At 50.6% G+C, this 86178-nt stretch carries 80 protein-coding genes, 1 tRNA gene and 1 riboswitch (1 of these 82 cut by a window edge); of the genes, 27 read left to right on the plus strand and 54 right to left on the minus strand.

Features of this window, described 5'->3' with window-relative positions; translation table 11 throughout:
- Both LSE01S_RS01050 and LSE01S_RS01055 read right to left on the minus strand, forming a co-directional pair.
- Nucleotides 1–295, minus strand: the 5' portion of a protein-coding gene (locus LSE01S_RS01050) for a hypothetical protein (protein WP_061775777.1). Its footprint begins 1100 nt before the window's first position; the window shows 295 of its 1395 coding nt (coding positions 1–295); it begins with the start codon at nucleotides 293–295; its stop codon lies off the left edge, out of view.
- Between the two features lie 793 nt (nucleotides 296–1088).
- A complete protein-coding gene (locus tag LSE01S_RS01055) occupies nucleotides 1089–2303 on the minus strand; it encodes an aminotransferase-like domain-containing protein (RefSeq protein ID WP_061775778.1) in 1215 nt (404 codons plus the stop codon).
- A 160-nt stretch (nucleotides 2304–2463) separates the two neighbouring features.
- Here LSE01S_RS01055 and LSE01S_RS01060 point away from each other — a divergent pair, with 160 nt between their 5' ends.
- Nucleotides 2464–3378, plus strand: coding sequence for a LysR family transcriptional regulator (locus tag LSE01S_RS01060; RefSeq protein WP_061775779.1), 915 nt, complete (start codon nucleotides 2464–2466; stop codon nucleotides 3376–3378).
- A 207-nt stretch (nucleotides 3379–3585) separates the two neighbouring features.
- On the opposite strand, the gene LSE01S_RS01065 is transcribed toward LSE01S_RS01060, so the two are convergent.
- The 4 genes from LSE01S_RS01065 to LSE01S_RS01080 form a co-directional block, all read right to left on the minus strand.
- On the minus strand, nucleotides 3586–3843 hold the full coding sequence (locus tag LSE01S_RS01065; protein WP_061775780.1) for a hypothetical protein: 258 nt from the start codon (nucleotides 3841–3843) through the stop codon (nucleotides 3586–3588).
- Between the two features lie 576 nt (nucleotides 3844–4419).
- Complete coding sequence (locus LSE01S_RS01070; RefSeq protein WP_061775781.1) at nucleotides 4420–4641, minus strand: DUF2922 domain-containing protein; 222 nt, start codon at nucleotides 4639–4641, stop codon at nucleotides 4420–4422.
- 35 nt (nucleotides 4642–4676) lie between these two features.
- A complete protein-coding gene (locus LSE01S_RS01075; RefSeq protein WP_061775852.1) occupies nucleotides 4677–4874 on the minus strand; it encodes a hypothetical protein in 198 nt (65 codons plus the stop codon).
- Nucleotides 4875–4974: 100 nt separating this feature from the next.
- Nucleotides 4975–5535 carry a sigma-70 family RNA polymerase sigma factor gene (locus LSE01S_RS01080; RefSeq protein ID WP_061775782.1) on the minus strand — a complete coding sequence of 187 codons (561 nt, stop codon included), beginning with the start codon at nucleotides 5533–5535 and terminating at the stop codon, nucleotides 4975–4977.
- Between the two features lie 327 nt (nucleotides 5536–5862).
- On the opposite strand from LSE01S_RS01080, the gene LSE01S_RS01085 reads away from it, so the two are divergent.
- Nucleotides 5863–6960, plus strand: a complete 1098-nt coding sequence (locus LSE01S_RS01085) for a hypothetical protein (protein ID WP_061775783.1) — start codon at nucleotides 5863–5865, stop codon at nucleotides 6958–6960.
- A gap of 578 nt (nucleotides 6961–7538) precedes the next feature.
- Here LSE01S_RS01085 and LSE01S_RS01090 read toward each other — a convergent pair.
- The 11 genes from LSE01S_RS01090 to LSE01S_RS01140 form a co-directional block, all read right to left on the minus strand.
- On the minus strand, nucleotides 7539–7928 hold the full coding sequence (locus LSE01S_RS01090) for a hypothetical protein (RefSeq protein WP_061775784.1): 390 nt from the start codon (nucleotides 7926–7928) through the stop codon (nucleotides 7539–7541).
- Nucleotides 7929–8355: 427 nt separating this feature from the next.
- Nucleotides 8356–8736 carry a hypothetical protein gene (locus tag LSE01S_RS01095; protein WP_061775785.1) on the minus strand — a complete coding sequence of 127 codons (381 nt, stop codon included), beginning with the start codon at nucleotides 8734–8736 and terminating at the stop codon, nucleotides 8356–8358.
- A gap of 14 nt (nucleotides 8737–8750) precedes the next feature.
- Nucleotides 8751–9059 (minus strand): hypothetical protein, encoded by a 309-nt coding sequence (locus tag LSE01S_RS01100; RefSeq protein ID WP_061775786.1) that lies wholly within the window; start codon nucleotides 9057–9059, stop codon nucleotides 8751–8753.
- Nucleotides 9052–10356, minus strand: a complete 1305-nt coding sequence (locus tag LSE01S_RS01105) for a Y-family DNA polymerase (RefSeq protein WP_174520176.1) — start codon at nucleotides 10354–10356, stop codon at nucleotides 9052–9054. Before LSE01S_RS01105 ends, LSE01S_RS01100 begins: the two co-directional genes overlap by 8 nt.
- A gap of 811 nt (nucleotides 10357–11167) precedes the next feature.
- Complete coding sequence (locus LSE01S_RS01110) at nucleotides 11168–13096, minus strand: ABC transporter ATP-binding protein/permease (protein ID WP_061775788.1); 1929 nt, start codon at nucleotides 13094–13096, stop codon at nucleotides 11168–11170.
- Between the two features lie 75 nt (nucleotides 13097–13171).
- A complete protein-coding gene (gene thiE, locus LSE01S_RS01115; RefSeq protein ID WP_061775789.1) occupies nucleotides 13172–13828 on the minus strand; it encodes a thiamine phosphate synthase in 657 nt (218 codons plus the stop codon).
- Nucleotides 13828–14643 (minus strand): bifunctional hydroxymethylpyrimidine kinase/phosphomethylpyrimidine kinase, encoded by an 816-nt coding sequence (gene thiD / locus LSE01S_RS01120; RefSeq protein WP_061775790.1) that lies wholly within the window; start codon nucleotides 14641–14643, stop codon nucleotides 13828–13830. Before thiD ends, thiE begins: the two co-directional genes overlap by 1 nt.
- Before the next feature lie 28 nt (nucleotides 14644–14671).
- Nucleotides 14672–15460 (minus strand): hydroxyethylthiazole kinase, encoded by a 789-nt coding sequence (thiM, locus tag LSE01S_RS01125; RefSeq protein ID WP_061775791.1) that lies wholly within the window; start codon nucleotides 15458–15460, stop codon nucleotides 14672–14674.
- A 604-nt stretch (nucleotides 15461–16064) separates the two neighbouring features.
- Nucleotides 16065–16171: riboswitch (TPP riboswitch) on the minus strand.
- 48 nt (nucleotides 16172–16219) lie between these two features.
- Entirely contained in the window at nucleotides 16220–17056 is an 837-nt protein-coding gene (locus tag LSE01S_RS01130) for an oxidoreductase (RefSeq protein ID WP_061775792.1), read from the minus strand.
- 739 nt (nucleotides 17057–17795) lie between these two features.
- Nucleotides 17796–18554, minus strand: coding sequence for an ABC transporter permease (locus LSE01S_RS01135; protein ID WP_061775793.1), 759 nt, complete (start codon nucleotides 18552–18554; stop codon nucleotides 17796–17798).
- Nucleotides 18551–19204, minus strand: coding sequence for an ABC transporter ATP-binding protein (locus LSE01S_RS01140; protein WP_061775794.1), 654 nt, complete (start codon nucleotides 19202–19204; stop codon nucleotides 18551–18553). Before LSE01S_RS01140 ends, LSE01S_RS01135 begins: the two co-directional genes overlap by 4 nt.
- A gap of 199 nt (nucleotides 19205–19403) precedes the next feature.
- On the opposite strand from LSE01S_RS01140, the gene rlmD reads away from it, so the two are divergent.
- From rlmD to LSE01S_RS01155, 3 genes are all read left to right on the plus strand, one after another.
- The gene (rlmD, locus tag LSE01S_RS01145) at nucleotides 19404–20879 is read left to right on the plus strand and encodes a 23S rRNA (uracil(1939)-C(5))-methyltransferase RlmD (protein ID WP_082622306.1); all 1476 of its coding nucleotides are present in this window, start codon (nucleotides 19404–19406) and stop codon (nucleotides 20877–20879) included.
- 81 nt (nucleotides 20880–20960) lie between these two features.
- Nucleotides 20961–21401 carry a DUF2628 domain-containing protein gene (locus LSE01S_RS01150; RefSeq protein WP_061775854.1) on the plus strand — a complete coding sequence of 147 codons (441 nt, stop codon included), beginning with the start codon at nucleotides 20961–20963 and terminating at the stop codon, nucleotides 21399–21401.
- Between the two features lie 337 nt (nucleotides 21402–21738).
- Nucleotides 21739–22596, plus strand: a complete 858-nt coding sequence (locus LSE01S_RS01155; RefSeq protein WP_061775795.1) for a DUF368 domain-containing protein — start codon at nucleotides 21739–21741, stop codon at nucleotides 22594–22596.
- A gap of 98 nt (nucleotides 22597–22694) precedes the next feature.
- Here the strand turns inward: LSE01S_RS01155 and glpK are convergent, their stop codons facing one another.
- The 3 genes from glpK to LSE01S_RS01170 form a co-directional block, all read right to left on the minus strand.
- The gene (gene glpK, locus LSE01S_RS01160) at nucleotides 22695–24212 is read right to left on the minus strand and encodes a glycerol kinase GlpK (protein ID WP_061775796.1); all 1518 of its coding nucleotides are present in this window, start codon (nucleotides 24210–24212) and stop codon (nucleotides 22695–22697) included.
- Between the two features lie 135 nt (nucleotides 24213–24347).
- Nucleotides 24348–24995, minus strand: a complete 648-nt coding sequence (locus tag LSE01S_RS01165; protein ID WP_061775797.1) for an endonuclease III domain-containing protein — start codon at nucleotides 24993–24995, stop codon at nucleotides 24348–24350.
- Nucleotides 24996–25067: 72 nt separating this feature from the next.
- Nucleotides 25068–25313, minus strand: coding sequence for a hypothetical protein (locus LSE01S_RS01170; protein ID WP_061775798.1), 246 nt, complete (start codon nucleotides 25311–25313; stop codon nucleotides 25068–25070).
- 147 nt (nucleotides 25314–25460) lie between these two features.
- Between LSE01S_RS01170 and LSE01S_RS01175 the strand changes: the two genes are divergently transcribed.
- Together LSE01S_RS01175 and LSE01S_RS01180 are read left to right on the plus strand one after the other, a co-directional pair.
- Nucleotides 25461–26186: a gamma-glutamyl-gamma-aminobutyrate hydrolase family protein gene (locus LSE01S_RS01175; protein ID WP_061775799.1), complete on the plus strand. Its 726-nt coding sequence runs from the start codon at nucleotides 25461–25463 to the stop codon at nucleotides 26184–26186.
- An 85-nt stretch (nucleotides 26187–26271) separates the two neighbouring features.
- A complete protein-coding gene (locus LSE01S_RS01180; RefSeq protein WP_420843286.1) occupies nucleotides 26272–26919 on the plus strand; it encodes a DUF6198 family protein in 648 nt (215 codons plus the stop codon).
- Nucleotides 26920–26941: 22 nt separating this feature from the next.
- Here the strand turns inward: LSE01S_RS01180 and LSE01S_RS10900 are convergent, their stop codons facing one another.
- Both LSE01S_RS10900 and LSE01S_RS01185 read right to left on the minus strand, forming a co-directional pair.
- On the minus strand, nucleotides 26942–27097 hold the full coding sequence (locus LSE01S_RS10900) for a hypothetical protein (protein WP_156470441.1): 156 nt from the start codon (nucleotides 27095–27097) through the stop codon (nucleotides 26942–26944).
- Between the two features lie 60 nt (nucleotides 27098–27157).
- Nucleotides 27158–28078 (minus strand): alpha/beta hydrolase fold domain-containing protein, encoded by a 921-nt coding sequence (locus tag LSE01S_RS01185; protein WP_235808283.1) that lies wholly within the window; start codon nucleotides 28076–28078, stop codon nucleotides 27158–27160.
- A gap of 186 nt (nucleotides 28079–28264) precedes the next feature.
- On the opposite strand from LSE01S_RS01185, the gene LSE01S_RS01190 reads away from it, so the two are divergent.
- Both LSE01S_RS01190 and LSE01S_RS01195 read left to right on the plus strand, forming a co-directional pair.
- Nucleotides 28265–29059, plus strand: a complete 795-nt coding sequence (locus LSE01S_RS01190) for a tyrosine-protein phosphatase (RefSeq protein WP_061775801.1) — start codon at nucleotides 28265–28267, stop codon at nucleotides 29057–29059.
- Nucleotides 29060–29133: 74 nt separating this feature from the next.
- Nucleotides 29134–30066, plus strand: coding sequence for an alpha/beta hydrolase (locus tag LSE01S_RS01195; RefSeq protein WP_061775802.1), 933 nt, complete (start codon nucleotides 29134–29136; stop codon nucleotides 30064–30066).
- Nucleotides 30067–30814: 748 nt separating this feature from the next.
- On the opposite strand, the gene purB is transcribed toward LSE01S_RS01195, so the two are convergent.
- On the minus strand, nucleotides 30815–32116 hold the full coding sequence (purB, locus tag LSE01S_RS01200; protein WP_061775803.1) for an adenylosuccinate lyase: 1302 nt from the start codon (nucleotides 32114–32116) through the stop codon (nucleotides 30815–30817).
- A gap of 271 nt (nucleotides 32117–32387) precedes the next feature.
- On the opposite strand from purB, the gene LSE01S_RS01205 reads away from it, so the two are divergent.
- Nucleotides 32388–33674 (plus strand): adenylosuccinate synthase, encoded by a 1287-nt coding sequence (locus tag LSE01S_RS01205; protein ID WP_061775804.1) that lies wholly within the window; start codon nucleotides 32388–32390, stop codon nucleotides 33672–33674.
- A gap of 24 nt (nucleotides 33675–33698) precedes the next feature.
- Nucleotides 33699–34685 (plus strand): GMP reductase, encoded by a 987-nt coding sequence (locus LSE01S_RS01210; RefSeq protein ID WP_061775805.1) that lies wholly within the window; start codon nucleotides 33699–33701, stop codon nucleotides 34683–34685.
- A 75-nt stretch (nucleotides 34686–34760) separates the two neighbouring features.
- On the opposite strand, the gene LSE01S_RS01215 is transcribed toward LSE01S_RS01210, so the two are convergent.
- The 8 genes from LSE01S_RS01215 to nhaC form a co-directional block, all read right to left on the minus strand.
- Nucleotides 34761–35213: a hypothetical protein gene (locus LSE01S_RS01215; protein ID WP_061775806.1), complete on the minus strand. Its 453-nt coding sequence runs from the start codon at nucleotides 35211–35213 to the stop codon at nucleotides 34761–34763.
- A gap of 34 nt (nucleotides 35214–35247) precedes the next feature.
- Entirely contained in the window at nucleotides 35248–35706 is a 459-nt protein-coding gene (locus LSE01S_RS01220) for a hypothetical protein (protein WP_061775807.1), read from the minus strand.
- Nucleotides 35707–35877: 171 nt separating this feature from the next.
- The gene (locus LSE01S_RS01225) at nucleotides 35878–36297 is read right to left on the minus strand and encodes a hypothetical protein (RefSeq protein WP_061775808.1); all 420 of its coding nucleotides are present in this window, start codon (nucleotides 36295–36297) and stop codon (nucleotides 35878–35880) included.
- A gap of 367 nt (nucleotides 36298–36664) precedes the next feature.
- On the minus strand, nucleotides 36665–37096 hold the full coding sequence (locus LSE01S_RS01230; RefSeq protein ID WP_061775809.1) for a universal stress protein: 432 nt from the start codon (nucleotides 37094–37096) through the stop codon (nucleotides 36665–36667).
- 2 nt (nucleotides 37097–37098) lie between these two features.
- Nucleotides 37099–38679 (minus strand): Nramp family divalent metal transporter, encoded by a 1581-nt coding sequence (locus tag LSE01S_RS01235; RefSeq protein ID WP_061775810.1) that lies wholly within the window; start codon nucleotides 38677–38679, stop codon nucleotides 37099–37101.
- 192 nt (nucleotides 38680–38871) lie between these two features.
- Complete coding sequence (locus LSE01S_RS01240) at nucleotides 38872–39303, minus strand: universal stress protein (RefSeq protein ID WP_061775811.1); 432 nt, start codon at nucleotides 39301–39303, stop codon at nucleotides 38872–38874.
- A gap of 12 nt (nucleotides 39304–39315) precedes the next feature.
- On the minus strand, nucleotides 39316–40893 hold the full coding sequence (locus tag LSE01S_RS01245) for an Nramp family divalent metal transporter (protein ID WP_061775812.1): 1578 nt from the start codon (nucleotides 40891–40893) through the stop codon (nucleotides 39316–39318).
- A 318-nt stretch (nucleotides 40894–41211) separates the two neighbouring features.
- Nucleotides 41212–42657: a Na+/H+ antiporter NhaC gene (gene nhaC / locus LSE01S_RS01250; protein WP_061775813.1), complete on the minus strand. Its 1446-nt coding sequence runs from the start codon at nucleotides 42655–42657 to the stop codon at nucleotides 41212–41214.
- A gap of 500 nt (nucleotides 42658–43157) precedes the next feature.
- On the opposite strand from nhaC, the gene LSE01S_RS01255 reads away from it, so the two are divergent.
- Entirely contained in the window at nucleotides 43158–43556 is a 399-nt protein-coding gene (locus LSE01S_RS01255) for a hypothetical protein (RefSeq protein ID WP_235808284.1), read from the plus strand.
- Here the strand turns inward: LSE01S_RS01255 and LSE01S_RS01260 are convergent, their stop codons facing one another.
- A complete protein-coding gene (locus LSE01S_RS01260) occupies nucleotides 43557–44420 on the minus strand; it encodes an aldo/keto reductase (RefSeq protein WP_061775815.1) in 864 nt (287 codons plus the stop codon). It lies immediately after the preceding gene.
- A gap of 205 nt (nucleotides 44421–44625) precedes the next feature.
- Here LSE01S_RS01260 and LSE01S_RS01265 point away from each other — a divergent pair, with 205 nt between their 5' ends.
- A complete protein-coding gene (locus tag LSE01S_RS01265) occupies nucleotides 44626–45231 on the plus strand; it encodes a BatA domain-containing protein (RefSeq protein WP_061775816.1) in 606 nt (201 codons plus the stop codon).
- An 18-nt stretch (nucleotides 45232–45249) separates the two neighbouring features.
- Here LSE01S_RS01265 and LSE01S_RS01270 read toward each other — a convergent pair whose 3' ends face one another.
- The gene (locus LSE01S_RS01270) at nucleotides 45250–46029 is read right to left on the minus strand and encodes a potassium channel family protein (RefSeq protein ID WP_201782277.1); all 780 of its coding nucleotides are present in this window, start codon (nucleotides 46027–46029) and stop codon (nucleotides 45250–45252) included.
- 684 nt (nucleotides 46030–46713) lie between these two features.
- Between LSE01S_RS01270 and LSE01S_RS11170 the strand changes: the two genes are divergently transcribed.
- Nucleotides 46714–46839, plus strand: coding sequence for a hypothetical protein (locus LSE01S_RS11170; protein ID WP_268872576.1), 126 nt, complete (start codon nucleotides 46714–46716; stop codon nucleotides 46837–46839).
- A gap of 301 nt (nucleotides 46840–47140) precedes the next feature.
- On the opposite strand, the gene LSE01S_RS01280 is transcribed toward LSE01S_RS11170, so the two are convergent.
- A complete protein-coding gene (locus LSE01S_RS01280; RefSeq protein WP_061775819.1) occupies nucleotides 47141–48295 on the minus strand; it encodes an ArgE/DapE family deacylase in 1155 nt (384 codons plus the stop codon).
- Nucleotides 48296–48488: 193 nt separating this feature from the next.
- On the opposite strand from LSE01S_RS01280, the gene LSE01S_RS01285 reads away from it, so the two are divergent.
- Together LSE01S_RS01285 and LSE01S_RS01290 are read left to right on the plus strand one after the other, a co-directional pair.
- Complete coding sequence (locus tag LSE01S_RS01285) at nucleotides 48489–48998, plus strand: YbhB/YbcL family Raf kinase inhibitor-like protein (RefSeq protein ID WP_061775820.1); 510 nt, start codon at nucleotides 48489–48491, stop codon at nucleotides 48996–48998.
- A gap of 24 nt (nucleotides 48999–49022) precedes the next feature.
- On the plus strand, nucleotides 49023–49541 hold the full coding sequence (locus LSE01S_RS01290) for a universal stress protein (protein WP_061775821.1): 519 nt from the start codon (nucleotides 49023–49025) through the stop codon (nucleotides 49539–49541).
- A 61-nt stretch (nucleotides 49542–49602) separates the two neighbouring features.
- On the opposite strand, the gene LSE01S_RS01295 is transcribed toward LSE01S_RS01290, so the two are convergent.
- Nucleotides 49603–52161 (minus strand): YfhO family protein, encoded by a 2559-nt coding sequence (locus LSE01S_RS01295; RefSeq protein ID WP_061775822.1) that lies wholly within the window; start codon nucleotides 52159–52161, stop codon nucleotides 49603–49605.
- A 24-nt stretch (nucleotides 52162–52185) separates the two neighbouring features.
- Entirely contained in the window at nucleotides 52186–52560 is a 375-nt protein-coding gene (locus tag LSE01S_RS01300) for an iron chaperone (protein WP_061775823.1), read from the minus strand.
- A 1030-nt stretch (nucleotides 52561–53590) separates the two neighbouring features.
- Between LSE01S_RS01300 and LSE01S_RS10905 the strand changes: the two genes are divergently transcribed.
- Nucleotides 53591–53737, plus strand: coding sequence for a hypothetical protein (locus LSE01S_RS10905; RefSeq protein ID WP_156470442.1), 147 nt, complete (start codon nucleotides 53591–53593; stop codon nucleotides 53735–53737).
- Between the two features lie 8 nt (nucleotides 53738–53745).
- On the opposite strand, the gene LSE01S_RS01305 is transcribed toward LSE01S_RS10905, so the two are convergent.
- The 4 genes from LSE01S_RS01305 to xylA form a co-directional block, all read right to left on the minus strand.
- On the minus strand, nucleotides 53746–55128 hold the full coding sequence (locus tag LSE01S_RS01305; protein WP_061775824.1) for a sugar porter family MFS transporter: 1383 nt from the start codon (nucleotides 55126–55128) through the stop codon (nucleotides 53746–53748).
- Between the two features lie 187 nt (nucleotides 55129–55315).
- Nucleotides 55316–56689: a sugar porter family MFS transporter gene (locus tag LSE01S_RS01310; RefSeq protein WP_061775825.1), complete on the minus strand. Its 1374-nt coding sequence runs from the start codon at nucleotides 56687–56689 to the stop codon at nucleotides 55316–55318.
- A gap of 228 nt (nucleotides 56690–56917) precedes the next feature.
- Complete coding sequence (gene xylB, locus LSE01S_RS01315) at nucleotides 56918–58426, minus strand: xylulokinase (protein ID WP_061775826.1); 1509 nt, start codon at nucleotides 58424–58426, stop codon at nucleotides 56918–56920.
- Between the two features lie 382 nt (nucleotides 58427–58808).
- The gene (gene xylA / locus LSE01S_RS01320; protein WP_061775827.1) at nucleotides 58809–60158 is read right to left on the minus strand and encodes a xylose isomerase; all 1350 of its coding nucleotides are present in this window, start codon (nucleotides 60156–60158) and stop codon (nucleotides 58809–58811) included.
- A gap of 427 nt (nucleotides 60159–60585) precedes the next feature.
- On the opposite strand from xylA, the gene LSE01S_RS01325 reads away from it, so the two are divergent.
- The gene (locus LSE01S_RS01325) at nucleotides 60586–60930 is read left to right on the plus strand and encodes a hypothetical protein (protein ID WP_061775828.1); all 345 of its coding nucleotides are present in this window, start codon (nucleotides 60586–60588) and stop codon (nucleotides 60928–60930) included.
- Between the two features lie 59 nt (nucleotides 60931–60989).
- Here LSE01S_RS01325 and LSE01S_RS01330 read toward each other — a convergent pair whose 3' ends face one another.
- From LSE01S_RS01330 to LSE01S_RS01370, 9 genes are all read right to left on the minus strand, one after another.
- Nucleotides 60990–62183 (minus strand): ROK family protein, encoded by a 1194-nt coding sequence (locus LSE01S_RS01330; RefSeq protein ID WP_061775829.1) that lies wholly within the window; start codon nucleotides 62181–62183, stop codon nucleotides 60990–60992.
- A 303-nt stretch (nucleotides 62184–62486) separates the two neighbouring features.
- Entirely contained in the window at nucleotides 62487–63329 is an 843-nt protein-coding gene (locus LSE01S_RS01335) for an aldo/keto reductase (protein ID WP_061775830.1), read from the minus strand.
- Nucleotides 63330–63356: 27 nt separating this feature from the next.
- Nucleotides 63357–63785 carry an arsenate reductase (thioredoxin) gene (gene arsC / locus LSE01S_RS01340; protein ID WP_061775831.1) on the minus strand — a complete coding sequence of 143 codons (429 nt, stop codon included), beginning with the start codon at nucleotides 63783–63785 and terminating at the stop codon, nucleotides 63357–63359.
- 132 nt (nucleotides 63786–63917) lie between these two features.
- Entirely contained in the window at nucleotides 63918–65237 is a 1320-nt protein-coding gene (locus tag LSE01S_RS01345) for a replication-associated recombination protein A (protein ID WP_061775832.1), read from the minus strand.
- A 72-nt stretch (nucleotides 65238–65309) separates the two neighbouring features.
- On the minus strand, nucleotides 65310–66692 hold the full coding sequence (gene brnQ, locus LSE01S_RS01350) for a branched-chain amino acid transport system II carrier protein (RefSeq protein ID WP_061775833.1): 1383 nt from the start codon (nucleotides 66690–66692) through the stop codon (nucleotides 65310–65312).
- 359 nt (nucleotides 66693–67051) lie between these two features.
- A complete protein-coding gene (gene brnQ, locus LSE01S_RS01355) occupies nucleotides 67052–68431 on the minus strand; it encodes a branched-chain amino acid transport system II carrier protein (protein ID WP_061775834.1) in 1380 nt (459 codons plus the stop codon).
- 673 nt (nucleotides 68432–69104) lie between these two features.
- Nucleotides 69105–71144, minus strand: coding sequence for a MucBP domain-containing protein (locus LSE01S_RS01360; RefSeq protein ID WP_061775835.1), 2040 nt, complete (start codon nucleotides 71142–71144; stop codon nucleotides 69105–69107).
- Between the two features lie 325 nt (nucleotides 71145–71469).
- Nucleotides 71470–72987 carry a MucBP domain-containing protein gene (locus tag LSE01S_RS01365; RefSeq protein WP_162257425.1) on the minus strand — a complete coding sequence of 506 codons (1518 nt, stop codon included), beginning with the start codon at nucleotides 72985–72987 and terminating at the stop codon, nucleotides 71470–71472.
- 39 nt (nucleotides 72988–73026) lie between these two features.
- A complete protein-coding gene (locus tag LSE01S_RS01370) occupies nucleotides 73027–73524 on the minus strand; it encodes a hypothetical protein (RefSeq protein ID WP_061775837.1) in 498 nt (165 codons plus the stop codon).
- Nucleotides 73525–73860: 336 nt separating this feature from the next.
- On the opposite strand from LSE01S_RS01370, the gene LSE01S_RS01375 reads away from it, so the two are divergent.
- Both LSE01S_RS01375 and LSE01S_RS01380 read left to right on the plus strand, forming a co-directional pair.
- Nucleotides 73861–74943 carry a family 20 glycosylhydrolase gene (locus LSE01S_RS01375; RefSeq protein ID WP_061775838.1) on the plus strand — a complete coding sequence of 361 codons (1083 nt, stop codon included), beginning with the start codon at nucleotides 73861–73863 and terminating at the stop codon, nucleotides 74941–74943.
- A gap of 236 nt (nucleotides 74944–75179) precedes the next feature.
- Nucleotides 75180–75509: a hypothetical protein gene (locus LSE01S_RS01380; RefSeq protein WP_156470443.1), complete on the plus strand. Its 330-nt coding sequence runs from the start codon at nucleotides 75180–75182 to the stop codon at nucleotides 75507–75509.
- A gap of 160 nt (nucleotides 75510–75669) precedes the next feature.
- Here LSE01S_RS01380 and LSE01S_RS01385 read toward each other — a convergent pair whose 3' ends face one another.
- From LSE01S_RS01385 to LSE01S_RS01395, 3 genes are all read right to left on the minus strand, one after another.
- Complete coding sequence (locus LSE01S_RS01385) at nucleotides 75670–76356, minus strand: class I SAM-dependent methyltransferase (RefSeq protein ID WP_061775840.1); 687 nt, start codon at nucleotides 76354–76356, stop codon at nucleotides 75670–75672.
- 324 nt (nucleotides 76357–76680) lie between these two features.
- A tRNA-Arg gene (locus LSE01S_RS01390) sits at nucleotides 76681–76752 on the minus strand.
- A 45-nt stretch (nucleotides 76753–76797) separates the two neighbouring features.
- Nucleotides 76798–77124 carry a peptidase dimerization domain-containing protein gene (locus LSE01S_RS01395; RefSeq protein WP_061775841.1) on the minus strand — a complete coding sequence of 109 codons (327 nt, stop codon included), beginning with the start codon at nucleotides 77122–77124 and terminating at the stop codon, nucleotides 76798–76800.
- A 136-nt stretch (nucleotides 77125–77260) separates the two neighbouring features.
- Here LSE01S_RS01395 and LSE01S_RS01400 point away from each other — a divergent pair, with 136 nt between their 5' ends.
- The 3 genes from LSE01S_RS01400 (at nucleotide 77261) to LSE01S_RS01410 (ending at nucleotide 79158) form a co-directional block, all read left to right on the plus strand.
- Nucleotides 77261–77716 carry a MarR family winged helix-turn-helix transcriptional regulator gene (locus LSE01S_RS01400; protein ID WP_061775842.1) on the plus strand — a complete coding sequence of 152 codons (456 nt, stop codon included), beginning with the start codon at nucleotides 77261–77263 and terminating at the stop codon, nucleotides 77714–77716.
- A gap of 30 nt (nucleotides 77717–77746) precedes the next feature.
- Entirely contained in the window at nucleotides 77747–78394 is a 648-nt protein-coding gene (locus LSE01S_RS01405) for an NAD(P)H-hydrate epimerase (RefSeq protein ID WP_061775843.1), read from the plus strand.
- A 209-nt stretch (nucleotides 78395–78603) separates the two neighbouring features.
- Entirely contained in the window at nucleotides 78604–79158 is a 555-nt protein-coding gene (locus tag LSE01S_RS01410) for a M15 family metallopeptidase (protein ID WP_061775844.1), read from the plus strand.
- Between the two features lie 181 nt (nucleotides 79159–79339).
- Here the strand turns inward: LSE01S_RS01410 and LSE01S_RS01415 are convergent, their stop codons facing one another.
- Nucleotides 79340–79966 carry an LVIS_2131 family protein gene (locus LSE01S_RS01415; RefSeq protein ID WP_061775856.1) on the minus strand — a complete coding sequence of 209 codons (627 nt, stop codon included), beginning with the start codon at nucleotides 79964–79966 and terminating at the stop codon, nucleotides 79340–79342.
- A 156-nt stretch (nucleotides 79967–80122) separates the two neighbouring features.
- On the opposite strand from LSE01S_RS01415, the gene LSE01S_RS01420 reads away from it, so the two are divergent.
- The gene (locus LSE01S_RS01420) at nucleotides 80123–81079 is read left to right on the plus strand and encodes a linear amide C-N hydrolase (RefSeq protein WP_061775845.1); all 957 of its coding nucleotides are present in this window, start codon (nucleotides 80123–80125) and stop codon (nucleotides 81077–81079) included.
- A 157-nt stretch (nucleotides 81080–81236) separates the two neighbouring features.
- Nucleotides 81237–81710, plus strand: coding sequence for a C40 family peptidase (locus tag LSE01S_RS01425; protein ID WP_061775846.1), 474 nt, complete (start codon nucleotides 81237–81239; stop codon nucleotides 81708–81710).
- Nucleotides 81711–82001: 291 nt separating this feature from the next.
- Here LSE01S_RS01425 and LSE01S_RS01430 read toward each other — a convergent pair whose 3' ends face one another.
- Nucleotides 82002–83969, minus strand: a complete 1968-nt coding sequence (locus tag LSE01S_RS01430; RefSeq protein ID WP_061775847.1) for a S9 family peptidase — start codon at nucleotides 83967–83969, stop codon at nucleotides 82002–82004.
- Between the two features lie 174 nt (nucleotides 83970–84143).
- Here LSE01S_RS01430 and LSE01S_RS01435 point away from each other — a divergent pair, with 174 nt between their 5' ends.
- On the plus strand, nucleotides 84144–85079 hold the full coding sequence (locus LSE01S_RS01435; protein WP_061775848.1) for a ketopantoate reductase family protein: 936 nt from the start codon (nucleotides 84144–84146) through the stop codon (nucleotides 85077–85079).
- A 537-nt stretch (nucleotides 85080–85616) separates the two neighbouring features.
- A complete protein-coding gene (locus LSE01S_RS01440; protein ID WP_061775849.1) occupies nucleotides 85617–85901 on the plus strand; it encodes an ATP cone domain-containing protein in 285 nt (94 codons plus the stop codon).
- The last annotated feature ends 277 nt before the right edge of the window (nucleotides 85902–86178 follow it).

The following is an 86178-nucleotide window of genomic DNA, read 5'->3' on the forward strand; positions in this document are numbered from 1 at the left end:
TCGTAACCTTTTGGTAGTAGGCACGGAAGTAGTCCGAAGACTTAGCTGAACCAGCTAACTTCTTCATAGTCTTCTTAGACGCAACGGTCTTAGCACCCTTAACAGTCCCAGGCTTCGTGAACAAAGCGTTCTTACCATTTGGTTGAACGTTACGAGTCGTTGGGTCAGTATTTAAGGTCTTGCTGGAAACAACCTTGGCTTTAGAAGCTGCATTGGCAGTAGATACCGTGGCAACGGCACCTAAACTCAAAGCGGCCAAACCAAGATACAATGATTTAGATAAACGAGATTGCATATGTGTTTGCTCCTCTGGAATAAGTAATTTTATAACGAATCTAGTATACCAGAGAATGGTGTGGTTCGGGTGGTTTAAGGTTAATTTAATGAAGTAACTTTAGATTATCGTTATTCTAAAGAATATCGAATTACTTAAGATTAATGTGCCCTTAAGGAAGGTCAACTTACTTGCATTCATCCCCCACCGGGTCTACACTGCACTTATTAAATGAAAGGGGGTGATGCTTTTTGGCAACAGGAAATTGTCGCCTTAAGGTTATCGCTTCCGTGGAGAACGGAAACGATTAACTTCTTTAAGGCAAGGCCCGGCGAAATCATTCGTCGGGCCTTTTGTTATGCCAGAGTGTGAGTACCAGCGGTTAACTGCTGAGCATTAACGTCGACAGGGTGGAAATCCCGGGCTTGGATTTCTGGCCTGTCGGGGTTAAGCGGAGGCAGTTGCTGGTGCGAACACGTTTCGGCTACACTGCCGTCAACCGCTCCACCCACTCCCTAAATCAGTTTTCCTTTTCTGCCTCTTTAGTTAAAGCTCACAAAAAAGCAGTGACTCCCCACCTAAACGAGGGTGGTGAGTCACTGCTTTCAAATCTTCACGCTTCTTCAGCCAACGAGCACTAACGGGTTCACCCTGAACGATGTGGGTTTCCCCCAAGAGAGGACAATAACCCTGCGATAATTGCAGAGGCGTGTATACAGGAGATACAGACTCTAACAACTCATTGACCGGTAAGCGTGATCCATCTACCAATTACCGCAGGTTATACTTTTGCTTTGTCCTAAATCTTCCATGACTATTTCAGTGCTTCCACGTCATGCAACGCACTCTTCACGGCATCCCCCAGCCGATGCATCCCATCGTCAATCACAGCTGGCGTGAGGCCGCTGAAACACAGCCGCATGCCGTTATGAACGTCGCGGTAAGGATAGAAGTTCGTGGCGGGCACGTAGTTAATATGGGCGTGCGGTTGAATGTCGCTCAACAGCAATTTGCCCGCATCGATGCCCTCCGGCAAGGTGACCCAGTCGAAGAACCCCCCGGTTGGCCGGGTGAAGGTCACTTCATCCGGGAAGTAGTCTTCCAGCCCCGTAATCATGGCGGCACATTGCCGCTTGTAGTGGTCCTTCAAGACCGTCACGTGGGCATCCAGGTCATTATGCGTCATGTAGGCGTCAATCGCCGCATGAATCACGCCGCAAGCTTCCAGGTCGGCGGCTTGCCGCATCTTGAAGATGGCATCGAACAGCTCCCCGTCCGCCACCAGCCAGCCGGTCCGCAGTTCGGGCATCAAGATCTTCGACATGCTGGAGATGAAGACCACCCGTCCTTGGGTATCGAAACTCTTGATAGCTGGCAAGGGTGAGGCCACATAATCGAGGTCCCGATACGGTGAATCTTCTATAATAATAAAGTCATATTTGTTGGCAAGGTTTACCAGGGCTTCCCGCTTGGTGACGCTCATGGTAATCCCGGTTGGATTGTGGAAGTCCGGCACCGTGTAGAGAAGCTTAATCCCCGGGTGACGCTTCAAGGTATCTTCTAAGGCGTTCAGGTCCAGCCCATCGGGTTCCAGGCCCACGGCATGATAGTTGGGTTCATAGATGTCAAAGGCCGCTAAGGCGCCCACGTAGGCCGGTGTTTCGACCACGATATCATCGCCAGGGTTCAGGACGGCCTTGGCCACCAGGTCAATGGCTTGTTGACCACCGACGGTCAACAAAATATTGGCCGCCGTCGTGTGAACGTTGCCCCATTTGCCAATCCGCGCCGCTAATTTTGCCCGCAGACTATCATTACCGGCAACCGATTGATATTGAAAAAGATGCGGTCCCTTGTCGTCGATGGCGTCGCTGAAGGCCCGCTTCATGGCCGCCACTGGGAAGAGACTTTCGTTAGGACTGCCGGCCGCAAAGGACACCGCGCTGGGATCCGTGTCATTTATAAACAAGCCGCTTAACGCTGACGGGCGATCAGGATTAACCCGCGTTGCGAAGATATCTGTCATCATACCGCTCACACCTTTCTGGTTGACCCCCTCCGGTCGAACCGTTGACTAGGCTTTCTGCCTATTGGGGTTTATGATAAGATACCAGTAAGAGAAACGCCGTTACGGCGATCTAAAAGTTCGCCGTTGGAAAGTCATTCAACCTAACCAAGGAGGTGCCCCGTTGTTACCATTTGCTTACCGCGTCTTTCAGGCCATTGTGCATGAACATACCTTTTACCGCGCGGCTCAGACGCTGAACGTGACGCCTTCAGCGATCAGTCATTCCGTCAATCAACTTGAAAAAGAACTCGGCTTCCCCCTCTTCATCCGTAATCGCACGGGGGTCGAACTCACGCCGGACGGCCAATCCGTCCTGCCCTTATTGCAGGCGGTCATTAACGCCGAAGACCGGCTCCAACAAGCCGCTTCTAACATCAACGGCTTAAACGCCGGTAACGTCCGCCTCGGTGCCTTCTCCTCCGTGTGCCTGACCTGGTTGCCCCCCATCATTCGTCAATTCAAGCGGGACTTTCCGCAAATTGGCGTGGATTTGGAACAGGCCAGCTTCAGTGAAATCACGGCGGCGGTCAAAGTCGGTCGACTAGACATTGGCCTCTCCGCTTTGCCGGTGGCCGAAAAGCTCACGGTGATTCCCCTCATTAAAGACGAAATCTATTGCATCACCCCACAAGAATTCAAGCCGGCCAACGGCAAGACCATTACCGCGGTCGACCTGCGTGGTCAAAGCTTCATTCTCCAACGAGGCGACTATGATAAGGACACCAAGGCGGCGCTGGACCACTACGAGATTCGCAGTAACGCGCTGCGCTTCTCGATTGACGACCAATCCATCCTCGCGATGGTCGAGGCCGGCATGGGCATGGGCATCTTACCCGAATTGGCGCTGGAACGCTTAAGTGGTCAGGTCAACGTCTATCCCTTCGACGAACAATTCTTCCGGACAATCTGTTTGGTGGTCAACGGCGAACAGGCCAAAGCCCCTTCAACCGCCCAGATGATTGCCGCCATCGAGAACTACGTGGACACGAAGTACCCGGACCGGGTGCTGACACGGACAGCGAGTGCGGAAGCCTAAGTTGGACTAATTTTCCCGTACAGCTCTGACTTAGCTGACTAATCCAGAACTTATACAATAACAACTAAAGGTTACAAGTCTGCTTTTTCGTCAGGCTTGCAACCTTTTTTGACTTTCTATAGTGATATTGACCGTTTCCAACATTCATGATTGTTAACGGCATGGTCTACGTTACATGGATCTATTTTTCCTTATTGCTATCGTTCTCTATGCAGCTAGTGCCTGTTGCTGAATAGCCGTGGCATAATCTTTATTGATTGAGACCTGCCGTCCTTTCCATTCTGCTGAGTCATTAAACGCACTTTTATTAACTCTAAGTTTCAGTTTAATTGGCAGTCCCAAATTCCATTCACAGTCCCAATCAATTTCAAGCAGAGTTGCTATAAACCGATCGAACCTTGGATCATTCACCAGTTCCTTGATAACAGCCTCTGTGTCCTTTAAATCAAAATTGAACTTCGCCATCTTTCCACCTCTTTAGTAACATGGATCATTCTCGTTGAAGTCTACCACGTGCACAACAGCAAGTGATCATAATGGCCTGAGAAATTATTACCAGCCACCCGGACCAATCCATCCTGTAACACACGACGATTGACAAGTGCTTTTAATTAACAATAACTCTGTGTAACCTTCTCAAGTAGGGCTGCAGAAAGAGCCCATGACCACCGGTAATCCCACTTCGATAGAATATGACTTTGCGTGGCTTTTACCGTTAAGCCTGCTGCCAGTCACGCCATGGCTGAGACATCGACCAATTGACAGCCAGCGGTCGGCCCGGGCTCAGCCGTGGCACTGCCTTAGCGGAGGGAATTTCTCCGGTTAGGCAGAACCGACTTTTGAGACCGCCCTTTGGCTCAAAATCGGGTTCACCGCGTTCCAGCCCAGCGGGGCCGACGGCTGGCGGGCAGCATTATCTAAGGTACCCAAACCCCAACCACACCCATGGCTTAGAAAACAAAAACCAACGCCAAACGCCCGGCTCTCTCACTGGAGAACCGGGCGTTCTTTGGTTGCGTCACCGTTCAGTGACAGGTGTAATTAGACGACTGGTACCAGCGTCGTGGTGTTAGTGTCGACTAAGTCGGCCTTCACGGGTTCGGCGTATAAGTCAACGCCTTCCTTAGCGAAGAGCTTAGTAGCGGCCAACGTTTCCATAAAGTGTTGAATTTCCTTGGGCTGTAAGTCGGTGTTCACGTACTTCAAGCGCAAATGCTTGATCCGGGTGTCGGAACCTTTAAACGTCAATTCTAATGCTTTCATAAAGAACCTTCCTTTCGGGACTTAGTGGCGGACGATTAAGCTAAGACGTTTTGGACCGTAACCAGGCCGCCTAAGAATGGCAAGCCGGTCAGACCGGATAAGGTGTTGCCGAAGTCTTCGACCTGCTTGGCCGTTGGATCTGCGACGGCATTGGCCATCGCAATCTTAACGGGGTGCACAGCGTCGGTACCTAGGAGAAAAGTAATCGTGGTCTTCTTCCAATTCGTTTGCATGGTGGAGCTCCCTTCGTGAACCTGTTTTGGTAAGTGGTCGGCCAACCCTTACACTCCTACTAACGAAATCCGGGCCGATTTTTTCGCATGTTTTCGCAAATTAATTTAAAAAATTTTCCGGTGGCGTCAAATGGGCAATCAGTCGCTGGGTTAGCGAACGCCGCCAGCGGTACACCGTGGCCAGGTTCACGTCATGGCGTTGCGCAATCTCGGCCGCCGTTAGCTGATCGACCATGGTGCCCACCAAGAAGCGCCATTCGCCGGTCTTACCGGCGGCTCCCACTAATTTTAGGAGGTAGCGGCGATAATCGGCCAGGCCAATCGCCGTCAGGACATTCTCCTCATTCGGGAGTTCCGTGAGGACGGGATCGGCATCCCCCGGCAGTTGGCGTTCCGTTTGTTTCCGGTCCTGTCGCAATTGATCGGCCAGCGTCCAGACCACCTTTTGCAGGGCGTACGCCAGGAACTGGTGGGGTTGGGCCTCCGGATCACCGGGATAGGTCGCATAAATTTCGGGAAAGGCCAGCCGGCCCTCCTGGAGGTAGTCCTCGTAGTCGTTGTGACTGGGCGACAGGTGGAGGCGCTTGAGGGCGGCATAGAGAATCGTTTCGTGGTCGCCTTCGTATAAGAAGCGATACGCGGCGGTGGGGTCAGTAACCAAATGAAATCATCCTTCCGAGTGTGATGATCCATAGCGCTATGGTCACGGCCTACCTTACCGGAGTCGGCGGCGGACTCCTAACGCCCGTTTTTTCCCGTTTAGCCCCCGTTTTTGGCCTGTAAAACCGGTCCTTCATCCCCTAAATAGCTATTCGCGGGAAAATCGGCTGAAATCGTCAAAGTCCTGCTTTTTCCCGTTTAACCCCCGTTTTGTTCTTTTTAGAGGGTAAATTTATTTTCAGAATCACCCGCAGACTGAGTTATTTGTGGTATAAATAATTATGTAAGCGGTTAAATAATAGATTTCATATCGGAGGCATTTATGCACATGAAGAAAGCGGTTTGGTTAACGGCCGTTGCCAGCGCGGCCCTGCTCTTGGGCGGGACCAGCGTGGCTCAGGCCAAGACTTATAATCAAAAGGGTAACGCCCTAGCCAGTTATAACGTTAAGAAGTACAAGACGGTAAACAATAAGAACTTATTTGTTAAGCGGTACGGCTTCAAGACCAGTTATAGCAACATTTTCCAGACGTCACCCACTAGCCTACATAGCACCAAGGGGAAGAAAGCCACGTTCAAGAGTAACGTCTTCCTACCCGTCACCTACAACCGGTCGGCCGACTGGGGCAATCCCCAAAGTGAGGTCATCACAAAGGACGGCAAGACCCTCTACGAGCTGATTACCACCAGTTCGCAAAGTACCCGCGGTTGGATTGTGAAGTACAACCTGGGCGCCCTGCGGAGCAAATACGGCATCAGTACTAGCCACATGGATGCCTTGCGCCGGGCCACTTACGACCACGCCACTAAGCAAATGACCAGTAAGGATAAGGCCATCCTGAAGTACATCAAGGTCGGACCTAAATTCAACACCGGTCACGGCCAATCGTTGAGTATGAATCCAAAGAACGGCCAACTCTGGTTTATCGGTAAGCCCGCCGCGGTGAAGTCCAACGTCCAACAAGTTTCGACCAAGACGTTGAAACCAACCAAGAAGATTAACTTCAAGTTAAAGAGTACCGTAGCCATGGGGTCCAACTTGACGTTTGATAAGAAGGGCAACGCCTACTTCTTCACCTACAGCAATGGTGGCTGGGCGCCTAAGGGTGCGGTCAAGATTTACCAAGGGAAGATTTATAGCAAGTCCGTTAAATTCCACCTGGTGATGCAGGGGTTGCGGAACCGTCCCGGCACCAAGCCACAGGCGATGAGCTACAACGCCAAGCGTAACCGGCTGTACTTCGTGTCCGATGGCAGCATCTCATCCATCCCCGTCTCCAAGCTCGGTCACCTGAAGGCTAGCCAAGTTGAGGCCTCCAAGTTCAGCGGTAAGCGTGAATTCGAGGGGCTACAATTCACCTCGAACGGTAACGGCTACCTCATGAGTAATAAGGGTGCGGAGCTGTTGAAGATTAGTAAGTATTAGAGTGAGAAGGCCAGCGGGTAATTGCTGAGCATTAACGGCGCCAGGATGGAAATCCCGAACTTGGATTTCTGTCCTGGTGGAGTTAAGCGGAGGCGATTGCTGGCCTGAACACGTTTCGGAAAGAGTGAGAACGACGGCGGTAGCTGGCGAGCTTTAACGGCGGTGGGCCGAGAATCCCGCTTCTGGATTCTTGGTTCGCCGGGGTTAAGCGGAACCAGTTGCCCGCGCGAACACGTTTCGGAAAGAGTGAGAAGACCCATCGGAGTTCCCCGTGTTCCAAGCACCAATCCTCACCAACCAAACCAAGTGTTCCAGAGAAGGCCTCATCCGTGAGTGGTCCACGGACGAGACCTTTTTAGCTAGTTATTTTCACAACAAAAAAATGGGCAACAACCGCCAAGATTCAGCGATCATTCCCCATTTCTGAAAAAAGCATCGAAATACTAATCAAATTAAACCGACAATGTTATACTAGCCGCGAGACGGGCGCCATCCCGTCTGAGTTAACTACCATAACTTAATCTCCAACAAAGGGAACGTCCTTACGACGTTCCCTTTGCGACGTTCTGGCGGTATTTTCACTCGGCATTGTCATGACCCAAGTAGTGGAAATCCGGGTCCCGTCCTACCCGGTAACAAGCGAAGGACTTGGTTAGCTCGTTGTGAAAAGTCACCAGAATGGCCGGTGTGGCCCAGGTTGAGGCCGCCCAGAAGACGGTGTCGTCTAGCTCCCGGTTATCGTTAGGATACCGATAGTAGCCGCGATCTTCATCCCAAATGGTTCCCTGCGTGTTGAGCCAATCCTCGGCAAGACCGGCCTGAACCACCGCCATGACATCGTGGTTGTCGTGAATGAGCGCCGCCACCTTCTGCCAATCCAGTTGCCAGTCATGTAGCTTGGGATTCTGGTTCCGCGTGCCCAACGGCGTATGTTGTAAGTCAATCGGATCCAAATCAATAAAATCCATCGTAACCGCCACCTCTTTGTTCTTAGTGTACTGCGGTCCCGAAAATAATAACAAAAAAAGATGGCCAGTTAGAAATTCTCCGGATGGCTTTGCGGAGATACCTCTAACTGACCTAAAGTGACGCATGAAGGATGAATCAATCTGCTTGGTCGACCCTGTCCCGCAGGTGCCAACCAAGCGAATCTGAATAATTGAATAACTATAATCGTTTAAGTAACCTAGTCTGTTAACTACGGACAATCGATCTTAGCCGAGAGGGCGGCGCTAGGATGGCTCAGTGGTGTCGTTTAGCTTGATCGGCGTGATCTTCGCCGGTCTAGGTAAAGACCGAGCTTGAAGACTTGCGGGTTGGGCAAAGCTTCAAGTCATGTCCACCACGTTCCAGCCATCCCAGCGCCAACCGGCAGGCGCCAGTGTCGATCGCCACCTAAGTGAACGTGACGTTGCGAACAGCGCTGAGGGGAAAGCGGCGGTAACGCCCGGACGCCACTCGCAACACAATCTGGTCCTCATTGACACCGGCCACCAAGCCGTCCGCCAAGGCAATCGTCTGGTTGGTACTAAAGATGTTCAGCTGTAGATGGATGGCCTTCTTATACCGCCAGGCGGTAGCGAGGTCCTCGCTTATCGCTTTCTCGTCCTGTTGCGGCCGAGTCGGTTCGATCTGCTCGGCCGCGTGCATTTTCGCCAGGGCACTAGTGTGATCGGACAGATAGAAACCGCCCCACTTCAACATCCCACGATCATGATAGTCCCGGTCAAAGAACTGATCGGCAACCCGGTCATCGGGTTCTTGATGTAAAATCATGGACCGTCACTCCCTTAACGAATCCAGCGCTGACTCCGAGGCCAGCGAACTTTCCCGAAATCCACGAAATTCAGGGTTAAATCTGTCTGTTGCTTGACCTGATCGATCACATTTTCTAGTATCTCTAAATCGGTCGACCGCACCGTATGTAACGGAATCGATCGCTCTCGGTGATTCTTGCGGCGAATATCTAAAAAGAAATTAAACCCATGCCCAAACTGGTTATAGACCACGTCAATCCGGTAGCGGCAGTGCCACTGCGCCGTGAATAACGGGTCTAAACGTTCGACCACAATCTGGGCTTCCTTACGTGTATCAATCAAAACTATTCCCCCCATTATGACCCCCAACCAACGCGGACCGGCGCAACATGGTGCCACCTCGGAGCAAGCTGCTGGCCGGAATAACCGCCGTCTTGCCGAAACGGTCGCGAAGTTCATCGATCACCCGGTCAAATTGGTTATTTTTAATCTGCCGTTCGGGGTTCTGGAATAAATCCAACTGTAAGTTCTGACTCGCACTGAGTCGCGATAGCCCCACACCGATATTACGAACGGGTTGGCCTTCCCAGTATTGCCGGAATAAGCGAATCAGTTCGGCGATGATATCATGCGCGTTATCGGTCGGATCAATCCGGTGAGTATGATGCAATCCGCCCCGACCATCATCGGCTTCGCCATCCCAAGCGAAGCCCACAAACAGACTAACACATCCAGCCTGTTGATGATGGTGCCGCATCCGCGACGTGACCTGTTGCCCGATTTCCCGCAAGACTAACTCAATCTCAGATTGTCGCTTATAGTCACGTGGCAGCACTTGCGAGTTACTCCAGCTCTTCTCCTTAGGTGGCCGGACATTCCCCAGCTCGGTGCGATCGATTCCCCAGGACAAAGCAAAGAGCTGTGTCCCAATTAAGCCCATTTCGTGGCGCAATTCATACGGATTCACGTGGGCCAGGTCGCCCATGCTGTGAATCCCCAACCGTTGAAGGTGTGCCGCCGTCCGATGGCCAATGCTCCAGACCTTTTCCAAATTGGTCATCGGCCAGATGTGTTCCCCGAAGTCTTCATAAGTTAAACGGCCAATCAGATCGTGATCGTGTTTAGCCTGCAAGTCTAAGGCGAGTTTAGCCTGAACCGGATTTTCTCCGATGCCCACCGTCGTGTACAGCCCCAGCTCACGCCGAACTCGGAGCTGAATCCGTCGAGCGACTTCTTCCGGGGTCTTGCCAAATAACCGCCACGACTTAGTCATGTCCAGGATCGATTCGTCAATTGAGTACGGAAACAGATCGCTGTCGGCCACATACTGACGAAAGATCTTATTAATGGCCAAATTCTTCTGAATATACAGATTCATTCGTGGCGGAACCACTAAAATTCGTGGATCTCGTGGTACTTCATATTGTCGCGAAACATTACTAATCCCAAATAGTCGTTTGGCGGTGGGTGACGCAGCCAACACCAGCCCGGTCCCGGTATTGTCTGCTTCCGACATCACAATCAAACATGATTTCAGCGGATTAAGGCCGCGTTCGATACTCTCCACGCTAGCGTAGAACGATTTGTTATCAATCATAAAATATAAGCCATGGGGCTCCCGCGAGTAATCCATCGTCACCGCCTCCCTTCCATTCATGAGATAATTATACGAACGTCTGTTCGTTATTGCAAGCGAACACGAGAAATTAAATCAATTTTTTATCGAATTAACTATCCCATTTTTTGCCGCCATGGGCTGATTATCGAACCGGTCTAAAACCCGCGTACACTTTGAACTACTTCGGTCATGAATAACGCTATATTGAATTCATTGCTATGCTTGTCAATCAGTAGTCGACTAAATATTTTAATAGCTTTTATGGCAACCAAGTGGTAGAATGAACTTGTGAAGTTAGCCCTAGTCAACTAGCTTCCTCAACTTTTTAAGAAGTAACCCGGGCCTGTCCGCCACTTAAACGCGGCAACGTCTGGATTGCTTCTTTTTGTTACAATCCGTTAATATAACGATGTTACACTGTCTGCATTTCGTGGTCAGTCCGACACTTTTATCGCTTGATAATTTCTGACTAAAACGGTTATTTGTCCCATTAGAATGCAAGAAGCCCCTCACTGGAACCTATCCGGTGAGGGGCTTTTGACGTTCTTAACGCTGATATTAATTTAGTTATTTGCGGTAGACCGGTCTGGTTTATTCAGTCAGATCCGCTCAACGCCGATCCGCGTAACCCCATTCGGTTCCGGTATCATTCGGTTTTGATTATCAGGTGGTGCCCCCTTCGGGGTCCTTTCTTGCTAATTATCTGGCCGAAACGTGTTCGGGCCAGCAACCGCCTCCGCTTAACCCCGGTAGGTCAAAAATCCAAGTTCGGGATTTCCACCCTACCGACGTTAATGCTCAGCAGTTAACTGCTGGCCTTCACACTCTATTTCTATTCGTACGACAGGGCTTCCACTGGATCCAGCTTCGAAGCCTGGCCGGCTGGCGCCAGTGCCGCTAACAGACTGATGATAATGGCGACGACAATCCCAAAGATCATGTAGTTACTGGTGATATCAATAATCATGTAACCAATGCCTTTTCTAGCCACGTTATTAGCCAGCACCGCCACAATTTCCGTGAAGACCAGCCCCAACAGGCTGGAGAATAACCCGAGGAAGAAGGCTTCCGACAAGAACAAGTGGCGAATATCCTTGCGCCGCACACCTAATGCCCGCAGAATACCAATTTCCTTGGTCCGTTCCGAAACGCTGATGTACAGCACCACGATAATCATAATGGCCGAGACTAACAGGGAAATTCCCGCGATGGCTGCCAAGACGTAGAACGCTAATTGAATGTAGGTGTTCAGCGTCGAAACAATCGCGCCGGCCCCCGTCAACTGATACTGTTTCTTCTTGCCATTGTCGGTCTTCAAGCCCTTGATCTTATCCTGCACGCTCGTCACGTTCTTCAAGGAATCAATCATGACCGTCGCAAAGTTGGCCCGGAAGGTCAGCTTCTTACTCTTGTACATGTTGCGCACCGTTTGCAGGTTGGTCTGAAGTTGGCCCGAACTGTCGTCGGTAATCCCACTAACCTTCAGGGACTTGGTCATCACGACCGGCAAATGCTGCTTGTTCATCCCCGTGACAGAGACCTTCACCTTCTGCCCAATCAACTTGTACGGATGTTGCTTGTTGAATTTCTTGGCAAATGCCTTGGACAAAATGACTTCGCCCGTAGCTGGCTTGTGCCCCTTCTTCACGCTCTTAGCCAACATTTGGTCGGTCGTCGTTTGGAAGATGGACGAGGTCGCCGAGGTGCCGCCCTTTTGAACCTGAATTCCTTGGCCGTAATACCCGAGTTCAACCTTCTTAACGTGCTTCAATTGCTTAATTCGGTTGACGTCGGTCTGGCCAATCTCAAGCTTCTTGGCATCCTGACTGTCCGTGTTCTGGGCTACCTGAACGGCGGTTGGCTTAATTTGGGAATAAATTTCGTGGTTGATATACCCCTTAACGCCGCGCCCAAGGCCCAACATCAGAATCACACTGAAGATCCCGATGGACGCCCCAAAGATAATTAACAAGTTCCGTTTCAAGTTGTAGCGCATATGCTTCAGTGCCATCTTGACCATGGCCGTGAAGCTCAGGTGCTTCGATGGTAAGTCGTGATGTTCTCCAACTGGGAAGGCAGCCTTCAACCGCGTATCGTGGTCGATGATCCCGTCTTCCATGTGAACAATTCGCGTCCCGTGGTCAGCCACCTCTTGTGAGTGGGTAACACAGATGACCAGCTTACCATCCGCCGCAATTTCATCCATCAACGCCAGAATTTCCTGGGTGTTCTGAGAATCCAACGCCCCGGTTGGTTCGTCGGCGATGATGATGTCGGGATCGGAGGCTAACGCCCGCGCGATGGCGACCCGTTGCTTCTGCCCACCGGACAATTGGTTAGGATGCTTGTGCATATGTTCCGCCAGCCCCACCTTTTTCAGGAGGCTTTCGGCTCGTTCCTTCTGATCATGCCGACTGAGGCCGGTCATTTGCAGGGAAACCAGCACGTTATCCAAAATGCTGAGATGACTGATTAAATTAAAGTTTTGAAAGACAAAGCCAATCGTCTGGCGCCGAAAGGCATCGAGCTCTTTCGCCGAAATCTGCCGCACGGACGTGCCATTCAACAGCACATCCCCTTCGTACTGGGCGTCCAGCCCACCGATGATATTCATCAGCGTGGTCTTCCCACCACCAGATTCCCCCAAGATCGACACAAACTCGCCGCGATCAAACTGCAGGTCGATTCCCTTCAGAACCGGAAAGGCGGTCTTGTTCATGTAATACGTCTTACGAATACCCCTTAACTCTAAAAAGCTCATAGGCTGTACTCCTCCAAATAAAGTATACCGTGAACAATACCCCTTTTTAGATCGTTGTGCAATCTTTTCAATGGATTATTTAACAGTAAACACGGTGCGGATCGCCTTCACGTCGCGATCGATATCGTCACTCTGGGTGAGCAGACTGATCACGGCTGCCCCCATGGCGCCCGCCTGCGCAATCGCGGGCAAGGCGTCGACGGTAATCCCGCCAATGGCCACGATGGGAAAATGACTGCGCTCAACCAACATTTGTAGTCCGGTGACCCCAATGACGGGATCGGCATCGGTCTTGGAGATCGTTGGCAGAATGGGGCCACTCCCTAAGTAATCAATTCCCTTAATTTGGTTAGCGGTGCGGACCTCATCCTTTGTCGAGCAGGACAATCCCACGAACATGTTATGCCCGGCAATCCGGTCGATGACGTCCGTCACCCGCTGATCACCTTGGCCGACGTGAATCCCATCGGCATGTAAGGCCAACGCTAAATCCACATCGTCGTCCACAATGAAGGGCACGCTAGCCGCCCGACATTGGGCCCGCAGATCGCGGCCGAGGTCCAAACGTTGGGCACCACTCAACTTACTAGCACCCTTATCTCGAAATTGAAAGGCCGTGATTCCGGCCGCCAGGGCTGCCGTTAATACTTGACGTAAGTCCCGTCCGGGCACGTCTTGACTGCCCGCAACGAAGTAAGCCCGTAGTAATCCTGGTTCAAAAGTAACCGACATTATTGTGCACCTCCTTGACCATAGGCCCAATGATTGAGGGGCCCGTGACCGTGACCGACGGGAATCGTATTTTCAATCGCCGCCGTCACAAAATCCTTACTGATTCGAATCGCCGTTTCATAATCTTGACCCTTCGCCAATTCGGCCGTAATGCATGAGGACAGTGTGTCCCCGGTACCATGCGTTCGCACGGTATCGATGCGAGGCGCCGTGAGCCAAAATGACCGGCCGTCCGCCATCAAGACGAAGTCACTGGCTTCATCCGGCGTGGCCTCATGGCCCCCTTTGATCACGATGTTCTTCGCCCCAAGGTCTTGCAACGCTAACGCCGCCTGCACCATCTGATCGGATGACTCAATCGTCAATCCCGTCAACCGCTCGGCTTCTGGGATATTAGGCGTCAGCACATCCGCCAATGGCACCAGCTCGTCACGCACCGTGGTCACGGCGTCATCGGCCAGTAACGCCGCGCCGCCCTTGGCAATCATAACTGGATCAACTGTCAGCGGACCAAAACAATTTTTCTTTAGATTAACCACGACGTCATGCACGTGCTCAGCATCCGCCAACATTCCGGTCTTGCAGGCGCGAATGTTAAAGTCAGCCGCCAACGACGCGAATTGTTCGTCAATCAGGTGCTGCGGCACGGCCATGAAATCCTGAACCCCCAGGGTATTCTGGGCGGTAACGGCCACCACCACGGCAGTCCCAAAGACGTTACGCTCCTGCATCGTCTTCAAGTCCGCCATTACACCGGCGCCACCACCACTATCCGTCCCCGCAATGGTTAACGTTTCTGGAAATTCATTTGCCATGTCACATCATCCCTTCTTATAAATTTAGTTATTCAAACGCGGCCACCGCTTCAATATCGGTAACCGTCGTCGTTTGGAGCGCATCCAGAAGTTTAACAATAAAGCTTCCAGCCGCCACATCCGGATTGGCTTCCACCACCAGTTGCCCGATGGCCGCAAAAACTAGGCAGGCCGTCTGGGCCGCCTCGAAGGCATCCGGCTCGATAGCACAGAAGGCCCCCACGATACTGGACAACATGTCCCCGGACCCCACGTGCACCTGAAATAGTGGCGTACCGTTCATGACTTTCACCGTCCGCGTCCCATCGGTAATAATATCGGTGGGCCCGGATAGGATCACGGTACAACTCAACTTCTGCGCACAGGCTTGGGCAATTGCCACCAGGTCGCCGTCACCGGAACCGGCATCAATGCCCTTAGCCGCCCATGTGATATCGGCGAGCGCGGCAATTTCGCCGGCATTCCCGCGAATAACATCTGGGTGAAACGTCTCTAATAAATGATTAGCCACGTGCTTCCGGTAAGTCACGGCCCCCACCGCTACCGGATCGATCACCAATGGCCGGTGCTGTTCATTTGCCAGCTGGCCGACCGTTTGAATTTGTTCGATTTGCCGCTCGGTAAAAGCCCCCAAGTTCAGGCAGACCGCATTGGCAATCCCCACCATTTCCGCGGCTTCCGCAACCTCTTCCGACATGATGGGTGACGCCCCCAAGGCATTCAACCCGTTCGCCACGTCCTGGACGGTAACGAAATTGGAGATGTTAAAGACAATTGGATTCTGGACCCGTAACTCATTCAACAGTGATAACTTCATGATGCTGCCCCCTTATAATTTGTCTTACTCTTTCTGGTTCCTATTTTGGTGGCCGAAGATCGCCTACCGGTTGGCCAGCTAGATACTGGAACGCCATGGGCACGGCTTTGAGCCCAAAAACGTCTCAAAGGCCGACCTTTCTCTAAGCTGGGAATCTCCCTAAACTAAGAGAAACTTCATAGCTGAGCATCTATCTGACCGTCCTCTCGGCTAACACTGACCCCCAAGTCTCAATTAACTGACAGACGGACAATCATAGCAATCACCATGATGGCAACTGAGTTACCCTAACCAATTCCACTCTGACGAGGTGCGATTCCCATCCTTATACCCTCCACGACTGGGTAAGCCATGAGGACGGTCCCGGAGATACTCAGTGGTATCGTTTATCTTAGCCGAGTGAGTTCCTCGGGTTAGGTAAAGACCGACCTTTAAAATACAGGTCCTTCGCGACTTAAAGTCGTGTCCACCACGTTCCAGCGTCTCCAGGGCCAACTGGCAAGACGACCCAGGGTGGCCGTCAGCCACCCAAACCAGGCCACTGAAAATCAAGACAACATAAAACGGACCGCCAGCTCACGAAAGTGTGAACCGGTGGCCCGTTGTGGGTGCCACGACACGTTCCCTTCGCAAGTTTGAACTTGACAGGTTCTAAGGGATCGCTGACAAATCAACATCTCAGCCCACGAATGGACACCCCTAGTGTTTTGGTTACTTCTAGCCTACCAGCTTTCGCTCGTGACAACAACGCTTCTTAGATTATTGGGTAACACGTTCAGCAGCCTTACCAATTGAAAGCCACATCCGATCGATCACCTTATCTGGCAGGAATCGATGGATATAGAGTACTTGGCTCCCGGAACCACCATGGTAACGAGTTTTTGGCCGCCGTGATAGGGCTGCACGGTCAACCAGACGGGCAATCACCTTAGGTTCGCTGGCAAACTTTTCAACGCCCTTGAGAATAGCCGCAGCTTTGTCGGCGGATGGGCTGTAAGGGCCATCGGCGGACAAGGCCTTCAGATGATCGGCCGCAATGCCGGCCCATTCGGATTGGATAGCCCCGGGTTCGATCACGGCGACGTCAATGCCTAACGGCTTCAACTCTAACCGGAGGGCATCGGATAAGCCTTCCAAAGCAAACTTGGAAGCAACGTACCAGCTAGCCAGTGGTTGGGCAATCTTGCCATCCACGGAGGTAATGTTAATAACCCGGCCACTGTGTTGTTGCCGCATCAATGGTAAGACCGTCTTGATAAGGTCGGCAGCGCCAAATAGGTTAACGTCGAATTGGTTCTTGGCATCTGCCAACGGCACATCTTCCAAGGCCCCCATTAGGCCGTAACCGGCGTTGTTAACTAGGATGTCGATCCGACCTTCCTCGTTCGTGATTCGGTCAACGACCGTCCGCACACTGTCGGCGTCCGTAATGTCTAGGTGAACGGTAGTAATCCCCAGGTCATCCAGATCGTTCATCTTGTTAACCCGCCGGGCCCCCGCATAAACGGTCACACCGTTACGATGCAGGCTTCGGGCAATTGCGTTCCCAATTCCTGATGAAGCCCCAGTTACCAATGCAACTTTTCGTTGTGTCATAAGTCCATTACCTCCTAGATAATTAGACCGAGCATTAATCGGCCGTGGATGAAATCGCTTACCTTCATATAATAATGATGCTAAAACTTATTGGGCGCCACGTCTACTAATTAACACGATAAATCACAAAAAGTTGTGGGTTCTGTCTCGCCAGGAGCCAGCCCTGATGGGCCGGAACGCGGTGAACATGACTTTGAGCCAAAGGGCGGTCTCAAAGATCAGTTCTGCCTAACCGGAGAAGTTTCCTCCGCTAAGGCAGTTCCACGGCTGGGCCCGGGCTGGCTCCTGGCTGGCTCCTGGCTGGATACTTACCGTTGACTTATCAACTGTAGAAACTGATGACGAACTACCTAGAAGAGCGTTAGACACCCAGTCATTTTTCAATTGCGAACGCTTCCGTAGGTTATTTCTAGATCTACACCCCGTCGAACCATTCCCAATCAAATTAAAATGGTCGCCTTGAGTTGGGACTAGCAGGCATGACGACTAGTTCCAACTCAAGACGATCGTTTAAAAGTTCCTCAATGATTCAATTCTCAGCAGTTCAGGCACTGAGCCTACCTAAGCCGTGAGGGCGGCCAGATAGATGCTCAGCCATGAAATTTCTCTTAGGCGGGCGACCTTCCCGACTTAGAGAAAGGCCGGCCTTTGAGACCGCTCTTTGGCTCAAAGCCGTGCCCACGGCGTTCCAGCAGCTATCTGGCCAACCGGCAAGACGACCAAAACAAAAGATCAAATTCTAGATCAACAATTGCTTTTGGTCATTGTAAAACCGTTTGTAGGCCCAGTAGCAGGCGAGTACGGAGCCAATGCTGGTGGCGGATAGCAACATGAAGGTCACCATGACTTGGTATTTAATTGCCCGAACGGGGTCGACGCCGGCAAAGATTAACCCAGACATCATCCCCGGTAAGCTGACGATGCCAACTGTCTTGGCGCCATCAATTGTCGGTTGCATCCCCGTCTTGATACTGTCGCGCAAGATATCCTTCGACGCGTCCTTCAGGTCCGCACCCAACGCTAACTTTTCCAGCACCGCTTGCCGCTCTTGGCGGAACTGGGCGTTCAAGTTACGGTAACACAGCCCAATGGCCACCATCGAGTTTGAGGCAATCATTCCGGAAATCGGGATCATTTGTGCCGGAATGAATTTGATAGCGCCCGCCAACATCAAGACGCCCAACGTAACGGCCGTACTGATCAGGATGGCGCCGATGGAAATCGGCAAGGCATCGGGAATACCATTACTGCGCTGTTTAGCATTATAGCCCGCGTTAAAAATAATGATGAGAATCAATGTCAATGTGAGCCAAAGGTTATCGACCTTGAAGACCGACTTGAGTAAATACCCCACCACAAAGAGTTGGATGACCGCCCGGACAACCCCGATGATCATATCCTTATCGATCCCCAACTTTTCCTTCCAACCAATCGCCAAAGCAATCAACACGAGCCCTAGCGCCAACATTAATGATTGATTATTCACCGCCAGATTCATGAGGCACCTCCCGCGTCGATCTTCCCTGCGGTCAGTGTTATCAACCGCGAGGCCGCCGCTATCTCTGCTTGATCGTGGGTAATCGCAATAATCGTCAAGCCGTCGTCCTCGTTAAAATGGCGAATCATCGACCAGACGAAGGCCTTATTTGCTTCATCTAATCCGGCGGTCACCTCGTCCAGGATCAAGACTTCCGGATAAATCATCACATTTCGTAACAGTGCCACCCGTTGACGTTGCCCGCCGGACAGGTCAACCACCGGTTTGGCGAGATCACTGGCCGCCAAGCCTACATATTCTAGTCCGCGAACGGCCCGGTCCCGATCAAAGGGCATTTGCCGGATGTCATACGGAAACTGGAGATTGTCCTGAACTGTGTTGCCGAAGAGCGTGGGTTGTTGGAAGCTATACGAAACCCGGCGCCGATAGCTGATCGGATCGTAGAGCTCAATCGGGTCGTCATCGAAATTCAATTCACCACTGGTCTTGCTCAGTAACGACGCGATAATCCGAACCAGGGTAGACTTGCCACTCCCCGAAGGTCCCGCAATGGTCACCCATTCCTGCCGGTCAATCGTCAGATTAATTTCCTTCAAAATACAGGTATCATCCACGTGATACCCCAAATCGACTAGTTCAATTAGACTCATGAGAACTCCTCCTCCCCACGGATGTCCCGCATGGCATCATTGTAGCCAAAACGGTCCCAGATCCCTACAGAAAGCACTCCGTTTGGTTAAAAAATCCCCGTCGCCCCGGGCACCCTCAAAGTTTGGTATAATGTTCAAGACCGTAACGGTATGAAATAAATGAAGTTACTTAACAAATGACAACCCAATAGGAGAAAATATGGCTAAATTTGAGTCAAATAACCACCGGAATTTCCGAAATGATCGCCACGATCACAACGACCACCACTACAACAATCACCACCGGCCCCAGCAGGAGACACCCAGTGTCACGGTCGAAGAGGGCCAACGGTTCCCACTGACCATCAAGCGCATGGGTATTAATGGTGAAGGGATCGGTTACTATAAGCGCATGGCCGTCTTCATTCCCGGCGCTTTGACCGGCGAAGAAGTAGTCGCCGAGGTCACCAGCGTGGCCAAGCGCTTCCTACGCGCCAAGATTCACCGGATTCGTAAGACCAGCCCCCACCGGGTGGAACCCCGCGATAGCTACGCCGATGAGGTTGGTGGCTTCGAACTGGAACATTTAGACTACCCTGAGCAATTAAAATTCAAACGTGACGTCGTGGCCCAATCGCTCGAACGCTACAAACCTTATGGCTACCAACACTACGACCTGCGGCCAACACTGGGCATGGATGACCCTTACGGCTACCGTAACAAGGCCCAATTCCAGGTTCGCAAGAACGCCGAGGGCCAAGTGGAAGCCGGGCTCTACGCCGAACGTAGCCACGACCTGGTTGACCTACCAACCTGTTCCGTCCAAATGCCCGTTGTCATGACGGTCATGCGCGCCGTGGTTGGGATGTTACAAGATCTCGAGATTCCCATTTACGACGAAGAGGCGCACTCCGGCATCGTGAAGACCCTGGTCGTACGGGCCGCAGCTCACACCGACGATGTGCAATTGGTCTTCATCACCAACTCACAGAAGCTCCCCCGCAAACGCGACCTGTTAACCCGGATCGCCGATGAGTTACCCCAAGTCACGTCCGTAATGCAAAACATTAACCCGGGAGAAACGTCACTCATTTGGGGCGACGAAACTCGTCACCTGGCTGGGTCCGAAACGATTACCGAAAAGTTGGGCGACCTGTCATTTAAGCTCTCCGCCCGGGCTTTTCTCCAATTGAATCCGTACCAAGTGGAAGTCCTCTACGACGAAACGAAGAAGGCCCTGGATCTTCAACCGGGTGAAACGGTTGTCGATGCCTACGCCGGCATTGGGACGATTGGATTATCCCTCGCCGACACTGCCGAAGAAGTTCGGGGCATGGAAACCATCCCCGAGGCCGTCGAAGACGCCAACGCTAACGCCGAAGCCAACGGCATCACCAATGCCCACTACGAACTCGGTAGTGCCGAGGACCTCCTGCCTAAGTGGGTCATGGCCGGCTTTCATCCCGATGCGATCGTGGTCGATCCACCCCGCACCGGCCTGGATGAAACGTTGATGGATACCATCCTGGCGATCCGCCCAGCGAAGTTCGTCTACGTGTCCTGTAACCCCTCAACGTTGGCCAAAGATTTGGTCACGTTAGCCGAGGACTATCGGGTGGACTACATCCAATCCGTGGACATGATGCCACAAACGGCCCGTTGCGAAGCTGTCGTGAAACTTAGCCGTCGTCAATAGATTAATAGGCACTAACCGCTTTTCGTGTTAGACTTTTAATAACGAATATCGCAATGAATGATTAAGAAAGTTGGCAATGACATGCAAGATCCTTTCAAGGGCTTTAACGACGATGATCAAAACAATCAAAATGGTAACGGCCCGCAAGGACTGCCACTACCGCCAAATTATGCCACCGTCGTCAATCCTGAGACGGGTAACATGCGGATCGCCAAGGTGGGGTTCTCGTGGACCATGTTCCTCTTCCCGCCATTTCCCACGATTTTCCGGGCAGACTGGTATAATCTGCTCTGTATTTTATTACTAGAAATCTCTGCTTCGATGATTATTATTATGTTGGTTCCCGCCAATCAGTTGGCCAATTACCGCTCACTGATTGTGCCGCTCGCCCAGAGTATTCTGTGGGGGAGCATCTACAACATGATGTACTTCAAGCACCTGTTCAAGCTGGGCTTCATGCCGGCCGATGAACGGTCACGAGACTTGTTGGAACACGCCCACTACTGGACGCAACCAAAGTAAACTGAGGAATCGCCAACCATGGGTTATACCGGTGGTTGGCGATTTTTTGGCCTTAGCCGGTCAATTTGACCCTGGTCCTTACTCTTAGCATTGGTCTATTTGCGATGAGTTAATTTGGTCGTCAGTAAAACGGCCTGTCCTCCTTTTTCATGACAGGGCACCGCCTAACGAATGCGGCTCGAGCGCTTCGAAGTCAAGATGCACGGTCATCCCCTTTTATTCTGACAATTTCTCCAAGCTTTCTTAAGTTATCCTATGATTCATCCTTTTTGAATTGTGGCGGTCCTTTTTTTCTGGTATCTTGGGGCTAATCGAACCGACTACAAAGGAGAATTGGATGCAAACAACTCGACCCGACAGCCCGGTGAAACGCTTCTTTAAAGGCATCATTATCGCCCTGGGCTTCATACTACCCGGTGTCTCTGGCGGCGTACTGGCCGCTATTCTTGGCATTTACGAACGCCTACTCGGCTTCATGGCGCACTTCCGCCAAAACTTCAGACAAGACTTTTGGTATTTCGTCCCCGTCGGCCTCGGCGGCATTGTGGGGATTGCGCTCCTATCGGCTCCCTTGGAATACCTGTTGGCACACGCCCAGGTCATCGTTCTGTGGGGCTTTGCCGGCGCCATTATTGGCACGCTACCGGCACTCATGCAGACTGCCAGTTCCCAGACCCCTCGTGATATCGCGGATGTGGTCTGGTTCGGCGCGACCTTCGTGATCAGTGCTGGACTCCTCTACTTTATGAGTGACCTCTTTGGCACCCTACCAGCCAACTTTATCGGCTTCACCGTGGCCGGCGCTCTGATTGCCCTCGGCGTCCTGGTGCCCGGCTTGAGTCCGTCTAACCTACTCTTAATCCTGGGGTTATTTACCCCCATGCTGACGGGCTTTAAGAACCTGGATCTGTTCGGCGTCTATCTGCCAATCGCGATTGGCGGTTGCCTAGCCATGGCTATCTTTTCAAAAGGGATGGACTACCTGATTCACCGGTTCCATTCACGTGTGTATCATTTTATCCTGGGAATCGTCACGGCCAGTACCATCTTGATTCTAGTACCCAACAGTCACGCCGCCGAAAGCATTTCGTATGCCGGTGCCAACTGGATGACCCTCATTTGGAGCGCGGTGGCCCTCATAATTGGGATTGCGTTGGGCTACTGGATGAGCCGGCTGGAAGAAAAGTATAAATAACTGCGATACTTATTGCTAACTCCGTAAAAGAAATTAAAAGTTCCGCAAAAACCGAAAAAGTTTTTGCGGAACTATTTTTATACCGGCTAAAGAGCTGGCTAGTCTTGTTCAGGTTTGAAAGCGCGCGTCGCATTCACGGCCTGTTTCCAACCGGCGTATAAGCGATCCCGCCGTTCCGGTGCCATGTCGGGTTCAAAGAGCCGACCGGCAGTCCGGATTTCTTTAACTTCATCAATACTTTGCCAGAAGCCCACTGCGAGCCCAGCCACAATGGCAGCACCCATGGCGGTCGTCTCCTCATCGGATGCCCGCAGAACCGGAATATCCAAGATGTCGGATTGGAATTGCATCAGGTAGCGGTTCCGTGAGGCACCACCATCGGCCATCAGGGTCGTGATATCGATCCCAGTGTCTTGGGTCATGGTATGCAGAACGTCCTTGGTTTGGTAGGCAATCGACTGCAGGGTAGCCTTCACGAAATCATTGCGATTCGTACCACGAGTTAAGCCAAAGACTGCCCCCTTAGCATCGGCATCCCAATAGGGCGCCCCCAACCCGTTAAAGGCGGGGACCACATAGACTTCGTCCTCGTTAGTCGAAGCCATAGCAGCCTGACGAGATTCAGGAACGTTATTAATGATCTGCATGCTTTCATGGAGCCAAGCCAGTGCCGTACCGGCTACCAGAATCGACCCTTCAAGCGCATAGGTAATTTCACCATTTAAACCATAGGCAATTGTCGTTAACAAATTATTATTCGACGTCTGCGGCTCGTTCCCCGTGTTCATCATGACGAAGGCCCCGTCACCATACGTGTTCTTGACGGTTCCAGGTTTCAAAGCCAACTGTCCCAGTAACGCGGCGGATTGGTCACCGACAATCCCGGCGATCGGTACTTCCACTCCGTAGAATTGGAAGTTTTGGGTCACACCATAGACTTCCGAACTCGATTTAACCTCAGGTAACATGGCGGCCGGAATGTTCAGCCAGCTTAAGATGTCGGCGTCCCACTTCAGGTCGTGAATATTGAAGAGCATGGTCCGGCTGGCGTTACTATAATCGGTCACGTGGACCTTCCCACCGGAGAGCTTCCAGGTGAGCCAACTATCTACGGTCCCAAACAGTAGCTCACCCTTTTCGGCGCGCTCTTGGGCGCCAGGAACCTGGTCCAAAATCCAGCGAACCTTGGTGGCACTGAAGTAGGCATCGACCACCAACCCAGTCTTGTCACGGATGGCATCCGCATGCCCCGCCGTGATCAGGCCCTTGGCCAACTTAGTCGTTTGCTTACTTTGCCACCCAATGGCTGGATAAATGGGATCGCCAGTTACCTTGTCCCACACAATCGTGGTTTCCCGTTGGCTACTGATCCCGATCGCTTCAATATTTTCTGGATGAATCGAGGCGTCGATCAGGGCACTAGCGATGACGGACAGCACACTATTCCAGATCTCATTAGCATCCGATTCGACCCAGCCCGCGTGTGGATAATATTGTGGAACTTCCTTGTATCCTTCAATGACCTTACGCCCCGTGTGGTCAAAGATTAATGCCCGCGTGCTCGACGTTCCTTGGTCAATTGCTAATATGTATTTTTCTGGTTCCTTGAGTGCCATAAGTCTAACTCCCTCCAAATCCCAGCTTCTCCAGGGAAGCGGTTACAAATTCACTGCGTACATCATAGCATGACCCTTGTGAAGAACGCCAGATTTTGCCTCAATCATTGCCGTGGCTTGTGAATTTCTTAAGGTTTAAACGGTCAGGCTTTGGCCCGCCAGAAAGGACGCGTCGAAGTCGGCCCGTGTCTTCACCTTTTTACCAAATTCATCAATCAAGGCATGAAATTCTTGGTAGTCGGTCAGCTCAAAGTCCAGTTGGGCCACGACCTGCTTCTGAAAGACCGGATAAGTTTTCGGCATTGCTGCCCCCAGCCAGCCAAACAAACGGCGAGCGTAGGTATCGACCATGAAAGCCCCGTGATCCAGCGTGTACATCAGAATGTAATCGGCCGTTTCGTTGCCAATTCCGGTGATGGCCAAGAGATCGGCCCGCAAATCAGCCCCCTCGCGTTGACGGAGGGCCTCCAAGTCATCCCCATTCGCACCCAGCCATTCCGCCAGAGCTCGCACGGCCGCACCCTTACGGTGATAGAAGCCACTGGTACGAATCAAGTTTAACAGTTCGGCTTCCCCGAGCTGGCGAATCTTAGCGGGATCAAAACCCGTCTCCCGTTTCAAATTTAGCAGCGATGGCTCAACGTTACGCCAGTTGGTGTTTTGGACCAGAATGGCACCCAGCATAATTTCTACCGGCGTTTCGGCCCACGGTGTCCCCGGTCGCAGCCAGGGTTGGGGGCCCATTGCCCCAGCCATCGTGTGATAAAGTTCTTGGACGTTCACAGGGGTTCCTCCTTTAAAATAAAAAATGATCAGCCGCGAGATTCGTGGCTGACCACTTTCACTGTTCGCAACTTAGTTTCGCTTGATGACCAAACGAATATCACTGTCGCCTGCAGGGTTTAATTCTTCTTGATAGTCAAAGCCGGCGTCTTGGAAGTAAGCCTTGATTTCGTCATTGATCTCTTCCACTGGCCGAACGTCTTTGTCTTGGCGTGTCAATAAAAGCGTGTATTCCTTTGAATCCTCATCGACGTTTTCAAAGCTGTACAATACCGCTTCACTATTCAAAATCTCTTGAATCAACTGTCGTTCTGTCATCATGTTTACCTCGCTTAAATTTTATTCTACTACTCTACTATAGAGTTAATCCCCCGTTTTGTGAACTATTTCGTCAGGCAAGGGGTGACAAATTTACTGAGCCATGGTTATACTTAGTCCATTCAATGCTTGAAAGGAAGCGACGCCATGCGTCCACGAATTGCTTTACCCGCCGATACTCTCGGCGAGGCCACCAATATTATTAACGAACGAAATGCTGCCTTTGCCCCCCGGCCGGTGGTCGAAGCCATCGTTGCCGCCGGTGGCCTCCCCGTGATTTTGCCAACCGTTGACCCTGATTTAGTCGCCGACTACTTGCCCCTCTTCGATGGGGTCGCCTTTCTCGGCGGTGCCGATGTCGATCCCACCTTCTACCAAGAAGAACCCCACTTACAACTGGGCAAGACCGACCGTAAACGGGATCTCTTCGAGATGGCGCTCCTAAAGGCCGCCATCGACAGCAACAAGGCCGTGCTGGGCATCTGCCGGGGGCTTCAATTGATCAATGTCACCCTAGGGGGAACGCTGTATCAAGACCTCGGTGAAAACCCCAGCGCCAAGATTAAGCATAGCCAAGCGGCCTTCGGCAACCAGGTCACCCATCACGTAACGGTGACGGCTGGCAGTCACCTCGCCCAGATCACCGGTGAACGATTATTGGTTAATTCTCGCCATCATCAGGCCGCTAAGACAATCGCACTGGACCTAACTGTAACCGCCCGGGCCGATGATCAGGTGGTTGAAGCCGTGGAATCCACCGCGAGTGACCAGATCCTGGCCGTTCAGTGGCATCCCGAAAACCTCTTTAAACACGAGGAAACGGCGATGGGCATTTTCACCAACCTGATCAAGCGAGCCGCCGACCGCACCTGATTTTCAGAAAGACCTTTCATTGTGGGACCGGTTCCATTAAACTAGACACTAGACGAAATTAACGAGGTGAAATTACGTGGCAAAAATGCAGGACTTTGGACAGCGAATGCGCTTTTTAGCATTCTCAATTTTTCTGAACTCCGCCGCTAACGCCCTCACGATTTCAACCAACCTTGGGAGTGCCGTTTGGACCGGGTCTTCCGTGAATCTGTCTAACTGGATTAACGTGCCCTTGGGAACGACCCTCTTCGCTTACGGGATCGTCATTACCATCTTGAACCAAGTCTTACTTGGAACCTTTGACCGTCGGCGCTTCGTTTCCAACCTGCTTTACATCGTCCCATTTAGTTATCTGGTCGAGTGGATCGGGTACTTCTGGAACTGGATTGGTGTCGGTCGGCTCAACCTGACCGGCCGCGTCATCGTCGACATCATTGGCCTCTTCGGGGTGGCCTTTGCCGTGTCAATCTACCAACGCTGCAATATCATCATGCATCCTAACGATGACTTGGCCTACATTCTCCGGTTTAAGTTCCTGCATGGATCGGCCGTCATTGCCCAATGGGCCAGTTATGTGCCACCGCTCACCATTATTATCCTATCTTGGTACTTCACCGGTGAGCTCCACGCCATTGGCTTCGGGACCATCTGGGCGTTAGTCACCCAAGGGATTATCATGGCCTGGGCCGACGTCCACGTTTTCCCCCGATTAAAACATCACGTTGACGTTTAACTAAAATAACGACTGAGAATAATCACATCATCCTCAGCCGTTTTTGTTTACCATAATTTTTACGTCGTCCTTTGATCCATGAATAACCATCGAGCACGGTCGCCACCACAAGTTCAAAAATCGACATGATGTTGAGTAATTCGATGATTCCCGCTAGGAACTGACCGACTCGCTTCATCAAAATGCCCCCTCTGACCAAAAAGGACCGGTGCCGTTAGCAACCTGGTCCATAATGCGTTTAAGCCTCATCCAATTCGCCAGTCAAAACAAATTGGCGAATTCGGCGGAGGGTTCGTTTAGTCTCCGGTAATTTCTCCCAGAGAATATAGTCATGGAGCATCGACTTCATTTCAAACGCTTGAACTTCGGTTCCGACCGCACCATTCAGATGTTGTAAGAGCCGCTTATCATCGGCCGCCAGGAGTTCATTGGTGCCGTAATACAACTGGATGGGGCCCAACCCTTCAAAGTCACCATAGAGTGGGCTCACCAATGGGTCCGTGACCGGATGATTCCCAGCATATTGAAATCCAATCCGCTTCAGCACGGCCAACGACAGGAATGGATCGGCCTTGGCGCCGCTCTTCAAATCGGGATTCATCATACTGAGGTCCGTCCACGGTGAGATCAAAATGGTCCCAGCCGGTAGTGGTTCTTGATGTTCCTTCAGCTGTTGGAGGAGCGTCAGCGCCAGTCCTCCGCCGGCTGAATCACCCATTAGAAAGAACTGGTCATCCGGGTACTGCGCCCGCAAATAATCGTAGGCGTTCATGGCGAAGATGACCGTTTCGTTAACCGTCGCTTCCGGAACTAATGGATAGTCGATGTAGGAGACCCGCAGATTGGCCTGGTCGACTAGATTCACCATGAGATCCCGGTGACGCTTGGTTCCCTGTAAGGTGTAGGCACCTCCGTGAAATAACAGGACGTGCTGTGTTAACGGCGCGCCCGAATCCACGGTTAGGATGCGACCATCGAAGACTTCTCGTTCTTTGGTCACCATATTATCAGGGAATTTTGCGGGCACGACTGCCCGATTCTTTCTGCTCGGTTGAGAAAAAGCCTGTTGCATCTGCTGTTTCAGCTGGCTATGCCGGGTTTTAAAAAGTAACCATTTCCCTTGCAAACTCACGACGATCACCCTATCTTTTGCCTTCATCAACTCTCTGCACTCATACAGCCAGTATACAGCGTTTCCCCGAAAAAGGCTCCCCAAGAATCAATTACTAGGCAAAATTTCCGAAAACCGTTAGAATGAAAAGGATGATAAACTATCGGGGATTTACTAGTTAACCGTCTAATTAAGCGGCTGAACGACCCGAATAACGAAAGGATGACTGAGTTAATGGATAACGACCGAATATTAGACGTACAGGGTGGTGTCAACTTTAGAGAACTTGGTGGTTACGCAACCGTCGATGGTCACACTGTAAAGTGGCACAAACTGTTGCGGACGGCCGGACTCGCTAACCTCACGCCATCAGACCTGCAACGGTTAACCGACTACGGCGTCAAAACCGACGTCGACTTTCGCTCTCGCGATGAACAAAAACAGGCACCCGATAAGGTACCGGCAGGGGTCACCTACCAATTTACCCCCGTCTTCCCAGCGGATGACGAGACCGATGCTTCGGCCTCTCAAGTTCAATTGGAAGAACGTTTCTCGGCGGATAACCAAGCCGGCTACCGCCATATGCTCAACGTGTATGAACAAATGGTGACATTGCCCTCCGCCCAGCAGGCCTACCACAACTTTCTCGCGGAACTGCTCAAGAATGATGGCGACAGTCAATCCGTCCTGTTTCACTGTACCGCCGGTAAGGATCGGACCGGGTTGGCCGCCTTCTTCGTATTAAGCGCCCTGGGCGTTGACCCCCAGACCATTCGTCACGACTACCTGATGACCAACCAGACGTCGGCTAAGCATATCAATGAAACGACGACTGCCGCTGCTGCCCGCGGCGAAACCGCGGCGTTTGTCACCAACATTCGGGCCCTGTACACCGTCAACAATGATTATTTCGATACAGCGATGCGACTCATTAATACACAATATGGTGGCACGCTTGACTATTTACACGACGTTCTGGGACTTTCCCGGGGCGACCTACAAACATTAAAACAACTCTATTTGGATTAACTTCCATGCCAGACTAACCATCGAGGGTAGTCTGGTTTTTTACCTCATGGACGACGAAAGGACTTGATGTTTTTATGAAAAAATCGACACTGACTTGGGCCCTTCCCTTGGCAGGGCTGGCGGCCACTTCCCTCATTGCCAGCGAGCGATTGTTCAACTTCGCTTTTAAACGGGTCAATTACGTTCCCGAAACCTCTGCCGATAAACAAAAGTATGCCGACGCTTACTATGCCTATGTCGATTGGTACAAACAGGTTAAAAAGGAAAAATGGTTCCTACACGAACACGATCCCAATAACCGGATGGTCGCGGAATATATTCCAGCGGAAACGCCTAGCAAGCAGACCGTCATCATCTCCCATGGTTACAAGGGCAATGGCGAGACCATGGCCAACTTTGCTCAGATGTTTCATCGGCTAGGCTTCAACGTTCTTCTACCCGATGACCGCGGTCACGGCGAGAGTGCCGGCAAATACATTAGTTTTGGCTGGCTGGATCGGCTGGACTATCAAGAATGGATTCACCAGGTTATTGAACGGTCATCACAGAACGTCAAAATTCTGATGTTCGGGGTTAGCATGGGAGGCGCCACGATGGAAATGTTGTCTGGTGAAAGCCTGCCCCAACAGGTTAAGGCGATCATCGCGGACTGCGGCTACTCCAGTATCGAGGCCGAATTGACCTACCTGTTAAAACGCCAATTTCACCTGCCCAAGTATCCATTGGAGCCCCTGGTCAGCACCATTTCCAAGCGTCGACTGGGCTATTATCTGGGCGACGTGTCCGCTACCGAACAGTTGGCCAAAAATAAACGGCCCATCCTGTTTATCCATGGTGAGAAGGACGTCTACGTTCCCGTTGGCATGGCCTACGAGAACTATGCGGCAACCCATGCCCCAAAACAACTGTGGATTGTGAAAAACGCTTCGCATGCTGAAAGCTTCTGGGTCAATCCCAAACGCTATCAGGACCACGTTGAAGAGTTTTTGACGACCTACTTTAAGTAATTCCGGAAAGAATCTTCACAATTTAGAATTCCTTTATAAATTAATCAAAAAGTCGTCACGAAATGTCCCCGTTTCTATTCACAAACTACGGGTATAGTTATCATCATAGTAATCAGCTAATAACTATTACTAGTCAAAATCTACTTTCAATCCCTTTTTAAGATTCTCCTCCCCAGAGAATCGCAATCCCTGGATAGGACCCCTCAAGCCTATCCACCCCTCAAAATGAGTCACTCCCCCTAGTGGCTCACTCCTCATGAATCAAATTGCGGCAGCCCCTTACCAAGGCTGCCGCAATTTTTGTGTCCTGATTTTTCTTTCGTTCATTGCCAACCTACCGGTTGGCCAGGGAAGGGCCGGAACATGGTGGACACGACTTGAAGCCTTGCCCAACCCGCAAGTCTTCAAGCTCGGTCTTTGCCTAAGCCGAAAAAAGCTCGGCTAACGCAAACGACACCACTGAGCCCTTCCCTGGCCGTCCTCTCGGTTTTCACGATCTAAAAACGATGTCAAAGAATTTAGCAAAACCACAAAAATAGCGACCGTCACAACGGAGTTAACCCTTGTGACGGTCGCTATTGCTATTTATCCAAGGTAATTAATATAAGGGTACTCACCACTACAGGTTACTAATCCCTCTCAAAAGAGAACTCGATGGAACACGCTATCATAGCAGGACCCCGGAAGCAGATGGGGTGCCCCAAATCTGCTTCCGGGGTTCCAACGGCCAATCTCGCCAAGCTAACCGCTAGTCTTCCGTCAAGCCAAGCCGATTGAAGATATAGTCGACGCGGCGGAGATGATAATGGTAATCGAAGGCGTCGTCGATCTGCTCCGATGTCAACCGATCCGTAATTTCCGCGTTGGCCTCGACCAATGGTCGGAACTGGATTTGTTGGTCCCAAGCTTGGGCCGTCAATGGTTGAACCAAATCATAGGCCGCTTCACGGCTCAGGCCACTTTCAATTAGCTTCAATAAGAGTCGTTGACTGTAAATCAGCCCGTAAGTCCGGCCCATGTTAGCCTTCATCGTTTCTGGGAAAACGTCCAATTGACTTAAAATTCGATTGAACCGGTGCAGGGAATAATCCAACAGCGTCGTGGTTTCCGGCAGAATCATCCGTTCGGCAGAGGAATGGGAGATGTCGCGTTCGTGCCACAAACTGACATTTTCGTAGGCCGTCACCACTGTGCCCCGAATCACCCGGGCCAACCCGGTCACGTTCTCGGAACCAATTGGATTTCGTTTGTGGGGCATTGCCGAGGACCCTTTTTGTCCAGGATTAAAATGTTCTTCGACCTCATGAATTTCGGAACGCTGGAGGCTCCGAATCTCCGTGGCAAACTCTTCAATACTAGTGGCAATCAAGGCCATCGTCGCGACGTAATCCGCATGCAGATCCCGTGGCAGTACCTGACTAGCAATCGGTTGGGCACTAATCCCCAATTGGTCACAGACAAACTCTTCGACCTCAGGCGGCACGTTGGCAAAGGTCCCAACTGCTCCACTGATCTTACCGGTCTCCACGCCCTTAGCAGCCCGGTCAAATCGGTCTAAGTTCCGCTGCATTTCAGCATACCACCGGGCAATCTTTAGCCCAAAGGTCGTGGGTTCGGCTTGAACCCCATGGGTCCGGCCAATCATGACGGTCTCTTTATATTGAAGCGCCAGTTTCTTTAGGGTCGCAATCAGCGTCACAATATCCGCACGTAGGACCGCGTTAGCTTGCTTTAGCCGATAGCCTTGAGCCGTATCAACCACGTCTGTACTGGTCACACCGAAGTGAATCCATTTCCGTTCCGCACCCAATGATTCGGAAACGTTACGCGTAAACGCCACAATATCGTGATGCGTCACGGCCTCAATCTCCGCAATTCGGTCAACGTCAAAGGTGGCCTTGGCCCGAATCTTGGCGGCGTCTTCGGCGGGTACCTCCCCGAGCTTGGCCCAGGCCTCATCAATCGCCACTTCCACGGCTAACCAGGATGCGTATTGGTTTTTCAAAGACCAAATCTGACCCATCTCGGGGCGAGTATAACGTTCTAACATCAAATTCCTCCTCAATCATTTGGCAAAACACGAACATTAATTAACGCTTCTTTGTTTCCTTCGGTAATTATCATATCATAGAACATCCCATTTTTATACCCTTTAAACCGGTAAGTTCAGCTGCTAATTGATTTCTACCCGCAATTATAAGAACTTTAATAAACAATTTTGCGAAAATAGTTCGTATATTCCTTGCTTTTTAATTCCGAACTTGATACACTGAATCTTTCTGGGCGTTCGGCTTAGTAAAATAAAACGATGAGGTGTTGTTATGTCTTCAATAGTTGTAGTTGGTAGTCAATGGGGCGATGAAGGTAAAGGAAAGATCACGGATTTTCTAAGTGAACAGGCTGACGTCATTGCTCGCTACCAAGGAGGCGACAACGCCGGTCATACCATCGTCTTCAATGACCAAACTTTCAAATTACGGTTGATTCCTTCGGGAATTTTCTACGCCGACAAAATTAGTGTGATTGGTAACGGCGTCGTTTTAAACCCCCAATCATTAATTCAAGAACTCACCTATCTCCACGAAAATGGGGTGGCCACCGACAATCTTCGGATTTCTAACCGGGCCCACGTCATCTTGCCTTACCATATCCTATTGGACCAGGCGCAAGAGAAGATGAAGGAAAATAAGATTGGGACCACTAACAAGGGAATCGGTCCTGCCTATATGGATAAGGCCGAACGAATTGGAATTCGGGTAGCCGACCTGCTGGACCACGATGTGTTTGCCGACAAGTTGCGTCAAAACCTAATTGAGAAAAACAACGTGTTAACCAAGCTTTATGATGAAGAACCTTTGGACTTTGATGATATCTTTGAGACCTACTATGACTTGGGTCAACAGTTAAAGGGCTACGTTACCGACACTTCCGTCGTGATCAATGATGCCCTGGACGCTGGTAAGAACGTTCTCTTTGAAGGGGCCCAAGGCGTGATGCTCGACATCGACCACGGGACTTACCCATTTGTCACGTCTTCCAACCCAGTTGCCGGTGGGGTGACCATTGGTTCTGGTGTTGGCCCAACTAAGATTGAACACGTCGTTGGGGTCTGCAAAGCCTACACATCACGGGTCGGCGACGGTCCATTTCCAACGGAACTCTTCGACGAAATCGGTGACACCATCCGCGAAACTGGTCACGAATACGGGACCGTTACCAAGCGTCCCCGCCGGATCGGCTGGTTCGACAGTGTTGTCTTGCGGCATGCCAAGCGTGTTTCTGGTTTGACCAACCTATCATTGAACTGTTTAGACGTCTTGACTGGTCTGCAGACCGTTAAGATTTGCAAAGCCTACGAATTGAATGGCGAAACGATCTACCATTACCCAGCTAGCCTGGTTGACCTGGAAAACTGCCAACCAATCTATGAAGAATTCCCTGGCTGGACGGAAGATATCACCCATTGCCAATCCGTCGACGAACTACCCGTTAACGCACAAAACTACGTGAAGCGACTGGCCGAACTGGTTGGCGTCGACATTGCCACCCTGTCCGTCGGTCCCGACCGGCAACAAACCAACATTTTAGAAAACGTCTGGAACGCTTAACCTACAATCAAGGAGTGACGAACATTGCATCCAGCTGAAGTATTTGACTATGAAGATATCCAACTCATTCCCAACAAATGCATTATCGAAAGCCGGAGTGAAGCCGATACCAGCATCGAATTTGGCCCCCACCGGTTTAAAATTCCGGTGGTACCAGCCAATATGGAAACCGTCATTAACGAACCTCTGGCCGTTTGGCTAGCTAAAAATGACTATTTCTACGTGATGCACCGGTTCCAACCTGCCGATCGCCGCGGCTTTATCGAACGGATGCAAGCGCAGTCCTTGTTTGCCTCCATCAGTGTCGGCGTAAAGGAAGACGAACACGCCTTCATCGATGAATTAGCCGCGGCCAACCTGACTCCGGACTATATCACCATCGATATTGCCCACGGTCATAGTGATGCCGTGATCCAGATGATTCATCATATCAAAGAGAAATTACCAAATAGCTTCATTATCGCCGGTAACGTCGGTACTCCAGAAGCCGTCCGTGAATTAGAAAACGCGAGTGCCGATGCCACCAAGGTCGGCATTGGTCCCGGTAAGGCTTGCATCACCAAGCTAAAGACCGGTTTCGGTACCGGTGGTTGGCAACTCGCCGCCCTCCGGCTCTGTGCCAAGGCTGCTCGTAAGCCAATCATCGCCGACGGTGGGATTCGCTACAACGGTGACATCGCCAAGTCCGTTCGCTTCGGTGCCAGCATGGTCATGGTTGGTTCAATGTTAGCCGGCCACGAACAGTCACCTGGTAACCTGTTGACCATTGACGGCCGCACTTTCAAGCAATACTGGGGTTCCGCCTCGGAAAAGCAAAAGGGTGCCTACCGTAACGTAGAAGGCAAGCAGATGTTGGTCCCTTACCGGGGCGACATTTCCCAAACACTGAACGCCATGCAAGAAGATCTCCAATCCTCAATCTCTTACGCTGGTGGCCGAAACCTCTTGGACATTCGGACCGTCGATTACGTGATTGTGAAGAGCTCCATCATGAACGGTGATAACTACTAGAATCAACGACACCCACCAGATTGGCGGGTGTTTTTTTGCGTAAAAAAACGCTGACCAAATGGCCAGCGTTCTAATCTAATCAGCAATATGCGAGTAATAATGGGCAACCTTTTTACCTTTAATGAAGTCAAAACGATATCCACCTTGATAACCGCGAATAACCTTATAATGCTTCTTACCAATCTTTCGGGAAGCCAACTTCATGTCTCCTTCTGGGAATAGACTGCTAGCAGCATTTTTATTTTTTGAATTCAATGTAAAAAAGCCATTCGACTTCTTATAGGACAAACGATGAGCCTTATTCTTAGCTTTCGGAGTCAGTTTAAAGATCTTTTCCCCAGGATACTTTATCGAAGCCTTATGGGCCGAGATACTCAACTTCGTCCACTTATGATGGCCTTGATAGGCATAAAAATTCCCACGAATCGACTTTGGCATGGTCGTCGCACTAGCGGATGCTGGAACAACTGTGGCGCCCATAACGCCCAAAGAAATGGCAGAAACTGCCAACAATTTCATTAACTTCAAATGACTCTCCTCCTAATCTAAATGATCAAATCAACTAGTTTAAGTGAGTCCGGTAAATGTGCTTAACCTTCTTGCCCTTAATAAAGTCCCACTTGGTAGCGCTTTGGTAACCGCGAATCACCTTGTAGTGCTTCTTGCCAATCTTGCGCGAGGCTAATTGCATCCCTCCGGCTGGAAATGGACTGTCGGCCAATACTTTAATCTTGGAGTTTAAGAAGAACCGATGCATCGACTTATAGTTCTTGTAGGATAAGCGATGTGCCTTGCTCTTGGCCTTGGTGGTCAGTTTGAACGCCTTGTCCGAACCAATTTTAATGTAGGCCGAGTGCTTAGAAATTTTCAATTTATCCCATGAATTGTAACCTTGGTAGGCATAATATGTACCCCGTAACTTCTTGGGAACCGTCGTCGCGCTGGCAGATGCCGGAACCACCGAAGCCCCTACTACCCCTAATGACACAGTGGCGACAGCCAATAACTTAACAAGTTTCACATGAATCTCCTCCTTACCTGAATTATTCTAAGTATACTGCGATTTCGCCGAAATGAAACTAGTTATTTAATTATGAAATAGGTAAATCATTGTCCGCCAAAACTGACTACCTCGATCAGACACCAAAGGCCTGCCCCAGCAAGCGTCGAGACAGGCCTCTATCGACCATCACTAATCCAAAAGTCCCCAATTCAGCTTAGTCCCCTTGATATAATCCCATTCATATTTACCCGTATAATTCCGTAGGACATGGTATTTTTCACCATCAACGGTTACTTTGACGAGACGCAGCTTGTCACTAGGAAAGTAACTCCCCTTGGCAAGTTTGAAATATTTTCCAACTTTTTTATACCGAATACGTTTAGCCTGATGCTTCGCCTTAGACGTCAGGACGAAGGGCTTCGTCCCTTTCAGCTTCAACGTCACTTTATGCGCAGAGATCTTCATTTTGGCATCGAGATGACCATAACTGTAATAGGTCCCACGGATTGACTTGGGCACCGTCGTCGAACTGGCGTTAGCCGGAACAATGGCCCCACCGGCAACCCCTAAGGTAACTACCGCAACCGTTAACCACTTAATCCACTTCATCTGACTTTCCTCCCACCCTGAACTGTCTTCAGTATACCGCGAGTCCTTAGGAATTGGTCAAGGAATCGACCATCAATCAGCTTAATTATCCAGTATCGACCGGGATCTAAGTACAAAACGATTAAACGGCCAAAGTAGTGAGATACTAAATCACCCGCCAATCCAAAGATTGACGGGTGGTTTCTAATCCAGTTTAACTTGAGTCCGGCGGGTGCCTGGGCCCAGCGGTGTCGTTTGGCTTAGGCAAAGGCTGAGCTTAGAGACCGCTCTTTGGCTCTAAGTCATGCCCACCGCGTTCCGGCCCAAGGGCACCCGCAGTACGGCGCAGGTGCCACTGTCTAAGTCTTTGACCTCGGCCCTAAATCTTTCACCGCACAACCATCACCGAGATCGGGGCATACTTGGCCATGTAGGCAGCTTGACTACCGAAGTGACGCCGGACGCCCTTCTTGGCCAGTGAACCCACGATCAAGATATCTGGCTTCACATCCGGAATAACTTCCTTCACGATGGTTTCGCCGGGTTCGCCCTCCGCAATCATCATGCGAACATTTTCCACGCCGGCATCCTCCGCTTGTTTTTGATACTTCTTGACGTGATTCTCCAGGTCCGTGTATTCCCCATGGACAAAGTCCCGGTCCAACGCTTGATAGACATTCATATCGTCATTTTCCAAAACGGAAACAATCACCAATTCCGAATGGTCACGTTTAGCCTGATGAATCGCGTAGTCAAATGCTAAGAGCGCATCCGCCGAGTCATCAACCCCGACTAAAATCCGTTTAAAAGTTGTTGGCATCCCTATTCCTCCTGTTGTTCATTCTTCGCCGCTTGCGCTGCCGCATAGGCCTTATTCCCACGATGCAATTCCACCACGGTCCAGGTCAGCAACGCCAACACAATCGCAATTAAGCCATAGGCAATCCCGTCGGCCAGCGTCTTTTGACCGGCGGTGAGGGTATCCCCAAAGAATCCTTCGACTTGCCCCGGCATCCCTTCCATATTTAACGCAGTAAGGCTAATCACCGAGAACCAGCCCAGAATCTTCAGCCACCACGAATTCTTGAAGCGATCGCCCATTTCAACCTGACTATCGGTCATCATCAACAATGGCAACATTGAAAATGGCAGGGCAAAGGCTAGAAAGACTTGCGAGTTATTCATCAAATCATTCAAGGCCACGTGCTCGTCCACCACACTCTTCCCACTCGTCAGCATGACACAGATTAAGACGGGAATCACGGACAGGAGTCGGGTCACCAATCGACGTAGCCACAATGGCATCCGCATGTGAACGAAGCCTTCCATAATGACTTGTCCGGACAAGGTCCCGGTAATCGTCGAGTTTTGCCCGGAGGCCAGTAAGGCCACGGCAAACAACGTGGACAGAATCCCCGTCCGTGCCACGCTACTCAGAACACCATTACTCATGGTCGTCGTATCCGACAGCGCGTGGAATAACCCAAAGAACGATGGGTCCTTAACGGCGCCGGTCTTGAAGACAGCCACCCCCATGATTAACAAGAGCGCATTGACGAAGAAGGCAAAGGTCAATTGAATGTTGGAATCCAAACCGGCAAACTTCACCGTCCGCGCCACATCTTCTTCGTCATTATGGTCAACCGATCGCGTCTGCGAAATGGCGGAATGTAGGTAGAGGTTATGCGGCATGACGGTCGCGCCAATAATCCCCAGCGATCCATCCAGGGCCGTCATACCGCCGACCTTTTTTCCAGTTGAGAAAGTTGCCGCCGTGGGGATCAACCCCTTGACGACGCCACCCCAGTCCGGATTCGATAGGGCCACCTGGTAGACGAAAACAAATAGAATGACCATGATGAGACAAACGACCAAGGCCTCAATTTTACGAAAGCCGACCTTCGTCAGTAACAGGAGCAACAGAACGTCAAAGACCGTGATGAATACGGCAATGACCAGCGGAATATCGAACAACAGGTATAGGGCAATCGCCGCCCCAATCACTTCGGCAATATCCGTGGCCATGATGGCAAATTCCGTCAAGATCCACAACACAACTCCCAGTGCCTTACTTGTTCGCGCCCGAATGGCTTGAGCCAAGTCCATCTGACTCACGATGCCAAGTTTAGCCGCCATGTACTGTAGTAGCATCGCGATCAAACTTGACATTAAGATAACAGACATCAACAGGTACTGGAAGTTTTGGCCCCCCGTTATCGAAGTTGACCAATTCCCCGGATCCATATACCCCACCGCAATCAACGCACCCGGTCCCGAGTAGGCAAACAAGGTTTTCCAAAATCCAAGATCCTTGGGAACCTTCACCGTCCCGTTAATTTCGGCCAAAGAACGACCATTGGCATACTGAATCAGCTTGTGCTTCTTTTCCTTCCCTTTTTCCATCGAGCACACTCCCCCTTCTGACCATACTTCCGGCCATGCCGTTAGTCTACGCTCATCGTTGAACGACCTGGGAACATTTGCCTAGTCAATCGCGTCGGGACAATTGCTGGCGTTCATTTGAACACACAAAAGCCGGTCCAAACGCATTTAGCGTCGCAACCGGCTACGATAACTCATTTAATTTTCAGACTCTTACCGCACGACCATCACCGAAATGGGGGCGTACTTGGCCATGTAGGCGGCTTGGCTACCGAAGTGGCGACTAACACCCTTCTTGGCCAGCGACCCAATGACCAATAAGTCAGGTTCCACGTGCGGAATGACATCCTTCACGATGGTTTCCCCGGGTTCTCCCTCGGCAATCATTGCCCGAACCTTGGCCACACCGGCATCGACCGCTTGTTGCCGATATTTTTGAACGTGTTTTTCCAAGTCGCCGCGTTCCCCGTGAATATAATCGCTGCTTAGGGCTTGGTAGATGTTCATGTCGTCATTTTCCAAGACCGACACGATGATCAACTCAGCGTCATCCTTCATCGCTTGATGAATGGCATAATCGAACGCCAATAAAGCATCCGCCGAGTCGTCGACTCCCACTAAGATTCGTTTGAACGTTGTTGTCATGGTTGATTCCCCCTATTCCGTGAGTGCTGCTTGCTTCGCAGCTTGTTCCTTAGCCAACCGTTGATTTCCGTGGTAGAGTTCTACACACGTCCAAACCAATAAGGCTAGAACGGCCACAATCAAGGCATAGGCAATCCAGTTGGACAAGTCTGCTTGAGCTGGCGTAATGCCATCCCCGAAGAAGCCCTTAATGGCATCGGGTAGGCTTTCCATGTTGAGGACCGTCAGGCCGACAACGGAAATCCAGCCCAGAATCTTCAACCATAGCGAGTTTTTGAACCGGTCACCCATTTCGGCCCGACTATCCGTCATCATTAACAACGGTAACATCGAGAACGGTAAGGCGAAGGCCAAGAAGACTTGTGAGTTGTTCATCAGATCATTCAGCGCCACGTGTTCATCAACGGCGCTCTTGCCGCTGGTCATCATGACACAGATGAGAACGGGCACCACGGAAATTAATCGGGTCACTAATCGCCGTAACCAGAGCGGCATCCGCATGTGGACGAAGCCTTCCATGATGACCTGTCCGGTTAAGGTCCCGGTAATCGTGGAATTTTGTCCTGATGCCAACAAGGCAACGGCAAACAACGTGGAAAGAATCCCGGTACGAGCCACACTACTCAGTAAACCATTGCTCATGGTTGCCGTATCTGACAACGCATGGAACAGGCCGAAGAATGACGGATCCTTAACGGCCCCCGTCTTGAAGACGGCCACCCCCATGATGAGGAGTAAGGCGTTCACAAAGAAGGCAAACGTCAATTGGATGTTGGAATCCAAGCCGGCAAATTTCACCGTCCGGGCGACATCTTCTTCATCATTGTGATCAATGGCCCGGGTTTGAGAAATAGCGGAGTGCAGGTAGAGGTTATGTGGCATAACCGTTGCCCCAATAATCCCTAAGGCCCCACTCATGGGGGTCATGCCGCCAACCTTGACACTGCTTGAGAAGGTCTTGCCCGTTGGGATTAACCCGCGGACAACGCCACCCCAATCAGGGTTTGACAGTGCCACTTGATAGACGAAGACAAACAAAATGACCAGGATCAGGCAAACCACGATGGCCTCAATCTTACGGAAACCAATCTTGGTTAATAATAATAATAGCAAGACATCAAAGACCGTAATGAAAACCGCAATGACCAGCGGAATATTGAATAATAGATACAGGGCAATCGCCGCCCCAATGACTTCGGCGATGTCGGTCGCCATAATGGCAAATTCCGTTAAAATCCATAGAATCACACCGAGCGTCTTACTGGTCCGCGCCCGAATGGCTTGAGCCAAATCCATCTGACTCACGATACCAAGTTTAGCCGCCATGTATTGCAACAACATCGCAATCAAACTTGAGATCAAGATGACAGACATCAGTAGGTACTGGAAGTTTTGCCCACCGGTAATGGATGTTGACCAATTACCGGGATCCATGTATCCCACTGCAACTAAAGCACCAGGCCCAGAATAGGCGAACAAGGTTTTCCAAAATCCCATATTTTTTGGTACTTTAACGGTCCCGTTGATTTCTCCCAACGATGGACCGTTAGCGTACTCGATTAACTTATGCTTCTTTACCGAATCACTCATGGTAAAAAGCCCTCCCTTTTCTTTCAGATATCGTTTCTGTTACGAATGGTTCCTCCTTAAGCGTTCATGAATGGCCCTTCGGCTAAACCAATCCCCCGATTGGAAGCCGTCGCGACTGTCGTGGACCAACCACACGTCCGCCAACACCTCTCAGGGTAACGCAACTTTCAAGTAAGGTAAACACTTTTTTAGGCAAGTATAACTTTTATCAGAATGCTGATTAACTTTAATAACGACAAAAAATCCCGGTCCGACTAGCTTTCAGCTGATCGAATCGAACTTGAAATTGTTTCAAATATTTATTTATTCCTAATGAATCTACCGACCATCGGCAGCCATCGTGGCAGCAGTGGCATTCTGGTCATCAGCAGCGGGCAACCGCTTCAACCCAACACCAGTGAATCCACTGAGGATGGAGAAGATCGGGGACAGTAAGCTGAAGAAGCAGAATGGCAGGTAGGACAACGTGGAGACGCCCAAGGTGTTAGCAGCAAAGACGGCTGCAACGCCCCAAGGAACCAAGTAGTTGATCACGGTCCCACCATCTTCCAGGACCCGGCTCAAGGCCAAGTTGTCTAAGCCACGGTCGTTAAAGGTTTGCTTGAAGGCTTTCCCAGGTAAGATAACGGAGAGGTACTGTTCCCCAACGAAGACGTTCACGCCAATTCCAGCGAGAATGGCGGCGGTCACAACCGACCCATTACTGTGAAGGCGCTTGGCCAATGGCACCATGGCCGTTTGGATGATGTTGAACTTCATCAACAGGCCCCCTAAGGTCAGGGTCAGGATGATTAGAGAAACTGTAGACATCATGGCGCTAATCCCACCACGCGTTAACAAAGCATCGACACTGGCATTACCGGTCTTGGAAACGAAACCGGATTCGATCATCGTGGCAACGCTACTCAACGCCGTTGAAGGCTTTTCGATGAAAATCATGACAATCCCTAACCCAACGTTTAACAATAACGTGGCGATGGCTGGAATCTTCCGCCAGGCACAGACGAACATGATGACGATTGGTAAGGCAGCCCACCAAGTGATGGTGAAGTGACCGTTTAACGTTGCCACCGTGGAATTAATTTTGTTTAAGGCATTGGCATCGGAAGTGCCAGTCCCCAAGAAGAAGTAGAGCGCTAAGGAAACAACGAAAGCGGGAATCGTCGACCACATGAGGTTCTTGATGTGGGCAAATAATTCGGATTCGGCAATAGCTGAGGCCAGGTTAGTCGAGTCGGAAAGTGGTGAAGTCTTATCACCAAAGATGGCTCCGGAGATGATGGCCCCGGCAACTAAGGCCGGGTTGAAACCCATCGTGGTTCCCATCCCGAAGAGGGCAATCCCAATCGTGGAGATGATGGTGAAGGCACTCCCAATGGACGTACCGATGATGGCACAAACTAAGAAGACGGACGGCACGAACCATTGAGCGGAAATCAGGTGGAACCCGAAGACCATCATGGAAGGAATAATCCCAGCGGCAATCCAGACACTGATGAGTGCCCCGATTAACAGGAAGATAAAGATGGGAATAATTCCGGTCTTAATCCCATCGATGATACCATCGTGAATGGTATCCCAGTCGGCTCCCCGAACCTTGGACCATAGAATGACTAAGGCGATGACTAACAGGACTGGTGTGGTTGGCGAAAGGCCAAATTTGATAACACCGGTTCCCATGACCAATAACATGATTAACAAAATCGCTAGGGCTTCGCCAAATTTGACTGGCTGCCAGGTTTTCTTCTCTGATTGTTCTTTCATTCTAATCGCTCCTCTTATAATCTCTGCTAATTTATGTAATAAAAAAATCGTCCCCGCTGCAACTATGCAACAGGGACGATTAGACTCAACCGTGGTACCACCCAACTTGAATCACTGGTTCTAGACCCAGCAATTCCACTCTCTAGAAGGTAACGGCTCTAGTCATTTTCCGCCTGGCGTACCAGGACATTCCACTGTATTTCGTCGTAATCATCCTGATCGGTTCGCAGCAACCACCGACTCTCTTACGCACAGATGACACGCTACTTGGTAATGGAAATTAGCGTTCGTTATTCGATTGCCTTTGATAATAGCATGATGAGAAAAACTCGTCAACCTCTAATCTAAATATTATTTTTGGATTAGTCCGGATGATCCCCCGCAATGACCTTACCGTCGCGATCGATCGGCCGCCAAAAAAATTTTGACATTTTCTCAGTGACGGCTTGAATCCGGTCGGCGAACCCCGTACACTAGGAACATCCTAACTAAGAAATGAGGTGCCAGGCTTGACGACTAAACATCGCTGGGCGGTGATCAGCGTCGCTATCTACGTGGTCTTTATCCTGGCGGCGGTGGTCATTGGCTTTTTGAACCCCGCGCGCATCGGCCTCCAATGGACCATCTTCTGGGTCGTGGCGGTTGCTGGGCTGTGCTATTACTTCTACTTCAAAAACATTAGCTATCGCGTGGTCATCTACTACGCAAAAAAGCTAGACCTACACAAGGCAGACCTAGCTTCATTAGTACCAAATTTAAAGGACACCCAAGACGTTCCCGACCCTGATCGGCCGAATCTCTTGAGCCCCTTCATCGGGATTCCCATTAGCGTCACCAATCAACTCACTGAACAGTTGATTGACCAGGCGCAACAGGCCAATATCCCACCATTTCAATAATTATTTACGACCCGAGTAACTTTGGGATTGCTTTAACCAGGCGGCATCGTCTGGGTCAGGACCCACCCGTTTGCCGGCGTCGAGATCGGCGATGGCCTTCATCTCATCCTCATCTAAGCCAAAGGCAAAGATGTCGCGGTTTTGTTGAACGCGGGCCTCGTGAATCGATTTAGGAATCACGATTTCTTCGCGTTGAACGTGCCACCGCAAGATGATTTGGGCCGCGCTAACATCGTGGGCCGCAGCTAATTCGCTGATCACGGGATCGGTCAGAGCATTATTGCTCCCACCGCCCAGTGGACTCCAGGCTTCATGCAAGATTCCCTTGCTTTCGAGGTAGGCGTGCATCTCATCTTGTTGTAAGTAGGGATGCGTTTCGATTTGGTCAACGACCGGCTTAATCGTGCCATTTGCCAGAATATCGTCCATCTGCTTCTGATTGAAGTTGGAAACCCCGATATTCTTAATCTTGCCTTCCTTATACAGGTCTTCCATGGCCCGCCAACTTTCCAGGTAACCTGGTGCTGGCCAGTGGATCAGGAACATGTCGAGATAGTCAAAACCTAAGCGGTCTAAGGACTCTTGGAAGGCCTGCTTGGTCTCGTCGTAACCCCGAACGCTATTCCAAAGCTTAGACGTCACGAAAACATCCTCGCGCTTAACGTCGCTCTCGCGGATAGCTTCACCCACCCACTGCTCATTGCCGTAATAAGCGGCGGTGTCGATGTGGCGGTACCCAGCGGCCAATGCCCACTTGATGGAATCCTTGGTGTCTTTAGCATTGTCGACTTGGAACACACCCAGACCCAATTGAGGAATCCGATTGCCATTATTTAATGGTAAATCTGGAATATCATTATGCAAAATAAAACCACCCTTCTAACTTTAATCCCTTTCCATCATACAATACGCTGGCGATTTTCGTGAAATGAAAGTACCGAAATTGATGAAAATTGGCTGATCATTGTTTTCTATAGGGGTTTTGCGGTATTATGGAGGGTGTGGTAGTTTGTCGTGTTAACGGCAAGCTTGTTTTTTCACACCGTTTCTGGACATGGAGGTTTTTCAGTTGAATAACCAAGAACCAAAATCACGCGTACAACGGTATAACTTCAATCAGGGCAACGATCAAGCGACCCGCCAACGGCCTAAAAAGCCGCGGCGCTGGTGGCCTTGGATTTTGACGCTCTTAACCCTGGCTATCGCAGTCCTGCTGGTTTTAGCCATCAACCATCATAACAATGCCGCCTCAAACACCGCGGCTTCTTCCAGCAATAGTTCCTCGATTGCTGCTAAAGACTCATCGGCCTCGGAGCAATCCGCCTACGAGCGCTTTCAAGATAAATACGAGCAATACAACGATCACGGCATTACGGTTACGCAGAAACAAAAGCTGCAGAACATCATCAATGCTGAATCAAATAGTGCCGTCCAATCGCGGGAACAAAAACTCCTCGATCAGGCGACAACTAAACCCTCTGCTTCCGCCTCGAGTTCCTCGAAGAAGAAGGATTCGGATGATGATCAATTCTCAACGACGCACACGTTCTCTTCCGTAGCCGATGCCCAGAACTGGGCGCAAGCGTCGAAAAATTCCTGGTTGCAAGCCGGTTATACCACCTACACCATCACTTCCGATGGCCAAGGGAATTACAATTTACAGTTTGTGCATTAGTCAGTCAACGAAGTCCAATTAGGGCTTCGTTTTTTTATGGCTTGGTTTTTCCAAAGCATCCAACTTCGTTTGCAGGTCATCGACCTTCCCCGTTAACGTATCGATCTTGGCCATCAAGATTGGAAGTTCATCCTTCTCTTGACTCTCCTCGGCCGCCGAAGACTGCGCCGCTCGTTTCGTGATAAAACCGGTAATCGTACTGGTTAACAAACCAATAAAACCGATCCCGCCAACCATTAGGAAGCTCGCCACAATTTTACCAAAAGCGGTGTGGGGCGTTTCATCCCCGTACCCCACGGTGGTTGCCGTGGTAATCGCCCACCACAGGGAGTTACCCAACGTTTGTTTTTCCGAAACGGAGAACAAAAACGCACTCAGAACAATAATGGCGACACTAATTGAGAACAGGTAAATAAAACCGGTCTTATAGATAAACCGATGATAGATTTGCGTCCATTTGCCAGCGATCCGCATCTTCCAAAAAAGATGGTGGAACCGAATTAACCGGACCAACCGTCCAAGTCGGAAGAAAGCAAAGACCGGATGCATGGGAATAATTCCCAAGAGGTCAAAGGTTGATTGAATCAAGAATATCTTACGATCGTGCGTGCGAAGTAACCGCCACAAATAATCTAAGGCAAACACGACCAACAACCCGTTATTGATGACAGATTCCACGTGATAGTCGCCGAACTTCAAAAGCATCAGTAACACGTTACCGACCGACCAAAACGTCAGGACAGTCACGATGACATGATAAGCAATCAAGGACTTCTTTACTCGATGCTTGGCCATGATTTCCCCTTCCCCCTCTAGCTAATTACTCTTAAATATAAGCCGTTTTATTAAAAATACCAGCTTCCGTTAATATTTTTTAACAGTTTGACCCCATTCTATCCAGAATCTTAATATTTGGCACCTTAATGATTGCTGGGCTCCATCAGTTGATTTACTGGGACCGTGAGGTCACAAGGATAGTGGAACGACCTGCGGTCGTTCTGGCGCCTTACCGGTTGGCCGGTAGGTGGCCGGAACGCCACGGACACAGCTTTGAGCCAAAGAGCGGTCTCAAAGACTGGTCTTATTCTAACCTTGGGAAAACCACCCAAGCTAAGAATAATTTCATGGCTGAGCCACCTACCGGCCGCCCTCACGGCTTAGATCGGTGAAAATCCAACACCGTCTGAATCCATCTACCTAACCATCTAGTAGATCGAGATGCCACTTTGTCCGGTATAGCTGCTATTAATGGATATTAGACAACCAGTCGCGCCAACAATTAAATCCCCCAAGACCAAAGTAAAGAGGCCTGCCAATCCATATGGATCAGCAGGCCTCTTTACTTATTCACCAAATCCAATCGAAACACCCTGCAAAAAAACTTTCATCTCAATAAAAAAGGTTACCAACATTGGTGGTCAATACCTAATCAGGATAACCGTACATACCGTTAGCCAGAGAAGGCCAGGGAGGTAGCTAGCCGTGAAGGTGGTGTTGACTGGCGTTTTGGGCCAGTTTACGCCACGGGCGACCTTTGAGACGCAGGCTTGTCGCAGCTTCAAGTCGAGTCGAAAGCCCGCTTCTCAGGCTGGAGCATCCCAACGGTAGATTGCCTCCCTGGCCGTTAACGGCAACCACCACGTCTAATCTAAATAAATCCGCAGCCTGGTATCATCAATATCCAGCCAAGATAACAAAACATAATCGTAGCCGGAGAAGGTCAGGGAGGTAGTCAACCGTGAAGGTGGTGTTGACTGGCGTTCTGGCCCAGTTTACACCACGGGCGACCTTGAAGACACGGTCCTTTCGTGGCTCCAAGTCGAGTCGGAAGCCCGGCTTCTCAGGCTGGAACGTCCCCACGGTAGGCTGCCTTCCTGGCCGCCGTAGGCGACCAATAACTCACAAACCATTAGTCTAAAGAATCAAAGAATGCTGGTACCAGGGCCTTGTAAACTTCAACTGCCTGGAGATATTCCTTAATGGAAATGTATTCGTCCACCTGATGCGAGGTATTGCTGCCGGGCCCGATTTCGATGCTAGTAAAGTCAGCCTTGGCCCGCAGGAACTCGGCACCATCGTTCGCGCCACCAGAACCCACAATTTTAGTATCGTGCCCACAGATCTCATCACTTATCTGCTTTGCCAACTGAACCAACGGTGCATCCGGATCACCCGGAATGGCTTCTTCTGGGTAGCTGTAACTCAGGTCCAATTGCACGTCTGGCTCTGCATTTAGCTTAGCTACCAATGCTTCTAACTCGTCATAAATGACCTGGTTAGGATAGGCCGGGATCGTCCGCATGTTGGCCATCAATTCGGCCTGGGCCGGAATCGAGTTAATCTGTTCCCCACCGGAGATCAAATCCACATTATGTAGCAGGCTACCCAATACTGGATCGGTCTGGTCGTGCTTAGCCATAATAGGACCGACCGCATTATAAAATTTCATCAGATTGTCGATGGCATTAACGCCCTTCTCAGGTTGCGCACTGTGACTGGCCTTCCCGGTTGAAATAATCTTATAGTCAATCACACCACGAGCCGTGTACACCACATTATCCAGACCACTGGGTTCCGCGATAATCAACCCAGCCAACTGGTCGGCATAGCCTTCATCGGTTAGTTTAGCGGCCCCGTACTCACCGGTTTCTTCCCCAACGGTCGCCAGAAGCCGAATGCTCCCTTTCAATGGCGTCTGCTGCTCCAAGAACTCCAGCATTGTAATGACGATGGCCCCCAGACCACTCTTCATGTCGGAAGCCCCCCGGCCAAATAGTTGGTCGCCGACAATCTCGCCGGCAAAGGGATCTTGGCTCCAGGCGCTGACATCCCCAGGATCGACGACGTCCATGTGCCCACAGAGACCGATTTGCGGACCGTCTGCATGACCAATCGTCACCACCAAATTGTCACGGTGCTTAGCGAAAGGTACTTTTTCAACCTTGGCGTCGGGATACGGCGCAAAGAGGCTGGCAATATAATCGGCAACGTCCGTCTCGTGGTCGTTAACTGAAGGAATCTGAATCAAATGCTGCAAAATACTAATCTTAGCTTGTGGGGTCATCTGGGTCATCCTTTCTGAAGTGAACTAATTGTTTCTAAGCATACGCTTCTATTACCGGAAATCAACCATTTTCTGTAAGTATATTACATTTAATCGACTTATTCGTATTTTTATACATTATTAATGAATATTGAGGGGTGGTGGAGCGGATGCGGTATAATGAACTTAGTACTCATTCGTTAGGAGGGTTTACATGCGACTTGAAGTCCCAACCGTACAAGGTTATTTAGCAGACGAATACAGCAAGCACGCAACGGGGGCCGCCGTTTATAAGGGCCAACCCGTCCAATCTTTTCCAATTAGCCTCAGTGATATTCCTGCAGGCACCCAAAGCTTCGCACTCTATGTGATCGACTTTGATGCTGTGCCAGTCAGTGGTTTCCCTTGGATTCACTGGGTCGCCGCCAATTTTCCTGGCGCCACCCGCGAAATTCCCGCCGACGTGTCCCGGACCAATGCCATCCCCCACGTCCACGGCCGTAACAGTAACGGCGGTCACCTAGTCGGCAACACCGACCCCGCCATCATTCAAAACTATACGGGACCCTTCCCACCCAACGAGGACCACGACTACGAACTGGTCGTCTATGCGTTGGACACTCAGCTCGCCTTAGCCGACGGATTCTGGCTCAATGACCTCCGTCACCAAATCAACGGGCACGTCTTAGACCAAGCCACGCTAACTTTAAAGGGCCGCGTCTAAACTCCCAGACAAAGAAGGTTAATTATGGAACAGAAATATCAGCGAATCTTAGTTCCCGTGGACGGCTCCGTTCAAGCGGAACTGGCCCTAAAGAAGGCCGTCACCGTCGCCCAACAGAGCGGTGCGCACATCGATCTGCTCAGTGTCTTACGGATTAACCACTATGGCTTCTACGCCAGTGGGTCAATGCCCGGCAACGTGATTCATGAATTGGCCACGGATGCCACGGACTACCTGACCTCATTGGTCGACACCACGTCCGCCGCTACCGGCTTCAAGGACTTCGACATTCACGTCCGGTTCGGCAATCCCAAGACGGTTATTGCCCACGAGTTTGTTCGCGACCACCACAACGACTTTATCGTTCTCGGTGCTACCGGGATGAGCGCCGTAGCCCGGATGGTTGAAGGGTCCGTGACCGCCTACGTCAGTCGTATGGCCGATATTGATGTCTTCGTTGTCCGTACAACTGAAGATGGTCAACCGATTAATGCTAAACAAATCCTGGACAAGAACCAAGATCAACCTAAGTTAACCGAATAACAAACGGGTGTCCGAACCACGTGAATTTACGTGATCCGGACACCCGTTTTAATTTACTCATTTATAGTCGGCGAAAGTGCCACAGGTCGAGATAGCTCAGGAAACAGACCAACGCTACGATGACGCCTAATCGGCCACCAGGGACGCGGTATTGAACCTGAATGTCGTTGATCCCAGAACGAATGGGCACGGCCGTCAGACCCGTTAAAACAGTCTTAGTTGGTACCAATTGACCATTCACGGTAATGTGCCACCCCGTCTCGGTTGGCAGACTCAAGTAAGCCCAGCGCTGGTCGGTCTGATTGACCAACTGACCCTGATAACTGGTTGGCACCGTGTGCTGCTGGGTCAAATCAAGTGCGGTCGCTCGTAGCTGGCGATGAATGGCGGTGATCCCCGCCGCCGGGAGGGTTGCAATGTGGATAGCCCGGATACCTTCATCCCAGCTGGCAAAGGTCACGGTGACCGGCTGGCCCTTGGTAAAGGTCCCCAGATCCAGCAGGACGGGACGACCATCCGCAAAATACTCAGGATGAACATGCTGTCCATTGACCCGCATGGAAGAATACTTGCTGGTACCAGACTGGTCAAACCAGTACAGATGCCCTGTAGCCTGGGCCGTCATGGTCCACCGATGATGGTATTTGAATACGGCCAGTTGATCAACCGACCGCCAGTTATCCCAGGTCTTGACGCTGATCGTTTTGGCATCGTAAAAATATGGCCGATGACGCGGCCGCAGTGCCTGCAGCGTGGCCTCCTGGTTAGCAATGGCATCCGTCCCGTAACGAACTCGAATCAACCTATCCGGCACCGCAAATCCCATGCCACTGTATGTAGCTACCCGATCAATTGTTCCGGAGGGCCGGACCTTGTCTCGGATACCAAATAATAACTCCGAAACCGGTGAGAAACCGGCGGTACTGACCCGCCGAAGATTCCGCGAAAACAGGCCAAGTTGCCGTGATAGGGTCACCGTGGTGGCCGTCATGGTCGAACTGTAAGCCCCGGTTCCGTTGTACCCCATCCAAACACTATCGTTGTAAGGATTATAATGGCCGGTAAATCCCGCGGCAACCGTGGGCGCCTCGTTACGAATCCGGGACAGCGACTGCCGTTGGGTTAGGGGTGCCAAACGTTTAGCCGCCGCGGCAGCCGCTTGGGCATACGCGCGTTGATGACCAAATTCGATACCGTTTAGTGCCAACCCAAAGTTGGCCACCAACTCGCCAACGACCAGCAGAGCCAGCAAGCCGCGATACTTGGGCCCGTGCCAGAGTACAACTGCCGTCACGAGCAGCAGCCCCACACTGGCCAATAAGGCCCGCCGACTGATTGGCTCCAAACTGGCATAGTAGGCCGACTGCGTCCACGTCTGCATTGGCGCAATCATCAGGGTCCCCCCGACCATGAGGCCGGCCAATAACAGCGGTAGCCACCGCCAGGCAGCAGTGAGTTGACGGATGTCATGTTGCCAGGCTCCCGCCGCCAACATGATCAGGACAAAGCTGAAGAAGAAACTATTTCGAAAGGGGTAACCGGCTGGCAACGCCATCATATGCCAGAACGTGTTGAAACCACGTAACCACATTCCCAGAAACAGGAACAATAACAACAAGGTGGCGCGGACCTTATCCCAGCGAGTGACAGACTTCAGACCAAAGTAGGCTATGGCTAATAGGATCACCAGTGATGACACATATAGTGCCGGCGCATGGTCAATCCGTTGTGAAAAGTCTGTGGTTCCCAGGCTGAACTGCCGAAAGAACTCCAATCCAAAGGTCGGAAATAGTGAGAAGGCAGCCGACCCCGGATGGGCCTTAGCCGTCGTTAACATATTCAAGATTGTTGGCAACAACAGCGCCAGCGTGCTCCCCACACTCAACAGGGAGGTTACGATGAACCGGCCGATGAGTCCGCGCTCCTGGACCCACCATTCCCGTATCGTTTGCCCCTTCAGCTTGGTTCCCAACATCAGGTAGACGAAATAGCCCATCACAAACAAGCAGGTCATGTAACCCAAATAATAATCGGTTAAGACGGCAACGAAAAGCCAACCGAAATAGGCCCCATCCCGTCTGGTAGCCACAAAATTATCGAGTCCCCAGGCAACCGACGGTAACCAGATCAGGGCATCCAACCACATGACATTAAAGAAGTTCACGGTCACAAAGCCACAAAAGGCATAGGCGAGGCCGAAAACCATGACAAAGGCGTGATGAAATTGCCAATGACTCTGAAGATAAACGGTCATGGTTCCCGCCATGGTCGCGATCTTCAACATAATGATAACCGCCACCATCACTGGAATCTGGCTGCTATGCACCAGAAACAAGAGGCTATTGAACGGGCTCATCAGGTAATACGAAATAATTGGCATCCAGCTACCGCCGAGTGCCTGATGAAAGTTAAATAAACTAGTGCCGTGGCCCCGTACTAGGCGCACGAAGTCCGTGAAGAAGGGGATATATTGAACCCCTAAGTCCCCAATTAATAAATTATGATCACCAAACGGGGTGATCCCCCGAATGGCAAACAAACCAGCGACCATCACTAACGCGATTAATCCCGCTCCGACAGGATATCGCCAATGATGGCGCCGTAGTTCTTGCTGTCGCATGGCTCTCTCCCCTTGAAAATTCCCCTACTTTCGCCAGAACGTCGTGCAATCAGCCTTATCGGCAATATTAAATTCGATAATCCGCTTCAGTAAATCATAGTCGACAGGTTGACTCCACTTGATTCGGCCAAACTTTTTTCCAGGATTATAATGGTCCGCTTGAATATCGGTAGCAAAGGCTTCCATGACTGTTCCCTCTGGTGCAAAGGCCATATGCGTCTTCGCCACGCTAAACCCAATGATAAAGGTCCCGTGGTCCGTAAACATTGGCTGGTTCCAGGCGTAACGTTGTTCCAACTGTGGAAAGGTGGTCTGAACCCACTCCAGCACGTCGCGCACTCGCTGTTGGTGTTCTGGGTCTTCAACCTGATCAATAAATTTTTCAAAATCGGCAATCATGCTGCCACCTCGCAATCGTTTTGATATGCCTCTAATTGTACCATTCACTCCCTGCGATAGTGGCGAAATCATTCTCAGTTACGGAACTTATTCAGTCCTTAAGCTTTCTGTTTTGATTCTTGTTCTGATTCTTGTTCTGATTCTTATTTCAGTATTTGAATGCCGACGGCATTCCTTGGCGCCTTACCGGTTGGCCCTACAAGCGCTGGAACGCTGTGGACACGACTAGGAGCCTTGAAACCCACAAGTCTCCTAGCTCGGTCTTTATCTAGGCCGAGAAATTCTCTCTGCCAAGATAAATTTCACAGCTGAGCACTTGTAGGTCCGCCCTCACGGCTTAGACTGGTGAAAATCGAGACCAACAAGAATCAACGGCCACGATACCAAGACTCGAAACAACAATCACCGAAACCGTCTCTATCTCACACACCAAAAATGAAACTCAGACCTCATCGATCCCCCTTGATAGCAACTCATTATTTTAAATAAATAAATGCCCACCGCGACAGCCTACTTTCGGGCTCGAATCCATCAAAAATGACGATCTCCTTAGACAAGTTCCACCACAACCAAAGTCATAAAACCCGTCACCGTCTCATGTCAAATAGAAGTCGGAGACTGGTAAACCCGGAGTTCCGTGATCATCATCTAAGCCTGCCGACCTGAAGACCGCTTCCTAGGCTTCAGGTCGGCCTTATGGAACGCAGGACTTACCAGTTTTTAGCACTGGATCAGAAGCCGAAGGAAGGCAGGTGCGGAGTCCCGTGGTGGTCTTCTTAGGTCGGCCGGGCCTGCCGGACTTAGAAGACTGGCCGTCCAGATAGACTCGGGTCTTTGAGGCTACCTGGCGCCCTGAAGACCGCTCCTCAGGCTTCAGGTGCTGCCTCATGGGACGCAGCACCTGCCAGCCGTAGGCTGACCAACCCCAACCACCCCCCAACCAAAACCAAAACTAAACCTTTACGAGATCAACATCAAATGACTACATAAGTTGGCTACAGTGAATAACAGAGAAAGAGGAGGCATTATCATGCGACCAATGTCTGATCGACTGTACAGCTACGTCTGGATGTCACTGTTGCTAGTGGGCTTCGGTTCACCGAGCATTGCGGCGGCTGCTCAGGCCCTAGCTAACGCTAGCCAAACAAAAAGACCGTCCTCACAGGAACGGCCTTGATGAATCGTTTAATTAACTTTTTCGGTAACAACTAAGTCATCGGCATCTTCACCGGCCTTAGTCCGTAACGTCGCTTCGATATCTTCCAAAGAGCGGCCGCGAGTTTCGAAGACCTTCTTTTGAACGAACCAGATAGAAACGAAGCAGAGCACCCCGTAACCGATGAACAAACTACCAGTACCAAAGTAGTCCAGCAGGTATGGGAAGGTTAAGGAAACAATCATGTTCGCCGTCCAGTTAATCACACTGGCGAAGGAGTTCCCTAAGCCCCGAATATTGAGTGGGAAGACTTCCCCAATCATAACCCACATCACCGGACCCCAAGTTGCGGAGAAGAAAGCAATGTAGATGGTTAAGGCGATTACGGAAACGATCGCGGCCACGTGGGAACCCCCGGAGAACTTCATGCCAAGGCTCATCACAAATAGGGAAATTCCCATGCCGACGGCCCCGATATTCAACATCTTTTTCCGGTCGAATTTATCCATGATGGCCACGGCAACCGCGGTAACCACCACGTTGAAGACCCCAATCCCGATATGCGCTAACAGAGCGGCATGCACCCCGAAACCGACATCGGTGAAAATGGTGGGTGCGTAGTAGAGCACCGTGTTACAACCCATTACCTGTTGGAAGATGGCAAGACCAACCCCAATAACTAATGAAGGATGAACCATCTTACTGAATAATTCATTCCAGCCACCACTAACAATTTTAGCAGAGGCTTCGATTTCGGTAATTTCTTTGTTTACGGCAACTTCGTCATGTTTATTCATGGTTTCGAGCACTGCCCGTGCTTGATCCATGTGGCCACTCTTGGCTAAGAACCGTGGGCTCTCTGGTAGAATTAACCCACCCAGGAATAATAGGGCTGCCGGTAGCGCAGCGAACCCTAACATCCAGCGCCAACCGGTATACATACCGGAGAAAGTTAAGTTGGTAATGTAGGCCAACAGAATCCCGGTCATCACCATCAGTTGGAACAGGCTGGAGACCGTACCCCGTTTGTCGGCGGGCGCGAGTTCAGCTAGGTACGTTGGAATTAAGGCGGAGGCAGCCCCCACGGCAGCACCCAAGATAACTCGTGAGATAATCAGTGTCCAGAACTCTGGCGAGAACGCCGACCCCAAAGCACCAATAAAGAAAATAATAGCAGAGAGAAGTAGAAGCTTCCGCCGACCATAACGGTCAGACGATGGCCCGATAATAGCGGCACCCAAGATGGCACCCAGCAGGACGGCACTAACGACCCAGCCTTGTTCCCAAGGACCCAAGTGCATTTGCTTCTGAATAAACAAAATGGCTCCTGAGATTACCCCGGTATCATACCCAAAGAGGAGTCCCCCAAGGGCGCCGAAGAAGTAAACGAATCCGGTTGAAACTTTATGCATAGTCTTTTTACTTCCTTTGACGGTTCATCGCCGTAGATTTTGGTTCAATGTAAGTTGGCGTTTCTTTAGTTAGTTGATTGCCTCAACCAACTATGCTTATTATGATAGCACTTACATTTATTTTTTGGAAGCGTTTTCCGCAAAAAAATACACCGCCATGCCCGGCGGTGTATTCCAAGTTATTTGATTATTCAGCAGCACTCAGGTCTGAAGCCGTATCGCCGGCCTTTTCCCGTAACGTTGCTTCGATTTCTTCCAGTGAACGGTTCCGCGTTTCGAAGACTTTCTTCTGAACGAACCAGATGGAGGCGAAGCAGAGCACCCCGTAACCGATGAACAGACTACCAGTCCCGAAGAAGTTCAACAGTGCTGGGAAGGTTAAGGAAACGACCATGTTAGCCGTCCAGTTGATCACACTGGCAAAGGAGTTCCCTAAGCCTCGAATGTTCAATGGGAAGACTTCCCCAATCATAACCCACATCACGGGTCCCCAAGTGGCAGAGAAGAACGCAATGTAGATGGTTAAGGCAATCACGGAGATAATGGCCGCAACGTGTGAGCCGCCGGAGAACTTCATCCCGATACTCATAACGAACAGGGAAATCCCCATCCCAACGGCACCGATGTTTAACATCTTCTTCCGGTCGATCTTATCCATGATGGCCACGGCAATGGCCGTCACAATCACGTTAAAGATCCCAATCCCGATATGGGCTAACAGGGCCGCATTGACCCCGAAACCAACGTCGGTAAAAATGGTTGGTGCGTAGTAGAGCACCGTGTTACAACCCATGACTTGTTGGAAAATAGCTAAGCCAATCCCGATAACCAATGAAGGGCGCACCATCTTACCAAAGAGTTCGGTCCAGCCGCCACTCTTCATCTTAGCCTGTTCTTGAATCTGGGTTAATTCGGCGTTAACCGCCTTAGTATCGTGCTTGTTCATGGTGTCTAAGACTTGGCGAGCATCGTCAACTCGACCACTCTTGACCAAGAACCGTGGACTTTCGGGTAAGATTAATCCCCCGAAGAACAGTAATGCGGCAGGCACAGCCGCGAATCCTAACATCAGACGCCAGCCGTGGAACATGTCAGCCCAAGCGTAGTTAGTGATGTAGGCTAACAGAATCCCCGTCATCACCATCAGCTGGAACAGACTGGAGACCGTCCCCCGCTTGTCGGCGGGTGACAATTCTGCCAAGTAGGTTGGGATTAACGCGGACGCTGCCCCAACGGCCATCCCCAGGACGACCCGGGAGATAATCAGTGTCCAAAACTCAGGTGCCAGCCCGGAGCCTAAGGCCCCAACGAAGAAAATAATGGCTGATAGTAATAAGAGTTTCCGCCGGCCATAGCGGTCAGACGATGGCCCAATGATGGCGGCCCCTAAGATGGCACCCAACAAGACGGCACTAACGACCCAACCTTGTTGCCAAGGGCCCAAGTGCATTTGCTTTTGAATAAATAGAATGGCACCTGAGATGACCCCGGTATCGTAACCGAAGAGTAAGCCACCTAATGCCCCGAAAAAGTAAACAAATCCGGTTGAAACTTTTCGCATATTTTTCGCTCCTTATGCGGCCTACGCCGTAAAAATAAAGTGACAGAGTATGTGGAAGTAAACACTGAATTGCTTAATGTAAGTTGGTTTAATCACGTGTTGGTTGATTGGCTCAACCAACCATGAGGATATAATACCACGTCCAAATCTATTTTGGAAGCGTTTTCTTTTAAAACTAAAAAAAGTCCGACAAGCGCCGGACTTTCTGCAAACTTTATTAGAATATTTTTATAGCTCCGCCTTACGGTAATCAAGGAGTTGTTCACTGATCCCCTTGGTTTGTTGGTATACCTGCTTATAGATTTGATGCATCTTGGCGTATTTGGCCGCGTTCTCTGGATTAGGCTCGTAGGCCTTGCCAAAGTGAACGAAAGTTTCGGCACAGTCTTGGAGTGAGTCGAACCAGCCCAGGCCAACGGCGGCGATCATCGCTGCCCCCATGCCAGGACCCTGTTCATTTTCTAGGCTGACGACCTTACGGTTAAAAATATCCGCTTGAATCTGCAGCCAGAGTGGACTCTTAGCCCCACCACCGATGGAGACTACCGTATCAAAGTCGCCCCCATTTTCCTCGTAAATATCGAAGAGGTCGCGGAAAGAAAAGACGATCCCCTCCAAAACAGCGCGGACAAAGTCGTACCGTTGATGCGTGCCATCGATCCCGGTAAAGCTCCCCCGGATGTCAGCATCGGCGTACGGCGCCCGCTCACCCACGATATAAGGCGTGTAGAGCAGACCATTGGCGCCGACCGTCGACTTGGCCGCACTCGCCACAAACTCCGTGAAATCATCGACGGGAGCAAAGGTCTTCTTGAACCAGCTCAAAGAATACCCAGCGGCCAGGGTCACACCCATAGAGTAGTATTTGTCGGGAATGGCATGGTCTTCGAACTGCAGCACCCCATGGTAGTTCACGTCGGCATTATCTTCATACTTCAAGACAACCCCGGAGGTTCCGATACTGGAAAGCACCATGTTCGGGTGTAAAATGCCCGCACCAACGGCTCCTGCGGCGTTGTCGGCGGCCCCACCGAAGACCTTGGTCTCCATATTCAAGCCAGAGAACTCGGCGTAAGCCGCCGTCACCGTTCCCGCAAAGTCAATCGACTTGATCAGGGGTGGACACATGCTCATCGGAATATCGAAAACGTCACAAATCCGTTGGCTCCATTCGCCCTTAGCCACATCCAGTAAGACCGTCCCGGTCGCATCGGAGTAATCCATGGCCAAATTGCCGGTCATGCGGTAACGCACGTAGTCTTTCGGTAACACAAAATACTTAGCCTTCGCCCAAATATCGGGTTCGTTTTCCTTAACCCACAACAACTTGGTCAGCGTAAAGCCTTCGAGCGGCTGATTCCGGGTAATGTCAACGAACTCGTCACCCAGCTTCGCTTCAATTTCTTCCCGTTGTGGCGTACTCCGGGTATCGTTCCAAAGAATCGACGGCCGAAGGACCTTCTTGTTCTCATCCAACAGAACGAGCCCATGCATTTGGCCAGAAAAACTCAGCCCCTCAATATCATCGGCGGCCAGGTGGTCATTCAAAATCAAGCGGACAATGGCGACCGTTGTGCCAGAGACCCAGTCCTCGGGATTTTGTTCGTTATACCCTGGCTGTTTCTGAATCAAATCGTAGTCAAAACTTTCCTGAGCAACAATCTGCCCACTATGGTCTAAGGCCGATACCTTGACGGCACTGGTCCCCAGGTCAACACCGAGTACATACTTTCCCATCGGTCATTCCTCCTAGTTTATCGTTTGGTTTTAATTTTTTGGTTTTAAATTCTAGACAGTGCAAGCTGTCCGCCTTGCCGGTCCCAGCTAGCAAGCTGGAACGTGGTGGGCCGACTTTGAGCCCCAAACCCGGTCTCCAAGCTCGACCTTTGCCTAACCCGAGCAGACCTCTCGGCTAAGGCAAACAACACCACGGAGCCTGCTAGCTGGTTTCCTCACGGCTCACAATTGATCACAAGAACCAACCAGAGTGGCTTTAGTTGCAACGACAATCTCAGCCGAGAGGGCGGCCTGACGCAAAACGCAAGACCCACCGACCGGAAGACAAAAACGGCGGACGAACACACCGTTCGTCCGCCAATTTCTTGTCAGTTATTTTAAGTTATTTGCTAAGAGTCTCAATGATGTAGTGGTTGAGCGTGTCCTTAACTTGTTCAAGGTGGTCTGAGTGCGTCGCATTAACCAGATCAGCTTGCGTCTTGTCTAAGGAGTAGTCTTCCATCTGCTTCAAGCTAGCCTTACCAGCTTCGATGTCGGCACCGATGCCAGACTTGTATGAGCTGTAACGATCAGCCTTCAAGTTGTCCAAGAAGCCATCAGCCTTCATAGCAGCCGCAACCCGCAGGCCGGCAGCAAAGCTGTCCATCCCAACGATGTGACCGTAGAAGAGATCTTCTGGAGCAAATGAGGTCCGACGAGGCTTAGCATCGAAGTTCAACCCACCGCGAGGGCCGATGCTACCGTTTTCGATAACTTCGTACATTGCGGCAGTCGTTTCGTATAAGTTTGAAGGGTATTCGTCGATGTCCCAACCGATTAACTTATCACCCTCGTTGGCATCCAATGAACCCAATAAGCCGGCTTCACGGGCAACGCGGATTTCGTGTTGGTAAGTATGGCCAGCTAAGTTGGCGTGGTTACCTTCCAAGTTCAACTTGAAGTCTTTGTCCAGGTCGTATTCCTTCATGAAGGCGATCGTGGTTGCGGCGTCAAAGTCGTACTGGTGGGTCGTTGGTTCCTTAGGTTTTGGTTCTAACAACATCTGAGCATCGAAGCCGATTTCGTTAGCGTAGTCCTTAGCCAAATGGAACATCTTAGCAGCATGTTCTTGTTCCTGCTTCATGTTCGTGTTCCAGAGTGATTCGTAACCTTCACGGCCACCCCAGAAGACATAGTTTTCAGAACCGACCCGCTTACCAATTTCCAAACTGTGCTTCAATTGAGCAGCACTGTAAGCAAAGACGTCCGCGTATGGTGAGGTTGCGGCTCCTTCAACGAACCGAGGGTTTGAGAACATGTTTGACGTGTTCCACAAAACCTTCATGCCAGAAGTCTTTTGGTAGTCAACGATCTTGTCGACAACTTTATCCAAGTTAGCGTTGGTTTCACGTAAAGTGTCCCCTTCAGGCGCTAAGTCGCGGTCATGGAAGCAAAGGTAGTCTACCCCTAATTTGTTATAAAATTCGAAGGCAGCATCCACCTTGGCTAAAGCCAAGTCCATTGGATCTGTGTAGTGGTCGTATGGCCGTTGAGCGGTCCCGTCACCAAATGGGTCAACTAAACGTTGATCAAAGGTGTGCCAGTAAGCTACGGAGAACCGTAACCAATCTTTCATTTTCTTACCTGCAATCACTTCTTCAGGATTGTAGTATTGGAAACCTAAGCCAGACTTCTTATCTTGATGGCCGACGTATTGAATCTTGTCGATGCCTTTCCAGTATTCTTCAGTCATAATTTTATAAAAACCTCCTGGTTAGTTCGTTGCGACAACCAACTTACAAAACTTATTATACAGGGCTTAAAAGTTAATGCAAGCGTTTTCGTCAAGATTTTTCAAAAATATGTTAGCGGTTACTTCCCAACTTAGTAAAAAAACTAAACCAACTCCCTGGAACTATCTGGAGAATACCACAGAATTCGTTATGGCGGGTCAAACTTGAACTAGGTAAATCCATTCACTTATATATAGTAGGGAAATATCGTCCTAGGAAACGGATTCATAAATTAGATGTTTATTTCAACACCTTTGCTTAACCATTTCTGAACGTAAACTTTACATTTTGACGACCTATTCCTTTATGTTCATCCACTATAATATTTTTAAAGAATCAATGAGGAATGCTAAGTGGTCATGCCCATATCGATTGAGGAGGATAACTATGTGGATGCGTCAATATTCGCTTATTCGTCAGCTTATGAAGCAGAATTGTTGGCCATGGTTGGTTAGTGGCCTCGTGGTCATTACTGTATTAACCAGTGGGAGCATCAGGGCGTTGGCCGACTCGACGACGCCCGTGGAACCCACCATGGTGACGCAAACCCTCACCAAGAATCACCGACCAAAGCCGTCGATCATTCCGCTGGCAACCCACAAGGCGGTACCCGCTACCGCAACCACTCCTGAGCGGCCAAACCTACCGTTAGTTGGCCTGGCACTGCCCCTGTTGGCCCTCTTCATTCTCGACCTGCTGGAGCGAGACAATCAGCATAAGAATTTTAAATAATCCCGATCAAAAAGCGTGTCCCAGGAGTTTACTCCCCGGAACACGCTTTTCATTTAGGCCTAACCCACCGGCTCGGTGGTTGGCCGTTCGAAGTTTAATTCATAATTATCTAAGCCCAGGACTCGGTGAGTAATCAGCGAGCAGCCGCCCAGAACCGTTGCCAACCGAGCATTCTGGGTCACGTCAATGTTCACGTGATCATTGGCCAATGTCTGGTAAACGCTGCGAATTTGCTTCAGCAGGTCTGGAATTTCTTCAACCAGTGGCGAATTTAGGAAAAATGCGTCGGGATCAAGCGTCTTCATCGTATTGTAGATGAGCCCCCCGATAGCCGTTGAGAACGCCTTCAGGATCACCAAGGTTTCCGGATCTTCTTCGCGGTATAGTCGCACAATGGCATCGCGATCCAGGTCTTTCAAGCCCTTTTGTTCCTCAACCTTTTGGATAATGGCATCCTCGGAGCTGATGTCTTCGGCGTGCATGAAGCGCGGTTGACCGTCCGCATCCATCTCAATGCTGGCAACGGACCGGCCGATTTCACCGGCATCCCCATGTTCCCCGCGGAAGAGGTCGCGGTGCAAGATGATCCCGGCCCCGATCCCACGGTGAATACTGATGGTCACAGTACTGTTCAGGCCATGCGCCCCATTGAAGTCCCGTTCGTAAATGGCGGAAAGGTTGGCTTCGTTTTCCAAAACAACTGGTACCTGATAGGCCATCGAGAAGATCTTCTCCAGGTCGACGCCGTCCATGTCGATAAATGGTGACGTCTTCACCTGGTTATTCAAGACGATCCCGTGTATAGAGAAACAAATACCCAATAGGCCATTGCTGGTGGTGTCTTGCTTCTGAATCTGACCGATGTACTCATTGATCCGGTCGACCATTTCATGAATGGTCTTCCCCTTGGTATCAATTCGATCATACTTGGACACCCGGCCGTTGAGCCGGGTTACCAGGGCATGGAGATGACGATAGCCCAGATCAAACGTCAGCGTGTAGCCGTAGTCCTGGCTGATCTCGACCAGCGTCGGCTTCCGACCACCCGCGGTCGAGGCCTCACCGAGGCCGAGTTCCGTCAAATAGCCCGCCGACATCAAGGTATTGTATAGCGATGATACCGTGGACTTGTTGAGATTCAACTGATGTGAAATCTCAATCCGCGATGTGGGGTGATTATTAAAAATCTGTTGCAAGACAAATTTTAAATTTTGATCATGTAATTGATTACGATTCATACTCCGGCGAACCATTTGATTTCCTCCTCGTGGCTTGACAAGCCCCCTGGCTCGCCCATTTCGTCTGGTTGGTATTTTGATAATACCAACTAACTAAGATAATAGCAATAACTTTGGTCTCATTGCTTTGTAAGCGTTCACATAGAGACGGCATGGTTCGATGAACCAACCAACTCAAGTATCACCCCCGCTCCTAAATAAATCAACCGTTTTACCTAATTTACCTCGGTTCTTGTCGATTACCGTAAAAATCCGAACGCAACTCCCTAAATTCTGACCGAAAAAAAGATGCTCGGCGGCTACCGAGCATCTCACAATCTATTCATGGACTTTAATTTCCAAGATTCGTTTGACGTCTGCCGCCGTTCGCCGTTCCTTATCATTACGTTCCAGATCGGTGATGGCCGTCATGTCACTCGGCAACAACTCGAAGTCAAAGGCTAGCTTGTTATCCAGCAGGCGTTGTTCATGCACCGTCTTCGGGATCACGACAACCCCCCGCTGCATCAGCCACCGTAACATGACCTGTGCCGTGGTCCGACGATACTTCGTCGCGATCTTCTCCAACAACGGATTGTGGAAAACATCGTGGCGACCCTGGGCTAACGGTCCCCAGGCCTCAGCTTGAATACCGTTATTGCGCAGGTAGTCCACCGTGGCCGTCCGTTGGCGGAAAACGTTCAGCTGAATCTGATCGACCGCCGGCGTAACTTCGTTAAATTTCGTGAAGGCCGCCAGTAACGGCGGATCAAAGTTAGCCACCCCGATGGCGCGAATCTTACCGGCGTGGTACAACTCTTCTAACGCCCGCCAGGCACCATAAACATCCCCAATGGGCAAATGAATCAGGTAGAGATCCAGGTAATCGAGCCCTAGCCGGTCGAGTGAATCCTGAAAGCCCCGCTTGGCCCCCTCGTAGGTCATATCCTGAACCCAGAGCTTCGAGGTGACAAAGATTTCTTCGCGAGGAATCCCACTTTCCCGGATGGCCTCGCCAACGGCGGGTTCGTTCTGATAAGACGCGGCCGTATCGATGAGCCGATAGCCATCCTTGAGTCCGGTAAGGACCGTCTCCTTGGTCTTGGTTAGGTCCCAGATTCGAAAAACCCCGAGACCTAGTTGGGGCATCTCGACCCCATTATTAAGTTTGACTGTTAACATTGGGCGTTCCCCCTTAGTTCGTCATTCTTAGTCGGTAGCATCCTCGGGCCAGGCTGTGATCAGCTGCCGGACATGTGCTTCAATCTCATCCCGCACCTGCCGAAAGACGGTCATGATCGCTTCATCATCACCGGTTGCCTGCGCCGGGTCCGGCAGTGGCCAATGCAGTTTGGCTACACTGGGGGGCGTCACGGGACAACGGTCACGCGCATCTCCACACAGCGTCACAACTACATCACTCGCCATCAGGTAATCCGCGTCAATCAACTTGGACGTCTGTTGGGAGATGTCGATGCCGACCTCCTGCATCGCGGCAACGGCCCGCGGATTGAGTCCGTGAGTTTCGATGCCGGCACTGGCAATCTGCCAATCTGCGGGCGCTAGTTTGCGGGCGAAGCCTTCAGCCATTTGACTGCGACACGAGTTACCGGTACAGAGAAAATATAGTTGGGCCATGAGAACACCTTCCATTATATAAGAGTTATTATCTCCAGCTTACCAGTCTTTAACCCGCGATGCAGGCCAAATTCAGTTTTTTTCACAAAAAAGGTCGGCTTTTGAATGCCGACCGCTACGACTCCCATTCCATTAGTCACGGTGCTCCTGATGCCACCGTTTAATATAGTCCATTCGTTCCTTGAACCGCGGCTCACGCCCTTGGTCCGTGGGATGATAATATTCATGACCCTTCAGCATCGCGGGCATGGTCTCCATTTCGGTTAACTTATCCTTGGTGTCATGCGCATACTGGTAGTCGGCCCCATACCCCAAGTCCTTCATGAGCTTGGTGGGGGCGTTGCGAATCTGTAATGGCACCGGTTCATCGCGCGTCGTCTGCACATCCCGCTTGGCTTCGAGACTGGCCTTGTAGATCGCGTTTGATTTTGGCGCCAACGACAGGTAGCTCACGGCCTCGACCAGATGAACGTCACACTCCGGCATCCCCAGAAACTGACAGGCTTGAAAGACGTTGATCGCCACATTGAGGGCGTTCGTATCCGCCAGCCCAATATCCTCACTGGCGAAGCGCACCAGCCGACGGGCAATGTACAGCGGATCTTCCCCACCGGCCAACATCCGTGTCAGCCAATAGATGGCGGCATTGACGTCCGAATTACGCATCGATTTATGTAAGGCGGAAATAATATTGTAGTGTTCTTCACCCGTCTTGTCGTAAAGGACAAACTTCTGGCTAATCAACTGCTTCAGGTCAGCCATGGTGACCGTCACCTGATCATCCTGCTTATCACCATTGAGCACGGCCATTTCCAGGGTATTCAGGGCCATTCGCGCATCCCCATTGGCAAATTCAGCAATCGCGTGCCGCTCCTCGGAACCAATCTTGACGGTCACGTCAAAGCCATCGGGATTTTGGATGGCATTGGTTAAAAGTTCTTCAATATCGGCCGTCTCAAGGGCTTTCAAAACGAAGACCTTACAGCGCGAAAGTAACGCGGCGTTGACCTCAAATGAGGGATTCTCCGTGGTGGCGCCAATCAGGATGATACTCCCACGCTCCACGTATGGCAGAAACGCATCCTGCTGGGCCTTATTGAACCGATGGATTTCATCCACGAAAACAATCGTCTGCTCGCCGATCTCGCGGTCACCCTCGGCCTGTTTCATAATGTCTTTAATCTTACGAATACTGCTGTCCACGGCACTGAAGCTCAGAAATTTGGCCTGCGTTTGCCGGGCGATGATCTCGGCCAACGTGGTCTTGCCGACACCGGGCGGCCCCCAGAAGATCATCGATGACACCTGATCATTTTCAATCAGTTCACGCAGAATCTTCCCCGGACCCAGTAGGTGGGTCTGCCCCACGAATTGGTCCAGCGTCTGGGGCCGCACCCGACTAGCCAACGGCGTGTTCTGCCGGTCATTCGAAAATAACGATTCTTGTTGCACGAGTCCCACCACCCTTTTAAGACCATGATAACCCGTTTCGCAAATGAACAACAGTCCTAACCCCTAAGTGGCTTAGCGGTCACTTTCGGGTAGGTTGGCCGTCTGATTCGCATAGCGGAAAGCCCCCCAGGCGAAGCCGATGCCAAAGCCAATGAGTGTGGGTACCAACCAGCCCAGGCCAAGGCTCGCAAATGGCAAATATTGGTGATAGATACCTAACGCGGTATGAATCGGCGTGAACTGGCTAATCATGGCCGGCGCACTGTTTAGCATGTCAAGAATGGCGGGGAGAATGGTGAACGCCATCGTAACCTTGTAAATGGTCCCGGCGTAAGGGCGGCTGGCAACCGTCAACGACAGCCCGATCAGTGCCAGAGCCAACGGGTACATCAACATCAGCACGGGTAAGGACCAGGTGATGATGGTGTCCAGCCCGGCGTTAGCAACCAGGAAGGATAGGATCGTGGTAACCCATAGCCAGGTCCGGTAGCCCACCTTGGGAAATAGCTTATGGAAGTCTTGGGCAAACGAGGAAACCAAGCCAATTGCGGTCGTCAACACGCCTAGCGTCACCAGGGCCCCCAATAAGAGCGTCCCCACGCTACTGAAGTAGTGACCGACAATTTGGGATAAGGCCGTGCCACCGTTCGCAGATAACTTCAGTTGGCTCATGCTCAAGGCCCCGAGGAGCACCAGACCAAAGTAGATAAGCACCTCTAACGAAATACTGATAATCCCGGCCTTCGCGGTTAATTTGGTCAGCTCGCGACCTTCGTATCCCAGACCCCGAATGGCGTGGATCAGGGTGACACTCAGTGCCAGTAAGGCCACGGCGTCCAAGGTGTTGTAGCCTTCCAGCAACCCACCAATCGTAGCATTAGCTTGATAGGTAGCAGTTGGCGTCTGCGCCAGACTCCCCATTGGCTTCAGGAAGGCCACGATGAAGATGATGGCCAGTAGTGCGAGGAACCCCACGTTGAGGTACTTCCCAACAATCTTTAGCAGATGTTGTTGATGGGTGGCAGCTAGATAGGTTGCCGCAAAAAACAATCCCGTAAAGAGCAACATGCCCAGCGTGGACCAGTGCTTGGGAATAAACGGTTGAACGGCCATCTCATAGGCGGTTGCAGCGGTCCGCGGCGTTGCGAAGAACGGCCCAATGGTCAAATGAACCAGAATAAGGAAGATGGCGGCGGCATGCTTGCCAACAGGACGGGCGAGGTCTAAGAGACCGTCACTCTTGGTCACCACCACGGCCAGGATCGCCAGTAAGGGGAACAGTGACCCCGAGATCGCAAAGCCCAACGCGGCCAGGAACCAATTTGACCCAGCCATCTGTCCCAGGTGAACGGGAAAAATCAGGTTGCCGGAACCAAAAAACATGCCAAAGATTAAGGAACTGACGACTAATAATTGACCCCAACTTTTCTTCGGTGCTGCATTTAATTCTTTCATCATCAATTCCTCCATATCACTAATTTTTACCCGTAAACGTCAAAAGAGCCCCTTTCCCACGAATGGGAAAAGGGCTCTACAAGCAGAACGGTACCACCTTTTTGTGATGGCAAGCCACCACACTCATCGCGGACTAACATCCGCTAGCCAAATAATGGTGGCCACCACGACAGCCTTAGCAACTGTCGAACTCGGAATTAACCTTCACGAAACCTTGATGGTCACTTTGCACTAGCCGTGACTCCCTAAGCACCAATAGATCCGCTACTACTTTCTTCAACGTTTTATAAGTATTGTTTAGTATCATATAACCCTGATTATTAAAAGTCAATGGGTAAATTAAAACTAAATGAGAAGTTCTATTGGTCACTATCGGCCATCGTTGCCTGGCTGGCCCACCGGAAATGACCCCAGACCAGGCTAGCCACGAAGCCAACCAGGGTTGGTACCATCCAGCCCAAGCCGAGACTGGCAAATGGGACAACCCCGTGATAGAACGTTAAGGCCGCGTGAACCGGAGCCCAGTTGGTCACAACTGCGGGCGCTGCGTTCAACATGTCGAGCACCGCTGGCAAGACCGTAAAGGCAATCGTGAACTTGTAGACCAGACCGGCGTATGGCCGTTTGGCAACCGTCAAGGAAACCAGGATTAAGGCCAGTGACAGCGGATATAACAACATCAAGACGGGCAATGACCAAGCGATGATGGTATCCAAACCGGCATTGGCCACCACGAATGAAACGAACGTCGTCAGTCGTAGCCAGGAGAGATAGCTGACCCTAGGGAATAGCTTATGAAAGTCTTGGGCGAAGGACGTTACCAGGCCTAGTGCCGTGGTGAAGACCCCTAGCGTCACCAGGACGCCCAAGAATAAAGTCCCGAAGTTACTGAAGTAGTGGCCGACGATGGCTGATAACGCTACCCCGCCGTTGGCAGATAGCTTGAGCTGACTCATACTGAAGGCCCCTAATAAAACCAGGCCGAAGTAGATGGCGATTTCTAAGACGATGCTTAACGTCCCGGCTTGCGCGGTTAACTTGGTCAAAGCCCGATCACGGTAACCCAGGCCGCGAACCGCACGCACAAACGTTACACTTAAGGCCAACAGGGCCACGGCATCAACCGTATTGTAGCCTTCCAAGAGACCACTGATCGTGGCATTGGTTTGGTAGGCCATGGTTGGGGTGTGTTGCAGGCTTCCCATCGGATCGAAGAAGGCCACAACGAATAAGATCGCTAACATGCCTAGGAAGAAGGCATTTAAATACTTGCCGACGACCTTCAAGAGGTTACTCTGATGAGTTGCGAGGACGTAAGCCGCTCCGAAGAACAGACCCGTAAAGACCAGCATACCGACGGTGGTGAACTGCTTGGGTAGGAACGGTTGAACGGCCATTTCGTACGCGGTCGCGGCCGTCCGGGGCGTTCCGAAGAAGGGGCCGATGGTCAAATGAACCAAGACCAGGAAGACCGCCGCGTAATGCCGGCCGACTGGCTTGGCGAGATCGAACAGGCCATCACTCTTGGTCACCACCACCGCTAGGATGGCGAGGAGTGGAAATAAAGACCCCGAAACCGCGAAGCCTAACGCCGCCATAAACCAGTTATGGCCGGCCATTTGTCCTAAATGAACGGGGAAGATTAGGTTCCCTGAACCGAAGAACATCCCAAAAATCAGAGAGCTCACCACTAATAATTGCCGAAAACTTTTCTTTGGTGTCACGACTGCTTCTTCCATTGTTCATTCCTCCACTCGTTTTATTAATTTCAATTGGTCACGATATTGACCACCGACGACGACGGTTAGGATTACGTCCTATGGGACCCGTCCGAAGTCTTAACACCACCGTCACAGGACTTCACCCTAACCACCTCTGGCTAAGATTCAGCATTTCAATCAATCGGTTGTCACTTGAATGCTTGCTGGGTCTCTGTTGCTTATTTACTCTTTTGTCGACTCCTTCACCATTTTTATTACCCTAAAACGTCAAAAAGAGCCCTCTTCCCACTATGGGAAAAGGGCTCTACGAGTAGAACGGTACCACCTTTTTGTGGTTGCCGAAGCCACCACACTCATCACGGACCAACATCCGCTAGCCAAGTAATGGTGGCAACCACGATAGCCTACTGAATCAGCATCGAACTCGGAAATGATTTTCACTTACGCTTGATGGTCACTTTTCACTAGACGTGACTCACTGGGCATCGCTGCGTTCGCTACTTTTTTCCTCAACGTTTTTAAGTATTGTTAAGTAGTATAGGACAAGGATAATTAAAATGCAATGAGAAAATTAAAATTATTATCAGTTTTGTGTTATTGAATTTGGTTCCATAAAAGAATCCACTTCTCATTATAGAAGTGGATTCTTCACTCTCTGTTTAGCTTTTATTTTAATCTTACAGCGAATCTTTTAGTTCCGTTTCCGGAATACCAACGTACCCAAGCTCCCAATCAACACAGCCAGTCCAGCCAGTGGGGAAACGGACTTGTCTCCGGTTTGGGGCAAGGTCATCGCCGAGTTATCTGACTTAGCAGCCCGTTTAACCGACGCATTAGCGGTAACCTTGGCGGCTTGGCCATTGGCCTTCAAGTCAACTGGCTTAGCCACGGGCTTGGCCGCTACCTTGTCAGCCGCATGGTTAGTGGTCTTTCCTGGTTTAGTTGGCGTTGTTGGGTTAATCGTAGCGGCATCCCCACCGTTATCAATCTTCGCGTAGGTAAAGGTAACCGTCTGGTTGCTCGCGGTAAAGGTCCCGGTGGCACTGGTATCACCAACCGCTTTATACCCGGTAATCGCTGGTGCGTCAATGTTGTAGGCATCGCCAACCTTCCCGGATTTCACGGATTGTGCTAAGACGTTGCCCGCCTTGTCGACACTCACAATCGTCACGGTCCCCGTCGTGTCGGGCGTGGGATCGACTGGTGTGACCGGCTTAGCATCGGCCGTGTAAACGTAGGTCACGTCAATCGCAGTGTCGGTTAATGTCCCGGTGGCATTTTCTGGCGTCGTCTTCAGCTTATAATTAGCGATCGTCAATGGTGTTGTGGTATAGGCATCGCCAACCATCCCATTCACTTGAGTGTCACCATGAATTGTGGCGCCAGTTTCATCCACGTAGTGCACATTGACGGGCGCCGCCGCGGTGGCCATTTCATAAGGTTGAATGATTTGGAAATTATTGAAGTTATTCTTAGATTGAACTTTCGCCGTCAAATAATACTTGTTAGCTAACGGTGTCACTCTGAAGTTTTTATAAGTAGTGACACCGGGCTCTTGGGCCTTAATGTCGGTATAGGTCAGGCTCCCATCAGCATTCGCCGTTGGCGTCCCGCCTTGGTAGTAAATGTTAACCATAGCCGATTGACCATCCCCATAGTTCGCGTCACTAATGGTCAAGACATCGGTAGGAATTTGGAGCGCATCACTTTCCCCGTTCTTGGTGACCACTTTAACGTTGACGGTTGCGGTTGGGTTATTCGGGTCAATCTTAATCGTTGGTAGAATCAACACTTGATTATAGTCGCCGAAGGTTGCGGTCGATGCCGCAAATGACCGACCAACGATTGGCGAGAAGTCCATGATGCTATTGTAATTTACGTAAACATATTTCAATCCCGTCATGGTTGCCAGTGGTGTGACGTCTTGAATACGGTTGTGTTGCAAGTCTAGGTCGGTCACATTGGTCAAATGCGCTAATGGCGAAATATCTACGATGTCACCACGATACTTGCTGGAACCCAGCCCAAAAGTCGTCTTCAAGTTGATGGTGGTCAACCCGGTGGCATATTGTAATCCTTCCAATGAGAACGCGGTCTTGCCATCGATGTAGGTATCTAATTTATGCGTTTGATTGCCACCGACGGCCTCCAGCTTGGTTAATTGCTTGATGTTATCCTGGGTAATCTGATCGACACTAGTCAAATCCAAATCGGGCAATTCTAGCTGAATATTATAGAGCACGATCAGTTGTAATTGCTTGTTGGGCATCCATTCATCGATAGATTGATCCGCCTTAGCAGCCGGTGCGGGTGCTAAGGCAATTGGTGCTGCTGCCGGAGTATCAGCCCTGAGGGTCTTCTTAGGTGCAGACGTCGTTGTCTGATCCCCATCGGATGTCACGACGTGATCCGACTGGTCATCCTGATTGACATCGGTGCCGCTAAACTTTTCCTTTTCACCGGCTGTGACAACCGGTGCAGGACCATCTTGCTTTTCGCCAGCTGCCGGATCCTTTTCACCGTTGTCGTCCTGAACCACGGGCGCCGCCGGTTGGTCCGAAGCCGGCGCCTTTTGCTCAACTGGCACTTGATCGGCACCTCCATCAGTGGCCGCATTGGCCGTCATGGGAACGGCCAGCGCCAATGTAGCGCTTACAATCCCGGCAAATACCCAAAATTTTCCCTGCTTGTACATCTTGTAGTGACGTTTACTATTATTTAAAGGCTTCATACTTTATCGCTCCTCACTGGCGGTTCCCTAGTTAGACGGTATAGTTGTTATTTGGAATTAATTGCTTATGTAATGATGGTTCATATTAACTAGTTCCATTATAACGACTAAACCGGAAAAATACTAGGTCATACCCCGAAACACTTTCCTTGAAAAGCAACCGATCACTAAAGACATCCGAACGTCTAGTTGCTGAACTGTCGGCATTCCATTAGATGGGCCAACAATTTTTGCCCCCTATCTTATCAAAAATATCTTTTCACACATTTTTAATTGTGGCCAAAAAAGGCATCCGCTATTTCACGGATACCTGTATCATTGGCTGCTACTGTCGACGTCGCTTAAACCACCAGCCACCGAGGCCAGCGACCAAGACAACCCAACCTAACCAACCTAACCAACGAAACGGGGTGGCCCGTTCATTTGTCACGGGCAAGGCCACCGGTTGTTCTCCAGGCTTCATCGCTGTCGCAAACGCACTCCCGGTATGGATCGGTAACGTCGCGGTTGGCTGACTAATCTGGCCGCTACCCGCTGACGTTTCATTCCCAGTTGACACGGCTGGTTCTTCTGACTCAGTCCCGTCCCCCTGGCCGCCAGTCACCACATTGGCCGCATAGGTATAGGTCACGTCCACCGGCTGCTCACCAAAGATCCCGGTGGCAGTCGTCGACCGACCAACGACATGGTAGCCAGCCAGCGACAGCGGCCGCGTCTCATAGGCCTGCCCCACTTGACCCGTAACACTGGTATCGCCATGGACTGGCATCCCCGCGACAGTCTGATAATGCACCGTCACGCGACCCTGTTTAATGGGTGGCAGGATTGGCGTCGGCCCCGGTGTCGGGGTGGGATTCGGAGCCGGTTGTGGATTTGGTGTCGGCGGAGTGACCGGTGGTTCGGGGGCCAGTTTACGGTAAACATAGGTCACCGTGATCGCCTCCTCACCAAACGTCCCTTGAGCGTTATCGGGAACTTTCGTCAGCTCGTAGCCAGGGATGGTGACGGTCTCCGCCTGATAGGTATCCCCAATATCCCCCTGCAAGATTTGAGTGGCCGCCAGTTTGTGGCCCTGTTCATCCTGATAATTCACCGTGACCGATTCAGCGGCATCGCCGATATAGTATTTTTGAATAATCCAGAAAGAGTAATGGTCTTTCACGTATTCAGCTATTAAGTAATTGTTATCATCCATTTGTATACTTTCATCAAATTGACCGCCTTCTGTCTGATCAACGATGTGGGTAAAATCTAGGCCGCCACTTCCATTATCCGTAACCTGCCCACCCTGAAAATACCAAGCATAGACTAATTTACCGTCCCCATATTCGGAGTCGCCAGTGTAATAAGGGACTGAAAAGGTATACTCAAGATTCTGATTTACGCCCGTAAGTAACTCCCCAGTCTGCAACCGAACAGGAATATCCAAATGTACCTTACGCGTAAGCGAGTTAACTCTGATCGGATCTAGAATGACGTATTGGTGTATTCGTTCTTCATTCACCTTGACTGATAGATTTTTCAAACTAGAAAAGTCTGTGATCCGATTGTCATGAAGTTTAAGATCTGAAATATTAGTTAATCCAGCTAGCGGTGACACATCACTAATCCTGTTATGACTCAGATATACCGTTTTAAGCTTCCTTAGATTTCTCAATGGCGAAATATCCTCGATATTACCAAAATTATGGTATGGTTCTGCATCCTGGCCCCCACCACCCATCATGAGCACTTCTAAGTTGGTTGCGTACTCCAGTCCATCGAGCCGGTACTGTTTGCCATCCGGATTATAGGTCGACTCGCCATTCTCACCGCCATAATAACCAATAAATAACTTCTGCAACCGCTGCATATCATCCTTCGTAATATCGGCAACTGTCTGCTAAGTCTTGTCATCATCCGGAACTGGACTGAGATGGGTTAATTGATAAAAGATTGCCCGTTGGAGTCGCTTATTCGGCATCCACTGGTCAATCGACTCGGTGGCCGGTTTACTAGCTTCACGTGGTCGCTTAGACTTAGCCGAAGTCGGCCGCGGCGTGTCTGGTTTCTTAGGCTTGTCTGTCGATTCCATCGTCGCCGTTTCGTTAGTGGCCTCGGCATCCGTCACAGCCGTTTCCGACTCAGGTACTTCCGCTGCCGCTGGACTGGCTTCACTGTGACTCTCTTCACGCGACTTATCCGACGAAGACGAGCTCCCCAAAAACTCCGCCCCTGGTCGGTCTACCAGCGTCTGTTCGACATTTGCCGGGGTCGCCGCCAGAGCCTCCACTGGTGTGACGAACGGCCCACCAATCTCTGTTAAAATAGCCGCGGCAACCATCCAGCCTTTAAGGTGTCGTGTTGCTCGATACCGATTGACTTCTGCTCCCCAATGCATGTCAAAATCCTCCTCAACCTGTGGCAATAGTTGCTGGACGCCACTGATTACCATAGAATAATAATGATTGCTCCTCTATTGTGAGCTGATTTTAGTATATCGAAATCTGTTTTCGATTTCTACAGGTTATTAACATTTTATATTGTACCTAACCAATGATTTATTTCAATATTAATTAATCACCAACGCTAATCACCCGATAGCTTACCCCCTCGATCCAATTAATCACGGCTAACCTTTCATTTATGACTGACCGTTCATAATTTTCTAGTCTAAACCGGTAAATCACGTTATGATGAGACCGGTCACTTAATGTCAAAAATTGGAGGAGTTTTCATGTTGAAACGTCAATCCTGGTTCTGGGCGATCTTACTAATCAGTATCGGTCTATTAACCATCGGTCCAGCACCCACGGCCAATGCAGCAGCATCCGTCTCACAGCTCAGCCGGCAACAAGGCCTCCTGATTGATCTCGGCCGCCATCCCATGACGGAACCCGACCTCAAACAGGTCATTCGCGCGGCGGCCGCCCGGAAGGTCAACTACCTGGTCCTCCACCTCAGTGACAATGAGCATCTCAGTTTCCAATCAAAGTATTTAGGCAATCGCGCCAGCAAGACCGTGCTCTCGCAAGCGGCCCTCAGACGCCTGGTCACCTATTCTAATGCGCGACACGTTCAGCTGGTACCCGATGTCGATGTGCCCTCACATGCCGGCGCCATCCTGCGGCAACTTAAAAAGAAACGACCCAAGACTTACCGGGCCGTTAAGTTGGACCGAGAAACCCTCAATTACACCCATAGACAAACCAATACCGTGGTCAAAGCCATCTATCGAGAACTCGACAGGACCTTCAAGCATCAACGCCATCATGCTTTCATTCTCGGCGCGGATGAGGTACCCGGCAATACGGCCGCCTACCACACACTAACGACCTTTATCAACGATTTGAGCCGCTATCAAAACCAACAAGGCTATACGACGGTGATTTGGAATGACTCGATCTTGAAGCGCGAGTTACCCCGTCTCAGCAAAAATATCGTCGTCAACTACTGGTCCCAGTCCGGTAATCATTCGGAGACCCGGTCGCTAAAGGATCGTAAGACCATGCGGGCCTCGGTTCCCAACCTAGTAAAGGCCAAGCGAAAAATCGTGAACGCTAACAGCTATGCGGCCTACTACCAATTAAAATATATCGGCAATCAACGCCACGATGACTACTTTATCAACTACTTAAAGAACCGTTACCGACCCAATCTCTTTAACGAAATCGACAAGCACGGCCAAAATCAGAATCGCACCCTGGAGCGTGGTGTCAAAACCAACGGCACCCTCGTCTGCCTCTGGGGTCACGACTCCAAACATATTTCGACTAAGCAAATCGTCAACTTTATTCAGCGGTTGACGATCCCAAAATGAAAAGGTGCGATTCCGAAAAGATGACGTAACATCACTTTCTAAGCCACCCTAGGGAACGCCACAAGTCACCAAACTGTTATCAATTTCATGTACAAGTAATGCGCTACTAGTTGAGTAACTAGTGGCTTTTTAGATCGTTTTAACCTTGATAGACGACTTAATGGCATCAAAAAGCAGGTAAAGTTTTTAAATACAAATCCTTACCTGCTATATCTAAAAAGGGATTGAGCTTCATCGTGATGCGGGCTATCGGTCCCTGGAATGACATTATTAAATATGAAATCGCAGACGCAAAGTTTATGTATCAGGATGATCGGGAAGCTTTCGCCGAAATTACGAAATACTCGCGTTTCCCATTCTTTGCAACTAACCTCTCACAAGCCGATCCTTTCTTTAGCGAACAGATCAAAGCGGATACTGACCTTGTGGCAGTTCCAGTCAGTGATGACCGTGCGCAGATGCCAATCTACGCTAGCTACTTACTCTCACAGAAAAAACAACTCACTCAGCTAATCAGGGACCTTCAGCAGCAATGGCCGACCACTCTTCCCAATGATTCCCACTAATCACACAAAAATAGTCCAGCCAATGGTAAACCACCACTGACTGGACTATTTCATTGTTTTCAGATAACAATCGGCTAACCTAATTATGGCGTCGCCACAGATTCCCAGAGTACCGACACGGTCGGTATCAACCCCCTTGAGGGGTTCTAAGAAGATTGCGCTATTTTTTGGCTATTAATATCCTAGTACTCAGTGCTGCATACATGCCATTTATCCCTGCATGTTCTACCCGAACCGCACTAGCACCTAACTCCGTTAATCTGTTTCGATATTCTCCAACGTGCTCTATATCCAAAATCACCAATTGGCCTTCCGGTTTCAACACTCTATAAGCCTCATCAATGGCCTTTTCACGACTCGACCTTGGCTTGACGTTATGAATTGAAAGGCTGGCAACAACCCTATCAAAAACATTATTTTCAAAGGGTAGTTTAACCATGTTCCCTGTCACCAACTCACTGACATCACTGACTCCCAGTTGTTCAACGTTGCGTTGGGTTACTTCAATGGCGTTTCCTGATTGATCGCCTTGATTCCAGATATCTAACCCAATGACCTTACCAGGCGTTTTTAATTGCTGGGCAACTTCCAACAAAAATGCACCATGTCCCGTACCTAAATCTAATACTTGTGCTTCACTGGACAGATCCATTTCTCTCACGACTCGCCTAATGATTTTATATTTCCCCCAAAGCGAAGTATGTAAGTACAAGCCGCCGAACAATAAAAAGATGATTGGAAAAATATAATTAGTCCAATCTTTGGAAATAATTGCTGTAATTACTCCGACAATACCACCTAATAGGAATAGTATTGGTACCAACGGTGCGTCAATCCCCTTCTTCATAAAACACCCCATCCGAATATTTAGCCGCTAACATGGTCTCAACCGCTGTCTAGATGACAAACTATAACTAACCACAGATTAAATTACAACTCATAATCCGCTAAATCTTTGGAAGGTCGCACCTCTTCTGGTATGTTCTAAATGAATTTCCTAATGCCTTGCCTGTCAGCAGTCATCTGCATGGTACAGCGCTAAAGTCAGCAAGTGCCCGTCACTAAGGATGTTAAGGAAGATACCATTAACCGTAAAAGTGTTGCCAAAAGAAAAGACGCCCCTTTTAAATGGCGTCAACTCAACGATACTATTCACTTTTCCGAAAAAGAATGCGCCCCCCGAGAGTCGAACTCGGATCATGAGGACCGAAATCTCATGTGCTATCCATTACACTAAGGGCGCACAACACCTATAGTTTAATACAAAATCCGTCAATGACCAAATCTTTTAACGGCCTCCGGCGGCCCGAATGGCTTCCTGTTCTAATCGTTGCTCCGTCTGGTCGGCATTATCCCGGAAATCGGCCTCAAAACTGGCACCGGCCGGGCTAACTGTGGCCGTCTGGCGACCATCGATATCGGTAACCACCAGATCGTTACCCTGCCAAGTAGCAGTATCGTAATGCCCGTCCTCAATCTGGTCGAGAAAGTTCTGAAAGATATCGAGTACCGCCTGATTGATAATCGCACTCTCCGTGACAGTCTCGCCGTGTTGCTTGAGCTGGAGCTGACGTAACTGGACTTCATCCATGTCCGCAGGTACCTGAATAAACACACGAACCCCTCCTATAAATTAGTTTGGTTACTATTCTAGCACTTCCGGCCGAAGAAAAGAGTTAAAGCATTATCCTTATCCGAGATCTGGTGTAAACTGGTGATAAGTAAATTTATAACGACTTAGGAGGTGGCTCATGGAAGACTCAATACTAGACTTTACAACGAATCTGGCCATCCTCCACCGGCAATTTCAGCGGGCAATGAACCAGATTCTTGAAGCCGATGCGATGCCTGTCAATATCACCGAATTTTATTTGCTAGTCCTCATCTCAGAATCCAGTCAATTGAACCAACGGAAGGCGGCGTGGACCATGGCCGTTGACGAAGGCCTCATGGCCCGGATGGTACAACACCTAGTCAAGCTGTCGCTACTGGAAAAGGAAACCGACCCCGACGACCGGCGTAACCGGCGCTTGAATCTGACTGCCGACGGTGACCAATTGGTTCACCAAGCGATCGACGTCTTACACGACTGGTGGGAGAAAGTCACGCCAACCGCGAGCGACTTTGATTACTCTGGGATTACCCATCAATTACAATTACTCTCAGCTAGCGTCCTAAAGGGCGACAACCAATCCGATAACCATTAGTCAGTCTAACCGTATCGAGGAGGAATTTACATGAGTAAAGCTATTACCATCGCCGAAGCCCAACGCTTCGACGCACACACCATCAACATCGTTGGCATTCCCGCCATGGTCTTGATGGAACGGGCCGCTTTGGCGACCTTCAACAACATTTTAAATGATGATTTCGACGTTAGCCGCGTCGTCGTTGTCGCCGCTACCGGGAACAACGGGGGCGACGGGATTGCCGTGGCTCGGTTGCTCAAGATTCGTGGCATCGATGTGGCCATTTACCTGTTGGGGGACCCCGCTAAGGCCACCTCACAAACGACCCAACAATTGAAGATCGCGGATTACTACGGCATCCCGCTAACCACCGACTTGAACGATGTGGTCAACGCGACTCTGGTCATCGATGCCATTTTCGGTGTCGGCCTGAGCCGTGACATCACCGGTAAATTTGCGGATGCCATCAATGCGATTAACGCCGCGGATGCCAAGACGGTTTCCATTGATGTTCCCTCTGGAATCAACGCCGATACTGGGAACGTCATGGGGGTGGCGGTTGTCGCCGACACCACCGTCACCATGGCCTACAACAAGATTGGCCTGTTGACGACCACCGGCAAGCACCACAGTGGAACGGTACACGTTGCCGACATTGGGATTTACGCCCAAGATCGCGTCGAACATGCCCGTTAATCGATAACTGACTCAACCAACCAAACGGCTAATAACCTTATTGGCTAATAGCCCGCGTAAAATAGGAATTACGAAAGGCGAGTTAGCTTTCGTGTTTCCTGACATTTCACGGCCAACCAGTTGCGGGTTGGTCGTTTTTTGTTGGCCAAATACCCAGCATTTTCCCAGTGAACCCGGTATACTGAAGCTAATTTAATGGGAGGTGCCTCATGTCACAACTAGAAACTGGCTTTACCAACGTTCAAGCGCTGGATCCCAGCATCATGGTCGACCTGCGCTACGCCACCACGAATAACTTCACCCACCAGGTTGTCTATGATTTCCAGACCGCCATCGCCCGAACGGGAACCGCCAAGAAACTCGCCGCCGCCAACGCACTACTCAAACCTCAAGGCTATCGTCTTAAGGTCTGGGACGCCTACCGACCGGTGACGGCCCAAGAACGACTCTTTGAAGTCTACCCGGACCCCACCTTTGTTGCCGAACCGAATCCGAACTTCTCTCACCAAAAAGGGGTCACCTTCGACGTCACGCTCTGTGACCTTGATGGCCATGAGATCCCCATGCAAACGGGCTTTGACGACTTCACCAAGGCCGCGCACCGCAACGCCTCACGAACGGATGAGCAGGAACGGACCTATCAAATCCTGACACAGGCCATGACCGCAGCCGGGTTCGACGGCTACGTTAACGAGTGGTGGGACTTCCGCGATAACCAAATGGACGAGTACCAACCCGCCCTTGCCAATCCGAACGACTACTAGGGTTTTCTCGTTCATTGTCGCCTGGCCGGTTGGCCCGGTGGGAGCTGGAACGCCACCAGCAGTTGTTAACCACTTTATATCTACTGACAGCAACGTCATTTTATACCGAAAAAATAGGTGGTCACAGTCTTCAAAGAGGGACTGTGACCACCTATTTTCGTTGTGTTTATCGGATTGTTTCTTACTTTTCTACCATAAAGGAATGATCTGGAATTCGGATCAGCGTGAAGCGGTTAGCTAAGCGACCCGCATGCAGACCCAGGCCGTTGACGAAGGACTTCTTATACGTCGTTTCGATCACGCCAACCCACGCCCGTTGGTGGCGTTGGTCATACTTCTTAACCTTGCGCTTATCCCAGTTATAGGCCGATGCCGGCAGGTTGATGGCCTTTTTACCCGCTGAAACCGTCGCATCCGTGCTGCTGACCTGATACTTTTCGCCTTCAGTGAGGTAGGTATACGTTTGGACCGGTTTCTTCCCATTACTATTGTTCACCGTCACGTAATAGGCGGCACCATTCCCGCTACCCGTGTTAATTACCAACGGTTCATAACGGGTAGTCTCCGTTACGCGGTCGCCTAAATGGTTCACATCTTGGAAAAAGGTGGTTGCACTCATGCCACCAAAGACCAATAACCAAACGACGAGTTCAATGGTGGAGATGGTGAAGTTGTGCCAGGAGAAACTACGGTGCTCCTTCACAATCAGGCGGAGCCGCCGGACGCGCATGTCGTGCACCATCCAGACGAGGCCCACCAAGATGAGCAACCAAATCCCCATCCCCACTAAGTTCCAAGTTGATTTCATGATTTCCCAATTCCCTTCCACAAATAAGCCGCTATTCGGGTGTTAACTTCCTCTAATAGCTTACGAGATTCACGCCGGGAATACAAGCAACCGCCCCAGTGGATTTACGTTATACTTAGACTAATATTTAGCGTTCTATATAAGGAGGAATTCCCTGTGTGTACTAGTCTAACCTATACCTCCGGATCTGCCCACCATTTTTTTGCCAGAACCATGGATTTCCCAACCACCACTCCCTGGCGGCCCGTCTTCTTACCACGGGACTATCACTGGCAAACCGCCCTGGCAGAATCCCGGACCACGCGTTACGCCATTCTGGGTGGCGGTCGGCGAGCCACCGACCTCGCCGCTTACCTGCTGGCCGACGGCGTTAACGAGACCGGCATCAGCTGTGCCGAACTCTATCTTCCCGGCGTCGTCGACTACGCGCCCGATCCCCTTCCCGGCCAAACCAACCTCACGCCCCAAGACTTCATCAACTGGGCGCTGGGAGAACACGCGACCCTAGCGGAAATTGTCGCGGACCTCCCCAAGGTGACCTTGGTTGATCGTTGCTGGGGCCACGACCGTTACGTTTATCCCTTCCACTGGATTCTCAGCGACCGAATGGGCCAGACACTGGTCATCGAACCCACGGGGGGACCGTTGGTGGCCCAGCCCGATCCGGCTGGGGTCCTGACGAACACGCCGGTCCTCGCGACTCATTTGCAAAACCTTAACGACTTTCTGGCAATTCCGGGAACGGACTTTACCGCGAAAACGGTCGCGGCGGCCAAAGGTTACCTAGCGAGCGGCGAGTCACTGCCCACTGGACCGATCCCCACCCGACGATTCATTCACATGGCCATTCGGAAATGGGGCTCCCCGGTGGCACCCAATGCGGATCAGCAAATGACCTATATTTTCCGCTGGCTAGATGAAGTCAGCCTGCCCTATGACCCCAAAAGGCGGGGGCAAACCAACCATAATTACACCCATTACCGATCAATTATCGATTTAGACCGCCTAATTTACCACTTTATTCCCCGGACAACTCACCGTTTGCAACATATTGTCATGACGCCGGAAATGGCGGCCCACCGGCACTTCCCCCATGCCTATCCCGCCGATTAGCTTTGAATGTTGCAAAGCTTAACGTGACCTTTAATCCGATTGATATTCGTTTGAGACATTACTGTAACAACTCCCTGATAGTATTAAACACGTTGATATGAAACACAGACATGCAAATACAAAAAAAATTTGAAAAATAAGGAGTTTGTTTACATTTATGAAGAAGACGCTTGTTAACATCGCATTAACGATTATGGCCACGGTGGCTTTTGCCATTGCCGGTTTCGCAATTACCCAACCTACGGATGCTTCTGCCGCAACTATGTCCTACAAGAAAATCCACAAGGTTGCCAAGAAGCAATTAGGTAAGCCTTACGGTTGGGGTGCAACTGGTCCTTCCCGCTTCGATTGCTCTGGCTTCACGAGCTACGTTTACAAGAAGGGTGCTTCCAAGAAGATTCCACGGACTGCCCAAGCTCAATACAACAAGTACAAGCACGTTAGCTACAAGAAGATCAAGAAGGGTGACCTCGTCTTCTTCGGTGGCTCCAAGCACTCCATCTCCCACGTTGGTTTATACGTTGGTCATGGTAAGATGATCGATTCTCAAAACCGTGGTGTTGTAACCGAAAAGGTCCACGCTCCTTGGTGGCACGCTGTTGGTTACGCTCGCGTTGGTTCCGTTAAATAATTAAGTTACAAATCCAGTTCCACAACTTCATAAATTAAATAAACTGGGCCTCCGTCGTTACGTCACGACGGAGGTTTTTTGGATCTATTGTTCTGTAAAGCTGGCAACGTTGGCCGTTCATTGCCGCCTGCCGGTTGACATCCCTTAAATTCACAGAAAACTAAAATACTCAAAAAAACTCGTCCGAATTGCTATCAAGCAACTCGGCCGAATTTTTTCCTAAACTACTTTTAACTTAAAAAAGGTCGCTTACCTGAATGCTCTCAGGCTAACGACCCTAATTTTTTCAATTTAGTTACGAGCCGATGGATGGGCCACAAACCATTCCGTCATGTCATCGATCCGCTGCACCCGCAGACTGGGTAGGCCATCGCGTGACACGCCATGGAAACTTTGGGGATAGCGAATGAAGTCTGCCTCCACCCCGTTGCGTTTGACGGCCGTAAAGTATTCTTCAGATTGGCCGATTGGACACCGCATGTCCCACTCGCCGTGTAACAACCGCACGGGTGTCGTCACCCGCTCGGCATAGGCCAGTGGTGACTGTTGCCAGTAGGCAGCTAATCCTTCCTTAGAGAACAGATCGGCATCCAATTCTTCCGGTTCGAAATAAAAGCCGATGTCACTGGTCCCAAAGAGACTGATCCAGTTAGTCACGGGCCGTTGCGCAATCGCCGCCGCAAACCGCTTAGTGTGACCAATCGCCCACAACGTCATGAACCCGCCATACGAGCCCCCGGCGATATACTGACGGGTCGCATCAAGCTGCGGATACCTGGTCAAGGCCGCGTCGAGGCCGGTTAGGACATCCTGGTAATCGTCCGCACCATAATGGCCAATCACGTTATTTTCAAAGGCTTGTCCGTAGCTGGTTGAGCCCCGGGGATTGAAGAAAACGACCCCGAAGCCTCGGCTAGCGTGAACCTGAAATTCATAGAAGAATGTTTCGCCATAGTTGGCATGGGGACCCCCATGGACATACAATAACACGGGTTGTTTAGGCGCCGTCGTCTTGGCTGGCAGATACCAGCCTTCCAACGATTGGCCATCGGCCGCTTGGAAGTCAAACCGATGGGGATGCGCGTACTCGTGGGTACTTTCGTAAGCGGCGTTGGGATTAACCAACTGCCGCTCGGCACCGACCGTTAAGCTAAACCGCACCAATTCACTTGGTAAATCCTGATAAGAAACCACCAGTGCTAACGTTTGGGGATCCATCACGGCGAAGTCCATGATTTGCCGAGCATCATCGTTAATCAGCTTGGGCTGGCCGTTGACTTGACCCGAGTAAAGCTGACTGCGGCCATGATAGGCAGCGGTGAAGACATAGTGGTTGGCATCCAACCACCGCACCAATTTGCCATTAGGATGCTGCTCGAAGTCGCCCGCAAAGTCTGGGACCAGATCGGCATCCAAATCGCCGGTCACCCGTTCGAGGTCGCCACTGGCGGTATCGGCCATGAAGAGGTCGGCCACGGTATGGCGGCCAAACTCACCATCATCACCGACTAAAGCCACGTGCTGCCCATCTGGGGCAATCGTGGCATCGGTGAAGCGGCCGTGTTTCAGACTACTAGTCAGAGAAACGGTTTCCCCGGTAGTCACATCCAGATAGTTCACGTCGCGATTGAAATTCCGATCATTCAGGGGTTGTTCGTCACAAATATAGGTGACGGCCTGACCATCGACACTCACCGAGGTCAGATCGAAATCATAACCCTGGGCAAAGAGTTCCTCAACTGTTCCCGTTGTCGGTGTGAACCGCTGCAACCGATAAGTCACCTCCTGGGGCAGCCAACCATAGCCATCCGCCTTATTGATCAGGCGGGTCACGTGCCGCGTGGTGGGAAAGTCTTGCGGACTTGGTAACTTGGGCTGTTCCGCCGTCTCCGTGGTCTTAAAGTAAATACTCTGACCAGAAGCGGCCGCGATCACGGTATTCACCGCCTCGTTGACATTTTTAGTCAGGCATTCTGGATCCTGGCCGACACACACACGATATAATTGGGGCTTGGCGGACCCGACTGTGGCGGCGTAATAGAGGTCATCCCCCACGATGGCCGGCTGCAGATTTAATGTGCCATTGGCCCCAATGGTTTGCACGGCGCCCAAGGCATCGACGGCTTTAATCGTCGCGGTGTAGCCATTGCTAGCCTGGTCCACCCCATTTTCCACGTAATAAATGTGGTCATTAGCGGCTACTGGCTGGGATAACGCCTTTAGTTTGAATAAATCCTGGGCACTGACTCCCTGTGACATACGCAAATCACTCCTTCTCTTCAATCGTCTCTCTCATTATTCTCTAATCTCAGTAAGCCTAATGTTAAGCCCCACCACGGGTACTGTCAATTCACAATCCTGTCAGTTAATAACCCACTAAATTATAAAATCTGCTACACTGGCGATAGACAACACCATTAGGAGGGATTCTTCATGAAAATTGCAATTGCCGGTGCCGGCGCCATGGGTAGCCGGTTCGGTGTGAAATTACAAGCGGCGGGCAACGACGTCACTTTGATCGATAACTGGACCGACCACGTCGCAGCAATCAACGCCAACGGCTTAATCGTCACCCGTGATGATGGTAAGGATCAAGTCTATCCAATGACGGCGTTGGCGCCTAACGACGTCACCACCACCTTTGACTTAGTGATCCTCTTTACCAAGACCATGCAAATGGACCAAATGCTAACGGATCTTCATGACGTGCTCGCCAACCACCCGGCCGTTCTCACCCTAGCCAACGGGATTGGCAACGTTGAGACCATCGAAAAACACGTGCCGCGTTCACAAATCGTCGTCGGCACTACGGTCTGGTCTTCCGGTTTAGTCGGCCCGGGCCACATCAAGGTCACGGGGACCGGTAGTATCTCACTACAGGCCGTTGCGCCCGCCAGCTTCTCTAATCTCGGTGACATTATTTCGACATTGAATGCCGCTGGTTTGAAGGCCAGCCCTGCCGATGATGTCATGGCAGCTATTTGGAAAAAAGCCGGTTTGAACAGCGTCCTAAATACCTACTGTACCTTACTCGACTGCAACATCGGCGAATTCGGGGCCCTGCCAAATTGGCGGGAACTCAACGATGCCGTACTGGACGAATTCCAAGCCGTGGCCGCTGCCGCTAAGATCACCTTTAGTGCCAGCGCCGTCACGACGCTCATTGCCGCTCAATTCTCACCCGAAACCAACGGTGGCCACTATCCTTCCATGCATCAAGATATGGCGAACCACCGTCCCACTGAAATCGACTTCCTGAATGGCTACGTGGCCCGTCTCGGCAAGCAACTTGGCGTTCCAGCTCCACACAACGCCATTCTAGCCCAACTGATTCACAGTCAAGAAGCTTTAGTTACCGCCAAGGATTGATTTCTAGATTTCTTTTCAACCGCCTACTGCCATGATTTGACTGGCAGTTACAACTAATTATCCCGCTAAAAGTAATCAGGCAGACAGAACTTAAACCACGACCCCGTTCGATCAATACGTTTGATTGAATGGGGTCGTGCTATTTTTACAATTTTAGCCGGCGACTGGCCAAGCTTTAAGACTCACGACTTTTGTGAGAGTCAAAGTTGCCCTGAAGACCGCCTTTCTGGCTTCAGGTCTGCCTCATGGGGTTATGTCTGCCGGCCGCAAGCGGCCCAATCAAACGAAAACCTCCCTTCGTTGACCCTAATCGAATCAAAACCGAACCCGATCGGAGCGATCGGTAGGCAGTCACAGAGAAAATGGCGCACCACGCTCCGTGGTATTGCTACAATATGTAGAAATTGATACGATATTCCCACTATATCTAGTTGTGTTTTTCCGAAATTCATCGTAACATAGACCTATACTCAATTTTAGCCCCTGCCAAATTAACCTGACTTGGTAGTGGGCAAACATCTAGGAGGGCTAGAGACGATGGACGTTTTAAGAAGATCACAGACCACCATGCATCCGGGCGGTCTCACCGTGGAAAATTTAGCTGGAGATCACGCACCGTTTGATCCCGCCAAAATTCACACGGACCTTACCGCCCTCACCAACGATCCAACCGTTGTCCACCGGGTTGAAAGTCTGATCGTTGCACAGTTAGCTGGTTTCGATGTCGTGGCCACCGCCACTATTGAAGACACCGTGACCCAAACCTTAGCGCAACTCGGCTACGACCAGATGGCTCAAAGTTATCGCAAACAACAGGCTTAAAACCTCACGCCCAGGATAAGAATTCCTGAGCGTTTTTTGTTGGTCTCGTTTTCAGTCATCATTTACGCCCAAAACAAATCAGTCTAACCGGTCTTCTCAGCCATTCTGCCAATCACCGGTAACTGGGTCCAATCCGTCTCAATTTGTTAATTAGACGACTTCTCAGTACCCATCAGACCGGAAATCTGGTCACTAATCATCCTTATAGCCTCACCAACAAAAAAGCGGCAGCCCTGAACTTAATTAGGGCCGCCGCTTAGGGGTAACTATAAATTTT

This window comes from Levilactobacillus senmaizukei DSM 21775 = NBRC 103853 (assembly GCF_001592085.1).
GTDB classification, from domain to species: domain Bacteria; phylum Bacillota; class Bacilli; order Lactobacillales; family Lactobacillaceae; genus Levilactobacillus; species Levilactobacillus senmaizukei.

Bases quoted from the DNA above. Each gene is read 5' to 3' on its own strand.
- purB (WP_061775803.1), bottom strand. From the start codon at position 32,116: ATGTTAGAACGTTATACTCGCCCCGAGATGGGTCAGATTTGGTCTTTG.
- LSE01S_RS01170 (WP_061775798.1), bottom strand. From the start codon at position 25,313: ATGACAGAACGACAGTTGATTCAAGAGATTTTGAATAGTGAAGCGGTA.
- LSE01S_RS01285 (WP_061775820.1), top strand. From the start codon at position 48,489: ATGCGACTTGAAGTCCCAACCGTACAAGGTTATTTAGCAGACGAATAC.
- LSE01S_RS01295 (WP_061775822.1), bottom strand. From the start codon at position 52,161: ATGCGACAGCAAGAACTACGGCGCCATCATTGGCGATATCCTGTCGGA.
- LSE01S_RS01440 (WP_061775849.1), top strand. From the start codon at position 85,617: ATGGACGTTTTAAGAAGATCACAGACCACCATGCATCCGGGCGGTCTC.
- LSE01S_RS01305 (WP_061775824.1), bottom strand. From the start codon at position 55,128: ATGCATAAAGTTTCAACCGGATTCGTTTACTTCTTCGGCGCCCTTGGG.
- LSE01S_RS01135 (WP_061775793.1), bottom strand. From the start codon at position 18,554: ATGAATCTGGCGGTGAATAATCAATCATTAATGTTGGCGCTAGGGCTC.
- LSE01S_RS01235 (WP_061775810.1), bottom strand. From the start codon at position 38,679: ATGGAAAAAGGGAAGGAAAAGAAGCACAAGCTGATTCAGTATGCCAAT.
- LSE01S_RS01240 (WP_061775811.1), bottom strand. From the start codon at position 39,303: ATGACAACAACGTTCAAACGAATCTTAGTGGGAGTCGACGACTCGGCG.
- LSE01S_RS01430 (WP_061775847.1), bottom strand. From the start codon at position 83,969: ATGTCACAGGGAGTCAGTGCCCAGGATTTATTCAAACTAAAGGCGTTA.
- LSE01S_RS01400 (WP_061775842.1), top strand. From the start codon at position 77,261: ATGGAAGACTCAATACTAGACTTTACAACGAATCTGGCCATCCTCCAC.
- LSE01S_RS01230 (WP_061775809.1), bottom strand. From the start codon at position 37,096: ATGCCAACAACTTTTAAACGGATTTTAGTCGGGGTTGATGACTCGGCG.
- xylA (WP_061775827.1), bottom strand. From the start codon at position 60,158: ATGACTGAAGAATACTGGAAAGGCATCGACAAGATTCAATACGTCGGC.
- LSE01S_RS01410 (WP_061775844.1), top strand. From the start codon at position 78,604: ATGTCACAACTAGAAACTGGCTTTACCAACGTTCAAGCGCTGGATCCC.
- LSE01S_RS01280 (WP_061775819.1), bottom strand. From the start codon at position 48,295: ATGACCCCACAAGCTAAGATTAGTATTTTGCAGCATTTGATTCAGATT.
- LSE01S_RS01155 (WP_061775795.1), top strand. From the start codon at position 21,739: ATGCAAACAACTCGACCCGACAGCCCGGTGAAACGCTTCTTTAAAGGC.
- LSE01S_RS01070 (WP_061775781.1), bottom strand. From the start codon at position 4,641: ATGAAAGCATTAGAATTGACGTTTAAAGGTTCCGACACCCGGATCAAG.
- rlmD (WP_082622306.1), top strand. From the start codon at position 19,404: ATGGCTAAATTTGAGTCAAATAACCACCGGAATTTCCGAAATGATCGC.
- LSE01S_RS01425 (WP_061775846.1), top strand. From the start codon at position 81,237: ATGAAGAAGACGCTTGTTAACATCGCATTAACGATTATGGCCACGGTG.
- LSE01S_RS01330 (WP_061775829.1), bottom strand. From the start codon at position 62,183: ATGGTTCGCCGGAGTATGAATCGTAATCAATTACATGATCAAAATTTA.
- LSE01S_RS01300 (WP_061775823.1), bottom strand. From the start codon at position 52,560: ATGATTGCCGATTTTGAAAAATTTATTGATCAGGTTGAAGACCCAGAA.
- LSE01S_RS01195 (WP_061775802.1), top strand. From the start codon at position 29,134: ATGAAAAAATCGACACTGACTTGGGCCCTTCCCTTGGCAGGGCTGGCG.
- LSE01S_RS01150 (WP_061775854.1), top strand. From the start codon at position 20,961: ATGCAAGATCCTTTCAAGGGCTTTAACGACGATGATCAAAACAATCAA.
- LSE01S_RS10905 (WP_156470442.1), top strand. From the start codon at position 53,591: ATGCGACCAATGTCTGATCGACTGTACAGCTACGTCTGGATGTCACTG.
- LSE01S_RS01325 (WP_061775828.1), top strand. From the start codon at position 60,586: ATGTGGATGCGTCAATATTCGCTTATTCGTCAGCTTATGAAGCAGAAT.
- LSE01S_RS01055 (WP_061775778.1), bottom strand. From the start codon at position 2,303: ATGATGACAGATATCTTCGCAACGCGGGTTAATCCTGATCGCCCGTCA.
- LSE01S_RS01110 (WP_061775788.1), bottom strand. From the start codon at position 13,096: ATGAGCTTTTTAGAGTTAAGGGGTATTCGTAAGACGTATTACATGAAC.
- LSE01S_RS01405 (WP_061775843.1), top strand. From the start codon at position 77,747: ATGAGTAAAGCTATTACCATCGCCGAAGCCCAACGCTTCGACGCACAC.
- arsC (WP_061775831.1), bottom strand. From the start codon at position 63,785: ATGGCCCAACTATATTTTCTCTGTACCGGTAACTCGTGTCGCAGTCAA.
- LSE01S_RS01095 (WP_061775785.1), bottom strand. From the start codon at position 8,736: ATGATTTTACATCAAGAACCCGATGACCGGGTTGCCGATCAGTTCTTT.
- LSE01S_RS01435 (WP_061775848.1), top strand. From the start codon at position 84,144: ATGAAAATTGCAATTGCCGGTGCCGGCGCCATGGGTAGCCGGTTCGGT.
- LSE01S_RS01290 (WP_061775821.1), top strand. From the start codon at position 49,023: ATGGAACAGAAATATCAGCGAATCTTAGTTCCCGTGGACGGCTCCGTT.
- LSE01S_RS01360 (WP_061775835.1), bottom strand. From the start codon at position 71,144: ATGAAGCCTTTAAATAATAGTAAACGTCACTACAAGATGTACAAGCAG.
- LSE01S_RS01375 (WP_061775838.1), top strand. From the start codon at position 73,861: ATGTTGAAACGTCAATCCTGGTTCTGGGCGATCTTACTAATCAGTATC.
- LSE01S_RS01190 (WP_061775801.1), top strand. From the start codon at position 28,265: ATGGATAACGACCGAATATTAGACGTACAGGGTGGTGTCAACTTTAGA.
- LSE01S_RS01385 (WP_061775840.1), bottom strand. From the start codon at position 76,356: ATGAAGAAGGGGATTGACGCACCGTTGGTACCAATACTATTCCTATTA.
- LSE01S_RS10900 (WP_156470441.1), bottom strand. From the start codon at position 27,097: ATGAAGCGAGTCGGTCAGTTCCTAGCGGGAATCATCGAATTACTCAAC.
- brnQ (WP_061775833.1), bottom strand. From the start codon at position 66,692: ATGAAAGAATTAAATGCAGCACCGAAGAAAAGTTGGGGTCAATTATTA.
- brnQ (WP_061775834.1), bottom strand. From the start codon at position 68,431: ATGGAAGAAGCAGTCGTGACACCAAAGAAAAGTTTTCGGCAATTATTA.
- thiM (WP_061775791.1), bottom strand. From the start codon at position 15,460: ATGAAGTTATCACTGTTGAATGAGTTACGGGTCCAGAATCCAATTGTC.
- xylB (WP_061775826.1), bottom strand. From the start codon at position 58,426: ATGGGAAAGTATGTACTCGGTGTTGACCTGGGGACCAGTGCCGTCAAG.
- LSE01S_RS01175 (WP_061775799.1), top strand. From the start codon at position 25,461: ATGCGTCCACGAATTGCTTTACCCGCCGATACTCTCGGCGAGGCCACC.
- LSE01S_RS01140 (WP_061775794.1), bottom strand. From the start codon at position 19,204: ATGAGTCTAATTGAACTAGTCGATTTGGGGTATCACGTGGATGATACC.
- thiD (WP_061775790.1), bottom strand. From the start codon at position 14,643: ATGGCAAATGAATTTCCAGAAACGTTAACCATTGCGGGGACGGATAGT.
- LSE01S_RS01180 (WP_420843286.1), top strand. From the start codon at position 26,272: ATGCAGGACTTTGGACAGCGAATGCGCTTTTTAGCATTCTCAATTTTT.
- LSE01S_RS01130 (WP_061775792.1), bottom strand. From the start codon at position 17,056: ATGACACAACGAAAAGTTGCATTGGTAACTGGGGCTTCATCAGGAATT.
- LSE01S_RS01205 (WP_061775804.1), top strand. From the start codon at position 32,388: ATGTCTTCAATAGTTGTAGTTGGTAGTCAATGGGGCGATGAAGGTAAA.
- LSE01S_RS01335 (WP_061775830.1), bottom strand. From the start codon at position 63,329: ATGTTAACAGTCAAACTTAATAATGGGGTCGAGATGCCCCAACTAGGT.
- LSE01S_RS01245 (WP_061775812.1), bottom strand. From the start codon at position 40,893: ATGAGTGATTCGGTAAAGAAGCATAAGTTAATCGAGTACGCTAACGGT.
- LSE01S_RS01310 (WP_061775825.1), bottom strand. From the start codon at position 56,689: ATGCGAAAAGTTTCAACCGGATTTGTTTACTTTTTCGGGGCATTAGGT.
- nhaC (WP_061775813.1), bottom strand. From the start codon at position 42,657: ATGAAAGAACAATCAGAGAAGAAAACCTGGCAGCCAGTCAAATTTGGC.
- LSE01S_RS01370 (WP_061775837.1), bottom strand. From the start codon at position 73,524: ATGCATTGGGGAGCAGAAGTCAATCGGTATCGAGCAACACGACACCTT.
- LSE01S_RS01185 (WP_235808283.1), bottom strand. From the start codon at position 28,078: ATGAAGGCAAAAGATAGGGTGATCGTCGTGAGTTTGCAAGGGAAATGG.
- LSE01S_RS01090 (WP_061775784.1), bottom strand. From the start codon at position 7,928: ATGGATTTTATTGATTTGGATCCGATTGACTTACAACATACGCCGTTG.
- LSE01S_RS01415 (WP_061775856.1), bottom strand. From the start codon at position 79,966: ATGAAATCAACTTGGAACTTAGTGGGGATGGGGATTTGGTTGCTCATC.
- thiE (WP_061775789.1), bottom strand. From the start codon at position 13,828: ATGTCGGTTACTTTTGAACCAGGATTACTACGGGCTTACTTCGTTGCG.
- glpK (WP_061775796.1), bottom strand. From the start codon at position 24,212: ATGGCACTCAAGGAACCAGAAAAATACATATTAGCAATTGACCAAGGA.
- LSE01S_RS01225 (WP_061775808.1), bottom strand. From the start codon at position 36,297: ATGAAGTGGATTAAGTGGTTAACGGTTGCGGTAGTTACCTTAGGGGTT.
- LSE01S_RS01085 (WP_061775783.1), top strand. From the start codon at position 5,863: ATGAAGAAAGCGGTTTGGTTAACGGCCGTTGCCAGCGCGGCCCTGCTC.
- LSE01S_RS01065 (WP_061775780.1), bottom strand. From the start codon at position 3,843: ATGGCGAAGTTCAATTTTGATTTAAAGGACACAGAGGCTGTTATCAAG.
- LSE01S_RS01075 (WP_061775852.1), bottom strand. From the start codon at position 4,874: ATGCAAACGAATTGGAAGAAGACCACGATTACTTTTCTCCTAGGTACC.